The 109,441-nt window shown below is 62.7% G+C and carries 115 protein-coding genes, 5 tRNA genes, 1 pseudogene and 1 riboswitch (2 of these 122 running past the window's edge); of the genes and pseudogenes, 59 read left to right on the forward strand and 62 right to left on the reverse strand.

The genetic code is table 11. The annotated features are described in order from the left end of the window. Positions 1-685, reverse strand: partial view of a DUF4136 domain-containing protein gene (locus D7S89_RS06425; RefSeq protein WP_121276742.1) — the 5' portion only. The gene continues 11 nt to the left of window position 1, outside the view; only the first 685 of its 696 coding nucleotides appear in the window; the start codon lies at positions 683-685; its stop codon lies off the left edge, out of view. 198 nt (positions 686-883) lie between these two features. Here D7S89_RS06425 and pepN point away from each other — a divergent pair, with 198 nt between their 5' ends. The 3 genes from pepN (at position 884) to D7S89_RS06440 (ending at position 4,969) form a co-directional block, all read left to right on the forward strand. Then, on the forward strand, positions 884-3,574 hold the full coding sequence (gene pepN, locus D7S89_RS06430; protein WP_121276744.1) for an aminopeptidase N: 2,691 nt from the start codon (positions 884-886) through the stop codon (positions 3,572-3,574). A gap of 243 nt (positions 3,575-3,817) precedes the next feature. Beyond that, a complete protein-coding gene (locus D7S89_RS06435; protein ID WP_121276746.1) occupies positions 3,818-4,834 on the forward strand; it encodes a class 1 fructose-bisphosphatase in 1,017 nt (338 codons plus the stop codon). A gap of 59 nt (positions 4,835-4,893) precedes the next feature. Next, a tRNA-Thr gene (locus D7S89_RS06440) sits at positions 4,894-4,969 on the forward strand. 287 nt (positions 4,970-5,256) lie between these two features. On the opposite strand, the gene D7S89_RS06445 is transcribed toward D7S89_RS06440, so the two are convergent. The 6 genes from D7S89_RS06445 to D7S89_RS06470 all read right to left on the reverse strand — a co-directional run bounded on the left by D7S89_RS06445 (position 5,257) and on the right by D7S89_RS06470 (position 6,714). Then, positions 5,257-5,496: a hypothetical protein gene (locus D7S89_RS06445; RefSeq protein WP_121276748.1), complete on the reverse strand. Its 240-nt coding sequence runs from the start codon at positions 5,494-5,496 to the stop codon at positions 5,257-5,259. After that, on the reverse strand, positions 5,489-5,668 hold the full coding sequence (locus D7S89_RS06450) for a hypothetical protein (RefSeq protein ID WP_121276750.1): 180 nt from the start codon (positions 5,666-5,668) through the stop codon (positions 5,489-5,491). The genes D7S89_RS06445 and D7S89_RS06450 overlap by 8 nt, the downstream gene beginning before the upstream one ends. Next, positions 5,661-5,948 carry a hypothetical protein gene (locus D7S89_RS06455; protein WP_147426601.1) on the reverse strand — a complete coding sequence of 96 codons (288 nt, stop codon included), beginning with the start codon at positions 5,946-5,948 and terminating at the stop codon, positions 5,661-5,663. The genes D7S89_RS06450 and D7S89_RS06455 overlap by 8 nt, the downstream gene beginning before the upstream one ends. Continuing rightward, entirely contained in the window at positions 5,941-6,216 is a 276-nt protein-coding gene (locus D7S89_RS06460; RefSeq protein WP_121276754.1) for a hypothetical protein, read from the reverse strand. Before D7S89_RS06460 ends, D7S89_RS06455 begins: the two co-directional genes overlap by 8 nt. Before the next feature lie 96 nt (positions 6,217-6,312). Next, positions 6,313-6,576, reverse strand: coding sequence for a helix-turn-helix domain-containing protein (locus D7S89_RS06465; protein ID WP_121276756.1), 264 nt, complete (start codon positions 6,574-6,576; stop codon positions 6,313-6,315). A 3-nt stretch (positions 6,577-6,579) separates the two neighbouring features. Continuing rightward, the gene (locus D7S89_RS06470) at positions 6,580-6,714 is read right to left on the reverse strand and encodes a type II toxin-antitoxin system RelE/ParE family toxin (protein WP_121276758.1); all 135 of its coding nucleotides are present in this window, start codon (positions 6,712-6,714) and stop codon (positions 6,580-6,582) included. A 326-nt stretch (positions 6,715-7,040) separates the two neighbouring features. Here D7S89_RS06470 and D7S89_RS27120 point away from each other — a divergent pair, with 326 nt between their 5' ends. Then, positions 7,041-7,409 carry a hypothetical protein gene (locus tag D7S89_RS27120; RefSeq protein WP_147426602.1) on the forward strand — a complete coding sequence of 123 codons (369 nt, stop codon included), beginning with the start codon at positions 7,041-7,043 and terminating at the stop codon, positions 7,407-7,409. A gap of 67 nt (positions 7,410-7,476) precedes the next feature. On the opposite strand, the gene D7S89_RS06485 is transcribed toward D7S89_RS27120, so the two are convergent. The 3 genes from D7S89_RS06485 to D7S89_RS06495 form a co-directional block, all read right to left on the reverse strand. Continuing rightward, positions 7,477-7,785 carry a hypothetical protein gene (locus tag D7S89_RS06485; protein WP_245982728.1) on the reverse strand — a complete coding sequence of 103 codons (309 nt, stop codon included), beginning with the start codon at positions 7,783-7,785 and terminating at the stop codon, positions 7,477-7,479. Next, a complete protein-coding gene (locus D7S89_RS28115; protein ID WP_121276761.1) occupies positions 7,782-8,015 on the reverse strand; it encodes a tlde1 domain-containing protein in 234 nt (77 codons plus the stop codon). The genes D7S89_RS06485 and D7S89_RS28115 overlap by 4 nt, the downstream gene beginning before the upstream one ends. A gap of 144 nt (positions 8,016-8,159) precedes the next feature. After that, entirely contained in the window at positions 8,160-9,083 is a 924-nt protein-coding gene (locus D7S89_RS06495) for a LysR family transcriptional regulator (protein WP_121276763.1), read from the reverse strand. A gap of 125 nt (positions 9,084-9,208) precedes the next feature. Here D7S89_RS06495 and D7S89_RS06500 point away from each other — a divergent pair, with 125 nt between their 5' ends. Then, positions 9,209-10,333 carry an aldo/keto reductase gene (locus D7S89_RS06500; protein WP_121276765.1) on the forward strand — a complete coding sequence of 375 codons (1,125 nt, stop codon included), beginning with the start codon at positions 9,209-9,211 and terminating at the stop codon, positions 10,331-10,333. A gap of 102 nt (positions 10,334-10,435) precedes the next feature. Here the strand turns inward: D7S89_RS06500 and D7S89_RS28265 are convergent. Further along, a pseudogene (locus D7S89_RS28265) lies at positions 10,436-10,513 on the reverse strand (hypothetical protein); the annotation flags it as partial. 61 nt (positions 10,514-10,574) lie between these two features. Between D7S89_RS28265 and D7S89_RS06510 the strand changes: the two are divergent. The 3 genes from D7S89_RS06510 to D7S89_RS06515 all read left to right on the forward strand — a co-directional run bounded on the left by D7S89_RS06510 (position 10,575) and on the right by D7S89_RS06515 (position 11,776). Then, a complete protein-coding gene (locus tag D7S89_RS06510; protein ID WP_121276767.1) occupies positions 10,575-10,811 on the forward strand; it encodes a hypothetical protein in 237 nt (78 codons plus the stop codon). Between the two features lie 39 nt (positions 10,812-10,850). Further along, complete coding sequence (locus D7S89_RS27375; RefSeq protein WP_183085111.1) at positions 10,851-11,000, forward strand: hypothetical protein; 150 nt, start codon at positions 10,851-10,853, stop codon at positions 10,998-11,000. A 185-nt stretch (positions 11,001-11,185) separates the two neighbouring features. Continuing rightward, a complete protein-coding gene (locus D7S89_RS06515) occupies positions 11,186-11,776 on the forward strand; it encodes a chorismate mutase (RefSeq protein ID WP_121276768.1) in 591 nt (196 codons plus the stop codon). Between the two features lie 2 nt (positions 11,777-11,778). Here D7S89_RS06515 and D7S89_RS06520 read toward each other — a convergent pair whose 3' ends face one another. After that, positions 11,779-12,921: a 3'-5' exonuclease family protein gene (locus tag D7S89_RS06520; RefSeq protein WP_121276770.1), complete on the reverse strand. Its 1,143-nt coding sequence runs from the start codon at positions 12,919-12,921 to the stop codon at positions 11,779-11,781. A 120-nt stretch (positions 12,922-13,041) separates the two neighbouring features. Then, positions 13,042-13,245: a cold-shock protein gene (locus tag D7S89_RS06525; RefSeq protein WP_121276772.1), complete on the reverse strand. Its 204-nt coding sequence runs from the start codon at positions 13,243-13,245 to the stop codon at positions 13,042-13,044. A gap of 376 nt (positions 13,246-13,621) precedes the next feature. Between D7S89_RS06525 and D7S89_RS06530 the strand changes: the two genes are divergently transcribed. Both D7S89_RS06530 and D7S89_RS06535 read left to right on the forward strand, forming a co-directional pair. Beyond that, positions 13,622-13,888 carry a hypothetical protein gene (locus D7S89_RS06530; protein WP_121276774.1) on the forward strand — a complete coding sequence of 89 codons (267 nt, stop codon included), beginning with the start codon at positions 13,622-13,624 and terminating at the stop codon, positions 13,886-13,888. A gap of 533 nt (positions 13,889-14,421) precedes the next feature. Beyond that, the gene (locus D7S89_RS06535; protein ID WP_121276777.1) at positions 14,422-15,558 is read left to right on the forward strand and encodes a porin; all 1,137 of its coding nucleotides are present in this window, start codon (positions 14,422-14,424) and stop codon (positions 15,556-15,558) included. A gap of 123 nt (positions 15,559-15,681) precedes the next feature. Here D7S89_RS06535 and greB read toward each other — a convergent pair whose 3' ends face one another. Then, the gene (greB, locus tag D7S89_RS06540) at positions 15,682-16,242 is read right to left on the reverse strand and encodes a transcription elongation factor GreB (RefSeq protein WP_121276779.1); all 561 of its coding nucleotides are present in this window, start codon (positions 16,240-16,242) and stop codon (positions 15,682-15,684) included. Between the two features lie 116 nt (positions 16,243-16,358). Between greB and D7S89_RS06545 the strand changes: the two genes are divergently transcribed. Both D7S89_RS06545 and D7S89_RS06550 read left to right on the forward strand, forming a co-directional pair. Beyond that, positions 16,359-16,435, forward strand: a tRNA-Arg gene (locus D7S89_RS06545). Positions 16,436-16,496: 61 nt separating this feature from the next. Further along, positions 16,497-16,573 (forward strand) — tRNA-Arg (locus D7S89_RS06550). 160 nt (positions 16,574-16,733) lie between these two features. Here the strand turns inward: D7S89_RS06550 and D7S89_RS06555 are convergent. The 4 genes from D7S89_RS06555 to D7S89_RS06570 all read right to left on the reverse strand — a co-directional run bounded on the left by D7S89_RS06555 (position 16,734) and on the right by D7S89_RS06570 (position 21,118). Further along, on the reverse strand, positions 16,734-19,115 hold the full coding sequence (locus tag D7S89_RS06555) for a RelA/SpoT family protein (protein WP_121276781.1): 2,382 nt from the start codon (positions 19,113-19,115) through the stop codon (positions 16,734-16,736). 108 nt (positions 19,116-19,223) lie between these two features. Next, positions 19,224-19,427, reverse strand: a complete 204-nt coding sequence (rpoZ, locus tag D7S89_RS06560; protein ID WP_006400783.1) for a DNA-directed RNA polymerase subunit omega — start codon at positions 19,425-19,427, stop codon at positions 19,224-19,226. Between the two features lie 60 nt (positions 19,428-19,487). Continuing rightward, positions 19,488-20,183, reverse strand: a complete 696-nt coding sequence (gene gmk / locus D7S89_RS06565; protein WP_121276783.1) for a guanylate kinase — start codon at positions 20,181-20,183, stop codon at positions 19,488-19,490. Positions 20,184-20,191: 8 nt separating this feature from the next. Then, positions 20,192-21,118 carry a YicC/YloC family endoribonuclease gene (locus tag D7S89_RS06570; RefSeq protein WP_121276784.1) on the reverse strand — a complete coding sequence of 309 codons (927 nt, stop codon included), beginning with the start codon at positions 21,116-21,118 and terminating at the stop codon, positions 20,192-20,194. Between the two features lie 234 nt (positions 21,119-21,352). On the opposite strand from D7S89_RS06570, the gene rph reads away from it, so the two are divergent. The 6 genes from rph to D7S89_RS06600 all read left to right on the forward strand — a co-directional run bounded on the left by rph (position 21,353) and on the right by D7S89_RS06600 (position 24,900). Beyond that, positions 21,353-22,093: a ribonuclease PH gene (gene rph, locus D7S89_RS06575; protein ID WP_121276786.1), complete on the forward strand. Its 741-nt coding sequence runs from the start codon at positions 21,353-21,355 to the stop codon at positions 22,091-22,093. Positions 22,094-22,133: 40 nt separating this feature from the next. After that, positions 22,134-22,745 carry an RdgB/HAM1 family non-canonical purine NTP pyrophosphatase gene (rdgB, locus tag D7S89_RS06580; RefSeq protein ID WP_121276788.1) on the forward strand — a complete coding sequence of 204 codons (612 nt, stop codon included), beginning with the start codon at positions 22,134-22,136 and terminating at the stop codon, positions 22,743-22,745. Between the two features lie 32 nt (positions 22,746-22,777). Beyond that, on the forward strand, positions 22,778-23,974 hold the full coding sequence (gene hemW / locus D7S89_RS06585) for a radical SAM family heme chaperone HemW (protein WP_245982771.1): 1,197 nt from the start codon (positions 22,778-22,780) through the stop codon (positions 23,972-23,974). A 53-nt stretch (positions 23,975-24,027) separates the two neighbouring features. Continuing rightward, positions 24,028-24,117 (forward strand) — tRNA-Ser (locus tag D7S89_RS06590). 116 nt (positions 24,118-24,233) lie between these two features. After that, positions 24,234-24,470 (forward strand): hypothetical protein, encoded by a 237-nt coding sequence (locus tag D7S89_RS06595; RefSeq protein WP_121276792.1) that lies wholly within the window; start codon positions 24,234-24,236, stop codon positions 24,468-24,470. 154 nt (positions 24,471-24,624) lie between these two features. Then, complete coding sequence (locus D7S89_RS06600) at positions 24,625-24,900, forward strand: hypothetical protein (protein WP_121276794.1); 276 nt, start codon at positions 24,625-24,627, stop codon at positions 24,898-24,900. A gap of 46 nt (positions 24,901-24,946) precedes the next feature. Here the strand turns inward: D7S89_RS06600 and D7S89_RS06605 are convergent, their stop codons facing one another. After that, a complete protein-coding gene (locus tag D7S89_RS06605; RefSeq protein ID WP_121276796.1) occupies positions 24,947-26,335 on the reverse strand; it encodes an MFS transporter in 1,389 nt (462 codons plus the stop codon). A 135-nt stretch (positions 26,336-26,470) separates the two neighbouring features. On the opposite strand from D7S89_RS06605, the gene D7S89_RS06610 reads away from it, so the two are divergent. From D7S89_RS06610 to D7S89_RS06630, 5 genes are all read left to right on the forward strand, one after another. Further along, positions 26,471-27,208, forward strand: a complete 738-nt coding sequence (locus tag D7S89_RS06610) for an ArsR/SmtB family transcription factor (protein WP_121277328.1) — start codon at positions 26,471-26,473, stop codon at positions 27,206-27,208. Between the two features lie 259 nt (positions 27,209-27,467). Further along, positions 27,468-28,253 (forward strand): hypothetical protein, encoded by a 786-nt coding sequence (locus D7S89_RS06615; RefSeq protein ID WP_121276798.1) that lies wholly within the window; start codon positions 27,468-27,470, stop codon positions 28,251-28,253. Positions 28,254-28,274: 21 nt separating this feature from the next. Further along, the gene (locus tag D7S89_RS06620; protein ID WP_121276800.1) at positions 28,275-28,862 is read left to right on the forward strand and encodes a C39 family peptidase; all 588 of its coding nucleotides are present in this window, start codon (positions 28,275-28,277) and stop codon (positions 28,860-28,862) included. Between the two features lie 291 nt (positions 28,863-29,153). Continuing rightward, on the forward strand, positions 29,154-29,603 hold the full coding sequence (locus tag D7S89_RS06625) for a TonB family protein (protein ID WP_245982773.1): 450 nt from the start codon (positions 29,154-29,156) through the stop codon (positions 29,601-29,603). A gap of 376 nt (positions 29,604-29,979) precedes the next feature. After that, positions 29,980-31,296 (forward strand): MFS transporter, encoded by a 1,317-nt coding sequence (locus D7S89_RS06630; protein WP_121276804.1) that lies wholly within the window; start codon positions 29,980-29,982, stop codon positions 31,294-31,296. Positions 31,297-31,345: 49 nt separating this feature from the next. Here the strand turns inward: D7S89_RS06630 and opgC are convergent, their stop codons facing one another. Beyond that, the gene (opgC, locus tag D7S89_RS06635) at positions 31,346-32,497 is read right to left on the reverse strand and encodes an OpgC domain-containing protein (RefSeq protein ID WP_121276806.1); all 1,152 of its coding nucleotides are present in this window, start codon (positions 32,495-32,497) and stop codon (positions 31,346-31,348) included. Positions 32,498-32,749: 252 nt separating this feature from the next. On the opposite strand from opgC, the gene D7S89_RS06640 reads away from it, so the two are divergent. Then, the gene (locus tag D7S89_RS06640) at positions 32,750-32,929 is read left to right on the forward strand and encodes a hypothetical protein (RefSeq protein ID WP_121277329.1); all 180 of its coding nucleotides are present in this window, start codon (positions 32,750-32,752) and stop codon (positions 32,927-32,929) included. A 42-nt stretch (positions 32,930-32,971) separates the two neighbouring features. On the opposite strand, the gene D7S89_RS28120 is transcribed toward D7S89_RS06640, so the two are convergent. Next, positions 32,972-33,097: a hypothetical protein gene (locus D7S89_RS28120; protein ID WP_281273082.1), complete on the reverse strand. Its 126-nt coding sequence runs from the start codon at positions 33,095-33,097 to the stop codon at positions 32,972-32,974. Between the two features lie 311 nt (positions 33,098-33,408). Between D7S89_RS28120 and D7S89_RS06645 the strand changes: the two genes are divergently transcribed. Beyond that, positions 33,409-34,821: a chloride channel protein gene (locus D7S89_RS06645; RefSeq protein WP_121276808.1), complete on the forward strand. Its 1,413-nt coding sequence runs from the start codon at positions 33,409-33,411 to the stop codon at positions 34,819-34,821. A gap of 156 nt (positions 34,822-34,977) precedes the next feature. On the opposite strand, the gene D7S89_RS06650 is transcribed toward D7S89_RS06645, so the two are convergent. From D7S89_RS06650 to minC, 4 genes are all read right to left on the reverse strand, one after another. Continuing rightward, positions 34,978-35,289: a YXWGXW repeat-containing protein gene (locus D7S89_RS06650; RefSeq protein ID WP_121277330.1), complete on the reverse strand. Its 312-nt coding sequence runs from the start codon at positions 35,287-35,289 to the stop codon at positions 34,978-34,980. Positions 35,290-35,483: 194 nt separating this feature from the next. Continuing rightward, entirely contained in the window at positions 35,484-35,738 is a 255-nt protein-coding gene (gene minE, locus D7S89_RS06655; protein ID WP_102608594.1) for a cell division topological specificity factor MinE, read from the reverse strand. A 14-nt stretch (positions 35,739-35,752) separates the two neighbouring features. Further along, positions 35,753-36,568: a septum site-determining protein MinD gene (gene minD / locus D7S89_RS06660; protein ID WP_121276810.1), complete on the reverse strand. Its 816-nt coding sequence runs from the start codon at positions 36,566-36,568 to the stop codon at positions 35,753-35,755. Between the two features lie 80 nt (positions 36,569-36,648). Continuing rightward, positions 36,649-37,404 carry a septum site-determining protein MinC gene (gene minC / locus D7S89_RS06665; protein WP_121276812.1) on the reverse strand — a complete coding sequence of 252 codons (756 nt, stop codon included), beginning with the start codon at positions 37,402-37,404 and terminating at the stop codon, positions 36,649-36,651. On the opposite strand from minC, the gene D7S89_RS06670 reads away from it, so the two are divergent. After that, positions 37,403-37,627, forward strand: a complete 225-nt coding sequence (locus tag D7S89_RS06670; protein ID WP_121276814.1) for a hypothetical protein — start codon at positions 37,403-37,405, stop codon at positions 37,625-37,627. The two genes, minC and D7S89_RS06670, sit on opposite strands and share 2 nt — an antisense overlap. Here the strand turns inward: D7S89_RS06670 and D7S89_RS06675 are convergent, their stop codons facing one another. From D7S89_RS06675 to D7S89_RS06710, 8 genes are all read right to left on the reverse strand, one after another. Then, positions 37,628-38,167 carry a GNAT family N-acetyltransferase gene (locus D7S89_RS06675; RefSeq protein WP_121276816.1) on the reverse strand — a complete coding sequence of 180 codons (540 nt, stop codon included), beginning with the start codon at positions 38,165-38,167 and terminating at the stop codon, positions 37,628-37,630. Between the two features lie 274 nt (positions 38,168-38,441). Continuing rightward, positions 38,442-39,311, reverse strand: a complete 870-nt coding sequence (locus tag D7S89_RS06680; RefSeq protein WP_121276817.1) for a DUF3037 domain-containing protein — start codon at positions 39,309-39,311, stop codon at positions 38,442-38,444. Then, on the reverse strand, positions 39,308-40,018 hold the full coding sequence (locus D7S89_RS06685; protein ID WP_245982731.1) for a HipA family kinase: 711 nt from the start codon (positions 40,016-40,018) through the stop codon (positions 39,308-39,310). Before D7S89_RS06685 ends, D7S89_RS06680 begins: the two co-directional genes overlap by 4 nt. A 100-nt stretch (positions 40,019-40,118) precedes the next feature. Next, positions 40,119-40,209: transfer RNA gene (locus D7S89_RS06690), tRNA-Ser, on the reverse strand. Between the two features lie 138 nt (positions 40,210-40,347). Further along, complete coding sequence (gene serS, locus D7S89_RS06695) at positions 40,348-41,646, reverse strand: serine--tRNA ligase (protein WP_121276821.1); 1,299 nt, start codon at positions 41,644-41,646, stop codon at positions 40,348-40,350. Positions 41,647-41,729: 83 nt separating this feature from the next. Further along, positions 41,730-43,043: a replication-associated recombination protein A gene (locus D7S89_RS06700; RefSeq protein WP_121276823.1), complete on the reverse strand. Its 1,314-nt coding sequence runs from the start codon at positions 43,041-43,043 to the stop codon at positions 41,730-41,732. Between the two features lie 77 nt (positions 43,044-43,120). Then, positions 43,121-43,819, reverse strand: a complete 699-nt coding sequence (gene lolA / locus D7S89_RS06705) for an outer membrane lipoprotein chaperone LolA (RefSeq protein ID WP_121276825.1) — start codon at positions 43,817-43,819, stop codon at positions 43,121-43,123. Positions 43,820-43,883: 64 nt separating this feature from the next. Continuing rightward, positions 43,884-46,196, reverse strand: coding sequence for a DNA translocase FtsK (locus D7S89_RS06710; RefSeq protein ID WP_121276827.1), 2,313 nt, complete (start codon positions 46,194-46,196; stop codon positions 43,884-43,886). Between the two features lie 325 nt (positions 46,197-46,521). Between D7S89_RS06710 and trxB the strand changes: the two genes are divergently transcribed. From trxB to D7S89_RS06725, 3 genes are all read left to right on the forward strand, one after another. Continuing rightward, a complete protein-coding gene (gene trxB, locus D7S89_RS06715) occupies positions 46,522-47,517 on the forward strand; it encodes a thioredoxin-disulfide reductase (RefSeq protein ID WP_121276829.1) in 996 nt (331 codons plus the stop codon). A 183-nt stretch (positions 47,518-47,700) separates the two neighbouring features. Then, complete coding sequence (locus tag D7S89_RS06720; protein ID WP_121276831.1) at positions 47,701-48,438, forward strand: Smr/MutS family protein; 738 nt, start codon at positions 47,701-47,703, stop codon at positions 48,436-48,438. Then, positions 48,428-49,048 carry a trimeric intracellular cation channel family protein gene (locus tag D7S89_RS06725; protein ID WP_121277331.1) on the forward strand — a complete coding sequence of 207 codons (621 nt, stop codon included), beginning with the start codon at positions 48,428-48,430 and terminating at the stop codon, positions 49,046-49,048. The genes D7S89_RS06720 and D7S89_RS06725 overlap by 11 nt, the downstream gene beginning before the upstream one ends. Before the next feature lie 43 nt (positions 49,049-49,091). Here D7S89_RS06725 and D7S89_RS06730 read toward each other — a convergent pair whose 3' ends face one another. The 4 genes from D7S89_RS06730 to D7S89_RS06745 form a co-directional block, all read right to left on the reverse strand. Beyond that, entirely contained in the window at positions 49,092-50,210 is a 1,119-nt protein-coding gene (locus D7S89_RS06730) for an ABC transporter ATP-binding protein (RefSeq protein ID WP_121276833.1), read from the reverse strand. An 88-nt stretch (positions 50,211-50,298) separates the two neighbouring features. Further along, positions 50,299-51,156 (reverse strand): carbohydrate ABC transporter permease, encoded by an 858-nt coding sequence (locus tag D7S89_RS06735; RefSeq protein ID WP_121276835.1) that lies wholly within the window; start codon positions 51,154-51,156, stop codon positions 50,299-50,301. Beyond that, positions 51,146-52,087, reverse strand: coding sequence for a carbohydrate ABC transporter permease (locus D7S89_RS06740; RefSeq protein ID WP_121276837.1), 942 nt, complete (start codon positions 52,085-52,087; stop codon positions 51,146-51,148). The genes D7S89_RS06735 and D7S89_RS06740 overlap by 11 nt, the downstream gene beginning before the upstream one ends. A gap of 141 nt (positions 52,088-52,228) precedes the next feature. Next, a complete protein-coding gene (locus D7S89_RS06745; protein WP_121276839.1) occupies positions 52,229-53,476 on the reverse strand; it encodes an ABC transporter substrate-binding protein in 1,248 nt (415 codons plus the stop codon). A gap of 498 nt (positions 53,477-53,974) precedes the next feature. Here D7S89_RS06745 and zwf point away from each other — a divergent pair, with 498 nt between their 5' ends. The 7 genes from zwf (at position 53,975) to D7S89_RS06780 (ending at position 63,162) form a co-directional block, all read left to right on the forward strand. Next, entirely contained in the window at positions 53,975-55,435 is a 1,461-nt protein-coding gene (zwf, locus tag D7S89_RS06750) for a glucose-6-phosphate dehydrogenase (protein WP_121276841.1), read from the forward strand. Between the two features lie 84 nt (positions 55,436-55,519). Continuing rightward, positions 55,520-56,215 (forward strand): 6-phosphogluconolactonase, encoded by a 696-nt coding sequence (gene pgl, locus D7S89_RS06755; protein WP_121276843.1) that lies wholly within the window; start codon positions 55,520-55,522, stop codon positions 56,213-56,215. Next, on the forward strand, positions 56,193-58,121 hold the full coding sequence (locus D7S89_RS06760) for a bifunctional transcriptional regulator/glucokinase (RefSeq protein WP_121276845.1): 1,929 nt from the start codon (positions 56,193-56,195) through the stop codon (positions 58,119-58,121). The genes pgl and D7S89_RS06760 overlap by 23 nt, the downstream gene beginning before the upstream one ends. Before the next feature lie 563 nt (positions 58,122-58,684). Continuing rightward, a complete protein-coding gene (locus D7S89_RS06765) occupies positions 58,685-59,836 on the forward strand; it encodes a porin (RefSeq protein WP_121276847.1) in 1,152 nt (383 codons plus the stop codon). 255 nt (positions 59,837-60,091) lie between these two features. Then, positions 60,092-61,375, forward strand: coding sequence for a glutamate-1-semialdehyde 2,1-aminomutase (hemL, locus tag D7S89_RS06770; protein ID WP_121276849.1), 1,284 nt, complete (start codon positions 60,092-60,094; stop codon positions 61,373-61,375). A 10-nt stretch (positions 61,376-61,385) separates the two neighbouring features. Further along, positions 61,386-62,507 carry a bifunctional diaminohydroxyphosphoribosylaminopyrimidine deaminase/5-amino-6-(5-phosphoribosylamino)uracil reductase RibD gene (ribD, locus tag D7S89_RS06775; RefSeq protein WP_121277332.1) on the forward strand — a complete coding sequence of 374 codons (1,122 nt, stop codon included), beginning with the start codon at positions 61,386-61,388 and terminating at the stop codon, positions 62,505-62,507. 19 nt (positions 62,508-62,526) lie between these two features. Continuing rightward, positions 62,527-63,162, forward strand: coding sequence for a riboflavin synthase (locus D7S89_RS06780; RefSeq protein ID WP_121276851.1), 636 nt, complete (start codon positions 62,527-62,529; stop codon positions 63,160-63,162). A 363-nt stretch (positions 63,163-63,525) separates the two neighbouring features. On the opposite strand, the gene D7S89_RS06785 is transcribed toward D7S89_RS06780, so the two are convergent. After that, positions 63,526-64,008 carry a hypothetical protein gene (locus D7S89_RS06785; protein WP_121276853.1) on the reverse strand — a complete coding sequence of 161 codons (483 nt, stop codon included), beginning with the start codon at positions 64,006-64,008 and terminating at the stop codon, positions 63,526-63,528. 323 nt (positions 64,009-64,331) lie between these two features. On the opposite strand from D7S89_RS06785, the gene D7S89_RS27125 reads away from it, so the two are divergent. From D7S89_RS27125 to D7S89_RS06795, 4 genes are read left to right on the forward strand one after another with little or no spacing between them, the layout of a single operon-like run. Beyond that, positions 64,332-65,156 carry an Nmad3 family putative nucleotide modification protein gene (locus D7S89_RS27125; protein ID WP_147426603.1) on the forward strand — a complete coding sequence of 275 codons (825 nt, stop codon included), beginning with the start codon at positions 64,332-64,334 and terminating at the stop codon, positions 65,154-65,156. After that, entirely contained in the window at positions 65,153-65,710 is a 558-nt protein-coding gene (locus tag D7S89_RS27130) for an Nmad2 family putative nucleotide modification protein (RefSeq protein WP_147426604.1), read from the forward strand. The genes D7S89_RS27125 and D7S89_RS27130 overlap by 4 nt, the downstream gene beginning before the upstream one ends. Positions 65,711-65,735: 25 nt before the next feature. Continuing rightward, positions 65,736-66,704, forward strand: a complete 969-nt coding sequence (locus D7S89_RS06790; RefSeq protein ID WP_121276855.1) for a hypothetical protein — start codon at positions 65,736-65,738, stop codon at positions 66,702-66,704. Positions 66,705-66,727: 23 nt separating this feature from the next. After that, the gene (locus tag D7S89_RS06795; RefSeq protein ID WP_121276857.1) at positions 66,728-67,606 is read left to right on the forward strand and encodes an AbiJ-NTD4 domain-containing protein; all 879 of its coding nucleotides are present in this window, start codon (positions 66,728-66,730) and stop codon (positions 67,604-67,606) included. Positions 67,607-67,918: 312 nt separating this feature from the next. Here D7S89_RS06795 and D7S89_RS06800 read toward each other — a convergent pair whose 3' ends face one another. The 4 genes from D7S89_RS06800 to D7S89_RS06815 all read right to left on the reverse strand — a co-directional run bounded on the left by D7S89_RS06800 (position 67,919) and on the right by D7S89_RS06815 (position 71,029). Further along, entirely contained in the window at positions 67,919-68,686 is a 768-nt protein-coding gene (locus D7S89_RS06800) for an ABC transporter ATP-binding protein (protein WP_121276859.1), read from the reverse strand. A gap of 34 nt (positions 68,687-68,720) precedes the next feature. Continuing rightward, a complete protein-coding gene (locus tag D7S89_RS06805) occupies positions 68,721-69,434 on the reverse strand; it encodes an ABC transporter permease (protein ID WP_121276861.1) in 714 nt (237 codons plus the stop codon). Further along, on the reverse strand, positions 69,431-70,120 hold the full coding sequence (locus tag D7S89_RS06810; RefSeq protein WP_121276863.1) for an ABC transporter permease: 690 nt from the start codon (positions 70,118-70,120) through the stop codon (positions 69,431-69,433). Before D7S89_RS06810 ends, D7S89_RS06805 begins: the two co-directional genes overlap by 4 nt. Positions 70,121-70,255: 135 nt before the next feature. After that, positions 70,256-71,029: an ABC transporter substrate-binding protein gene (locus tag D7S89_RS06815; RefSeq protein WP_121276865.1), complete on the reverse strand. Its 774-nt coding sequence runs from the start codon at positions 71,027-71,029 to the stop codon at positions 70,256-70,258. 577 nt (positions 71,030-71,606) lie between these two features. Between D7S89_RS06815 and D7S89_RS27725 the strand changes: the two genes are divergently transcribed. The 3 genes from D7S89_RS27725 (at position 71,607) to D7S89_RS06825 (ending at position 74,583) form a co-directional block, all read left to right on the forward strand. Next, the gene (locus D7S89_RS27725; RefSeq protein ID WP_245982733.1) at positions 71,607-71,744 is read left to right on the forward strand and encodes an HHHH-motif protein; all 138 of its coding nucleotides are present in this window, start codon (positions 71,607-71,609) and stop codon (positions 71,742-71,744) included. Between the two features lie 271 nt (positions 71,745-72,015). Continuing rightward, entirely contained in the window at positions 72,016-73,116 is a 1,101-nt protein-coding gene (serC, locus tag D7S89_RS06820) for a 3-phosphoserine/phosphohydroxythreonine transaminase (RefSeq protein WP_121276867.1), read from the forward strand. Between the two features lie 30 nt (positions 73,117-73,146). Continuing rightward, positions 73,147-74,583, forward strand: coding sequence for a tetratricopeptide repeat protein (locus tag D7S89_RS06825; protein ID WP_121276869.1), 1,437 nt, complete (start codon positions 73,147-73,149; stop codon positions 74,581-74,583). A gap of 114 nt (positions 74,584-74,697) precedes the next feature. On the opposite strand, the gene D7S89_RS06830 is transcribed toward D7S89_RS06825, so the two are convergent. Beyond that, positions 74,698-75,666 carry a hypothetical protein gene (locus tag D7S89_RS06830; protein WP_425470748.1) on the reverse strand — a complete coding sequence of 323 codons (969 nt, stop codon included), beginning with the start codon at positions 75,664-75,666 and terminating at the stop codon, positions 74,698-74,700. A gap of 470 nt (positions 75,667-76,136) precedes the next feature. Between D7S89_RS06830 and D7S89_RS06840 the strand changes: the two genes are divergently transcribed. Both D7S89_RS06840 and D7S89_RS06845 read left to right on the forward strand, forming a co-directional pair. After that, positions 76,137-76,478 carry a DUF4148 domain-containing protein gene (locus tag D7S89_RS06840; protein ID WP_121276873.1) on the forward strand — a complete coding sequence of 114 codons (342 nt, stop codon included), beginning with the start codon at positions 76,137-76,139 and terminating at the stop codon, positions 76,476-76,478. A gap of 67 nt (positions 76,479-76,545) precedes the next feature. After that, on the forward strand, positions 76,546-76,878 hold the full coding sequence (locus D7S89_RS06845) for a DUF4148 domain-containing protein (RefSeq protein ID WP_121277334.1): 333 nt from the start codon (positions 76,546-76,548) through the stop codon (positions 76,876-76,878). A gap of 180 nt (positions 76,879-77,058) precedes the next feature. On the opposite strand, the gene D7S89_RS06850 is transcribed toward D7S89_RS06845, so the two are convergent. Both D7S89_RS06850 and D7S89_RS06855 read right to left on the reverse strand, forming a co-directional pair. Continuing rightward, entirely contained in the window at positions 77,059-78,744 is a 1,686-nt protein-coding gene (locus D7S89_RS06850; RefSeq protein ID WP_121276875.1) for a purple acid phosphatase family protein, read from the reverse strand. Between the two features lie 410 nt (positions 78,745-79,154). Further along, the gene (locus tag D7S89_RS06855) at positions 79,155-79,691 is read right to left on the reverse strand and encodes a hypothetical protein (protein ID WP_121276877.1); all 537 of its coding nucleotides are present in this window, start codon (positions 79,689-79,691) and stop codon (positions 79,155-79,157) included. A 355-nt stretch (positions 79,692-80,046) separates the two neighbouring features. Between D7S89_RS06855 and D7S89_RS06860 the strand changes: the two genes are divergently transcribed. Together D7S89_RS06860 and D7S89_RS06865 are read left to right on the forward strand one after the other, a co-directional pair. Continuing rightward, positions 80,047-80,295 (forward strand): type II toxin-antitoxin system CcdA family antitoxin, encoded by a 249-nt coding sequence (locus tag D7S89_RS06860; RefSeq protein WP_121276879.1) that lies wholly within the window; start codon positions 80,047-80,049, stop codon positions 80,293-80,295. Further along, the gene (locus D7S89_RS06865) at positions 80,295-80,609 is read left to right on the forward strand and encodes a CcdB family protein (protein WP_121276881.1); all 315 of its coding nucleotides are present in this window, start codon (positions 80,295-80,297) and stop codon (positions 80,607-80,609) included. Before D7S89_RS06860 ends, D7S89_RS06865 begins: the two co-directional genes overlap by 1 nt. Before the next feature lie 195 nt (positions 80,610-80,804). Here the strand turns inward: D7S89_RS06865 and acs are convergent, their stop codons facing one another. From acs to D7S89_RS06880, 3 genes are all read right to left on the reverse strand, one after another. Next, the gene (gene acs, locus D7S89_RS06870) at positions 80,805-82,745 is read right to left on the reverse strand and encodes an acetate--CoA ligase (RefSeq protein ID WP_121276883.1); all 1,941 of its coding nucleotides are present in this window, start codon (positions 82,743-82,745) and stop codon (positions 80,805-80,807) included. A gap of 80 nt (positions 82,746-82,825) precedes the next feature. Beyond that, positions 82,826-83,404 carry an acetate uptake transporter gene (locus D7S89_RS06875; protein ID WP_121276885.1) on the reverse strand — a complete coding sequence of 193 codons (579 nt, stop codon included), beginning with the start codon at positions 83,402-83,404 and terminating at the stop codon, positions 82,826-82,828. A 276-nt stretch (positions 83,405-83,680) separates the two neighbouring features. Then, a complete protein-coding gene (locus tag D7S89_RS06880) occupies positions 83,681-84,943 on the reverse strand; it encodes a lactonase family protein (protein ID WP_183085112.1) in 1,263 nt (420 codons plus the stop codon). Between the two features lie 470 nt (positions 84,944-85,413). Here D7S89_RS06880 and ribBA point away from each other — a divergent pair, with 470 nt between their 5' ends. From ribBA to D7S89_RS06900, 4 genes are all read left to right on the forward strand, one after another. Continuing rightward, positions 85,414-86,544, forward strand: a complete 1,131-nt coding sequence (gene ribBA / locus D7S89_RS06885) for a bifunctional 3,4-dihydroxy-2-butanone-4-phosphate synthase/GTP cyclohydrolase II (protein ID WP_121276888.1) — start codon at positions 85,414-85,416, stop codon at positions 86,542-86,544. A 57-nt stretch (positions 86,545-86,601) separates the two neighbouring features. Further along, positions 86,602-87,114: a 6,7-dimethyl-8-ribityllumazine synthase gene (gene ribH / locus D7S89_RS06890; protein WP_121276889.1), complete on the forward strand. Its 513-nt coding sequence runs from the start codon at positions 86,602-86,604 to the stop codon at positions 87,112-87,114. Then, complete coding sequence (gene nusB, locus D7S89_RS06895) at positions 87,111-87,548, forward strand: transcription antitermination factor NusB (protein WP_121276890.1); 438 nt, start codon at positions 87,111-87,113, stop codon at positions 87,546-87,548. Before ribH ends, nusB begins: the two co-directional genes overlap by 4 nt. A 71-nt stretch (positions 87,549-87,619) precedes the next feature. Further along, positions 87,620-88,813 carry a pyridoxal phosphate-dependent aminotransferase gene (locus tag D7S89_RS06900; protein ID WP_121276891.1) on the forward strand — a complete coding sequence of 398 codons (1,194 nt, stop codon included), beginning with the start codon at positions 87,620-87,622 and terminating at the stop codon, positions 88,811-88,813. Between the two features lie 97 nt (positions 88,814-88,910). Here the strand turns inward: D7S89_RS06900 and D7S89_RS06905 are convergent, their stop codons facing one another. After that, positions 88,911-90,032: a transglycosylase SLT domain-containing protein gene (locus D7S89_RS06905; RefSeq protein ID WP_121276892.1), complete on the reverse strand. Its 1,122-nt coding sequence runs from the start codon at positions 90,030-90,032 to the stop codon at positions 88,911-88,913. 606 nt (positions 90,033-90,638) lie between these two features. On the opposite strand from D7S89_RS06905, the gene D7S89_RS06910 reads away from it, so the two are divergent. The 3 genes from D7S89_RS06910 to D7S89_RS06920 all read left to right on the forward strand — a co-directional run bounded on the left by D7S89_RS06910 (position 90,639) and on the right by D7S89_RS06920 (position 94,164). Next, a complete protein-coding gene (locus D7S89_RS06910; protein WP_121276893.1) occupies positions 90,639-92,213 on the forward strand; it encodes a UbiD family decarboxylase in 1,575 nt (524 codons plus the stop codon). Between the two features lie 176 nt (positions 92,214-92,389). Next, on the forward strand, positions 92,390-93,460 hold the full coding sequence (locus D7S89_RS06915) for an asparaginase (protein ID WP_121276894.1): 1,071 nt from the start codon (positions 92,390-92,392) through the stop codon (positions 93,458-93,460). Between the two features lie 32 nt (positions 93,461-93,492). Continuing rightward, positions 93,493-94,164: a LysE family translocator gene (locus D7S89_RS06920; protein ID WP_121276895.1), complete on the forward strand. Its 672-nt coding sequence runs from the start codon at positions 93,493-93,495 to the stop codon at positions 94,162-94,164. A gap of 148 nt (positions 94,165-94,312) precedes the next feature. Here D7S89_RS06920 and D7S89_RS06925 read toward each other — a convergent pair whose 3' ends face one another. Together D7S89_RS06925 and D7S89_RS27380 are read right to left on the reverse strand one after the other, a co-directional pair. Further along, positions 94,313-94,603 (reverse strand): hypothetical protein, encoded by a 291-nt coding sequence (locus D7S89_RS06925; RefSeq protein ID WP_121276896.1) that lies wholly within the window; start codon positions 94,601-94,603, stop codon positions 94,313-94,315. A 363-nt stretch (positions 94,604-94,966) separates the two neighbouring features. Next, complete coding sequence (locus tag D7S89_RS27380) at positions 94,967-95,128, reverse strand: hypothetical protein (RefSeq protein ID WP_183085113.1); 162 nt, start codon at positions 95,126-95,128, stop codon at positions 94,967-94,969. 332 nt (positions 95,129-95,460) lie between these two features. Between D7S89_RS27380 and D7S89_RS06935 the strand changes: the two genes are divergently transcribed. The 3 genes from D7S89_RS06935 to D7S89_RS06945 all read left to right on the forward strand — a co-directional run bounded on the left by D7S89_RS06935 (position 95,461) and on the right by D7S89_RS06945 (position 97,465). After that, complete coding sequence (locus D7S89_RS06935) at positions 95,461-96,390, forward strand: Rossmann-like and DUF2520 domain-containing protein (RefSeq protein WP_121276898.1); 930 nt, start codon at positions 95,461-95,463, stop codon at positions 96,388-96,390. Positions 96,391-96,474: 84 nt separating this feature from the next. Continuing rightward, positions 96,475-96,816 carry an EthD family reductase gene (locus tag D7S89_RS06940; RefSeq protein ID WP_121276899.1) on the forward strand — a complete coding sequence of 114 codons (342 nt, stop codon included), beginning with the start codon at positions 96,475-96,477 and terminating at the stop codon, positions 96,814-96,816. Positions 96,817-96,901: 85 nt separating this feature from the next. Beyond that, the gene (locus D7S89_RS06945) at positions 96,902-97,465 is read left to right on the forward strand and encodes a YggT family protein (RefSeq protein WP_121276900.1); all 564 of its coding nucleotides are present in this window, start codon (positions 96,902-96,904) and stop codon (positions 97,463-97,465) included. Positions 97,466-97,516: 51 nt separating this feature from the next. Here the strand turns inward: D7S89_RS06945 and D7S89_RS06950 are convergent, their stop codons facing one another. From D7S89_RS06950 to D7S89_RS07000, 11 genes are all read right to left on the reverse strand, one after another. Continuing rightward, complete coding sequence (locus D7S89_RS06950; RefSeq protein WP_121277335.1) at positions 97,517-97,846, reverse strand: DUF190 domain-containing protein; 330 nt, start codon at positions 97,844-97,846, stop codon at positions 97,517-97,519. A gap of 76 nt (positions 97,847-97,922) precedes the next feature. Further along, complete coding sequence (gene crcB, locus D7S89_RS06955) at positions 97,923-98,318, reverse strand: fluoride efflux transporter CrcB (protein WP_121276901.1); 396 nt, start codon at positions 98,316-98,318, stop codon at positions 97,923-97,925. 78 nt (positions 98,319-98,396) lie between these two features. Continuing rightward, a riboswitch (Fluoride riboswitch) is annotated at positions 98,397-98,459 on the reverse strand. 164 nt (positions 98,460-98,623) lie between these two features. Further along, positions 98,624-100,138, reverse strand: coding sequence for a pyridoxal phosphate-dependent decarboxylase family protein (locus D7S89_RS06960; RefSeq protein WP_220702124.1), 1,515 nt, complete (start codon positions 100,136-100,138; stop codon positions 98,624-98,626). Continuing rightward, positions 100,131-101,120 carry a DUF3291 domain-containing protein gene (locus tag D7S89_RS06965; RefSeq protein WP_121276903.1) on the reverse strand — a complete coding sequence of 330 codons (990 nt, stop codon included), beginning with the start codon at positions 101,118-101,120 and terminating at the stop codon, positions 100,131-100,133. Before D7S89_RS06965 ends, D7S89_RS06960 begins: the two co-directional genes overlap by 8 nt. 37 nt (positions 101,121-101,157) lie before the next feature. Next, positions 101,158-102,033, reverse strand: a complete 876-nt coding sequence (locus tag D7S89_RS06970; RefSeq protein ID WP_121276904.1) for an MBL fold metallo-hydrolase — start codon at positions 102,031-102,033, stop codon at positions 101,158-101,160. Next, positions 102,030-103,214 carry an NAD(P)/FAD-dependent oxidoreductase gene (locus tag D7S89_RS06975; RefSeq protein WP_121276905.1) on the reverse strand — a complete coding sequence of 395 codons (1,185 nt, stop codon included), beginning with the start codon at positions 103,212-103,214 and terminating at the stop codon, positions 102,030-102,032. Before D7S89_RS06975 ends, D7S89_RS06970 begins: the two co-directional genes overlap by 4 nt. After that, positions 103,211-104,110: a fatty acid desaturase family protein gene (locus tag D7S89_RS06980; protein WP_183085114.1), complete on the reverse strand. Its 900-nt coding sequence runs from the start codon at positions 104,108-104,110 to the stop codon at positions 103,211-103,213. Before D7S89_RS06980 ends, D7S89_RS06975 begins: the two co-directional genes overlap by 4 nt. Positions 104,111-104,273: 163 nt before the next feature. Next, complete coding sequence (locus D7S89_RS06985) at positions 104,274-104,498, reverse strand: tautomerase family protein (RefSeq protein WP_121276907.1); 225 nt, start codon at positions 104,496-104,498, stop codon at positions 104,274-104,276. A 90-nt stretch (positions 104,499-104,588) separates the two neighbouring features. Beyond that, positions 104,589-105,605, reverse strand: coding sequence for an iron-containing redox enzyme family protein (locus D7S89_RS06990; RefSeq protein WP_121276908.1), 1,017 nt, complete (start codon positions 105,603-105,605; stop codon positions 104,589-104,591). Positions 105,606-105,719: 114 nt separating this feature from the next. Continuing rightward, on the reverse strand, positions 105,720-106,703 hold the full coding sequence (locus D7S89_RS06995) for a pyridoxal-phosphate dependent enzyme (protein WP_121276909.1): 984 nt from the start codon (positions 106,701-106,703) through the stop codon (positions 105,720-105,722). A 598-nt stretch (positions 106,704-107,301) separates the two neighbouring features. Next, positions 107,302-108,174, reverse strand: a complete 873-nt coding sequence (locus D7S89_RS07000) for a hypothetical protein (protein WP_121276910.1) — start codon at positions 108,172-108,174, stop codon at positions 107,302-107,304. 705 nt (positions 108,175-108,879) lie between these two features. Here D7S89_RS07000 and D7S89_RS07010 point away from each other — a divergent pair. Beyond that, positions 108,880-109,311, forward strand: coding sequence for an STM2901 family protein (locus D7S89_RS07010; protein ID WP_121276911.1), 432 nt, complete (start codon positions 108,880-108,882; stop codon positions 109,309-109,311). Continuing rightward, positions 109,311-109,441, forward strand: partial view of a DUF1493 family protein gene (locus D7S89_RS07015; protein ID WP_121276912.1) — the 5' portion only. 229 nt of this gene lie beyond the right edge of the window; only the first 131 of its 360 coding nucleotides appear in the window; it begins with the start codon at positions 109,311-109,313; its stop codon lies off the right edge, out of view. The genes D7S89_RS07010 and D7S89_RS07015 overlap by 1 nt, the downstream gene beginning before the upstream one ends.

A 109,441-nucleotide genomic window follows, 5' to 3' on the forward strand; every position in this document is an offset into this window, starting at 1 on the left:
GCGCTGCGGCTGCCGCGCCGCTGACCGCGGCGGGCGCCACCGGCCGTTCGTTCGAGAGCGCACCACCGTCGCCGCGCTTGTCGAGCGGAACACGTACCGTCCGCACGGCACCGTTGCCGAGCGGGAAATCGGCCAGCGCGCTGCGCACGAGATACGGCATCGCGCGCACGAGCGACGACTCCTCGTCCGTGTTACGGGCCGTCACCTTATAAACCTCACGGCCTGTCGCCTGCTCGGTGATGCGGATGCCCAGCGTATGCGTGTAGACCGGATAGCTCTGGCTCACGTACTGCGGCGGGAACGGGCCGATCGGCCCCCATGGATCGAACGGCCGCCAGAACGGATTCGGCCACGGGTTACCGTAGAAGACGGGCTGCGTGACCGTCGCCATGTCGCCGTGAAGCTCGTAAGTCAGGCCCACTAAATAATGGGCAGCCGTTTGCGCCACGGGCTTGAAGGAATAGGTTTCGAGCTCGCTCGCCACCAGTCGCTCGTAAGTCGCTTGCTCGATGCTGTTTTCCTGCTCGGCCGAGCGCGCGAACGCATAGGTGCGCGTCGCATCGCTGCCGCTCCAATTCGAGAAGGCGGTGACCTGCGTCGTCACGTAGGTCGTGCAGCCCGACAGCAGCATTGCTGCAGCCGCCACCGTCGGCGCCAGCAGGCGCCAAACTCGTTGCCACTTCATTCTGACTCCCTCATGTGTCTCGTCCATCGCCCGCCCCCAAGCGGTTGCGCGCTCTGATCCGATGATACGCCGACCGAGACTCACCTCGAAAGTCCGCATTCCGACGAAGCACGATGTGCGCGGCCTTTGTACAATGACCGGCTCTCCCCTCGCCCGCCACGAGCGCGCGAGCCGAACGGTCTCTTTCATCGAACCGCCATGTCCGATACCGCCAGCCCTGCAGTGATCCGCCGCGCCGACTACGCGCAGCCCGCCTTCCTCATCGACTCGGTCGCTCTCGAGTTCGATCTCGTGCCCGAGCGCACGATCGTCAAGAACACGATGCGCCTGCGCCGCAACCCCGATGGCGCGCCCGGTGCGCGCCTCGAGCTGATGGGCGAAGCGCTCGAGCTCGTCTCCGTGGCGTTGAACGGCGTGCCGCATGCCGAGCACCGCGCGCACGAGCACGGCCTGACGGTCGAGAACCTGCCCGACGCGTTCGAGCTCACCATCGTGAGCGCGTGCCAGCCCGCCGAGAACACGACGCTCTCGGGCCTTTACGTCTCGAGCGGCAACTTCTTCACGCAGTGCGAAGCCGAGGGCTTCCGACGCATCACCTACTTCCTCGACCGCCCGGACGTGATGGCCATCTACACCGTCACGCTGCGTGCCGACAAGGCCGCCTATCCGGTCCTGCTGTCGAACGGCAACCTCGTGGAAGAAGGCGAGCTGCCCGATGGCCGCCACTTCGCCAAATGGGAAGATCCGTTCAAGAAGCCGAGCTACCTGTTCGCGCTCGTCGCGGGCAAGCTCGTCGCGATCGAAGAACGCATCCGCTCGGGCTCGGGCAAAGAGAAGCTGCTGCAGGTGTGGGTCGAGCCGCACGATCTCGACAAGACGCGCCATGCGATGGATTCGCTGATCAACTCGATCCGCTGGGACGAAGCGCGCTTCGGCCTCGAGCTCGACCTCGATCGCTTCATGATCGTCGCCGTCAGCGACTTCAACATGGGCGCGATGGAGAACAAGGGGCTCAACATCTTCAACACGAAGTACGTGCTGGCCAATCCTGAAACGGCGACCGATACCGACTTCGCGAACGTCGAAGCCGTGGTCGGCCACGAGTACTTCCATAACTGGACCGGCAACCGCATCACCTGCCGCGACTGGTTCCAGCTGAGCCTCAAGGAAGGCCTGACCGTGTTCCGCGATCAGGAATTCTCGGCCGACATGCAAGGCGGCGACACGGATGAAGCCGCGCGCGCGGTCAAGCGCATCGAAGACGTGCGCGCGCTGCGGCAGTTCCAGTTCGCCGAAGACGCGGGTCCGATGGCGCACCCGGTACGCCCCGAGAGCTACGTCGAGATCAACAACTTCTACACGATGACCGTCTACGAGAAAGGCGCGGAAGTCGTGCGGATGTATCAAACGCTGTTCGGCCGCGACGGCTTCCGGCGCGGCATGGATCTGTACTTCAAGCGCCATGACGGCCAAGCGGTGACCTGCGACGACTTCCGTCTCGCACTCGCCGACGCGAACGGCCGCGACCTCACGCAATTCGAGCGCTGGTACAGCCAGGCGGGTACGCCGCGCGTCTCGGTGCGCACGGCCTACGACAGCGCCCAACGCCGCTATGCCGTCACGCTCACGCAGCACTACGGCGATTGCGCGCCGGCCGCGCGCGAGACGCAAACGGGCCCGCTCCTGATCCCGTTCGCGCTCGGCCTGATCGGTCGCGACGGCCGCGATGTTCCGCTGCGCCTCGAAGGCGAAACGCAAGCGGCTGGTACGACGCGTGTGTTGGAACTGACCGAAGCCGAGCAGACGTTCACGTTCGTCGACGTTGCCGAAGCGCCGCTGCCCTCGCTGCTGCGTAACTTCTCGGCGCCCGTCGTCGTCGAGTACGACTACACGAACGATGAGCTCGCTTTCCTGCTCGCGCACGACAGCGATCCGTTCAACCGCTGGGAGGCCGGCCAACGGCTCGCCACGCGCGAACTGCTCGCCCTGACGGCGCGTGCGGCAGCCAGCGAACCGCTCTCACTCGACGATTCGGTCGTCGCCGCGTTCGCGCGCGTGCTGACCGACGAATCGCTGTCGCCGGCGTTCCGCGAGCTCGCCCTGATCCTGCCGTCGGAGGCGTATCTGGCCGAACAGATGGCCGAGTCCAATCCCGCGGCGGTGCACGCGGCGCGCCAGTTCATGCGCAAGCGTCTGGCCACGGCGCTGCGCGCCGAATGGCTCGCCGTGTACGAGCGCCATACCGCGAGCGGCCCGTACGAGCCGACGCCGAAGGCCACCGGCCATCGCGCGCTGAAGAATCTCGCCCTCGCTTATCTGGCCGAGCTCGACGACCCGGTCGACGCAATCCGCCTGGCGAACGCGCAGTACGACGCCGCCAATAACATGACCGACCGCGCCGCCGCCCTCGCAGCTTTGCTGGCGGCCGCCACCACGGCCGGCGCTGCGGCGGCCCAACCCGCGCTCGACGACTTCTACCGCCGCTTCGAGAACGAACCGCTCGTCATCGACAAGTGGTTCGCGATGCAGGCGATGCAGCGCGGCAGCCTTGACCGTCGCATCATCGACGTCGTGGGCAAGCTGATGGCTCACCCGGCCTTCACGCTGAGGAATCCGAATCGTGCACGCTCGTTGATCTTCAGCTTCTGCACGCACAACCCGGCACAGTTCCATGCCGAAGACGGCTCCGGCTACGCGTTCTGGGCCGAGCAAGTGATCGCCCTCGATGCGCTCAATCCGCAAGTCGCAGCGCGCCTTGCGCGTTCGCTCGAGCTGTGGCGGCGCTATACGCCGGCGTTGCGCGAGCGCATGCGCGAAGCGCTCGAGCGTGTGGCGAGCCAGGTGAAATCGCGCGACGTGCGCGAAGTCGTCGAAAAGGCACTTGCCTGACGCAGGGCCTTCGCCTGCTGCTGCGCCCGTCGCAGGAGCGGGCTGCATGGCACGAACCGGCACTTCGGTGCCGGTTTTTTTTCGCGTATCGCACCCACTGCGCGCCCACGGCAGCCCGCGGCGGCTCGGTGTGCAAGTCGCGCAACGGCGTACGTCACGCCACCCGCCGACACAAAAAGACGGAGCCGCGCACGCTGCGGCGAGTAAAATCGGCGGCATTCTCATGCTTCCCGGAGTACCGTAATGGCTTTGCAACGACGTACCACCCTTTCGAAATTCCTGATCGAGCAGCAGCGCGAGACGCACAACCTGCCTGCCGATCTGCGCCTGCTGATTGAAGTCGTCGCGCGCGCCTGCAAGCTCATCAGCTATCACGTGAGCAAGGGTGCACTGGGCGACGCCCTCGGCACGGCCGGCAGCGAAAACGTACAGGGCGAGGTGCAGAAGAAGCTCGACATCCTGTCGAACGAAATCCTGCTCGAGGCCAACGAATGGGGCGGCAACCTCGCCGCGATGGCATCGGAGGAAATGGAGAAGCTGTTCCCGATCCCGTCCAATTACCCGCGCGGCGAGTACCTGCTCGTATTCGACCCGCTCGACGGCTCGTCGAACATCGACGTCAACGTGTCGATCGGCACGATCTTCTCGGTGCTGCGTTGCCCGGACGGTCAGGAGGCCACCGAGGAATCGTTCCTGCAGCCTGGCACCCAGCAGGTGGCGGCCGGCTATGCCGTCTACGGGCCGCAAACGGTGCTCGTGCTGACGACCGGCAATGGCGTGAACTGCTTCACGCTCGACCGCGAGCTCGGCTCGTGGGTGCTCACGCACAGCAACCTGCGCATTCCTGAAGACACGCGCGAGTACGCGATCAACGCCTCGAACGAGCGCCACTGGTACCCACCCGTGCAGCGGTACATCGGCGAGCTCATCGACGGCAAGACGGGCCCGCGCCAGACCGACTTCAACACGCGCTGGATCGCCTCGATGGTGGCCGACGTCCACCGGATCCTGAATCGCGGCGGCATCTTCATGTACCCAGCCGACAAGCGCACCCCGGACAAGCCCGGCAAGCTGCGGCTCATGTACGAGGCGAACCCGATGGCGTTCATCGTCGAGCAGGCCGGCGGCGCCGCAACGAACGGCACGCAGCGCATCATGGAAGTCCAGCCCAAGAGCCTGCACGAGCGTGTAGCGGTGTTCCTCGGCTCGAAGAACGAGGTCGAACGCGTGACGAGTTACCACCTCGAAGAAAAAAAATGAAAAAAGGGGTTGCCAACCTGCTCGAAGCGTCTCTATAATCGCGTTTCTCTGATGCAGATGCCGGAATAGCTCAGACGGTAGAGCAGCGCATTCGTAATGCGAAGGTCGGGGGTTCGATTCCTCTTTCCGGCACCAAAGATTCAGCAAAAAGCCCAGTCCTCGTGACTGGGCTTTTTGTTTTCTGGGTCCATGTAACCGGATTTCATCAATCGCGGCTCGTGGCATCACTACGTGATGTGCTCGAAACGTCCGCGAGGTCGAGACACCTGGAGAGGTCAAGAGGGCTGGCACTCCATAATCCCGCTCGGCCAGACGCGCCATTCGTCGCCGTCACAGCGATAGAACAGAACCGACAGCCCTCCCAAGCCGGTGAAGGTGTTCAGCTTTTCACCCTACCCTGCTGAGGCAAGTGCTGAAAGATCTTACTTCGCCTTTGTCGCTCGAAAAGTGCGCAGTTCCTCAATGTCGATGCCGAAACGGTCCGATACTTTTTGCAACTGTTCGTCAGTCGCTGCTGGACGGATGACGACAAACGTGGGACCGTCCCATGCCTGCTCAAACCGACAAGGCCAGTCAACGAGGCAGCCTAACCGCTTGTCGCCGTAGGTGGTCACGATGACTTCGGGGTTGGAGAAGTCGTCACCGGTGGATTGCTCATGCATGGCACACCTCCGTCACACCTGCCCCGACCTTTTGCAACATGCCAAAGAACGCATCGATGTGCGATTCGTTCGCCACCTCGAAGGACTGCTCGCGGACGACACGTAAGCCCATTGTGGACGTACTCAACGCCTGTGCCTCGCGGACAAGTTGGTCCTGAGCATCGTTATTCATTTTCTGCCTCTCGGTTGGCTTGTTCGATAGCAGCCTGGACAGAATCAATCAGCGCTTTGGCAATCGCCCCAGAAATAATTGCCGGATAAGGGGACTCTTCGTCCGCCTTGTAATTCAAAGCTATCGGCCACAGCGCATCGAGAGCAGTTGCAAGGTGACACGACGCGTCCTGCAAGGCATCCAAGATTGGCTGCCCTGCAGAAACCGTCAGTGAGCGGGTATGAACGCCGCCTGCATCGATAGGGGCTCTGACGGTCGTGAGAGCTCGGATGTCAGCCATGTCGCACTCCGCGGGCATTGAGGCCGGCCTTCATCGCGCGCTCCCGAATTACATCGATATCATCAGCTTGCAAGTCGGCTTGCAGGGCTCCATGCTCGCAAAGCTTCTTGATTTCACGGTCATCTGTCAGCCTGGAAATGCAGCGAAAGATCGCACTCATTGCCTCCGCCTGCTCGTGGGTGATATCTGCGATGCTTTCGATGTCGCCAACGGAAACGGGCTCAAATCCGTCTATGGTGATGCGTTCTGTAGAATGGTTCTTTGTCATGGTACGGACCTCCACTAAAGGTCGCATTGTGGCCAGGCGGGGCAAGTGTTGGCGCACCTGCTCCCGCCGCTTCTGCCTGATACCGTCAGACGGCGGTCATACTACTTTGCGGCTTCCAGTCGCTTCGGCGTAACGCGACCGCGTACGCAGCGACGGCATCGTTCGTCCGCTTTCCATGCGTGCGATAGCCGATCGGGTCGTCTGCATCTTCTCGGCCACCTGCTCCTGAGTCAGTCCGGCACGCACGCGCGCAGCGATGAATTCGCGCGCAACGGCAAATTCCGGTGCTTGCGCCTCGTACTCGGCCAGGCTGACCAAGTCGGCCAGCAGTTGCCTCTTCAGGGTTGCAAGGTTAGTCATCTCTCAATCCTCTTTTATCCGGACGTAGGCCGTTTCGTTGACCCGACGCGGCGTCTTCTTCACAAACACGTGCAGCACAACCAGACGCTGCCCGGTTGGGGGGGCGTAAATGGCTCGCACAATGCCTGAAGGCCTCATGAGCGGCCCGCTTCGTCCTGCACCTGGTCGATAGTTCCGCTAATCGTCACGCGCACTGTGGCGCCGTGGAGCCTGCACTGGAAGATATAGGACTTTGCGCCGTTGGCCGTCGCTCAGAGCCCCAAAGCGAGGGTCTTGCCGTCCCAAAGGAACGCCTGCGACCTGCCGGCGGGGCATTTATGTCGGAAAAACCCGGTCCTCGTGACTGGGCTTTTTGTTTTCTGGGGGCAGTCTAGGCGTTCCGGTCAATCTTGTTGCCGCTGGGTGCGCAATCTTCCCGCCACCCGTACCATCCACGTACAAACGAAATGGCGTCGAGGAGCAACATGGGCGGATGGACTCGAATCTGGGTGGTCTTAACCGTGGTGGTCGGCGCATTGGCCGGTTGGATGTATGTAGAGGACGTCCAATATGGTGAGCGACAGGCCAACAATGCTTACAAGGATGCACTCGACGGATACGACAACTGTCGCCAGACACCAGCGGCACCACAAGGTCCGCCGGACGCTTTTAGCCAGTTCCTGAAGGATGCCTGCGACTATGCGGCACAGCCTCGCGTTCGATACGCCAAGCAGCAAGCCCAGCAGCGCGACCATGCAACCGCGAGAGCAAAAAGGGACGCCGCAAGCAGAGCATTCTCGACGGTCAGTTGGGTTAGCGGAACGGTCGGAGCGCTATTCCTGGCCATTGGATAGGTGTGGTGCGGGTTTCGCAGAAAGAAGCGGATCTAACCGGCACAAGCCCCATTTCACCAAACCTGCTTCAGTCAGTCGCGGCATGCGAATGGCGCGAAACATAGCCGCGAATTACCCAATTGCCAAGCCACACCAGCCCACCAACGAACAGCAACGACACCACGAAATAGAGAAGCCACGCGAGCACCTCCATATCGTCCGGGTTTGCCAGTTCACTATGTCCAACTAGCCTTAGCGCCCCACGAATGAACATATCGACGGCATATGGCATATTGAACGGAAGCCGGCCTATCAGTTCGTTCAGATACCAGGCGCCAACCACCGTCAACGCTATGTTCACGAGCCACAACGCGGCCCTACCTGCGCGAGCACTCATTGAACCTCCACCGTACCGTACGCCTTAAACGTAGTCCGAGGGCCAGATTGCCGGTCCACAATGTAGTAGGTCCCCTTCGGAATCGGGCCAATGTCTTCTTTGGCCGCCGCCGCTGGGTTATCACGCCCGTCTCTTTGCCCCGAAAAAGCTGCCAAGCCCCCGACTCCGGGACAAGCAAGTACCGACGTTTGCTTACTATTCAGCTTGAACGTGCATTGAATTAATCGCATTAGATAGTTCTCTCTGGCTACCTACGTAAGGGTCGAGAAAGCACCGCTGATGCCGCAAGCCGTGAGCTTACCCACCTTTTCGCGATCGACATACTCAGCAAGGTAACAGGCCCTTTTGTTTGGGGGCGCCCTTTCGTCCGTTGCTTATCGCACCCCGCGCGACACCTCTTGTTTGCCACGCAAGAAATCGATGAACACCCGCAGCTTCGGCGGCATCTGCTTGCGGCTCGCCGTATAGAGAAAAAAGCCTTCGAACATCGGGCACCAATCATCGAGCACACGCACGAGCCGGCCGTCGGCCAGTTGCTGCCGCACGTTGTCCTCGAACGCATGCAGCAGCCCCACACCCTCCTCAGCCGCCAGCACCATCGTGCGCAAGTCGTTCGTCACCAACGTCCCCCGCGTCTCCACGTCGAAGACACTCCCGGACTCACCGGGCCGCGAGAACTCCCACCGATAAATGCCCCCGCCCGTGGAAAAGCGATAGCGCAGGCAATCGTGACGCACGAGATCGTCGGGCACCAGCGGCTTCGGATACCGTGCGAAATAAGCGGGTGAGCCCGCTACGGCGATACGCAGTGCACCGGACAGCGGAATCGCCACCATATCGCGCGCCACCAGCTCGCCGATTCGGATGCCGGCATCGAAACGGTCGCCGACAAGATCGGCCAACCCATCGTCGAGCGTCAATTCGAGCGCGATGCGTGGGTACGTGCGCGTGAACTCGGCCAAGTACGGCATCACGAGCAGCTCGCACGCGGGGCGCGGCAAATTGATGCGCAGCGTCCCGGCCGGCTCGTCGCGTGCCTCGTCGAGCGTATCGAAGGCCAACTCGAGTTGCGCGAGCGCGGGCCGGATCTCGTCGAGAAACCGCGCGCCGGCCTCGGTCAGCGCGACGCGACGCGTTGTTCGGTTGAACAAGCGTACGTGCAGCCGCGTCTCGAGTCCGCGAATCGTCTGCGACAGCGCCGACGCCGACACCCCGCTTTCAGCCGCGGCGCGCGTGAAGCTTTCGTGCCTTGCGACGCTCGCGAAAGCGACGAGCGCTGGCAGATGAGCCGGGTCCATGCGACCTCCATTTGTGAAGCCATGCTTCATAATTCTTGCAGTCCGGCGCTATTTTTCCACAAAGCGAACGCGCGCAAGATACGCCCATCGATTCATTCGACTCGAATTCAATACGGAGAACGACCATGACGATGGACCGCTACACCCTGCTCGGCCGCTCGGGCCTGCGCGTATCGCCGATTTCGCTCGGCACGATGACGTTCGGGACCGAATGGGGTTGGGGCGCGGACGAGGCGAACGCACAACGTCTGTTCGACATGTACGCCGACGCAGGCGGCAATTTCATCGATACCGCCGATCTCTATACCGAAGGCACGAGCGAACGCTGGCTCGGCAAATTCGTCGCGGCGCGCGGCCTGCGGGATCGCATGGTCATCGCGACCAAATACAGCTACAACGCCGAAGCCGGCAATCCGAACGCCGGCGGCAATCAACGCAAGAACTTCATGCGCGCGCTCGACGGTTCGCTCAAGCGCCTGGGCACCGACTACATCGACCTGTACTACCTGCACACATGGGATCGCATGACGCCCGTCGACGAAGTGATGCGCGCGATGGACGATGCCGTGCGAGCGGGCAAGATCCGCTACGTCGGACTCTCCGACACGCCGGCCTGGTTCGCGTCGCGCGCGCAGACGCTCGCGCAGTGGCGCGGCTTCGAACCCGTTGCGGCGATGCAGCTCGAATACTCGCTGGTCGAGCGCAACGCCGAGCACGAGTTCGCCGACTTGGCCGCAGAACTCGGCATGGGCCTGATTCCGTGGAGCCCGCTCGCCATGGGCCTGCTGTCGGGCAAGTACAAGCCCTCGCAAGGCGACAGCGCCAGCGTGGGCCGGCTCGAGACGGTGCGCGCCCAAAGCGCGGGCTCGGCGCCCCCGCCGGGCTTCGGCAAGCTGACCGAGCAGAACTTCCGCATCGTCGCCGAACTCGAGCGCGTCGCGCATGACGCGGGCCGTCCGATGGCTCAGGTCGCACTGAACTGGCTGTATCACAAGCGCGGCGTCTCGAGCATCATCGTGGGCGCGACCAAGCCCGAGCAGCTCGAGCAATCGATGCATGCGCTCGACTTCACACTCGATCCCGAGCTGACGGCGCGGCTCGACGCCGTCTCGCAGCCGAGCCATCCGTTCCCGTACTACATGTTCGCGGACGGCCATCAGGCCCGCATCCACGGCAATGTCGACGTTGCCAGCAAGCCGCGCGAATTCGACCGCCCCGTCCATGTGCCGGCGCCCGCCACCGGCGCCTGAGTCCTGACCTAACCGTGCGCGGCGTGGGGCGCATGCCACGCGCCACGCACAGCGCGCCTCATACGGCTTGAGCAGCGTCTACCGCTTGTGCTTCGGACAAGCGTCGCCGTAGATGACGGGTGGCTTCACGCAACGCGAACCATGGCTCTGCATCCAGCCGTGCTCCGTGAATGCGTAGCCTCAGAGCGTACTACCGCACAGACGGAGCGCCGACAATCAACCAAGAGACACGGGCCGCGCGATGAAATATCAGCGTGGCCGCTACCGGCACGTGCGGCTCAGCACGGAATCGCGTCACGCATGGCAGCACACTGCCTTGAAATACAAGCGGCACAAAGGCAAGCGCGCATTGGAAAGCAGCGGGAAAGCCGCTGAGAAGGGCTTGATTGACTTTCATCAACGGGGCTTCAAAGTCGGTTCGCGTGTGCCGTTAATGCAACAAAGGGTAAAAAAGCGATTCGGCGCTGGCAAGAAGTAAGAGCTGCGTCAGATAATCGGTTCGTGCCAGGAGAAAATCATGGATGCCAAGCCAACCAAAATTCCGCCCCCTGACAAAGTCGCGAGCCCCGATCAGGAACCCGTAGGCGTCGAGTTTTTGAGCGACCAATTGCCCGAACACGTCCGCGCATTCTTCGACGAGCAACGCAAAACTTGCGAACCCAAGTAAGCGTGCACGGCGAGGCATTTGTACCGCGCAACGAATCGCACCGCGCCCGCCGCGTGCGCGCGGTGCTCACGCACGCACGCGGCGGCTAAGCCACGCACACGCGCGCTTCGCCCGCTGACGCGCCACTCGTTACAGCATTACGTCAGTGGCGTGCCCCCTCAGGCGCGCACATCTCTCCTCTCCCGATGAAAACTCTGCTTCGCGTGGCCACATTGGCCATCTTCTCCATCACGCTCGGCGTTGCGTCCAACCTCGCCCTCGCTGACGGCGACGACACCGCAATCATCAATCTCGTTGCCTTGGCGTCGCAGCGCCTGACGCTCGCCGTGCCCGTCGCGCAATGGAAGTGGGCGAACCACCGCCCGATCACCGATGCCCCGCGCGAAGCCGCCCTGCTTGGGGACGTCGAACAGCGAGCCCGCGCGGCTGGCATCGATCCGGCTTACGCCAGAGCGTTCTTCCAGGATCAAATCGACGCGAGCAAGCAGGTGCAAGCAGCACTGTTCGAATCGTGGCGCAAGTCGCGGGCACCAGCCGGCCCCGCGCCGGACCTCGCCACCAGCACGCGGCCGCAACTCGACCAACTGACGCAGTCGATGCTCGCCGCGCTGGCGCGCGTGCAACCACTGCGCGACGCGCCTGATTGCCCGAGCCGGGTGGCTCGGAGTGTCGAAAGCTGGAAAACGCTGACGCGTTACGATTCGAGCACGCTGCCAGCCCTATCGCGAGCGCTTGCACACGTGTGCTCGGCCGGCGGCATGGGCAGCGTCGGTTAGCGTTAGAGGACGGCGGCAGCACCCCGCCCTGCGAGCGTCGTCACACGCAACCCGCGTGCGAGATGACTCTGCAAGATGCGGTAGGTCGAGAGCTCGAAGGCCGGCTCGACATGCGCAGCCGCGAGCTCGGTGGCTTGCTCGAGCGATGCGGCCGAACCCAGATAGCGCCATCGGTCGACGACATGATAGAGGCCTGCCCCCTCGTCCTCCTCGCGCTCTTCGATCGCGATCGGGCCGTCGAACGGCCACGGGGCGTCGGTCGGGTCCCCACGGCTGACGCGCGGCACACGATTGTGCGCGGGGCGCAGCGTCGCGACCCACTGGGCTTCGGCCAGCAACGCGCCGAGCTCCCCTCCCGTTGCACGCCATTCGACACGCCGCACTTGCTGCGCCAGGCGCACCTCACGCGCGGAACGGCGCTCGCCGACCAGATGCGCACGCACGCGCTGACGCAGGCGGACACTGCGGCCTACGAATAGCGGCGCGTCCGCCTCGCCATAGAACGCGTACACGCCGCAGCCGGCTGGAGCGGTGTCGATGAAATCCTCGGTGATCTCACCGGCGATCCGGTAACGACGCACGGTGCGCTCGATTTTCTCGCGCAGGACATCGACGGGCCACAGACTGTGCAGGCACTGCCAAAACTGCCACAGCAGGTCGGCGTCGGCCAACGCACGGTGACGTGCAAGCGGTATGAGCGAATGGCGCCCAATCAGCGCGTCGAGGCCGTGTCGCTTCTCATCCGGAGAAAGCGCACGTGAAAGCCGCACCGTGCACAGTACGTCGGGGTTGAAGGCCAGACCCGCGCGCCGGAACTCGGTACGTAGAAAGCCGCGATCGAAACTTGCATTGTGCGCAATGAACAGCTTGCCGTTCAGGCGCTCGAGCAACTCGGGCGCGATCGCCGCGAACGTCGGCGCGCCGCGCACCATGTCGTCGGTGATGCCGGTGAGCTGCTGGATGAAAGGTGGGATGGGCTGGCCGGGATCGACGAGCGTGCTCCAGCGCGAGATACCCTGCGGGCCGGCTTCCACGACGCCGATTTCGGTGATCCGGTGGTCCGTAACGGAGCCTCCGGTCGTTTCGAGGTCGACGAAGACGATGGGCGTATCGATTGCCGGGCTCGGCAAATACTGATCAGACATGAACAAAGGCGCTCGGGTGCTTCGATGGACGAAGTATGCACCACGAGCGCCTGCTGAACGATGCTCGGCCGCGCCCCCTTGTTCGCGCAAGGGCAAGATCGCGGCCCGCCGCGATAGCAATCAGATCGGACGAATGTTCGCCGCCTGCTTGCCCTTCGGGCCAGTTTTCACGTCGAATTGGACGCGTTGGTTTTCCTTCAAAGACTTAAAGCCTTCGACTTGAATTTCGGAGAAATGCGCAAACAAATCCTCGCCGCCCTTGTCGGATGTAATAAAGCCAAAGCCTTTAGCATCGTTGAACCATTTGACGATACCAGTTTCCATAGTACAGATTCCCTCGAAATTTTTAATAGACGGGCAGCGCCCCCAACCGAACCCCGAACTCTCACGAGCCGCACCACAGTCTCTCTACCTGCAACACGAACACTGGGTAAATCCGGCGCTGCTTTTATAAATGTAAGAACAAGTACCCGTCAAGAACTTTTTCATTTAACGCCGATAGCGTCCAATCATTACGCATCCGATGAGACAAAATGGCCAAGTGAGAGTCATTATTACCTGAACGACTTCAACAAAATGACCGGCCGCGAAAAATATACCGACCTCCCAACCCCTACGAAAGGTAAGTAGTAATCCGGGGTTGCTTGGTGGAGGCCGGGCGGCGATGATCTTCGATAGCAGAAATCCGCCGGAGATCGCTATGCCGATCGCAATTCTCAGACGTTTCGCCGCCCGCCTCGGGCGGTGGGTGCATGCTACACCGGCACGAATTAATCCGACGAAAGAGGTCTCCACTCTATTGGATATTGACCCTTTTTGGCATGGCGATCATTGGCAGAATCTGTTGGCCTCGCCGATGGACGCACGGCATTATGTAATGGAAGATTGGGCGGTACCGTTTTCTGAAGAAAACCAATCTTCTATTCCGTCGCCCCGTGATCGACGAATTCAACGACGTTCACATTGAAGTCATTGCAATCCATACAGCTGACGGCTAGAAATAAAAAAAGCGCGGCAGGAAGCCGCGCCAAGGTCTGGAGACTCTTTTTCAGATGAAAAAGTCTGCTTGAAAGGCAGAACCGGCAGTATAGACGCAAATGGAATAGGCCCACGGCGGCCGCGACGGACACTATCTCTAAAACTTCAATAATCCGTCACAAAACAGACTCATTCTTGTGATAATCGCGCTGCTTGCTGTGTCTTAAATGCAACAGCAAGAATCGCGAGCGCGGCGATCGACATCACAAAAATGGTCACAATCCATTGATTTGTAAGGATTTTTAGCTATTTCCAAGGCGTTTCGCAAATAAAAATACAATATTGCACAAAACGAAATAGCCTCCTGACCCGTAACATCTCTTACACTCAGCCCCGTTCGGAAATGGCGTGTAACGATTAGACGTACCTGCACGTCCCCTGCGGAGCCACCGGCATCGCGCTACACCGGCCACAGGCGTCTCCGAAGCAGTAAACAAATTTCCCGTTCTGGAGTGTTTAAAGATGAAGAAGACTCTTCTGGTCGGCGCCCTCACCGGCGTCTTCGCGACGATGGCCCACGCACAAAGCAGCGTCACGCTGTATGGCTTGATCGACGCGGGCATCACCTACACGAACAACCAAGGTGGCCACGCCAACTGGCAACAGTCGAGCGGCACGATCAACGGCAGCCGTTGGGGCATCCGTGGTAGCGAAGACCTGGGCGGCGGCCTGAAAGCCATTTTCGTGTTGGAAAACGGCTTCAAGATCAATGATGGCTCGCTGGGTCAAGGCAGCCGCGAGTTCGGCCGTCAAGCGTTCGTCGGCCTGGCGAGCGACCAGTTCGGTAGCGTTACGCTCGGCCGTCAATATGACAGCGTCGTCGACTATCTCGCGCCGCTGTCGGCAACGGGCACGCAATATGGTGGCACGCAGTTCGCACACCCGTTCGATAACGACAACCTGAACAACACGTTCCGCGTCAACAACGCGGTCAAGTTCTCGAGCGCCAACTACGCAGGTCTGAAGTTCGGCGGCCTGTACTCGTTCTCGAACACGGCCGGTCAGTTTGCAAACAACCGCCTGTACAGCTTCGGCGCTTCGTATAACTACGGTGGCTTGAACGTCGCGGCTGCTTACCTGCAACTCGACAACGACAATCCGACCACGGTTGCGAACGCGAACGCGAGCGGTTCGGTGGTCAACGACAGCCAAACGCTGATGGCCGGCCGTCAACGCACGTACGGTGCAGGCGTGAACTACACGTTCGGGCCGGCAACGGCTGGCGTGGTGATCACCCAAACGCGCCTGAGCAACGCCACGCAACTCTCCGCCGGCGGCGTGAAGACCTCGCTGGGCGGCAACAGCGTCCGCTTCACCAACTATGAAGTGAACGGCCGCTACATGCTGACGCCGGCGCTGAGCCTCTCGGCTGCGTACACGTACACGGCTGGCCGAATCGGTGGCCAAAGCCCGAATTGGAACCAGTTCAGCCTGCAAACGGACTACTTGCTGTCCAAGCGCACGGACGTGTACCTGTCGGGTGAATTCCAGCACGTGGCTGCAAACGGCACGGGCGTCACCGCCGAAATCAACAACCTGGCTGCTTCGTCGAACAGCAAGCAGGTCGTTGTGAACGCCGGTATCCGTCACCGCTTCTAATACGGTCTCGGTATCTAATACGAACTGAAGACTCAGCAGTAAATTCAAAGGCGCCGCTTGCGGCGCCTTTTTTTATGCGCATCGACGTGCAAGTCGACGCACCAGCCGAAGCACGAGTCTAAATCAGCCCGCAGCCGGATAGCGCACGTCGAGCACGTCGATCTGCTCGGGTCCGGCAGGCGTGTGCAGCGTCACCCCATCGCCGATCTTCGCCTTCAGCAAGGCACGCGCAATCGGCGAAATCCAGCTGACGTGCCCCAGATCGAGGTCGACCTCGTCGACGCCGACGATCGTGACCGTATGCACCTCCCCGTCTTCCGTCGAATAGTCGACGGTCGCGCCGAAAAACACTTGGTCGACGTTTTCCTGCTTGCTGCTGTCGACGACCTCGGCCAGATCGAGACGCTTGGTCAAAAAACGAATGCGCCGGTCGATCTCACGCAGGCGCCGCTTGCCGTAGATGTAGTCGCCGTTCTCCGAGCGATCGCCGTTCGATGCAGCCCAAGAGACGAGCCGCACGACCTCGGGCCGCGCCTCGTCGATCAGATGCAGCAACTCGTCGCGCAACCGCTTGTGCCCTGCGGGCGTAATGTAGTTCTTCGCGCCAGCCGGTATCGCAGGCTGCCCGACATCGAGATCATCGTCGGCGTCGTCGCTCGACTCTTTGACAAAGGCTTTGTTCATGATGCCAACCACCGCAATCCAATCAATCTTTAAGCGTACACGATCCCGTTCATCACAAGAAAGTCATCAAACATCTTCCCTTCCCCGAAAACTTTGCTATAATCTCACTTCTGCGTGCGGCTGTAGCTCAGTTGGATAGAGTACTTGGCTACGAACCAAGGGGTCGTGGGTTCGAATCCTGCCAGCCGCGCCACTTATTTTGAGAGTCTTCCCAACCGAAGGCGCTTCTGTGTCAAAGTAGTACCGCTTTGCGTGCGGCTGTAGCTCAGTTGGATAGAGTACTTGGCTACGAACCAAGGGGTCGTGGGTTCGAATCCTGCCAGCCGCGCCATTTATGTCGAAGGGCCTTCCAATCGGAAGGCCCTTTGCTTTTGTGCCGCCGCTTTCCTTTCTCTAGCGCTACGTGCACATACGCCGGTGCGTCGCGCTAGCGCTAGCAAACCGCCCGCCCGCATCAAACCTTGCGCGGCAGGCGGCTCCACCCTCACCAATCAGTAATCGGCCCGCTCGCGCTCGATGCGCATGCCACCGTCATTGCGATGGTGCCCCTCCTCACTCGGCCGTTCACGCGCGATACGCATGACATCGAGATTCGTGCGTACGCGGCGCATCACATTCGCAAGGTGCACGCGATCGCTGACCTGAATCACGAAGCGCAGCATCGTCGACTCTTGCGACAAGTCCTCGTCCATCGCAATGTGCACGATGTTCGCGTCGGCTGACGTGATGTCGGCCGCCACGCGGGCAAACACGCCCTTCACGTTCTTGACGAGCACCTTGATCGCGACATCGAACAGGCGCCCCGGTTGCGGCGCCCAAGCCACGTCGATCCAGCGGCTGGGGTCGCGGCGATGGATGCGCTGCGCGACACGGCAATCGGTCGTATGAATGGCCATGCCGAGCCCGATACCGATATAGCCCATGATGTCGTCGCCCGGAATCGGTCGGCAGCACGCCGACAGCTGCACCGACATGCCCTCGGTGCCCGTGATGACGACGGGCGGCGCATGCGAGCCCGCGGCGTGCTCCGCGCGCGGATGCTCGTCGTCGGTATCGCGGCCGCTGATCAGCACTTCGATGCGCTTGGCCATCACGGCGGCCACGCGGCGACCCAGACCAATGTCGGCGAAGATTTCCTGCGGGTTCTTGTTGCCGGTCCACTGCACGAGCTTTTCCCAGATCTCCGGGCTCACGTCGTTCAGCGACAGTCCATAGCCCTTGAGGCTCTGGTCGACGAGCCGCTCGCCGAGTTGCACCGACTCGTTCAGGCGCATCGTCTTCAGATAGTGACGAATGGCCGAGCGAGCCTTGCCTGTGCGCACGAAACCGAGCCAGGCCGGGTTCGGCTTCGAGTACGGCGCGGTGATGACTTCGACGATATCGCCGCTCTTGAGTTCGGTACGCAGCGGCAGCAGTTCGTTGTTGATCTTGACGGCGACGCACTGGTTGCCGAGATCGCTATGGATCGAATAAGCGAAATCGAGCGCTGTGGAGCCGCGCGGCAACGCCATGATCTTCGACTTCGGCGTAAACACGTACACCGCGTCGGGGAACAAGTCGATCTTGACGTGCTCGAGGAACTCGCTCGAATCGCCGGCCTCGCTCTGGATATCGAGCAGCGACTTGAGCCATTGGTGCGCGCGCTTCTGCACATCGTTCAGATCGGCGCCGCCGTTCTTGTAAAGCCAGTGCGCGGCCACGCCGGCCTCGGCGATCTCGTGCATCTTGCGCGTGCGCACCTGGAATTCGATCGGCGCCCCGAACGGACCGACCAGCGTCGTGTGCAGCGACTGGTAGCCGTTGACCTTCGGAATGGCGATGTAGTCCTTGAACTTGCCCGGCACGGGCTTGTACAGCGCGTGCAGCGCCCCGAGGCACGTATAGCATTCCAGCGCGCTGCCCACGACGACGCGAAAGCCGTACACGTCGAGCACCTGCGAGAACGACAATTGCTTGTCGCGCATCTTCTTGTAGATGCTGAAGATCGTCTTCTCGCGGCCGGTGACTTCCGCTTCGATCTGCGCATCGGCAATCGCACGCTGCACCGATTCGAGGATCTTGCCGACGACCTCGCGCCGATTGCCGCGCGCGGCCTTCACGGCCTTCTCGAGCGTGGCGTAACGGTTCGGGTTGAAGTTCGCGAAGCTCAGGTCCTGCAGCTCGCGATAGGTGTTGTTCAGACCCAGCCGGTGGGCGATCGGTGCGTAGATGTCGAGCGTCTCGCGCGCGACGCGGCGGCGCTTCTCGGGCGGCACGGCACCGAGCGTGCGCATGTTGTGCAGCCGGTCGGCGAGCTTGACGAGGATCACGCGCACATCGCGTGCCATCGCGAGCAGCATCTTGCGGAAGTTTTCCGCCTGCGCTTCCTCGCGATTGCGAAACTCCATCTTGTCGAGCTTGGAGAGCCCGTCGACGAGCTCGGCGACCTTCGGACCGAAGCGCTCGGCGAGCTCGGTCTTCGTGACGCCCTGGTCCTCCATGACATCGTGCAGCAGCGCGGCCATGACCGACTGCGCGTCGAGCTTCCAGCCCGCGCAGGTTTCGGCGACGGCGACCGGGTGCGTGATGTAGGGCTCGCCGCTCTGGCGATACTGGCCAAGGTGCGCTTCGTCGCCGAAGTGGAATGCAGCCTTGACCTGCTTGATCTCTTCCGGGCTCAGATAGCCGGCCAGCATCGACGTGAGCTTCGCGATCGAAACGACGTCATGCTTGCGGGGCTGCTCGGGAGTGGCGGTCGGGCCGAACAGATGGCGAAAGGACTGTTCGAGAACCGCATCGATGTACTTGCGCGCGGCGCCCGGTGCTTCGTGTTCGTGCTCGAGATGCACGGCCGCGGAGGAGGATGCGGAGGCGGACGATGGGGTGGTGCTCATTTTCGCCTCCGAATTTCGAGCGTGCTGGACGGGTGACGGCGGACCTGGGTATGGCAGCGAAACCGCGAAGCGCTACTTAGGAGCACTCCGCGTTTCGCGCGAAACCTTTCAGACCGGTACCTTCTTCAACATCTCGAGACCGACCTGGCCCGCCGCGATCTCGCGCAGCGCAACAACGGTCGGCTTGTCGCGGCTCTCGATCTTCGGCGTATGACCTTGAGCGAGCTGGCGGGCGCGATACGTTGCGGCGAGCGCCAGTTCAAAACGATTCGGGATTTGCTTCAGGCAGTCTTCAACGGTAATGCGGGCCATGTTCAGGAATTCCTTCTCAATATGTTGCTCATTCTACCTTATGTACGCAAGCGTCCATCCTCACTCGGCGTGCGGCAGATGAATGCCCAACTCGACGAAGAGCTCGGTATGTCGCGAGTATTGTGACGCAAAGCGCAGACGCGTCGCGTTCACGAGGCACTGCAGCTCCGCGAGCGCGCGCTCGAAGTGCTCGTTGATGATCACGAACTCCGCGTCGGAAGCGTGCGCCATCTCGCTGCCGGCGGCCAGCAAGCGCCGCGTGATCACGTTCGGCTCATCCTGGCCGCGCTTTTTCAAGCGCTCTTCGAGCGCGTCGAGCGACGGCGGCAGGATGAAAAGCTCGACCGCATTGCGAAACTGCTTCTTCACCTGCTGCGCGCCCTGCCAATCGATTTCGAGCAGCACGTCATGGCCGCTTTTCATCTGCTCTTCGATCCACAGACGCGACGTGGCGTAGTAGTTGCCGTGCACCTCGGCGCTCTCGAGAAACTCGCTGCGGCCATGACGCTCGAGGAAGTCGTCGACGGTCGTGAAGTGGTAGTGCTGGCCGTCCAGCTCGCCGGGACGTGGCTTGCGCGTCGTGTACGAAATCGACAGACGGATGGCCGGATCCTGCGCGAGCAGCGCATTCACGAGCGTCGACTTGCCGGCACCGGACGGCGCGACGACCATGAACAGGTTGCCGGGATACACCCCGGCGTAGGGATTGCGCGGCGCGTTGCGCGCGGCGCCGGTGTCATGCGTGCTATCAGTCATCGGGACAATTACTCCAGGTTCTGCACTTGTTCGCGCATCTGCTCGATCAACAGCTTCAACGTCATCGACGAATCGGCGAGTTCCTTGGCCGCGGCCTTCGAGCCTAGCGTGTTGGCCTCGCGATTGAGCTCCTGCATCATGAAGTCGAGCCGCTTGCCGACCTTGCCGCCCTTCTCGATCACGTGACGCGTCTCGTTCAGGTGCGCGGTAAGGCGCGAGAGCTCCTCGGCGATGTCGATGCGGATGCCGTACATCGTCACCTCCTGACGAATACGCTCGGCGATCTCTTCGCGCGAGACGATCGTCGCAGCGGCATCGGGCGCGGCGATGCCGAGTGCCTCTTGCAGGCGCTCGACGATCTTTTGCTGATGCTTGGCGATGAGCTCCGGCACGAGCGGCGTGATGCGCTGCACGATCGCTTCCATCTCGGCGACGTTCGTCAGCAGCATCGTCGCCAGCTGCGAGCCTTCGCGCGCCCGTACGTCGATGAGTTCCGTCACGGCCTGACGGCCGCACACGAGCACCGCCTCGCGCAGATCCTCGGGCGATACGTTGCTTTCGGCCAGCACGCCGGGCCAACGCAGAATCTCGCCCGTTCGCATGCGCTCGGCGCCCGGGAACGACTCGAGCACCGCTTGTTCGAGTTGGGCGAGTTGCGCGAGCACGTCGGTGTTCAACGTGCCGGCGTTCGACGTCTGCTCGCTGCGTTGCAGGTTGATGCGGATGTCGACCTTGCCGCGCGAGAGCTTGTTCATCAGCAATTCGCGCAGCGTCGGTTCGCACACGCGCACGTCTTCAGGCATGCGGAAATTCAGATCGAGAAAACGCGAATTCACCGTGCGCAGCTCCACCGATACGCTGATGCCTCCACCGGTAGCGCCTGCGGCCGCGAGTTCGCGCGTTGCGCTCGCGTAGCCTGTCATGCTGTAAATCATCGTCCGTCTCGCGATTGGGGCCGTCTCCGGCCGGTTGGTCGAGCCGCCAGGCGCTCCTCTCGGGCACCCTGGCGTTGAACGCGCATTATCCCATTTTTGCCCGATTGCCCTGTCGCGCCCGGCATGGCACGGGCACGGCGCAGGCAAGTGCCGGGGGCCATCGCCGCACCCGCGATGCGGGCAGACGATGGGCGCTAAAATAGCGGTTTCCCTGCCTCCCTGATTTCCCCGACCATGACCGACATCGTCCAACGTCCGAGCGGACGCCGCGCCGACGCATTGCGCGACGTGCGCATCACGCGCCACTACACGAAGCACGCCGAGGGCTCCGTGCTCGTCGAATTCGGCGACACGAAAGTGATCTGCACAGCCAGCGTCGTCGAGCGCGTGCCCGAATTCCTGCGCGATCGCGGACAAGGCTGGCTCACGGCCGAATACGGCATGCTGCCGCGTGCCACGCATACGCGCAGCGATCGCGAAGCAGCGCGCGGCAAGCAGACCGGACGCACGCAGGAGATTCAGCGCCTGATCGGCCGCGCGCTGCGTGCCGTGTTCGATCTCGAACTGCTCGGCCCGCGCACGGTGCACATCGATTGCGACGTGATCCAGGCCGACGGCGGCACGCGCACGGCCAGCATCACGGGCGCGTTCGTTGCGGCTCACGACGCGGTGTCGAAGCTGCTCGCCGCCGGGCGCATCGAGACGACGCCGATCACCGACTACGTGGCCGCCATCTCGGTCGGCATGTACGACGGCATGCCGGTGCTTGATTTGGACTACGAAGAAGATTCGCGCTGCGATACCGACATGAACGTCGTGATGACGGGTGCGGGCGGCTTCGTCGAAGTCCAGGGCACTGCCGAGGGCGTGCCCTTCTCGCGCACCGAGATGAATGCGCTGCTCGATCTTGCGCAGGCCGGCATCGCCACGCTGATCGAGAAGCAAAAGGCGGCACTGGAGATCAAGCGTGACTGAGCGAACGCACGCATCGAACGGCGAGCACGCGGCTGACGCCATGCCGGGCCCGCTCAGGCGCGTCGTGCTCGCGTCGAACAACGCGGGCAAGCTGCGCGAGTTCGCCGCGCTGCTCGACGCGGCCGGCATCGAGCTCGTCGCGCAAGGCACGCTCGGCGTGCCCGAGGCCGAGGAGCCGCATCCGACCTTCGTCGAGAATGCGCTGGCCAAGGCACGCCACGCCGCCCAGCTGACGGGCCTGCCCGCCCTCGCCGACGATTCGGGCCTGTGCGTGCGCGCGCTCGGCGGCGCGCCCGGCGTCTACTCGGCGCGCTATGCACAGCTTGCAGGTGGCGAGAAGAGCGATGCCGCGAACAACGCGCGCCTCGTCGAGGCGCTGCACGACCACGCCGACCGCCGCGCCTACTACTACTGCGTGCTCGCGCTCGTGCGGCACGCGAACGACCCCGAGCCGCTCATCGCCGAAGGCCGCTGGCACGGCGAAATGCTCGATGCGCCGCGCGGCGCGAACGGCTTCGGCTACGACCCGTATTTTTATCTGCCCGAACTTCAGGCGAGCGCGGCCGAGCTCGAGCCTGCGGTGAAGAATGCACGCAGTCATCGGGCACTTGCGTTGCGCGTGCTGTTGGCGCGCCTGGTGGAGGAAGTGTGAGTTCGTCGCATCCAGTCGGCACGCGTGCCGGCATCGTCCAAGCATTCCTGGCGCAGGGCGGCATCAGCCTGAGCTCGCTGCCGCCGCTGGCACTGTATGTGCATTTCCCTTGGTGCGTCCGGAAGTGCCCTTACTGTGATTTCAATTCGCACGAGTACAAGGGCCAAGGCGAGCGCTTTCCCGAAGACGAATACCTCGACGCGTTGCGCGCCGATCTCGAGCATGCGCTGCCGCTGATCTGGGGCCGCCAGGTGCATACGGTGTTCATCGGTGGCGGCACGCCGAGCCTGTTGTCGGCGCGTGGCCTCGATCGTCTGCTATCGGACATCCGTGCGCTGCTGCCGCTCGATGCCGATGCCGAGATCACGCTCGAAGCCAACCCTGGCACGTTCGAGGCAGAGAAGTTCGCGCAGTTTCGGGCGAGCGGCGTGAACCGCTTGTCGGTCGGCATCCAGAGCTTCAACGATGCGCATCTGAAAGCGCTGGGCCGCATCCACGATCGCGCAAACGCGCATCGTGCCGTCGAAATCGCTGCGCGGCATTTCGACAACTTCAACCTCGATCTGATGTTCGCGCTGCCGCAGCAAACGCTCGAGGAGTGCCGGACCGACATCGAGACGGCGCTCTCGTTCGCGCCGCCCCATCTGTCGCTCTATCACCTCACGCTCGAGCCCAATACGCTGTTCGCGAAGTTTCCGCCGGCCCTGCCCGACGATGATGCGTCGGCCGACATGCAGGATTGGATTCACGAGCGCACGGCTGCGGCCGGTTATACGCGTTACGAAGTATCGGCCTATGCGCAGCCGCATCGGCAGTGCAAGCACAACCTCAACTATTGGCGCTTCGGGGATTATCTCGGCATTGGTGCAGGCGCACATACGAAGCTGTCGTTTGCGCACCGCATCGTGCGGCAAGCGCGCTACAAGCATCCGGCGACGTTCATGGAGCAAGCCCGCGCGGGTACGCCGGTGCAGGAAGAGCATGAGGTCGGGCCGCACGATTTGCCGTTCGAGTTCATGCTCAATGCGCTGCGGCTGGTCGAGGGCTTTCCTGTGCATCGTTTTGTCGAGCGGACGGGCCTGACGATGACGTCGATCGAGCCTGCGCTACAGGAGGCTGAACGTCGCGGGCTCATCGCGCGGGATTACGAGCGCATCGCGCCGACGCCGCTCGGGCAGCGGTTTCTGAACGACCTGCAGGGGCTCTTTTTGAACGATCGCGAGGGGTAAGTTTGCACGGGTGCGCGAGGCGATCGAATTTTCGAGTTACAATCGCACCCCTCGGAGGGCTGGCAGAGCGGTTGAATGCACCGGTCTTGAAAACCGGCAAGGCTTTACGGCCTTCGTGGGTTCGAATCCCACGCCCTCCGCCACAGACATGCAAAAACGGGCCTCTTGGCCCGTTTTTTATTTCTGCCTACCTGTATCAGGACAACAGGAAACTGCAATTTGGCGGTCAAACAGCCCTCTTGACCGTCCACTTTCCGCAATGAACAAGCAACATATCCGTCATGTGCTGTCCGGTGCATCACTGCTCGTGATTTTGGCGATGGTCGTCGCCTTCAACGCGATCAACCTGATCGAAGCCTATGGCAGCGGCGCCCCGTATTATTCAAGAACGACAAACATGGATAAGTGGACTAACCCACTACCCATCCTTGGCGCCGTGGACGCGGTGACCGTCGTATTGATCGCTTGTTACTTTCGCTGGGCAAAGCGGAGATAGCGTGTAATACGCCGTTTCAATCCGGGGTCAACGCCCGGCAACCGCGCTTCGTTACAGGGAGGCGCGGCGACCTGAATCACGGTACGCCGGCACACCACCACGCATGGCGGCTCACCTCGCTGCTTGCTCAACGTGTCCCGTCAAGGAGAAAGTCATGAAGCGTTTCGTTTCGACCACCGCCGTTCTCGCCGCTGCCCTGTGCTGCTCTGCCGCGTTCGCGCAGACCCCGCCGCAGAACGTCGGTCACAAGCACCCCAATCTGCGTGCCGCGCAGCACCTCGTCGACCAGGCGAACAAGCGTGTCGAGGATGCGCAGAAGGCAAATGAGTGGGACCTCGGCGGGCATGCCGAGAAGGCGCGCCAACTCCTCGTCCAGGCGAACGAGGAGCTCAAGCAAGCAGCGGAATTCGCAAACGCCGACCACAAGTAAGCCAGGCGGGCCCACCCTAGCGCCACGTCGCGCTATGGTGGGCCAGTCAATCAATGGCGCCCGCAGCCACGCTCTCCCCCGCACCCGACGTTCGCGCCAACGCCTTCCACCATACGATACCTGCCGCGATCGACATCGCACCCGCAACGACGAGCCCCGCCCGTACGCCATCGGCGATCGACGAGCACACGGCAATCAAGCTGCCGGAAATCGCCACCCCAAGCGCGGCGCCGGTTTGCCGAGCGGAGTTCAGCACACCTGCCGCAATCCCTGCACGACGGTTCTCGACCGACGCCATGAGCGCAGCCGTCGTCGCGGGCGTAATGAGGCTTGCAGCAAGCCCCACAGCCGGCAACGACAACACGAAAGCCCAATAGGGTACAGCCGGGCCGATAACCAGCAGTCCCCAATATCCGCTCGCCGCGAGCAACGCAGCACCCGCCACAAGCGTACGCAGCCCCAGTCGCGCAACCGCGCGTCTCGAGACGAGGCTGCCAAACGGCACAACGACAGTCAGCGGCAGAAACGCCAGTCCGGCAAGCATGGGCGTGTAGCCACGCTGCTGCTGAAAGTACAGGCTGAGACCGAACATCAACCCGTAGAACGTGAACGCCGAAACCATCGACACGAAAACCGCCGCCCGGAAAGCAGGACGGGTGAAAAGCTCCAGCGGCATCATCGGCTCATCGCGCTTCGCTTCGAGTGCGACGAAGGCACCGCCTGCCACGAGCGCCGCCAACAATCCCGCGACAATGATCGGCGAACGCCACCCGTACGTCGGCGCGCTGATGACCACGATGTTCAGCAACGCCAGCGCAGCGATCGCGCTGACCTGACCGGCCACGTCGAAGCGCCGCGCGATCCCGGCTGGCGCCTGCGGTGCCACACGCGATGCCATGACGATGCCGGCGAAACAGATGGGCACGTTGAGCAGAAAGATGCTGCGCCAGCCGACGAGACCGATCAGCACGCCGCCAAGCAACGGCCCTGCAGCCATGGCTACACCGCCCAGCCCAGCCCATACGCCGAATGCGGCCGCGCGCTCGCGCGTATCTGAACAGACGCGATTGATGAGCGCCATGGATGCCGGGACGAGCAGCGCTGCGCCGACACCCTGCAGGATACGTGCCGCGATCAGCACCGCGAGGCTGGGCGCGATGCCGCAAAGCGCCGAGGCGGCGGTAAAGCACGCGAGACCCGTCACGTAGACGTTGCGCGCGCCCATCCGGTCGCCGAGCGTCCCACCCGAGAGCAGCAAACTCGCGAAGGTCAGCGTATAGGCATTGACGACCCACTGCAGGCCGGCCACGCCGCCCGCGAGCGAGCCAGCGATCGATTTCAAGGCAACGTTGACGATCGACGTGTCGAGAATGACCACGACGTAGCTGATGCTCGTTGCCAACAGCACTCGACGTTGCAGGTCGCGATTGTCCATCCGTGCGGTTCTCCCAAAGTATCCGGTGTTGTACGGGGCCAGTATCCGGGATGAAGGAAGCCAAATGCTTCGATGCGCATCGAATCGTGCGACCATAAAATCGCGTTACGCTTGACGAAAATTCCGGAGATGCAAATGGACGTTCAACCTAGCGTGTCCGCCACGGCATTCCTCATTGCCGATCCGGCACGGGCCGCGATGCTGATGGCCTTGGCCGACGGCCGCGCGCGCCCTGCGGGCGAGTTGGCCTACGCGGCAGGGGTAACCCCGCAAACCGCCAGCAGCCATCTCGCCAAGCTTCTGGATGGCGGCCTGATAGCGGTTGAAAAGGAAGGCCGCCACCGCTATTACCGACTCGCGGATGCGCAGGTCGCGACGCTGCTCGAAAACCTCGCGACGGTGGGCGCGAAGCGAACGGTGCGCCGCAAGCTGCCCAGCCGCGAGGCGCAAAGGTTGCGCTTTGCCCGCTGTTGCTACGACCACTTGGCGGGACAGGTCGGTGTCGCCATCACACAGCGCCTGACGAGCCAGGGCTTTCTTGCAACCAGCACCGACAAGCAATTCGAAGTCACGCCGGCCGGTGCGGCGTGGTTCGACGAGTTGGGGCTCGACGTCGCTGCCTTGAAACCGGGACGCCACGGCATCGCGCGTCAATGCCTCGACTGGACGGAACGACAGCACCATCTTGCCGGGCCGCTTGGCAACGCGTTCCTCTCTCTGCTTTGTACGAAGGGATGGCTGCGGCGTGCGAAAGCCTCGCGCGCGATCGAAGTCACACCGCAAGGCTGGCGTGACCTCAACGATCGGATTGGCTTGACGCCTGAGTCGATAAAGGAAGTCGACATGGGAACAGACGTCGGTTCTACGAAATAACGCAGGCCTCCCCGCATCACACACCCTCCCTCGCCTACCACTTCCTGTAGGCGCCCTACCCTCTAGCGCAACCGCGTACTACGCTTCTAACGCCGCACGACCTGCTTCATTGATCAGGTTGACGGAACTGCCTCCGATAGATTGGAGGTGTTCCATCCAAAACGAACGGGCATTCGATTCTTTTATTATGTAGTCCTTATAATTAAATCTCGCGATTCGAATGCATTGGCTTTCAGAATTGATAACAAGGAGCCTCGACATGTCGATATTGCAATCGCGTGCAGTGTGGTTGCCCGTACTGGCGATGCTCATCGCATTCCCAGCTATAGGGCAGTCTGGCACGCCCGCGTCGTCGAACCCCACCACCACTGCCACCGCCGGCGCAATCGCGCTCGTGGCCGGCACGCCGCAACGTCGCGCAGCCGAGGAAGGCCTGGCGGTTCTGACCACCCGTCTCTCGCTGCCGCAACACGCCGCGCAAGCCACCCGCATCTTCGCCGTCGACGATAGCCGCCTGCTGCGCGATGCCGTGATCGGCTATGGCTTCGAAGTCGAGCTCGTCGATCCGAACGCCCTGCTCGCCGGCAACAGTATCGACGCAAGTACACGCGAGAGCGGTCAATGGCGCTTCGTCGTCATGCTCGCGAATCGTCCCATCGGCCTCGTAACGGTCGCCTCGACGCACGGACAGTGGAAGATGGTCGAGGCCGGCGGCAACGAACTCGCACAAGAGGTCATGACCGTCGTCGGCCGCTATCGGAGCACATCGCCACCCGCGCGCCTGCGCTTCGTGCGCAGCCAGCAAGGCGTGGCCGACTTCATCGAAGTCACCCCTTCGAGTCCGACCGATCGCACCCTCAGCACCGTCACTCCGCAGTACGTACCGTTACTCAGCGCGCGCATGATGCTCGGCAATTCGCCGGCAGACACGGCCACGAGCCATACGCTGTCAGCGAGCCCGGTCGCGCTGTCGGAGACGGACGTGGCACCGGCACTACGCGAGAGCGTGCGCCGTGGCATGCACGATTTGCGCTTCACCCACTGAGCCATACACGGAGGGACTCTCATGAAACAGCGTGCTCTTGTCAGGCTCGTTGCCGCCGCCGTCGGCTCGGTGCTCGCGCCGCTCGCGATCGCGGCGTCGCAGTCACTCAACATCCCCATCGTCGCGCAGCAGCACAGCGAATGGTGCTGGGCAGCCGACGCCAATGCCATTCTGACCTACCGCGGCGTCTCGACGACGCAATGCGGCATCGACAACTGGGTCAACTCGATCAATTACGCGTGCCAGCAAGCGAGCTTCGACTGGAACGACTCGGCCAACTCACCCAACGCTCTGAGCGGCACAACCGGTATCTCGGGCATCGTGTGGTCTCTCGGCAGACGCGATTCGAACTACTACGACAGCGCACTCAACTACAGCACCGCGACGTCGGCGCTGTCCAACGGCAACCCCGTCGTCGTGTTGTGGACCTGGCCCGATGGCGGCGGTCACTTCATCGTGCTCGACGGCTACGACGACAGCGGGCCGACGCTCTATTTCATGAATCCTTGGCCAGGCGAAGGTACAGGCTGGGGCGACTACAGCTGGATCCGCGACGGCACCGGCAACATGGGCACGCATTGGTGGTCCGAATCGTTAATCGTTTATTGAAGGTTGAACGCGGGCGGTGTCGCGCACCACGCGGTCCGCGACACGCGTCATAGGCGTAGCGATATCTCGCTCCCACCACATCATTTTTCGGATTGCGTACGTTTTCGTCACGAGGCCCGCGCGGCGTGCTTGTCCGCCCACATGGCAGGGCCGACCCGGATGCGCAAAAAGCTGCGGATTGACTACGCTTAAGGCATCGCATCCCAGTGTCCGACGCCCGTCGCCCGCGCCATGAATGTCGATCTCCGTCGCCTCCCCTCGCTACGCGCCCGCGAGCCGAGGCGCTTCGTCATGCTTGGCGCGCTCGTGGTCGCCACCGCCTGCACGTTCACGCCGCCCGGCCGTCCACCCGCGGCCTTGCTGCCGCCGCCGGCAGCCGTCAACAGCTACACGCTCGACCAGTATCGCAATGCCATCGCGCACCGCATCGTCGAGCGCAACCCGTCGTACGTCCTGAACGGCACGCCGCAAGCGATGCTGCGTTCGCTGGTCGTCGTCTCGTTCACCGTCGACAGCGCCGGCCGGCTCGTGTCGTCATCGGTCTATCGCACGAACGGCGACGACCAAGCCGAAGCGACGGCGCTCGCCACGCTGCGCCGCGCCGCGCCGTTGCCGCCGCCCCCGCCGAAGCTGCTGAACGGACGCGGGCAGGTCGAAATCATGGAGGACTGGCTGTTCAACGACAACGGCAAGTTCCAGTTGCGCTCGCTCGCCACACCGCAAGCCCAAGTGCTCGACTGACGGACCGAGCGCCGCCCGCCTTCGTGCGCCGACGCTCGCGCGTAAGCGAGCGCGGCCGCACAGGCGCTCGGGCGCGTACGGTCCCCACTAATCGCTATAATTCTGCCCACCCCGCGCCGGATCAGCCGGCCATGCTCGCGGTGTGCGCCTACCCGGCCGCCCACCAGCGAGCCCGACGCGCTCGCACCCTCCCCCTTGATCGAGTTGGGCGAGTGCGTCGCCTGTAAGCCTTTTTCGCTTGTAACATGCTTTGTCGCACGCCTCGCCGCGACACACGTGTCCTTACCGCCGACTCGACTCATTAGCTGACGCGGCCGGCTCGCTCGCTTGTGCGCTGCCGGGTAGACCGCGTCAAGACAACCGGGAGACCTCCTTCATGTCGACATCCCCGTCCTCGCCCGCCGTGACGTCCCCTGCAGAAGCGGCCGACACATCGAGCCGTTCGCGCATCGTCTTCGCCAGTTTCATCGGCACGGCGATCGAGTTCTACGACTTCTATGTCTACGCCACCGCGGCCGCGCTCGTGATCGGCCCGGTGTTCTTTCCGCACGGCTCGGCAACGGCGCAAGCACTCTCGGCCTTCGTCACATTCGGCATCGCTTTCATCGCACGGCCGATCGGCTCGTTCCTGTTCGGCCATTTCGGCGACCGCATCGGCCGCAAGTCGACGCTCGTCGCCTCGCTGCTCGTAATGGGCGTATCGACGACGCTGATCGGCTTCGTGCCCGGCTACGACGCGATCGGCAGCCTTGCCCCTGTTCTGCTGTGCATCCTGCGTTTCGGGCAAGGCATCGGCCTTGGCGGCGAATGGGGCGGCGCTGCGCTGCTCGCCACCGAAAACGCGCCGGCCGGCCGCCGCGCCTGGTTCGGCATGTTCCCGCAACTGGGACCGTCGGTCGGCTTTCTGGCCGCCAACGGTTTGTTCTTCGGCCTCGCGCTGGCGCTGACGGACGAGCAGTTCCGCAGCTGGGGCTGGCGCGTGCCGTTCATCGCAAGTGCGGTGCTCGTCGCGCTGGGCTTGTACGTGCGCATGAAGATCGCCGAGACGCCCGCGTTTCGCGCCGCCATCGAACGCCGGGAGCGCGTGCGCGTGCCGCTCGTCTCGCTGATCGCGCGCCACGCCAAGCCGACGCTCGCCGGCGCGTTCGCGATGGTCGTCTGCTACACGCTGTTCTACATTTCGACGGTGTTTACGCTGTCGTACGGCGTGTCGACGCTGCACTTCACACGGCAGAGCTTCCTCGGTCTGCTGTGCTTCGCCGTGCTGTTCATGGCGCTCGCGACGCCGCTGTCGGCCTGGGCCAGCGATCGCTTCGGCCGCCGCCCCGTGCTGATCGCAGGCATCGTTGCCGCGATCGCCTCGGGCTTCGCGATGGCGCCGCTCGTCGGCAGCGGGTCCACACCGCTCGTCGCGTTGTTTCTGACGATCGAGCTGTTCCTGATGGGCGTCACGTTCGCGCCGATGGGTGCGCTGCTGCCCGAGCTGTTTCCCACGCCCGTGCGCTATACGGGGGCGGGCGTGTCGTACAACCTCGGCGGCATTCTGGGTGCGTCGGTGGCGCCCTACATCGCGCAGATGCTCGCGGCGCGTGGCGGACTCGCCTGGGTCGGCGGGTATGTGTCCGTGGCGGCAGCCGTGAGTCTCATCGCTGTGCTGTCGATCCGCGAGACGCGCGACGTGCAGCTCAGCTGAGGCGCGGCAATGTGACGTGAGATAACGGGCCGTGCCAGCAGCCGGCCCGTCAACGGCGCGCGTCGAAGCGCTCGGGCACGCATACGCGCGCAGGCGCCACGGGCATCGTCGAAGCTGGCACAGCGACGCGCGCTCGCATCGTCTTGAACTGACTGGCGAGGCGGGCAATCAGCATCAGCGCAAACACGGCTGCGAGGTCGCCAAGCAGCCTCGGCAGCCAGATCGTGTCGAGATGCATGAGCCGCAGCGCGGTATCGACGCCAATCGACACCAGCGTGCCACAGACGAAACAGACAAGGCCCTGCCGCCCTATCGTCACCACGGCCGGCAGGCGGGTGGCCAGCGCGCGCATCCAGCCTAGCCGCACGGTCTGCGCGGCGAGCCATGCGAGGGCCAGAAAGCTCACGATGCGCACGCTCGCGAGGTTCTGCTTCATGAAGCCGGGTTGCGGATTGCTGTCGATGCATAGCTTGACGAAAGCAAACGACAACGCAACGGCAAATGCCGCACTCGTCAGCCAGTCGCCGATATTCGACGCTTGCATGTCCTCGGGCACCGGATGCAGTCGGCACAGCATCCCGAGCATGAACATCAGTTGCCAGGCAAACGGATTGAACGGCCAGCCGCCACTGCCCACGCCCGGCAGCATCGATCCGAGCGACGGCGCGCCGAACCAGACACCCAGGCTGACGACGAATGCCGCTAGCGGCATGCGGCGCGCAAGCGGCATAGACAACGGCATGAGGAGCGCGAACAGCACGTACATCGGCAGCACGGCCGACAGAAACGGCTGCTCGCGTAACGAGACGATATTGGCCAGCACAGTAAGCGGATGACGCGCGAACGTGGGCCAGTCCGTCAGCGCAACGAGCGGCGACGTCAGTGGCAACAGCGTCAACAGCAGGCCGCAGCCGAGCATCAGTGCCGCCGTCAGGCCATACGCGCGATAAATCTCCCAGGCACGGCGCAAGAAGCGCCGCCGCGCCGCGGCTTCACCGCGGCGTGCGGCTATCGCAGCGTAGCTCGCGGCCGATGCGTAGCCGCCCAGGAACACGAACACCTCTGCTGCGTCGCAGTACGCATAGCTGTGCAGCATGGCGTGCGAGAGCACGCTGACGGAAATGTGGTCGATCGCAATGACGATCAGCACGATCCCGCGCAAAAAATCGACCTCGACCGAACGTGCAGCAGACGCATTCATCGGGCAGACCTCGTGTGCTCGCGGCACCCGCAATCGTGTCGCGCGTGTCGCATCGGCTTTGATGCACGATTGGTTCCTGGCGTACGTGGAAAATTCCCGCACGCGCCCACATTTCGTCGAGCGACTCGGGCAGCGGGCCGTATCGGGGCTTTCCCCGTCTTGCCGGCCCTGGTCGCGTCCCTATACTGGCCCCACGGCGCACGTGAAGAAGGCGCCGCCATCCTCGAAAAAAACAACCCATGGGAGTCGACGATGAACCTTCATATTCACAACGCTGATCTCGTCGCAATCGTCGCGCTGGCCCTGCTCGCCTCACTGCTGCTGGCTACGCGCTTCAAGCCGAAAACGTGGGTCGGCATCGTATTCGAAGCGCTGCTGGCGAATCTCGCGGCTATTGCCACCGTCATCGCCTTCGAAGCCATGCTGTCGTGACCGCGCCTTGACGCGGTCCGATTCAGCCGGCCCGCCGTGGCCTTAGCGGTAGTAGTACCCGCCGCCGTGATAATAGCCGTAATACCCCGGCGCCGGGACGACCACGCAGCCGCCCAGCGAGGCAGCCAGCAAGATCCCAGAGATCAACGTCAATGCCGTGCGTTTCATCATCATTCTCCTGTCGCATGTGTATCGCGCAAATTCAAGTGCGCGCGATAGTTTTGATTGAACAGGAGATTGCCCAAAACGGGCGTTGCAATTTGTAAGCCCCGAAGGGGCAAGTATTACAAGGCGCGAGCAACATCTCGCAACGAGCCTGTGCGACGTGCATGTCGTCATCGACCATCCAATGAATGGCGACACATTTAACAAGCTTGTAATGCGACGCGCGTGCCCGAGATGCGTGTGTCGATCCGAGGCGTTTCGGAAAAAGCTCAGGCGCGGCGCTCGTATAATGGCCTCTTTGTTCGGTACGCATCATGCCGCGCCTCTCGCTTCCTTCCTCCAGTGTTGCCCGACATGCACGGCAGATCTGGCGACGTTACGGCATCTTCTGGCTCGGTGCGATCGCCGTCGGACTCGTCGCCGTGCTCTATGCGCGGCTCATCGACTGGGGCTATGACGCGTTTCGCGCCATGCAGCATCAGCATGCGTGGCTTGCGCTGATCGTCACGCCCGCCATCGGGGCCGCCTCGGTGTGGACGACACGCCGCTTCTTCCGCGGCGCTGAAGGCAGCGGCATCCCGCAAGTCATCGCCACCCTGCACGAAGGCACGTCGACGCTGGGTCCGCTCGTGCTTACCCCGCGCCTGCTCGCAGGCAAGATCGCCGTGTCGTTCCTCGGCATCCTCGGTGGCTTCACGATCGGCCGCGAAGGTCCGACCGTGCAAATCGGCGCGGCGCTGATGTTCAACCTGCGCCGCCTCTACCCGCGCTCCAATACGCTGATCGAACGGCAGCTCATTCTGGCCGGCGCGGCAGCCGGCTTGTCCGCTGCGTTCAACACGCCGCTCGCAGGCATCGTGTTCGCGATCGAGGAACTGACGCGCAGCTTCGAGGCGCGCACGAGCGGCGTGTTGATTACGGCGATCATCGTCGCGGGGGTCATCGCGCTGGGGCTCAACGGCAACTACACGTATTTCGGAACGATTCAGATCGGCACGCGCTTTCCCGACCTGCTGGCCGTGGCCGTCGTACTCACAGCGCTCGTCACGGGCGTGGCCGGCGGCTGCTTCGGCTGGCTGCTGCTGCACACCTCGCGCTGGCTGCCGGCACCGCTCCTGCGGATGCATCGCGAACGGCCCGTCGCGTTCGGCGCGCTGTGCGGGCTCGTGATCGCGGTCGTGGGCTCGATCTCGGGCGGGACGACGTTCGGCAGCGGCTACGCCGAAGCGCGCGGCTTGCTCGAAGCTCGCGAACAGTTGCCGCTGCTCTACCCGTTTCTGAAGTTGGTTTCGATGGTCGGCTCGTACCTGCCCGGCATTCCGGGCGGCATCTTCGCACCGTCGCTGTCGATCGGCGCCGGCTTCGGCAACCTGCTGCATCACGTGTTCGGCAGCCTGCAACTGCCGATGCTGATCGCGCTCGCGATGGTCGGCTATCTGGCCGCCGTCACGCAGTCGCCGATCACGTCGTTCGTCATCGTGATGGAAATGATCAACGGTCACGCGCTCGTGATCTCGCTGATGGCGACGGCGGTCATTGCAAGCCGCGTCTCGCGGCTGTTCGCGCCACCGCTTTACGAGGCGCTGGCGCAACGCTATCTGACGCCGGCAGGCGAAGGCAAGACGAGCGCCGTCGATTCGCCGACTGCGCTCGAACCGCTGTTCGAAGATGAAGAAGAGGATGGCGAAGCAAAACGCGCGGCGCAGTCCGATACGCCGCGCGCTTGATGACGGTTCAGTCCGTCATCGGACGCGGGGTCAGTAGATGACCACGGGCGCCGGCCGATAATACACAGGCCGTGCCGGCACGACGACGCAGCCGGCCAGCACGATCGCCAGCAGCCCGAGCGCGAGCAGTGTGCGGGTTCTTTTCATATGCACTCCTTAGCGCCAATGGCCCGGTACCCAGACCCAGTTCGGGCCGCGCGGCGCCCAGTGGCCGGACACCCAGTGATAGCCGACGCGCACGCGCTGCCAATGGCCGGGAGCCCACACGTATTGGCCGTGATCCCAGCGCCAATGACCACGATCCCAGACATAGCCGGTGCGCGGCGCGGGCATGACTTCAGCGCGCAAAGGCGGCGGCGCACTCGGCACAAGAATGACCTCGGCGGCCGAGGCCGAAGCGGCGACGGTCAATACGCCGGCAGCAGCCAGCACCAGTTCGGCAATCAATAAGCGAGTGGAAGATTTCATCTTGGCCTCTTGGTCGAATGCGCCAATGGGTGGCGTCATTCCTATAATGCGCGAGGCCTTCGCGGCGACGACAACGGCCGTATTACGAGCCAGCCGAAAGTGCAACCGATTATTTATCGGCGCCGATGGAGGAAAGGCGACGAGAGAAGCGGCTTGCCGCGCGACCTACCGCTGCCGCGCGGCGCAAACGCTGATCAGGCTTGCGGAATTTCGATCTTGACTTCGAGGACTTCGAGGTCGTCCTGACGCTCGAGGCTCACGCGAATGTCATCGTCCGAAATCTTCACGTACTTCGAAATAACGGCCACGAGCTCGCGTTGCAACGCGGGCAGATAATCGGCAGGCGGATGACCGCCCGCACGCTCGTGCGCGATGATCAGCTGCAAACGCTCTTTGGCGACTGCCGCAGACTTCTTTTTCTCGCCGAGCAAAAACGAAAGAATCGACATGACGTGCGTCCTCCTTACCGCGTGCCGAACAGGCGCTGGAGGAGACCCGGCTTTTGATAGTCGGTAAAGCGCAGCTCCTTCTCTTCGCCGAGAAAGCGCGAGATCACGTCCTTGTACGCCTCGGCCACATCGGTGCCGTCCATGTGCACGGCCGGCAAGCCCTGGTTCGACGCGTGCAGCACCGCTTCCGACTCGGGCACGACGCCGATCAGATCGATGCGCAGGATCTCCTGGATATCCGACAGCGACAGCATCTCGCCTTCGCTGACGCGCTTGGGGTTGTAGCGGGTGATCAGCAGATGCTCCTTGACGGGCTCCTTGCCATCGACTGCACGCTTGGTCTTCGACGACAGAATGCCGAGGATGCGGTCGGAATCGCGCACCGACGACACTTCCGGATTCGTCACGACGAGCGCTTCATCGGCGAAGTGCATCGCCAGCAGCGCGCCCGACTCGATGCCGGCCGGCGAATCGCAGACGATGTACTCGAAGCCCATCGCGGCCAGATCGGCGATCACCTTCTCGACGCCTTCGAGCGTCAGCGCGTCTTTGTCACGCGTCTGCGAGGCCGGCAGGATGAACAGGTTCTCGCACTTCTTGTCCTTGATGAGCGCCTGGTTGAGGTTCGCTTCGCCCTGGATCACGTTGATGAAGTCGTAGACCACGCGACGCTCGCAACCCATGATGAGGTCGAGATTGCGCAGACCGACGTCGAAGTCGATCACGGCGGTCTTGAAGCCGCGCAGGGCCAAGCCCGACGCGAAGCTGGCGCTCGTCGTGGTCTTGCCCACGCCGCCCTTGCCCGAAGTCACCACAACGATTTTTGCCATTTTCCCCTTACCCTGTGTTCGTTCAATGAGGTTGTCCGACGCGGCTCGACTCGTGCCAGCACTGCGTCCTGGGCCACGCCTTACGTGAGGCGCAGCGGTTCGATCATCAATTTCTCGTCGGCGAGCCGGATCTGCACCGACTTGCCGATGACGTCGGCCGGCAGCGGATTCTCGGTCGTGCGATAGATGCCTGCGATCGAGATCAGTTCCGGCTCGAGACACGTGCAGAAAATGCGCGCGTCGTGATTGCCGTGCACGCCCGCGAGCGCCCGCCCGCGCAACGGCGCGTAAATATGGATGTTGCCTTCCGCGATCAGCTCGGCGCCATAGCTCACGAGACCGAGCACGACGAGATCGCCTTTCGCATACACCTGCTGCCCGGAACGCAACGGCTTATCGACGATCAGCGTCTGCGGCGGCACGGCGATGCGCGCGACCGGCTCGGCAGGCGCTTGCGCCACTGGCGCCGGCTCGGCCTCAGCGTCAGCTTTTGCGCCGCCGGCTCCCGCTCCGGCGCGCCGGTCGCGTGCTTCAAGCAGCGGCAGGCCGCTCTCTGCGGCCCACGCGTGTTGCGCGGGCGACGCGACGATGCCGATCGGACGCATGCGTACGCTATCGAGCAAGCTCGCGATCTCGGCGAGCGGCACACGCTCGTCGTCCGCGAGACGACGCAGGTCGATCGCGACCACGTCGCCGGCGAAAAACTCGGGAGTCGCTTCGAAGCGCCGCGTGAGCTCGCTTTTGAGCGCGTCGAGATCGGTCGTCTTGACGACGAACAGAAGCGAGTCGACGGAGCCGCTGCGTAGTTCGAAGAATGGCGATTTATTCAGCGACATGGCGTTGATGCAAAAAAATTTTGCGTATTTTACAGGCGCAAACGTGCGCGGCCAGCATTTTTGCGATGCGAAAGCGGCCGCTGCGCGTCCGCGCAACAGTCGCACGCGAGCTTATACGGGAAGTGACGAAGCAAATGGCCCACGCATGCGTTTCCGGTACGTGGGTGCGGCAGATGAGATAGGCGAGGTCGATCGGTCGGAAAAGCTGCGCGCAACCGATTGATCATGGGGCTGACGCCTCGCCCTCGTTCTGGCGCTTGACCGGCTGTACGAGCAGCGTCACCCACTCCTGCGGTGCGTGTGCGACCGGCACGTGTTCGCCGCCCGGGCCGAAGCCGAGGTGCTCGTAAAAGCGCATCCCGTTGCGATTCGCGTCGGGCACCCACGCATAGACGTCGGACGCACCGCGCTCTGCCAGCCAATGGCTCGCCGTGTTCACGAGCAGTTCGCCGCCGCGTAGATGGCGTACAGCCGGCGCCACCCACAGCGCGTAAACGAATGCACGGCGTTCTGGTGCGTCTTCGAAGTACGCACCGATGAGCCCGGCCGGATGGCCTTCGGTGTAGAGGATAAACGACGTCGAAGTTTCGGAAGCGGCGTGACGTGATGCCGTTTCCTCGAACGTCTCGGCTTGTTCGGAAAGCGCTTCTTCAAGCGTCTCGTCGAAAGCATAAGGAGCGTCGCGCAGCGATGCGGCGCGCAACTCGCGATACGTGGCCCCTTGGTCGGCGGCGATACGGCGAACGGTCAGCGATGAACTCATGAGGGTCCGGTAAACGGGAGACGCTGATGCGTAGCTTCGTCCGAACCGGCGATCGAGTCAAATCGTTATTTTAATTGGATGGGGCGTCGGGGAGCGGATGGCGCTTGGCGAGCCGTCAAACGACTGGCTGAAACTGCGCTTTGGCCATGCCCGACGCGGCGGCAGTTCATTTCATGAACAGGCTTGAGGTGTCTAGCGGCACGAGTCTGAACCCACTAGTCGCGGCCATGAAAAAGCCCGCTCGCGGCGGGCTTTGAAGCGAGCGGTACGATTGTCAGTCTGAATCGCTAGTCTCGACATCGGGCATGCCTTCGGCAAATGCCAAAATTCGACCGCGCTCCGTCTCCTGTGCAAGCACGATGCCATGCGCCTTCAGTTGCTCGCTGATCTCGGCAAATGCGGCAGCGCGAGGACCAAAGGCCTCTTTAGGCGCCGCTGCCGCAAACAGGACGTCACCCTGAAGCGTGCGATCCCGACGGAGCTTCTCGATCTTGCCGATCCAATCCCAGCCGTGATCATAGAGGCGGCTCGGGTCATCATGGGCTAAGAAGATCGGTTTGATCGCACGGATTGCCTCTCCTGTGCCGTTCATCCGGACAAACGGCAAGCGCGCCTTGTAGGTGTCACTCTTGCCGAGCGTCCGCTCATGATAAAGGCTCGTCAGATCGGCGGCGCGCAGCATCTCGTGGATCCGCTTCTCGACATAGCGCTCCTGGTACGCCTTGGTTGCGAAGGAGCGCCCGACATAGTGCTCGAAAAGCTCCTCGAGCTTTTCGCTCGGTTGCCGGTCAGCCATCGCCACCCGGTCCCCTTGGGCGACGACCACCCCCTCACGTGGCTTCACAAGCTCGCTAAACACGAAATTGGCAAAGTCCGCGCTGGGCCCCATAGGCGCTTCTGCAAACGCCTTCTCGATCGACTGGGTAATGCGGACCAACTCGTTTGCGTACACCTTCCGGGCTCTCCGGACGACGTTGGCGTCGAGTTCCTCAAAGAAGGCGGTGATTCGCGAAATACGATCAATGAGTTTGTACCCGATGTACTTCGCCGTCGGGCTCATCAGCACGATACCGATGTTTGCGAACTCACCCGTCTCGGGATACGGCATGAAGCGCACGATGGTGTATCGACAAGCATGTTTCATCGGCGGCTCCAAAAGTTAGGCAAACACTCCGTCAGAATGGCGCGTGCATCATCGGGACTGAAATTGAGGCGAAGATCGTCTCCAAGCCACCACCAAGACTCTGGCATTTTATCGCAAATGTCGTCAAGTTGACCCAAAGCAGACCCAAGGCGGTCCTCGTAACGTTGGCGGTCGATCATGTCCTCAAAGATAGAGTCCCACGATGCCGCGAACGCGTGCGAAGAAAAAAATGTCTTACAGTCAAAGTCTGCGTCGAAGGCCTGGTTGTGGTCTATCACCACCACCTCTTTGCGCCCGGCATTCCAGAGCAAGTTCGGGTTCCCACCCAGCTCGGTAAGCATCCGATCCTGATTCCTGACCCAATAATCGAAGACCAGGACATCGCTTCGAATGCCGATGGGAATCTCTTGGACATTCGGCCAAGTGAGCTCCAGCACTGAGTCGACGCGCCGGGAGAGAAAAACGTATCCAGCACCCAAATCCGCGAGCCCCGGAGCCCCGAGTCGGACAAGTGCTTCATCGACTTCGCCGATAGCGAACGGAGCGACCGGCAGACCAAATTTTTCGGCCAACGAGCTTGCTATCCACTCAGCCACGAGGCTCTTGCGGCCAGCCGCCTTCCCCTTGGCATAGTAAAGCGCGCCATCATCACCCCGACATAAGAACGGCTCTGTGATCCCCTGCGACGACCGTCCAAGGACTTCCATAACCTGTACCACATGGCCGTTTATCATGTTTGTAGGCGAAGTAGGATCGCCAAAAACAAAAACCCCACAGGCTTTCGCGCTGCGGGGTTCCTGATGATCTTGGCGGAAAGGGTGGGATTCGAACCCACGATACGGTATAACCGTATACCGGATTTCGAGTCCGGCGCATTCGACCTCTCTGCCACCTTTCCGACTTTCAAACGAGAGCTGGACGTCCGCTTCGTTTCTTCGCTACGCCGGTCGTTGCGTGGCGAAGCGAAGATTATAGGATAGCTCGCACAACATTCCAAGCCCTTTTTGCAAAAAACTTGAAACGCCGGCGCGAGCGGTCATGACGCGGCCGTCGGCTCCAGCCGTTCGACGCCGCCGAGGTACGGCCGCAGCGCCGTCGGCACGGTCACCGAACCATCCGCGTTCTGGAAGTTCTCGAGCACGGCCACGAGCGTGCGCCCCACGGCCAGACCCGAACCGTTCAGCGTATGGACGAGCTCGGGCTTGCCCTGTGCATTGCGATAGCGCGCCTGCATGCGGCGAGCCTGGAACGCCTCGGTGTTCGAGCAGCTCGAGATCTCGCGATAGGTGTTCTGGGCAGGCAGCCACACCTCGAGGTCGTACGTCTTGGTGGCCGAGAAACCCATGTCGCCCGTGCACAGCGTCATCACGCGGTACGGCAGTTCGAGCTTTTGCAGAATCGCTTCCGCGTGCCCGACCATCTGCTCGAGCGCGTCGTACGACGTCTCAGGCGTGACGACCTGCACCATCTCGACCTTGTCGAACTGGTGCTGGCGGATCATGCCGCGCGTGTCGCGGCCGTATGAGCCCGCCTCGGAACGGAAGCAAGGCGAATGCGCCGTCAGCTTCACGGGCAGCGCGCCGGCATCGAGAATGCTGTCGCGCACCGTGTTCGTCAGCGAAATTTCGGATGTGGAAATCAGATACTGCGTGACGGTGTGCTCGCCACCGCCCTTCTCGACGCGGAACATATCGTCGGCGAACTTCGGCAACTGTCCCGTGCCGAGCAGAATCTCCGGGTTCACGATGTACGGCGTATAGACTTCGGTATAGCCGTGCTGCTGCGTGTGCGTGTCGAGCATGAACTGCGCAAGCGCACGATGCAGTCGCGCCATCGCGCCGCGCAGCATCGTGAAGCGCGCGCCCGAGAGCTTCGCGCCCGTTTCGAAATCGAGACCCAGCGCAGTGCCGACGTCGACGTGATCCTTCACCTCGAAGTCGAACTGGTGCGGCGTGCCCCAGCGGCGCACTTCGACGTTGCCGGTCTCGTCGTTGCCGACAGGCACGCTCTCGTGCGGCAAGTTCGGGATCTCGAGTTGCAGCTTCAACAGGCGTGCCTGCACGTCATCAAGCTGCGCCGCGGACGCCTTCATTTCGTCGTTGATGCGGCCGACTTCCGCCATCAGCGCCGTCGTGTCCTCGCCGCGCCCTTTCATCGCGCCAATCTGCTTCGACAAGCTGTTGCGGCGCGATTGCAATTCTTCGGTGTGGGTCTGAATGGCACGGCGTTCGGCTTCGGCGGCCGAGAAAGCGGCGACGTCGAGCGTGTAGCCGCGATCGGCGAGACGCTTCGCGACGCCATCGAGGTCTTTGCGCAGCAACTGGGTGTCGAGCATGGGAGAGAGAATTCTTTCGTGAAATGAAGGTGTGATTTTAGCGCACCGGCGCCGCGCGCCATGCACAGCGACTGCAGTGCCGCTCAATCGCCCTTGTTCTTCTGCGCGCTGCGCCAGGCGGCATCGAGATCGGCCAGACGGGCTAGCTTTTCGCCGATCTTGCCCTCGAGCCCACGCGGCGTCGGGCGATACCAGTGCGGCTCGCGCATGCCGTCGGGCACGTAGGTCTCGCCGGCCGCATACGCGTCGGGCTCGTCGTGCGCGTAACGGTATTCGCGGCCATAGCCGAGCTCTTCCATCAGCTTGGTCGGCGCGTTGCGCAGATGCACGGGCACGGGACGCGAACGATCCTTGCTGACGAACCGCCGCGCCTCGTTATAAGCCATGTAGCCCGCATTCGATTTGGGCGCCACGGCCAGGTAGATCAGCGCCTGTGCGAGCGCGAGCTCGCCTTCGGGCGTGCCCAGGCGTTCGTAGGTTTCAGCGGCGTCGAGCGCGATGCGCGGCGCACGCGGATCAGCAAGACCGATATCCTCCCACGCCATGCGCACGATGCGCCGCGCGAGGTAGCGCGGGTCCACGCCGCCGTCGAGCATGCGGCAGAACCAATACAGTGCGCCGTCGGGATTGCTGCCTCGCACTGACTTATGCAGCGCGCTGATCTGATCGTAAAACGCGTCGCCCCCTTTGTCGAAGCGGCGCAGGTTCTCCGTCAGTGCACTCGCGATCAACGCGCCATCGATTTCGCCAACCTTCTGCGCGGCCGCCGCGCGCGCCACGATCTCGACGTTGTTGAGCAGCTTGCGGCCGTCGCCGTCGGCCGACCCGATCAGCGCCTCGTTGGCCTCGTCGGTGATCGCCAGGCCGCCGAGTTCGCTCAGGGCGCGTGCGAGCAACTCATGCTGCTCGTCGTCGTCGAGACTCTTGAGTACGTACACGGCCGCGCGCGACAGCAATGCGCTGTTGACCTCGAACGACGGGTTCTCGGTCGTCGCGCCGATGAACACGAACAGGCCCGACTCCACGTGCGGCAGGAACGCATCCTGCTGGCTCTTGTTGAAGCGATGCACTTCGTCGACGAACACGAGCGTGCGCCGGCCATGCGCGCGATGCGCCTGCGCGAGCTCGACGGCCTCGCGAATGTCCTTCACGCCCGACAGCACGGCCGACAGCGCGATGAATTCGGCATCGAACGCGTTCGCCATGAGCCGCGCGAGCGTCGTCTTGCCGACACCAGGCGGGCCCCACAGGATCATCGAATGCGGCTCACCCGACTCGAACGCGACGCGCAACGGCTTCATCGGCCCGAGCAGGTGCTTCTGGCCGATCACATCGTCGATCGTGCGGGGCCGCAGCCTTTCGGCGAGCGGCATGGCGACGCGGGGTTCTTCAAACATGGCGTGATCCGAATGAGCTCGGCGCGGCACAGCGTCGATGCGTCACGCAGCGCGCACGCATGGCGGCCCCGCGCCGATCAACCGTTGATGACATCGGCGCCCTTGGGCACCGTGAACTTGAACGCGTCGGCCTTGAGCGGCGGGTTCTTCTGAATGTTGGAGAACGTCAACAGCGTCACGTTGCCGAACACGTCGTGCAGCTCCATCGCTTCGAGATTGCCGTCGCGAAAGCCGATGCCGACGCGCTGAAATTGCGTGTCGCGCGCCTTCGGAATCAGCTCGAGCCAGTCGATACCCTGCTTCACGCCCGCATCGCGCAGCGTGAAGTTCTGCTCGAGGTCGTTGCTGCCGAACAAGATCGCAGCCGGGCTCGCGCCGAGCGCGCCACCCAACTTGCGCACCGTGACCTGATTGAGGTCCTTGTCGTAGACGTACAGATTCTCGCCGTCGGCTTGCAGCACCTGCTGGTAGGGCTTCTCGTACGACCAGATGAATTTGCCGGGACGCGCGAACACGAACGTGCCGCTCGAGGTACCGCCGAGCGTCGGCATCGAGGCGCCGCTTGCCGCTTGCGCCTTCGACGGCGCCTTCACTTCGCGCTGCACGAATTCGCCGCGCGCCGCGTGCACTTGCGCGACGAACGCCTTCAGTTGCGCGGTGCCACTCGCGAACGCGGCCGGCGCGCAAGCCAGCAGCGCGGCGCCAAGTACGGCGAGGCCCGCTGCTCGTGCACGCAAGGAAAGAAAACGGGCCGGTTGCCGGAACGAATGCTGCATGAGAGTGATTCTCCGTGAATGAACTGAGCGCACTGGCGAGAGGCATGCCACCGCGGGTGTGCGGCTACTCGGCGTCACGCGCCGGCACTAGAATTTCGCGGTTGCCGTTCGACGACATCGCCGAAACGAGCCCCGACTGCTCCATCTGCTCGAGCAATCGCGCGGCCCGGTTGTAGCCGATGCGCAAATGCCGCTGCACGAGCGAGATCGACGCGCGCCGATGCTTGACGACGATCTCGACGGCCTGATCGTAAAGCGGGTCCGCTTCGCCGCCGCCTGCCCCGCCGGCCTGCGCGTCGCCCGAGCCTTCGTCGCCCTCGCCGGCCACGCCACCCTCGAGAATGCCCTCGATGTAGTTGGGCTCGCCCTGCTCCTTGAGCTTTTCGACGACGCGATGCACTTCGTCATCGGACACGAACGCGCCGTGCACACGCACAGGCAGTCCCGTGCCGGGCGGCAGATACAGCATGTCGCCCATGCCGAGCAGCGACTCGGCGCCCATCTGATCGAGAATCGTGCGCGAATCGATCTTCGACGACACCTGGAACGCCATACGCGTCGGCACGTTGGCCTTGATGAGCCCCGTGATGACGTCGACCGACGGACGCTGCGTCGCCAGGATCAGGTGGATGCCGGCCGCACGCGCCTTTTGCGCGATCCGCGCGATGAGCTCCTCGACCTTCTTGCCGACGACCATCATCAGATCGGCTAGCTCGTCGATGACGACGACGATGTTGGGCAGACGCGTGAGCGGCTCGGGCGCCTCAGGCGTGAGGCTGAACGGATTCGGCAGTTTCTCCTCGCGCTTGGCCGCGTCGTCGATCTTGTTGTTGTAGCCCGCGAGGTTGCGCACGCCGAGCTTGCTCATGAGCTTGTAGCGCCGCTCCATCTCGGCCACGGCCCAGTTCAGCGCATGGCCGGCCTGGCGCATGTCCGTGACGACCGGGCACAGCAAATGCGGAATGCCTTCGTAGACGCTCATTTCGAGCATCTTCGGATCGATCAGGATCATCCGCACGTCTTCGGCACTGGCCTTGTAGAGCAGCGACAGGATCATCGCGTTGATGCCGACCGACTTGCCCGAGCCCGTCGTGCCCGCTACGAGCAAGTGCGGCATCTTGGCAAGATCGGCGCACACGGGCTTGCCGCTGATGTCCTTGCCCAGGCCCATCGTGAGCTTCGACGGGGCATCGGCATAGACCTCCGAGCCGAGAATTTCCGACAGCCGGACCGTCTGGCGGCGCTGGTTCGGCAGCTCGAGCGCCATGCAGTTCTTGCCCGGGATCGTCTCGACGACGCGGATCGACACGAGCGACAGCGAGCGAGCGAGATCCTTGGCCAGGTTGACGATCTGGCTACCCTTGACGCCCGTCGCGGGCTCGATTTCGTAACGCGTGACGACAGGGCCCGGGTACGCCGCGACGACGCTGACGTCGACGCCGAAGTCCTTGAGCTTCTTCTCGATCAGACGCGAGGTGAACTCGAGCGTATCGGCCGAGATCGACTCCTGCACGGCCGGCGCCGCGTCGAGCAACGCGATCGGCGGCAGCGTCGAATCGCCGGGCAGATCGGCGAACAGCGGCTGTTGCTTCTCGCGCTCGACGCGCTCGGACTTGGCGGGCGCGATGACGGGCGGCACGATCGTGACAGGCTCGTGCTCCTCGAGCTTGACGCGGGTCTGCTCGACCTTGCCCTCGCGCTTGACCGCGGCCGCTTCGCCGAGCTTACGGTCGCGCCCGGCCTCGCGGCGCAGCTTCGCCAACGTGACGGCGGAGATGATCGCGTCGCCGACACGCTCGGCCACCGACAGCCACGAAAAGCGGAAGTACAGCGACAGGCCGATCCCGAACGCGAGCAGCAGCGCGAGCGTGCCGCCGGTGAAGCCGAGCGCATGCGAGATACCGCGCGCGATCGCGTCGCCGACGATGCCGCCCGGCGCGCGCGGCAGCGGCACGCGCAGCGACCACATGCGCAGCGCCTCGATACCGTCGCAAGCGAGCAACACGAGCACGAACGCGAACGCATCGGTCACCCACGAGTGGCGCGGCGCCTCTTCGTCGGGCGCCGCTTGCTCGTTCAGGCGCCGGTAGTTGGCGGCGATGCGCCGCGCGAGCAGCACCACCCACCAATAGGCCGACAGGCCGAACAGCAGCAGCAGGATGTCGGAGGTCCAGGCGCCGACGCGCCCGGCCCAGTTCGCGATGCGTTCGACTTGTTGCGCGTGCGTCCAGCTCGGATCGTGTCGGCTGTAGCTGACGAGCGCCATCACCAGGAACACGCCGAGCGCGACCTGCAAGAGCCAGCGGATTTCGGTGAAAAGGCGCGACATGCGATGCGGCAAGGCTTGCGCGTGCGCCGAATAAGGAGCTTTGGCCATGAATCCGTAGGGGTTGGCGTGCCGCCCGAGAAGGGCTCGGCCGCGCCGGTCATTCGATGCGGGCTATTGTAAACGTTGCGTCGGGCGCCCGGCTGTAAATGAGGGTAACGCCACTCGCCCCACACTATCGCGCCGATTGAAAGCACAGCGGGCAGCGCGTCGAACAGACCTTTATAATGCGCGGATACGCCCTCACCTATCGCTGCGGTGCGGCCGTACGGCGTCAATCGAGCCGCGCAAGCCTGGCGTGCCGGGCTTTGCACACTCGCTCGCAGCCGAGCGGCCCTTGTTGCCCACGCGGTACTTTCTTACGGATTGCTGCCCCATGTCCACGCGCAAACACGCCAAAGTCCTGATTCTCGGTTCCGGCCCTGCCGGCTATACGGCTGCCGTCTACGCCGCTCGCGCCAACCTCTCGCCGATGCTGATCACGGGCCTCGCCCAAGGCGGCCAGCTGATGACGACGACCGACGTCGAAAACTGGCCGGCCGACGCGAACGGCGTGCAGGGCCCCGAGCTGATGCAACGCTTTCTCGACCACGCCGAACGCTTCAAGACCGAGATCGTCTTCGATCACATCCACACGGCCAAGCTGAACGAGAAGCCGATCCGCCTGATCGGCGACTCGGGCGAATACACGTGCGATTCCTTGATCATCGCGACGGGCGCCTCGGCGCAGTACCTGGGCCTGCCCTCGGAAGAATCGTTCATGGGCCGCGGCGTGTCCGCCTGCGCGACCTGCGATGGCTTCTTCTACAAGCAGCAGCATGTGGCCGTCGTCGGCGGCGGCAACACGGCAGTTGAAGAAGCGCTGTATCTGGCCGGCATCGCGAGCAAGGTGACGGTCGTCCACCGCCGCGACAAATTCCGTGCCGAGCCGATCCTCATCGACCGCCTGCTCGAGAAGGAGAAGGAAGGTGTCGTCGAGATCAAGTGGAATCATGTGCTCGACGAGGTGAAGGGCGACGATTCGGGCGTGACGGGCCTGCGCATCAAGCACACGCAGACGGGCGAGGCGACCGACGTCGCGCTGCAAGGCGTGTTCATCGCCATCGGGCACAAGCCGAACACCGACATCTTCGCGGGCCAGCTCGAGATGAAGAACGGCTACATCATCACGAACGGCGGCCTGAACGGCAATGCCACGGGCACGAGCGTGCCGGGCGTGTTCGCTGCTGGCGACGTGCAGGATCATGTCTATCGCCAGGCCATCACGAGCGCCGGCACGGGTTGTATGGCCGCACTCGATGCGCAGCGGTACCTCGAAAGCATCCACGAGCTCCATCAGGACCACGTGATGAGCGCAGAGGTCGATCGCTAACCGAGCGTCCGTCGGCGTACCCGCCGCCGTGCCCGTTCGCACGGGCGCGGCACACCAAGGGTCGCGGCGTCACGCCCGCGGCCCTTTTTGCGTCGGCGGGCCTCGCTTGGCCAAGCGCCTCGCAGCGCTGATAGCCTCCTGCATTCCCTTTTTAGCCTCTTTGGCAAGCACACGTCTATCGTCATGGCGAAGAACCGATCCCGTCCGAACGAGCCCGCGCGCAGCGATACCGGCACGCGCGGCCTGGCGCTCAACGATCTGGCCGGCCTGCGCGATGCGCTCAAGCAGAGCACCGAGCAACGCGAACGCGAGCGCATCGCCGCGGCCAAGGCCGCGCGCGAAGCCGCCGCCGATGCCAACCTGTTTCGCCGCGAAGTCGGCGAGGTGGCACCGCTGAAAGCCGACAAGCGGGCCCCGCACAGCCGCACGCCACCGCCCGCGCTGCCGCTGCAGACGCAGCGCGACGAGCAGGCCGTCCTGAACGAGGCGATCTCCGACGAGTTCGACCCCGAGGTGCTGCTCGACACCGACGACACGCTGTTCTACTGCCGCCCCGGCATTAGCCAGGAAGTCGTGCGCAAGCTGCGGCGCGGCGACTGGATCGTGCAGTCGCAGATCGACCTGCATGGCATGCGCCGCGACGAGGCACGCGAAGCGCTGGCCGAGTTCATCCGCGAAGCCGTCAAGCGCGGGCTGCGCTGCGTGCGCGTGATCCACGGCAAAGGGCTCGGCTCGGTCGGCAAGGAGCCCGTACTCAAAGGCAAGGTGCGCGCGTGGCTCGTGCAGAAAGCCGAAGTCATCGCGTTCTGTCAGGCGAGGCCGCATGACGGCGGCGCCGGCGCGGTGCTCGTGCTGTTGCAACCGGGCGCGACGCACCCGGGCGCAGGTCGTGGAGAACGGGAGCCTCACGGTGCATCCTAGGCTCACGCTCGCCCTCACCCTCATCGAAGCGGTCGCGATTCTGGCGTACGCGATCTCGGGTTTCATCGAAGCGCGCAAGCGCCGGCTCGACGCGGTCGGCACGTTTCTCGTCGGCTTCGCCACGGCATTCGGCGGCGGCACCGTGCGCGATGTGCTGCTCGAGCACCGGCCTTTCTACTGGGTCGAGCACCAGACCTACGTGATCGTGCTGTTCGTCGCGTCGCTGTTCGCGCCGTTCGTGCTGCGCACGCTCTCGCGCCTGTTTTCCGAGCGCGCGTTGCTCGTGGCCGATGCAATCGGGCTGGGCCTGTTCAGCATCTCGGGCACGTCGATCGCGCTCGAGGCGGGCATGCCGGCATTCACGGCGACTCTGATGGGCGTTGCGACGGGCGTGTTCGGCGGCCTCATTCGCGACGTGCTCTGCAATGTCGTCCCGCTGATCCTGCGCGATTCGCGCCCTTACGCCACCTGTGCGTTCGCGGGCTGCTGGCTGTATCTGCTACTCGACCACTTCGATGTCGATTCGGTCTACAGCCTCATCATCGCCACCGCGTTCATCCTCATTGCGAGGCTCGTGACGTTCAAGCTCAACGTGCGGCTGCCGCATTGAAAGGGAACGGCGAGCCCGGGCGGGCTCGCCGTCAAAAGACCGATCAGGCGATGCGCGCCTCGGTGGACGGATCGAACAACACGGCCTTGGAAACATCGAACAGCAGCGGCATCGTCTGCAACGGCTGCGGATTCGCGGCCGGGTGCACGCGGCTGACGGTGCGCTTGCCGTTGACCTGCGCGAACACGAGCGTATCGGGGCCCGTAGGCTCGATCACGTCGACCTTCACGTCGATCTGCTGAAGTGCCTCGCCTTGGCCGTTGTGCGCGCTGCGGGCATCGGTGATGCGCTCGGGCCGCAGGCCGAGGATCACCTGACGGCCGACATGGCTCTTCACGCGAGCCGCGTCGAAGGGCAGGTTCAGCACGCCGCGCATCACGCCCGTGTCGATCTCGATGCCGATGCCGGCGCCCTGCTCCACGAGCTTGCCTTCGATGAAGTTCATCGGCGGTGCGCCGATGAAGCCGGCCACGAACAGGTTCGACGGCGAATCGTAGATGTCCTGCGGCGCACCGAACTGCTGCACGACGCCGTCCTTCATCACGGCGATGCGGTCGCCGAGCGTCATCGCCTCGATCTGATCGTGCGTGACGTAGACGATCGTCGTGCCGAGACGCTGATGCAGCAGCTTGATCTCGGAGCGCATCTCGATGCGCAGCTTCGCGTCGAGGTTCGAGAGCGGTTCGTCGAACAGGAACATGACGGGATCGCGCGCGAGCGCACGGCCCATCGCGACGCGCTGACGCTGGCCGCCCGAGAGCTGGCCCGGCTTGCGATCGAGCAGGTGCTGGATTTGCAGCATCTGCGAAACACGCTCGACGATCTGCTGTTGCTCCTGCTTCGGCACCTTGCGGATGTTCAGCCCAAACGAGATGTTCTCGCGCACCGTCATCGACGGATAGAGCGCGTACGACTGGAACACCATCGCAATGTCGCGATCCTTCGGCGAAAGATCGTTGACGAGTTTGCCGTCGATGCGGATTTCGCCCTTGGTCACCGTCTCGAGGCCGGCGATCATGTTGAGCAGCGTGGACTTCCCGCACCCTGAGCCGCCGACGAGAATCAGGAACTGACCGTCCTCGATCTCGATGTCGACGCCCTTCAGGACGGGCACGCCGTTCGGATAGGTCTTGTATACGTCGCGGATGGAAAGGCTTGCCATGCTGAGAATCCTTTAATCTGCTGTGCAGCTTTCGAGAATGCGTTGCACTACTTGCGCGAGCCTCGCGAGTGAAGCGAGGCTCCCTCGTTCAACCCTTCACCGCGCCCGCCGTCAGGCCGCGCACGAAGTAACGGCCGGCGATCACGTAGACGAGCAGCGTCGGCAGCGCCGCGATGATCGCGCCCGCCATGTCGACGTTGTATTCCTTCACGCCCGTCGACGTATTCACGAGGTTGTTCAGCGCCACGGTAATCGGCATCGAATCGACGCCCGAGAACACGATACCGAACAGGAAGTCGTTCCAAATCTGCGTGAATTGCCAGATCAAGCACACCATGAAGATCGGCAGCGACACGGGCAGCAAGATACGCAGGAAGATCGTGAAGAAACCCGCGCCGTCGATGCGCGCGGCCTTGACGAGTTCGGCTGGCACGCTGACGTAGAAGTTGCGGAAGAACATCGTCGTGAACGCGATGCCGTAGACCACGTGCACGACGACGAGGCCCGTGATCGTGTTCGAGATGCCGACGAAGCCGAGCAGACGCGCCATCGGCAGCAGGATCGTCTGGAACGGGATGAAGCAGCCGACGAGCAGCATCGTGAAGAGCGCGTCGGCGCCACGGAAACGCCAGTGCGTGAGCACGTAGCCGTTGAACGCACCGATGATCGACGAGATGAACACGGCAGGAATCACCATGCGCACCGAGTTCAGGAAGAACGGCTTCATGCCGTCGCAGCGCACGCCGGTACAGGCTTCGCTCCACGCCTTCACCCACGGGGCGAAGGTCCAGTGCGACGGCGGCGTCAGCAGGTTGCCCGTGCGCAGCTCGTTGATGTCCTTGAACGACGTCGACAACATCACGTAGATCGGGAACAGGAAGTACAGCGCAAACAGCAGCAGAGCCGCATAGATGACCGCGCGACTGATCGTCAGCTTAGGCTGCATTGCGGGTGCTCCTCGATTCCAGATACATGAGCGGCACGAGCACCGCGACGACGGTGGCCAGCATCATCATCGACGACGCCGCGCCGACGCCGAGCTGCCCACGGTTGAACGAGAACGTGTACATGAAGATGGCCGGCAGCGACGACGACGTGCCGGGACCACCCGCCGTCAGCGCGACGACGAGGTCGAACGTCTTGATCGCGATGTGGCACAGGATCAGGAGCACCGAGAAGAACACGGGCCGCATGCTCGGAATCACGATCTTGCGGTAGATCGTCGGCAGCGTCGCGCCGTCGACCTGGGCGGCCTTGAAGATTTCGGCATCGACGCCGCGCAGGCCCGCGAGAAACAGCGCCATCACGAAGCCCGTCGATTGCCAGACGGCCGCGATCACGATACAGAAGATGGCCTTGTCGGGATCGTCGAGCCAGTCGAACGAAAAGCTGGTCCAGCCCCAGTCGTGCATGACCTTCTCGAGACCGAGGCCCGGATTCAGAATCCACTGCCAGGCCGTGCCGGTCACGATGAACGACAGTGCCATCGGGTAGAGGAACACGGCGCGCAGCGCGCCTTCGTTGCGAATCTTCTGATCGAGGAGAATCGCGAGAAAGAGACCGAGCCCGACGCACACGCCGATGAACGGGATGGCGAACCAGCCGAGGTTCTTGGCCGAGGTCCACCACACGTCGTTCTCGAACAATTCGGAATACCGCTGGAGGCCGGCGAACCCGTAGTTCGGCATCAGCCGCGAATTGGACAGCGACAGATAACCGGTGATCAGAATGAAGCCGTAGACGAACACCAGGCTGATCGCCACGCTCGGTGCGAGCACGAGCTTGGGAATCCAGCGATCGGCGAGCGCCGCCAGCGACGACGTGCCGCGAGGCGCGGGTGCGACGTTCTTGTCGTTGCCGCTAAGAGAGGCAGCCACTGCTCTACTCCTATGCAAAGCTAAAAACTTGCCTGCCGGCCCACCCGGCGATCCCGAAACGCGATGCGCGGGCGGACAGGCATGGGGTGATGCGAACGGCGGCTCAGCACGATGCACCGCGCCGCCCGATGCCCGCTTCGCTTACTTCGTCTTCGCCGCCTTCGCGAGCGCCTGCACCGCGCTCTTGGAGTCTTGCGACGAGTTCATGAACTTCGTGACGACGTCGGAGATCGCGCCGGCCGTTGCGTCGGACTGCGCCATGCCGTGCGCGAGCGACGGCACGTAGCCGCCGGCCTGGATGGCCGCCTGCTCATCCGCGTACGACTTCTTCGCGCAGTCGTCGAACTTGGCCATCGACACGCCGAGGCGCACCGGGACCGAACCCTTGTTCAGGCTGAACTGCTCCTGGAACTCCGGGCTCATGATGGTCTTGGCCATGGCGAGCTGGCCCGGCGTCGCCGCCTTCTGGCCCTTCTGCTGGAAGAACACGAACGAGTCGACGTTGAACGTGTAGGCCTTGTCCGTACCCGGCACCGGCGCGCAGAGGTAGTCGCTGCCCGCCTTCTTGTTCGCGTTCGCGAACTCGCCCTTGGCCCAGTCGCCCATGAACTGCATGCCGGCCTTGTTGTTGATGACCATCGCCGTCGCGAGGTTCCAGTCACGGCCCGTGCGGCCCGTGTCGAAGTAGCCCTGGATCTTGCGCACCGTGTCGAACACTTGAAGCATCTTGTCCGAGGTCAACGTCTTCTGGTCGAGGTCGACGAGCGCCTTCTTATAGAAATCGGCGCCTTGCGACAGCACGACGTCTTCCCACAGCGTGAGGTCTTGCCACGGCTGACCGCCCATCGCGATCGGCATGATGCCTGCGGCCTTCATCTTGTCGGCCACGGCGAAGAACTCGGGCCACGTCGTCGGCACCTTGCCGCCGGCCTTGTCGAGCGCAGCCTTGTTGATATAGAGCCAGTTCACGCGATGCACCGAGAATGGTGCGGCGACGTAGTGGCCGTCGGCTTGCATGATCTTGTCGATCTGCGGCGGCAGATTCTTCTTCCAGTCGCCCGCGGCCTGATCGATGTTGACGAGCACGCCCTGGTCAGCCCAGTCCTTGATCAGCGGACCCTTGATCTGCGCGGCGGTCGGCGCGTTGCCCGAGATCACCTGCGTCTTGAGCGCGGTCATCGCCGCCGCGCCGGCACCGCCCGCGACCGCGAAGTCCTTCCACGTGTAGCCCTGCTTGGTCATGTCGTCCTTCAGCACGCCGACGGCTTTCGACTCGCCGCCCGACGTCCACCAATGCAGCACTTCAACGGACTCGGCCGCCTGCGCCGCCGAGATGCCGGCCATCAGCCCCGTAGCGCACAGTGCAGCCATGATCGCGCGAACTTTCATTCTTTATCTCCTCCGGAACACCTGATCAAGATACGGTCCATCCCTGCTTGAAGTCGCCTGGGAACGGTGGTTGGGTGAAACAGAACAACAATGGGGTGGCCGAGCCTCGGTGGACGCACGCACGCGCGCCGGCGGGCCGCATGCCCGGCCGGGAAGGCTCTCAGGAAATGAGCGATTCGCAACTCAACGACTGTCTCCTGTTTTGATTTCGGCCCGCACCGCGTCGCACGGCAAAGGCTCGGGAGGGCTAGCGCATCATGTCACGCATGCGCTGCTAACATGCAACGCGCAATGCGTCGTGGATGCATTGCGCGCCGCGTTGTTTCGGCGCAAGCGCCGTGCCGCTGCTCGCGGCCACACGCTTTTTGCACTGAATCAACGCTACCTCTTGATTTGGATTGTAGTTAAACTACAATTCAGTGTCAAAAATATTTTTATCGCGCTACACGCTTGAACGCCGCACCTCTCTAGCAACCCTCGACCTTCGGCTCACGACTCATGCAAATCGACTCAGGCTTCACCTTCGTCCTCTTCGGCGGAACCGGCGATCTGTCGATGCGAAAGATCCTTCCGGCCCTGTATGAAGCCCACCGTGCGGGCATGCTGTCCGAGCACGGCAAGATCGTCGCGGTCGCGCGCCACGCGGCCGATCGCGACGGCTACATCGAGTGGGTCAACGGCAACGTCAAGGGCCATGTCGCCAAGAACGGCTTCGACGAAAACGTGTGGCAACGCTTCCTCGAGCGCATCTCTTACGTGAAGCTCGACCTCGGCAAGCCCGAGGATTTCGTGCTGTTGCGCGACGCGCTCGAAGGCCATGTCGGCACGCGCGTGTTCTATCTCGCGACGGGGCCGTCGCTGTTCGTGCCGATCTGCCGCGCGCTCGCGTCGGTGGGCTTGAACCAGCACGCGCGCATCGTGCTTGAGAAGCCGCTCGGCTACGATCTGCACTCGTCCAACGCGATCAACGACGCGGTCGGCGAGATCTTCGCGGAAGATCAGATCTATCGGATCGATCACTACCTCGGCAAGGAGCCCGTGCAGAACCTGCTCGCGCTGCGCTTCGGCAACGCGCTGTTCGAGCCGCTGTGGCGCCGCGAGTGGGTGGAAAGCATTCAGATCACGATCGCCGAGGAACTCGGTGTCGAAGGCCGCGGCGATTTCTACGACAACACGGGTGCGCTGCGCGACATGGTGCAGAACCACCTGCTGCAGTTGCTCTCGATCGTCGCGATGGAGCCGCCGCACTCGATGGATTCGGACTCCGTGCGCGACGAGAAGCTGCGCGTGCTGCGCTCGCTCAAGCCCATCGATACGGCCGACATCGGCAAAGTCGCCGTGCGCGGCCAGTACCACGCGGGCGTGATCAAAGGCGCCGCGGTCCCGGCCTACGCCACCGAGCATGGCGTGAAGTCGCAGAGCACGACCGAGACATTCGTCGCACTGAAGGTCGAGATCGAGAACTGGCGCTGGTCGGGCGTGCCGTTCTTCCTGCGCACGGGCAAGCGGCTCGCTGAGCGAGTGGCAGAGATCGTCGTCAACTTCCGCCCCGTGCCGCATTCGGCGCTCGGTGCGCCGGCACTGCGCCCGGGTGCGAATCGGCTCGTGATCCGCCTGCAGCCGAACGAGTCGATCCGTCTGTACTGCCTCGCCAAGCAGCCCGGCGAAGGCATGAACCTAGCCAGCGTGCACCTCGATCTCGCGTTCGACCAGTTCTTCAAGGAAGGCCAGATGGAGGCGTATCAGCGCCTGCTGCTCGACGTGATCAACGGCCGTCTTGCCCTGTTCGTGCGGCGCGACGAGCAAGAGGCGGCCTGGCGCTGGGTGGAGCCAATCCTCAACGAATGGGTGCAGTCGAACAAGCCGCCCAAGCCGTACGCATCGGGCACCTGGGGGCCGGCCGCGGCGAGCGCGATGCTCGCGCAGCACGGCACTTGCTGGCTCGAAGAAGAGAACTGACGTCGACGAGGCAAACTTCCGGTGCGCGACGCGCACCGCGTAGACAAAGTCGAATCGACATACAAAAAGCAGTCTGGAGGAGAAGTGATCGAGCTTCACGCTTTTGACGACCAGTCCGCCCAAACGGGTGCGCTGGCCAAAGCAGTCGGCGACGCGCTCAAGGCGTCGCTGACCGCCACACCTGCCCGCTCCCGCGTCACGCTCGCGGTATCGGGCGGCACGAGCCCCCGTCCGTTCCTGCAAACGCTGGCCGGCGAGCGCACGCTCGACTGGCGCAACGTCGACGTCACGCTCGTCGACGATCGTTGGGTGCCCGACCTCGACGTCGCCAGCAACGCCCGCCTCGTGCGCGAAACGCTGCTGCGCGAGCACGCCGCCGACGCGCGCTTTCTTCCGCTCGTCGATGTGGGCACGACGCTCGAAGCCCACGTCGCCGCGCTGAACGCCGACCCGGCGCGCGCCCTGCCCCATGTCGCCGTACTGGGCATGGGCGAAGACGGCCATACGGCGTCGCTGTTCGCCGATGCGCCCGAGTGGCCGCACATTATCGCGCCGAGCGCGGCCCGGTTCGTCGCCGTGCATCCTGGGCAGGCACCGCATGCCCGCGTGAGTCTGTCGCTGAACGCGCTCGTGCATGTCGAGCGGCTGTTCCTGCTGATCGCCGGCCGCAGCAAGCTCGACGTGCTGAACGCCGCTTGCTCGGCGCCGCAAGAAAACGCCATCTCGAAGCTGGCAAACGACAAGGGAGTCAGACTCGATGTCTACTGGTGTGCAAACTAAAGCAGTTTCGCTTCCCGGCGCACCGCCGCATGCCGACGGCCCGCGCTTGCTCGCCGACATCGGCGGCACGAATGCGCGCTTTGCACTCGAAACGGCGCCCGGGGACATCTCGCAGATTCGCGTCTATCCGTGCGCCGAGTACCCGGGCGTCGAGGACGTGCTGCGCAAGTATCTGAAAGACACGAAGATCGGCCGCGTCAATCACGCGGCGATCGCCATCGCGAACCCGGTCGACGGCGACCAGGTCAGCATGACCAACCACAACTGGACGTTCTCGATCGAGGCGACGCGTCGCTCGCTCGGCTTCGATACGCTGCTCGTCGTCAACGACTTCACGGCGCTCGCCATGGCGCTGCCCGGCCTCACCGATGCGCAGCGCGTGCATATCGGCGGCGGCACGCGGCGCCAGAACAGCGTGATCGGCCTGCTCGGGCCCGGCACGGGCCTGGGCGTCTCAGGTCTGATTCCCGCCGACGACCGCTGGATCGCACTCGGCAGCGAAGGCGGCCACGCCACGTTCGCTCCGGCGGACGAGCGCGAGGATCTGGTGCTGCACTATGCGCGCAAGAAGTGGTCGCACGTGTCGTTCGAGCGTGTCGCGGCCGGCCCCGGTATCGAGCTCATCTATCGCGCACTGGCCGCCCGCGACAAGAAACGCGTGCCCGCCTCGCTCGATCCGGCCGATGTCGTCACGCGCGCCCTGGCCGGCGAGCCGCTCGCCGCAGAAGCGGTCGACTGCTTCTGCGGCATTCTCGGCACGTTCGCGGGCAACATCGCCGTCACGCTTGGCGCGCTCGGTGGCATCTATATCGGCGGCGGTGTGGTGCCCAAGCTCGGCGAGTTCTTCGCCCGGTCGTCGTTCCGCCAGCGCTTCGAGGCGAAGGGGCGCTTCGAAGCCTATCTCGCCAACGTACCGACCTACGTCATCACGGCCGACTATCCGGCATTCCTCGGCGTGTCGGCAATCCTGGCCGAACAGCTGTCGAACCGCACGGGCGCAAGCGGCTCGGCCGTCTTCGAACGCATCCGCCAGATGCGCGACGCGCTGACGCCGGCCGAGCGCCGCGTAGCCGATCTCGCACTGAACCACCCGCGTTCGATCATCAGCGATCCGATCGTCGACATCGCGCGCAAAGCCGATGTGAGCCAGCCCACGGTGATTCGCTTCTGCCGCTCGCTCGGCTGCCAGGGCTTGTCCGATTTCAAGCTCAAGCTGGCCACGGGCCTCACGGGCACGATTCCGGTCAGCCACAGCCAGGTTCACCTTGGCGACACGGCGACCGACTTCGGCGCGAAGGTGCTCGACAATACGGTGTCGGCGATCCTGCAGTTGCGCGAGCATCTGAACTTCGAGCACGTCGAGCGTGCGATCGACCTGCTCAACGGCGCGCGCCGCATCGAGTTCTACGGGCTCGGCAACTCGAACATCGTCGCGCAGGACGCGCACTACAAGTTCTTTCGCTTCGGCATCCCGACGATCGCCTACGGCGACCTCTATATGCAGGCCGCCTCGGCCGCACTGCTCGGCAAGGGCGACGTCATCGTCGCGGTGTCGAAGTCAGGCCGCGCGCCGGAACTGCTACGCGTGCTCGACGTCGCCATGCAGGCCGGCGCGCAGGTAATCGCGATCACCTCGAGCAACACGCCGCTCGCCAAGCGGGCGACGGTGGCGCTCGAGACCGATCACATCGAGATTCGCGAGTCGCAGTTGTCGATGATTTCACGCATCCTGCATCTCGTGATGATCGACATTCTGGCGGTGGGCGTTGCAATTCGCCGGGCCGCGCCCAGTACGGACGTGACCAAGGCGGTTGCCAAGGCACGCTCGACGAGTACCGACGACGCGGTCGCCGTGCTCGATTGGCTCAGCCATGGCGCGGGCGCCCCCTCCTCGGCCACCGACTAGCCGAGGGCCACGCCTCAAGCAAACCCTCATACGAAACGCCGCACGCGCGACTACACTGACCTTGCCGACGTTCGCCACGATCGCCGGCTTTTCATCGAATTTGGACCCGCCCGGACACCGCGCGGGTCTTTTTTTGTCCATCCACTTCGCATATCGAACTATTCGGAATGCTTGCGGCCACCGGTGGTGGCGCCTCGGAGCGGGCAGCCGGTAGCAACGCTTCGCCTATTGTTGCGACGTATTCGCAACAATGGGGCCAGCCTGACCGTTGCGCGCCAGCAACATATCAAATCGTTAATTAAATACTCACAGTCGTGGGAAGGACCAGCTGGCGTGGATTTGGCGATAGCTCCAGGTGAAAAAGTCCGTTTCAAAAATCGCAACAATTTCCGGCAAGTAGTGTTTCCACTAATGAGGCGCGGGCTTTCGGATGCCTAGTATCGGCAGGACTGCTTGGACTACTCAGCGCAACCTCGTTCGCGAGGCGCGCGTGTCCGCCGCACTCCAACCCTATCCGGGTGCTCAAAACTGCAACTGCCTCTCAACGTCTCGGAGACCATTTGATGAAAAAATCGCTTATCGCCCTCGCAGTGACGAGCGCCATTGCAGCTCCTGCGTTCGCGCAAAACAGCGTGACGCTGTACGGGATCATCGATGTAGGTATCACGTACAACAACAACGCTGGCGGCCACGCTCAGTGGCTGGCACAAGACGGCATCGTCCAAGGTAGCCGCTGGGGCCTGAAGGGCGCCGAAGACCTGGGTGGCGGCACGAAGGCCATCTTCCAGTTGGAAAATGGTTTCCACCCGTTCAACGGCAAGCTGGGTCAAGGCGGCCTCGAGTTCGGCCGTCAAGCCTACGTCGGTCTGACGAACAACCAGTTTGGTACCCTGACCCTCGGCCGTCAATACGACCCGGTGGTCGACAACGCACAGCCGACGACCTTCAACGGTCAATGGGGCGCACTGTTCTCGCACCCGGCCGATATCGACAACACGGATAACGGCTTCCGCGTCAACAATGCGGTCAAGTACGTGTCGCCGCGCTTCGTCGGTCTCCAGGGCGAGGCCTTCTACGCGTTCGGCGGCCAAGCTGGCCAATTCAGCAACAAGAGCACGATCGGCGCCGGCCTGAACTACTCGGCCGGTCCGCTGTACATCGGCGCGGGCTATTTCTACGCGAAGAACCCTGCCGCTCAGTTCGCCGACGGCAACTTCTACGGCGGCGGCAACCAAAACCCGGCCGCTGTCTCGCCGACCAGCGGTATCTGGGGCCTCGTCGGTGCGCCGCAGAACATGCAAGTCATCAGCGCGGGCGCCAACTACACGCTCGGTCCGGTCTTGTTCGGCGGCAACTTCACGAACGTGAAGTTTGACAATGCGAACAACTCGGGCAGCTCGGTGTGGTTCAACAGCTATGAACTCTGGGGCCAATACAGCCTGACCCCGGCAGCAACGCTGGGTGCCGGCTACACGTTCACGGACGGCAAGGTCGACTCGACGGGTCAGCGTCCGAAGTATGGTCAGCTCAACGCGATCGCCGACTACGCTCTGTCGAAGCGCACCGACGTCTACGTGATGGGTATTTACCAGCACGCGATGTCCGGTGGTGTGACGGCCGACATCTACGCACCGGTCTTCGGCTCGAACGGCAACGGCGCAAGCACGACGTCGAACCAGGTCGTCGCTCGCATCGGCATGCGCCACAAGTTCTAAATCGCAGCACATACGCATGGTTGCCGCGGGCTTACGCCTGCGGCGCCACGCCGCAGTACCTTCGAAGCGCCGCTTTTGCGGCGCTTTTTTCTTTTCAGCCCCGCCCGGCGAGCCCCAGCCCGCATCGCCTATGCCGTTTGGCCAGCCGGCTTGCGAAGCGTTGGTCCGGTACAATTGCCGCATTGCATCGGACGCGCTCGCGCCCGCCTCTTCAACCGCCTCACAGCGGACTGCCCATTGAAGCCAGCTGATCCCATGTCCACGAATCAAGCCTTGTTCGAACGTGCCCGCCGAGTCATTCCCGGCGGTGTGAACTCGCCCGTACGCGCTTTCCGCTCCGTCGGCGGCACCCCGCCCTTCATCGCCCGCGCTCAAGGGCCCTACTTCTGGGACGCCGAGGGTGTTCGCTATATCGACTACATCGGCTCCTGGGGTCCGATGATCGTCGGCCACGTGCACCCGGAAGTGCTCGAAGCGGTGCAACGCGTGCTCGTGAACGGCTTCTCGTTCGGCGCACCGACCGAAGCCGAGATCGAGATTGCCGAGGAAATCGCCAAGCTGATGCCGACGATGCAGCAAGTGCGGTTCGTCTCGAGCGGCACCGAAGCGACGATGAGCGCGCTGCGCCTCGCGCGCGGGTTCACGAACCGCAGCCGCATCGTCAAGTTCGAGGGCTGCTACCACGGCCACGCCGACAGCCTGCTCGTGAAGGCCGGCTCGGGCCTGCTGACCTTCGGCAACCCGACCTCGGCCGGCGTACCGGCCGACATCGCCAAGCACACGACCGTGCTCGAGTACAACAACGCCGCGGCGCTCGAGGAGGCCTTCGGCGCGTTCGGGGACGAAATCGCAGCCGTCATCGTCGAGCCTGTCGCCGGCAATATGAATCTCGTGCGCGGCAACCCTGAATTCCTGAAGACGCTCCGCGCGCTGTGCACGAAGCATGGCGCCGTGCTGATCTTCGACGAAGTGATGTGTGGCTTTCGCGTGGCGCTCGGCGGCGCGCAGGCGCTGTACGGCATCGAGCCCGATCTCACGTGCCTCGGCAAGGTCATCGGCGGCGGCATGCCTGCTGCCGCATTCGGCGGCCGCCGCGACATCATGGCCCATCTCGCGCCCGAAGGTGGCGTCTATCAGGCGGGGACGTTGTCGGGCAACCCGATCGCCGTCGCGGCCGGCTTGAAGACGCTCGAGTTGATCCAGGCACCGGGCTTCTACGAGCGCCTGTCGGCACAAACGGCGCGTCTGACGAACGGTCTGGCCGCTTGCGCCCGCGACGCGCGTGTGCCGTTCAGCGCCGACGCCATCGGCGGCATGTTCGGCCTCTACTTCAACGAAACGGTGCCCGCGAGCTTCGCGGACGTGTCACGCAGCGACATCCCGCGCTTCAACACGTTCTTCCACAAGATGCTCGATGCGGGCGTCTACTTCGCGCCGTCGGCCTACGAGGCTGGGTTCGTCTCGAGCGCGCACGACGACGCCGTCATCGATGCAACACTGGCCGCTGCCCGCGATGCGTTCGCGGCGCTGGCCGCATAACGCGACGACGATGTTCTCGGAAGCCGACTTCACTCACATGCAACGCGCGCTCGCTCTGGCGGCGCGCGGCATGTACACGACGACGCCGAATCCGCGCGTCGGCTGCGTGCTGATCAAGGACGACGTAACGATCGGCGAAGGCTTCACGCAGCCGGCTGGCCAGGATCACGCCGAAGTACAAGCGCTCAAGGATGCGCGCCGGCGCGGTTTTGATCCGCGCGGCGCGACTGCCTATGTGACGTTAGAGCCGTGCAGCCATTTCGGCCGCACCCCGCCGTGCGCGCACGCGCTGATCGACGCGCAGGTCAAACGCGTGATCGCGGCGATGGAAGACCCGAATCCGCAGGTGTCGGGGCGCGGCCTCGCGATGCTGCGCGATGCCGGTATCGACGTGCGTTGCGGCCTGCTCGCGAACGAAGCGCGCGAACTCAACATCGGTTTCGTCTCGCGCATGACGCGCGCCCGGCCGTGGGTGCGCATGAAAATCGCGGGCTCGCTCGACGGGCGTACCGCCCTGCCCTCGGGCGAAAGCCAATGGATCACCGGTGCCGCGGCACGAGCCGACGGCCACGCGTGGCGCGCCCGCGCATGCGCGATCCTGACCGGCATCGGCACGGTACGCGAAGACGACCCGCAGCTGACTGTACGCGAAGTGGAGACCCCGCGTCAGCCGCTGCGCGTGCTCATCGACAGCCGCCTCGAGGTGCCGCTGACGGCCAAGCTGCTCGAAGGCGCCCCGCCGCTCGTGTTCTGCGCGCGAATCGACGACACCAATGCCGCGCGTGCCGAAGCCCTCGCCGCCCGTGGCGTCGAGATCGTCGAGCTCGCCAACGAACGCGGCAAGGTCGATCTGGCCGCGATGCTCAAGACGCTCGGCGCGCGCGGCATTAACGAACTGCACGTCGAGGCGGGCCACAAGCTGAACGGCTCGCTGCTGCGCGAAGGCTGCGTCGACGAGTTGCTCGTCTATCTGGCGCCGAGCCTGCTCGGTGCCAATTCGGCCGGCATGTTCGACCTGCCCGCGCCGGCCGCGCTCGAAGCGCGCACGCAGCTGACATTTCATGCGATCGAGCGCATCGGCGATGATTTGCGCATTCTTGCGCGCCTGCAACAGCAGGCCGCGCATACCTGAACGAATAAGGAGAGAACGGATGTTCACAGGCATCGTCGCGGCGGTCGGCCGCATCGAAACGGTTGAGCCCATCGGCACCGACGCACAGGCCGGCGTGCGCCTGACCGTCCAAGCAGGCGCGCTCGAATTGGGCGACGTCGCGATCGGCGACAGCATCGCGATTCAAGGCGCGTGCATGACGGTCATCGCCAAAACGACGCAGACGTTCGATGTCGACGTCTCACGCGAAAGCCTCAACTGTACGGTCGGACTCGGTGCGCCTGGCGAGGTCAACCTCGAAAAAGCGCTGACCGCGCACGAGCGGCTCGGCGGCCACATCGTGTCGGGCCACGTCGACGGCCTCGGCACCGTCACACGGATGACGCCGGTCGGCGAATCGCACGAGTTGCGCGTGCTCGCGCCGCGCGAGATCGGCCGCTATCTGGCCTACAAAGGCTCGATCACCGTCAACGGCGTGAGCCTGACCGTCAACAGCGTCGAGGACCGTGCCGACGGCACCGAGTTTTCGATCAACCTGATCCCGCATACGGTCGAAGTCACGACGCTGCGGCATGTGAAGGCCGGCGCTCAGGTCAATCTCGAAGTCGATCTGATTGCGCGGTATGTGGAGCGGATGCTCAGTGCGTCTCAGGACGGCCATAAGTCATTGAAATGATTGAATTTTTCAAGAGTTTCAGTCTACCGTCGTTTCAATTAAAAGTCACTGCATCTACAATTTTGTGACGGTATTTCTGACGGTATACGGCCGCTTTCTGCGGTTCGTATACCGTCACGCCTCCAGAATTAGGCCACATGAACGTACCCCAATTGACTACCTGCCGCGCCAGTATTGGGATCGGTGGCGATCGTCGAAGGCCGCTCCAGAGCCCTTAGTGCGGTGTCACGCCATTTTCTGGGCCTGAGCGTTTGATACGACACCCATGATCCCCGCCGCCCTTACTCAAGGCCATGGATTACCGAGTCAGGGAGGGGCGGCGATTGGGCGCATACAAAACCTACGGGATATCTGAAAAGGGGCTCATTTTTCGCAGGCACAACGGACGGCTGAGACTATGAAGTTGGTTCGCACGCGGTCAGTCGGTTTACACCATGGTGCAGGATCGAGCGCATATTCGATCGTCGTTCCGGAGGCGTGCGACGCCTTTGCGCGGTGAAACAGGATGTGCCGACCGACTTCCATATCGGCGCTGTAGTCGACTAGAAGCAAAGCGACGTCGGGAATGTCCGCCACGCGGCCAACTTCCTTGTAGACGGTCGCAACGAGTCCAAGCTGGGCGAGCAGCGCAGCGATTTGAGCTTCGCCGAGGTAGTACGGCCCCCGTGCAGGATGCTTCGTCTTGGCGACCGCAATCTCCCTCACCTCCTCGATCGTCTTGCCCGCGAGCATCGCGGCGCACGCAAAGACATCGTCGAAGTCGTTGGTCTGCGCAACGAACGGGAACGCAGGAGCGACGGTCGTCGGTGTGCTCTCGACTGTGGTTGGAATTGTGATAGCAGGCATGGAAGCTCCGGAAAACGCGAAAAAGAAGCGCGCACCAACGCCTGCCTGGCGGCATCGGACATTTCGGGCAGATCAGAGGGGAAAATTCGAAGCGAAATCCGGCCAATCTCCGGCGGATTTGCTCAGGCGTGCGCTGCGGCGCGAGCGGTGAGCCGAAACCCGGTTTTTGGTCGGTTTTTCAGCCGTATCGTTATTTTATAAGGGTCACTATCACGCTCTCAACAGCCAAATGACTTTGTTCAGGCTCGCGAAAAACACCGCGTTCGGATACGCTGACACGACAGGCCGGCAATGAAAATATTGGTATTTCCGGGGGAATCGTCGTGAAGATCATCTTCAGCCGAAAGGGGTTTGATGGAACCGCCGGTGGTTGCCCAAGCCCGATTGTCGAAGGCCGCCCGGTCTCCCTACCCATTCCGACGAAAATGCCCTCTCGCACCCGCTATGGGGACTTGAGTGCCCCATACGGCGATCTCGTCACCGATCTCACTCGTGGCCGTCTAACTGCGGAGAACTGGTGCCACCTTGATCCCGACGTTGCCTCAGAGTGCTTGCCGCGCATTGCCGGTTGGCGAGGCGCCCTAGGTCAGGTGTCCTCTGCTCAAGGACATTTAGCGAAACAGAATGTAGGTGCCGGAGATTTATTTATCTTTTGGGGCCTATTTCGACCGGTCGAACATGACGGTCGTTGGAAATTCATCGGCCGGCCAGAACACCGCATTTGGGGATGGCTCCAGGTTGGAGACGTATTCGATCTAGGAACAGATGGAAGCCGCGCAATAGAGCAGCACCCATGGCTTGAAGTACATCCTCACGTCCGACCCGGCTGGAAATCGCCAAATGTCCTCTATCTTGCCGCCGACCAACTGAAGCTTGGCCCGAAGCAATTGCCTCTCAAGGGTTGGGGCACCCTTAAACATGGGTATCGCCTGTCGGCTACCAGTTCGTTACCATCCGTTTGGACCGTCCCAGACTGGCTTCATCCCGGCAAAAGGGGCTGCGGCATGACATACAACCCTCCTGATCGCTGGAAACCAGACGGTTCACTTCAGACCGCCGCGCGAGGTCAAGAGTTTGTTGCGCACCCCATCGATTCATCCAGCATGAGCGACTGGGTTACTTCGGTATTGATGGAGGCAGCATCGTGAACCGGATCTGGCGGTATGTTCTGGCCACTGATGCCGGAATGGCTCCATGCGTCGACAATAGTATGCTGACCCTCTCGTGCTGCAAGCCAGTGATTCGCAAGCACGCCATCCCGGGCGACTGGGTCATTGCGTTTGCCCCTAAGCAATATGGAATTGGGCGAGTTGCATACGTGGGACACATCTCCGAAATACTTTCCCTTGGCGAGTACGAAAGGCGGTTCCGTGGCCGGAGAGATGCCATCTATCGAGCAAAATCGGGGGTAATGGGAGAAGAATTAGTCCCATTGCGGAAGGACTATCACGAAGACGAAAAAAGTCGTGCTCGCGACAGGGGCGGCAAGAATGCGCTGATCTTTGAGCCGTTCTGGTACTGGGGAGGTACGGGAATTCCTGCACGAGGGGAAATCGCCGATCTAGCACACTACTTTGTCGGGCAAACCACGAAATGCTCAACTGACGAGAGGATCGCACAGCTCAAAGAATGGGTGCATATGGTTAGTAAGCCGGGGATCCATGGCCGCCCGCGCACACCACTACCCAGAAAGCGCTGCTAAGTCGCGAACACCGAAGGAGAATAAAATGAACGTAGCCGTCGTGATTGTCGAACAGCTCGATGCCGACGGGGCATTGCGTACTTTCCGCATGCACGCGAAATATGGAGACGCGATCACTGTTGCCTTCGCGGACGAATATGAAGAACCGCGAAGCGGCCCGTTTCATTTCCTTGACGACCGCCATGAGCGACACTTCGCACAGGCATTCGCGGAATGCAAAGTTCGGAAGGTGTCCTCTGCGCGGTTGAGTTGTAACGACGGCGAGTTTCGCTTCCTCACATCGTGGGCTGGCATCCCGACCGAGCGGCAGCGCCTAAGCTACTATGCTTTGTGCCTGCCGCAGGGAGCCGTGCCCACGCGTGTACGTTTCACCGATCCTCGCAGCGGCCGCGAGTTCAAGAAGGCAGTTGTCCGCGATGGACAGCGTGATCGTTTTGTCCTGTATCTTGAGTGCCGTTCATCACACGGAGCCTTCGATTTCGCACTTGAAGTCGCATTCCGGGTGGATCCGGAGATTTTCCCGTCATTCACCTTCGACGATGAGACGACTTCGCCCTACGGTGCACATCTAGATGCGTACGAGTATCTGCTACCACGACATGAGCAGATGGTAGTTCAACAGTTCTTCTCTGAGAGGATTGCCATGGGGGACCAATACAACATTTCTGGTCAAGCTGGTGCTGTCGGACCGAACGCTCAGGCAGCGCACAACACCTTCAACCAAGCCTGCGAACAGGCGGCAGCGGGGATCGATCTTGTTGCTCTCGCCGAGGAACTAGCTTCTCTTCGAGCTTCCATGCGTAAAGAGGCGACCGACGTTGAACATGACCAGGCAATCGCCAGCGTTGGTGCGGCTGAAACGGCCGCAAAGAATCACGACGCAGCCGGTGCAATCGGTCACCTGAAGTCATCAGGCAAGTGGGCGCTCGATGTCGCCGCGAAGATTGGGACTGCTGTTGCTGTCAAGGCAATCGAGAAGGCCATCGCCCTTTGAGCTGGTGAACGCAAGGACCACGCATGAAAAAGCTGTTCACCGAGCGACAGGGCATCATAAAGCCGAGAGTCGCTGAGTCGCTCGACGACACAACGCGCAGCGCACTACTGACACTCATACGCGCACGCATAGACGAAGAATGGTTCGGCCTTGCTTTCCCGGACAAATGCAGCGACGGCTACGCGTATGCCGGGACGGATTTCGACAAGCTGGAGAATACGATAGCCGGCTATGGGCTTTTATCGCCACGGCAGCAGATTGATCCTGACGCCCCGCCAGCTGACGGCGCGATTTTCGACCTAATCGAGTTTTCCTACGAACATGTCGCCGAAGCGCTTGACCCACAGTACCACCAGTACATGAGTCACTCGCACTACACCTATGACCAAGAAAGCGGACGAGAGAAGTTTGCGTCCGACGTGAATCGAATCTTCGAGCGCAATGGCATGGGTTTCGAACTGCTTGACGGCGAAGTGAGTCGCCTCGCCCCGGCCGTCATCGACCAAAGTCTAATCGAGACGCTGTTTCAGACGGGAGACGCGACACTCAATACGCTACTGGAGACAGCTCGCCAGAAGTTCCTGAACCGCGACATCGATGTGCGGCGGGAGGCGCTTGAGAAGCTATGGGACGCCTGGGAACGCCTAAAGACGCTTGAACCCGGCAAGGACAAGAAGGGCAGCACCAGAGCATTACTCGATCGGGTTTCTTCCGAGCCGGAATTCCGAGACCGTCTCGAACAGGAGGCCACTCAACTAACCGCGATCGGGAATAAGTTCATGATCCGGCACACCGAGACAGACAAGGTGCCGATTGTCGAGTCGTCGCAGATCGATTACTTTTTTCATCGTATGTTCGCGCTGATCCGGCTGCTCTTGAAAGAGACGGACCGCGGAGGCTAAATTGCCCAGCCGCAGGCAAGTGAATCAGCACTCTGCCTTGGCGCCATCTACTGGTCGTGATTTGCATCTTCTCGCAATCGTCCAGCAGCGTCTCAGCACAGACACAGCAGCGCGACGGCATTTCTGACGGTATATGCGCCGCTTTTCGCTACCCTGCCTATGTGTCACAAGCGTTTGCCGCCAGATTCAACATAATTGCGCGGTACGTGGAGCGGATGCTCGCCTCGTCCCCGGACGGCTATCAATCTCTGAAGTAGTTCGTTTTCGCGAACGGCATCCGGTCGTTCAGCTACTTTAGGTAGCTGAACGCAACTACTTGAGCCGTCCCGCGAGAAATTGCTGCAACCGCTCGCTGCGAGGATTGACGAGAACCTCAGCGGGCGAGCCCTCTTCTTCGATCTTCCCTTTGTGCAGGAAGATCACATGATTCGACACGTTGCGCGCAAAGCCCATCTCGTGCGTGACCACGATCATGGTGCGCCCCTCTTCCGCCAGCGCTTGCATGACCTTGAGCACTTCGCCGACCAGTTCCGGGTCGAGCGCGGAGGTCGGCTCGTCGAACAACATCACTTCCGGCTCCATTGCCAGCGCGCGGGCGATGGCTACGCGCTGCTGCTGCCCACCGGACAGATGGGAGGGATACTTCCGCTCCATATCGGCCGAGAGTCCCACCTTGGCCAAGTATTTACGTGCGCGCGCCTCTGCTTCTGCGCGGCTCAATCCCAGCACGCTAACCGGGGCCTCGATGACATTTTCGAGTACGGTCATGTGCGCCCACAGGTTGAAATGCTGGAACACCATCGAAAGCCGTGTACGCATCATTTGCAATTGCTTTGCTTCGCTAACCCGCAGGGAACCGTTTCGGTCCCGCATGGTTCTGATTTCTTCTGCGTTCAGCGTGATGCGCCCGGCACAGGGGGATTCGAGGAAATTGATACAACGCAAAAAGGTGCTCTTACCGGAGCCGCTGGACCCGATCAGGCTGATCACGTCACCGGCCTTCGCCTTGAGCGACACCCCCTTCAGCACCTCGTTGTCACCGAACTTCTTATACACGTCATCGACAATCAGCTTGTACATGTTATGTACTCCGTCTTGGCTGCGTGGAGCCGGTTCAATGCCCTTGCGGCTTGAGAAAAGCGAGTAAGCGGGTTTCCATGCGTCGGAATCCCCATATCAGGACAAAAACTATCGCTGCGTACAGTCCTGCGGCGATACCGTAGGCCTGGAACGTCGCATAGGTAGCGGAATTGACATCACGCGCCACCTTCAAGATGTCAGGCACAGTGGCGGTAAATGCGAGTGTCGTCGCGTGCAGCATCAGGATCACTTCGTTGCTGTAGGACGGCAGCGCGCGCCGCAACGCAGACGGCAGAATGACTCGTGTATAGAGCGTGTATTTCGACATGCCGTAAGCCTGTGCAGCCTCGATCTCACCGTATGCGGTCTCCCTGATCGAGCCAGCAAAAATCTCAGTCGCATACGCGCACTCGTTCAGTGTAAAAGCCAGCAAAGTGCAATTCATCGCATTGCGAAAGAACTGATCGAGCAGTGCGTGCGTATGAACAAAGTGCAGGCTATAGAGTCCTGTGTAGCAGAGGAGCAACTGCACATAGAGTGGCGTGCCGCGAAAGACGTACGTATAAAACCAGACTGGTCCCGAGATGTAGCGGTTGCGCGAAGCACGCGCGATCGCCAATGGCACAGCGAGGCAAAAACCCGCCACGATTGACGCGACCAGCAGCCAGAGGGTCACGACCAGACCGGTGTAGTTGAAACCGTCCGAGTACAGATAGTTGGGCCAGTATTGGTGAATGAGATCGATCACAGCGTAGCCCTCCGCACACCCGTCGCATAGCGTTTCTCCAACCGGTGTAACGCCAGATGGGAAACGGTAGTGATCGCCAGATAAATTGCGCCGGCAAACAACGTGAAAAAGAAGAACTGGAGGGTGCTCCTCCCGGCGTCCTGCGATGCCTTGACCACGTCGGCCAGTCCGATGATCGAGACCAGTGCGGTCGCCTTCACCATCACCTGCCAGTTGTTGCCGATGCCAGGCAACGCAAAGCGCATCATCTGCGGGAACAGGATGCGGACGAATACCCGCCGCGAACTCAAGCCATAGGCGAAGCCGGCCTCCAGTTGTCCGCGCGGAACGGCGAGAAAGGCACCACGGAATGTTTCCGTAAAGTACGCGCCGTAAATGAAACCCAGCGTGATGACGCCCGCGACGAACGGGTCGATATCAATCTGATCGGCGCTTACCGCGTCGGTCAGATCATTGAGCAGGATCTGCAAGCCATAAAACAGAAGCAGCATGAGAACCAGATCCGGTACGGCTCGAATCAGCGTTGTATAAATCGTGCCGATTCGCGAAAGCACGCGGTTCGGCGACAGTTTGGCCGCTGCACCAGCAAGACCCAATATGAAGGCCACAATCAGCGACAACACCGCAAGCTTGACGGTTTCCCATGTACCCGAGAGAAGCAACGGGCCAAAGCCGTGAAATAGCATGGAACTCTATCCTTGGTGACATGGCGCTATCCACGCGATGTCCCAGCGTTGGGCCGGCACGGCACAACGAGTGCCGGGCACCACACAAGATGGGATAGCCGCGGATAGCGCCAGTGATGCGGGAATCCGACGCGTTTAACGACCGTAGACGTCGAAGTCGAAATACTTCTTCTCGATCTTCTGGTAGGTGCCGTCTTTGATCATCTCGGCGATGGCCCTGTCGATGTTCGCCTTCAGATCGGTGTCTTCCTTGCGCAGGCCGATGCCGGCGCCGTTGCCGAGCGTCTTCGGATCATTGATCTCGTTTCCGGCAAACTGGAAGCCGGCGCCGCGCGGTGTCTTCAGAAAGCCGACATCCGCTTCCACGGCGTCTTGCAGCGAAGCATCCAGGCGCCCCGAGATCAGGTCGGTGTAGACCTGGTCCTGGTTCTGGTACGGCACGATCTTCACTCCCTTAGGCTCCCAATACGCCTTTGCGTAGGTCTCCTGAATGGTTCCCTGTTCGACCCCGACCGCCTTTCCTTTAAGGGACTCCGCTGTCGGCAGGATGGTCGAGCCCTGCTTCGCGACGAGGCGCGTCGGGGTCTTGAACAGCCTCGAAGAGAAAGCGATCTGTTCTTCGCGCTGCGGCGTCATTGACATGGATGACAGCACGCCATCGAATTTCTTCGCCTTCAAAGCCGGGATCATGCCGTCGAAGTCGTTTTCGACCCACACGCACTTTGCATTCAGACGCTTGCAGATCTCATTGCCGAGGTCGATGTCGAAGCCGACCACCTGACCGCTCGTGTTCTTTGACTCGAACGGCGGATAACTGGCATCGACGCCGAAGCGAATCGTGGACCAGTCTTTCGCGGAAACGCTGGCTGCGACAGCAACGAGCGCAATACACAAAGCGAACTTTTTCATGAATACTCCATACGTTCATTTCGTAGTACGAAATTCCAGCCGCACAGGGTGCCGGTCGAAGCTGCCAATCTGGAACATCGGGGCCTGTCAGGACGGGGTGGACATGCAAGAAATGTCTGACCACACCCAACCTGTATATACAAGATAGTCCGGCTGTCTTTTTCGGAACAATCGGGGTTTGCGCGTAGGCACAGCCTGACTGAAGGGGCATTGATGGCGATCCACGAATGCTGTGATCTTGCGTGCCGTCGAAATCGCCAATTTGTATAGACAGGAATGCTTTTTGTAATTTTCTAAACTGCGTTCTGCAAGGGCCGGTCAAGGTCTTAGCCACAGGACCAGCGCATAAGCGCCTCTGTAAGCCGCTTGTTGCGTCCCGGGCCGCCTGAGCGGCAACGCCCGTTCATCGCCCGAACATGCTCGATCCGGCATCGTGCGCGTCCCGCCATACCGGGTCGATAAATCAACGGTTACATGGTTTACAGCCGGCCAACCCTCCTGCGTGTGCATAATTCGGCCTTCCGCTCGCTAGACGTCACGGCGGCCGGAGGTCGGCTGCCGACAATTGGAGAACATCATGACCCGTGTTGCAAAAATCCTGACCGTAACCGCCGTCGCACTTGCCGTCCTTGCGCCCGCAATGGCTGAAGCTCGTCCTCATAAGGCGTGCCATGTGGACCATCACCATCACCGCGTGTGCCATTGGGTAAGGTAAGCAAGTGATACGCGGGCAGGACACGTCGGCGGGTGACGACCGGCGTGCTCAGCCCGGGGCGCAGGCCCACCCTGGGTCGGTCCGTACCTCTATATGCGCCACATACAGGCCGCAGCATTTCCCAGATGCAAATCGAGCCGCCGCGCTTGAAATGTCCGGTAACCAGACGATGGGCTTCGCTCGGGAAAAAGCGCCTCTTTCCCGTCTATTCTGACGGCACTGATGCGCGACGCGTACGCCGGACTCGCCGCCATCGACCAACGGAATCACGATGGGCAACACACTGAATTTCTCGGGCGGCCCGGGCGCGTTACCCGTCGCCGTGCTGAACCAGGCGCGTGACGCCATCGTCTCGCTGCCCGAAACGGGCATATCGGTACTCGGCATGAGCCACCGATCGGACTGGTTTCTGTCGATCCTCGACGAAGCCGAACACAACATCCGCAAGCTGCTCGACCTTCCCGACCGCTATGCGCTGGCCTTCCTGCAAGGCGGCAGCAGCCTGCTGTTCGCCACGATCCCGATGAACTTCGCAACGCGCTCGTTCGCGCCGCCCGAATATGTGAGTTCGGGCTACTGGAGCAGCCGCGCGTCGGCCGAAGCCGGCCGCGTGGGCCCGTGCCGGGTCGCCTGGAGCGGGCAGCGCACGGGATTTTGCGATCTGCCCGAGCTCGACGCGCTCGATGTCGCCGCTAACGCCGCGTACCTGCACTACGTGTCCAACGAAACCGTCGAAGGCCTGCAGTTCGCCGAGCCTGCGCGCGAGGTACGGGCCGATGTGCCGCCGTTGATCGCGGACATGTCCTCGGATTTCCTGTCGAAGCCCGTCGCCGTCGAGCGCTTCGGGATGATCTACGCACACGCGCAAAAGAACCTCGGCCCCGCCGGCGTCACCGTCGTGCTGATCGATCGTGCATTGCTCGAGCGCATTCCTGAAGGACTGCCGAGCATCCTCGACTTCCGTACGCAGGTTACGCATCGTTCGAACTACAACACGCCGCCGGTGTTCGCAATCTATGTGCTCACGCTGGTCACGCGTTGGCTGCTCCACGACATCGGCGGGCTCGACGCGATGCAGCGCGTGAACGAAGCGAAGGCACGGCGCCTGTACGACACACTCGACAAGCTCGACGACGTCGTCACCGTGCATGCCGCGCGCCCCTGGCGCTCGCGCATGAATGCCGCCTTCACGTTCGGCGACGAGCGGCTCGACGCGGCCTTCATCGAAGCCGCCCGCGAGCGGGGCATCGTCGGCGTCGAGGGACACCGCTCGCTTGGCGGCCTGCGCGCTTCCCTTTACAACGCCGTCACGCTGGACGCAGTCGATACGCTCGCCGAAGCGTTGACCGAGTTCGGTCTGCAACGGGCCTGAAAGCGCGCGGCGCGGCCCTCAGGATACGAGATGACGCCCCCTGCTTCCGAACCGCCCCACCGCTCGGACGCGCCCGACGCTCCGCGAGCGGCGATCGAGCGTCTGAAGCGTGCGCTCGACGGCCGGCCGCTCGACGTCGCCCTGCACGCGCAGATCCGCGACGCGATGCGCGCCGCCGGCGACGAGGATGGCTTCGCCGCGCACGAGCTCGCGCTTGCGGCCTTCGCCGCGTTCAGCGACGCCGGGCCCGAAGGGGTTGCGCTCGCGCTCTACAATCTCGCAACGGTCTACTTCATGAAGGGACGGTGGGACGAAGCTGCCTGCTGGTACCGGCACGCGCTTGCCGTCCACCCCGGCCTCGCGATCGCCCATCAGAATCTGGCGGCCGTCCTGGACGCCCAAGGCAGTAAGGCCGAGGCCGCGCGTCACCGCGAATGCGCATACCGACTGCAGCGCGTGTTCGTCGAGCCGGCCCTCGGCGTCGAGCGACGCCGTCTGCTGATCCTCGCCGTGGGGAACGGCAGCGGCAACATTCCGATCGACACGATGCTGTCGTTCCAGACGACCTCCCGCATCAAGTACGCGATCGACTACGCGGACGAAGCGGAGGACGCCAGCCTGCCGCCCTACGATCTCGTGTTCAACGCGATCGGCGACCCGGATTTCGCTGCGCCGCTCGCGGCCCGCATCGCGCGCTTTGCGCATCGTTGCGGCCGCCCCGTGCTCAATCCGCCCGAGGCGATCGAACGTACGTTCCGGCATCGCACGGCCGCGCTGCTCGAACCGGTACGCGACGCGATCGTGCCGCGCTGCCTGCGCCTCGACGCATGCCCGCCCACAGCCGACGCGTTGGCGCAACGGCTCGCCCAAGCCGGCATCACACTCCCCTTGCTGCTGCGGCCGCTCGGCACACACGGCGGCGAGGGGCTGACGCTACAGACGTCGCTCGACACGCTCTGGTCCGCACTCTCGAAGCTCGACCACCCCTGCTATCTGACGGCTTACCACGACGTTCGCAGTGCCGACGGCTATTTCCGCAAGTACCGGATGATCTACGTCGACCGCGAGCCCTTCGCTTATCACCTCGCGATCTCGCCGAACTGGATGGTGCATTACTTCTCCGCGGAAATGGTCGAAGCGCCGTGGAAGCTCGAGGAGGAGCGGCGCTTTCTTGCCGATCCGCACGCCGCGCTCGGTGCAGCCGCGATGCATGCGATCGTGGAGATCGGCCGCCAGCTCGATCTCGACTATTGCGGCATCGACTTCACGCTTTTGCCGGATGGACGGATCCTCGTGTTCGAGGCCAACGCGGCGATGCTCGCGCATCGGGAATCCGCGAGCGGCCCGCTCGCCCACAAGAATCCATTCGTCGACCGCATTGCCGATGCGATCGAGCGAATGCAGGTGTGCGCCACACGCACGCCCGGATCGTCCTCAACGACGGAACCGACATCCTCGTCGATCTGACTATTTGGTTGCAGCGATTGTCGTGATGTTGTTAGTCGGCCTGAGAATAGTTGCTCGACGCACCAAGCCGTGACATTTCTTCCTCGGCATCGAGGCTGTGGATCAGCGTGTGTGTCATCGATCAGCTCGCCTCAATTCGCTGGACGCTTCGCGCGAACCAGGCTTGAAGATCCGGTTTCGCAACTGACCTGCTGTGAAAGCAGCCGCAATCAGCAACAGATAGCCGGTGAGAAGCAAGTGGCGCCAATGGTCCAGCGCCGCACGGTGTTCGATCAGCGCCGGCGCAAGCCCGGTATGGCCGGACGCGATCGCGCGCGCCATCTGAACAAAACCCGCCGCTGATAGCACCGGCAAGAGAATGAGCATGGCGAGCAGCGCTAACTTTGCGCGACGCAGGAGCGCATAGCGGCGCAAATGCCGCCACAGTCCAAGACAGCCGTGCACCCATCCCGGTGCGAGCAGTGCGAGCTGCAGGCCCTGCGTGCCACTCACGAGCAGAGACGCGATAACCCGTTCGTAGTTCGGTTCGAAGCCGTAGAACGAAGCCGCGACGCGCGTTCCTACTGCGTGGCGAATCAACAGCAAAGGCAGGCTCAGGCCCGCCCAGAGGCGCAGCCATTCGGTCGGCGGCAGCGCCCAATGTCGTCGGCTATAAATGGTGCGCAGCGCCAGGGCAAAATGCAGGCCAGCCGCACCGTATAGCAGGACCGTGCCAGGCAGGCTATGCCAGAGCCCGACCCACAGTGTCAGTCCGCGCTGCGCAATATCCAATGACCCAATGCCGAGCGCGTGATTGACCAAGTGAATGGAAACGTATATCCACAGCACCACGCCGGAATAGAGCTGCAGCCTTTGCAAGGCCTGTCGCCTCTCGGCCACCCTCTGCGCCGGTGATCCGGCACCGTGGCTGTTCATCAGCCCCTCGGCGCCTCGCGTGAGCGTGCGCCTGTGCAATAGCCAAAGCATGCCGGCGCCTGCCCCAGCCAAGGACGACCGAGGTTCCTTACCCGCCTTGCGACGGTCGGCGACGTCCCGCAACGACTGGCTCGGCAGGTCCGGGGCTAATTCCTCCTCGTCGTCCATATCCTCTCCTCCGCGCTTCCCGTGTCTAACCGAGATACCGGAGAGCGGGCCGGTTTATTCCAACGATGTGCTATGTGTGCAATTTTGTTCAGGTCCGTAGAGATCGCGGGAATTAGCGGCGCCCGTTCCCGGTATAGCTTGGTGTGAGCAGGCCGATGACGACTACGGCATCCCAGTCCACTCACGTCGAAGCGAGCGGAGACAAGGAGACTGCCATGACCAACGTTCTCTCCCATTGGATTCTGGTCGGTAGCAACGCGTACGACGAATATGTGTTTGTGCCGTGGCTCAATAGATACGTATACCAACGAACGGTGGATTTGCAACGCGTCTGCCTTCTTTAGGCGACACCACTACGATGCGTGGGGCCGAACGGAAGTTGATCCGGTCGTCCTCACGATCTCGCTCTACATTGTCTAGCTCTACATCGCAGCACCAGTTCATCCTTACCATTTAATTAGGAGTACAAAATGTTCAAGCGAACCGTGATTATCTCCCTGATGCTTTGTGCCGGAGCGGGCATTGCGACCCGCGCGCCGGCCCAGGAGAAGACCCGAGCGCAAGTGCGTCAGGAATTGATCGAAGCCGAACATGACGGTCTGAATTTAGTCACCGACACATCGTATCCCGCAGTCGCTCCGATCTTCGAACAGCAAGCCGCCAGGCTCAAGCAGCAGAAAGGCGATAGCGGTATGGGTGCCCCAATGACAGGCGCGAGCGATGCCGGTCGCATCGAGCACGAGACGCCTCCGTCAGATCCGCCGGCCTGCGTCGGACCCGCTAGCTTCTGCGACCTCTACTTCGGCTCCTGAGCCGGATGTCTCCGTGCGTCACCAGCTTCCCGGCAAACCGGGGCCTTTATTGGAAGGAATCTTGATCATGAAACAGCTCGCCCTGCTGACACTGACGCTCACTGCGCTCGTCAGTTCCACGTTGACTTTTGCACACGCTGAGTCCGCCCCGCTCACCCGATCACAGGTACGTGCCGATCTCATAAGGCTCGAGCAAGCCGGGTACAGACCGACGGCCAACGATTTGAATTACCCCGCCGATATTCAAGCTGCCCAGGAGAAAGTAGCCGCCCAAAACGCTGCCCAAATCGGCCAGCAACGGGCTGTCGAGTCCATGGGCGGAACGCAAGAGCGCGGCTCATCCGATGCGGGGAAGCCGAGCGCGCAGACGCCTGCGCGCTCGATCTATTTCGGACAATGACTTCATCAGGCCGTCGATGCGGCGCGGAGGGCGTGATCAGGCCCGCGGTATCTGCGCCGCCTTCGACAGGACACGGACAGGCACCCGCTCATCGCGACCTCTGAGGCGTGGGGCAAGCTGCAGCAGACCGGCGGCTGAAACGCCCGCCCCACCGCGGCGAAGAGACAGGTGCGCCGCTTTTCAACGGCGCCGCTTCGTCAGCGTAACCGTCTCGAAGAGCTCGTAGTTGCTGGTCGGTGTCTGGTCCGCACCAGGCGCGTGATAGTAGTTCATCGTGATCGTCGTCTTGCCGCCATGCTCGCCCGGATCGACGTCGAACACCGCAATGCCATAACCCGTCCCGGTATCACGCTGCGCCGACCACACCGCATCTTCCACCGCATCGGCCGATGCGCGCACGAAGGTGCCCTCGGTCGTGCCCGGCATCGGCCGGTTCGGCTTCGTAAACACCTTCGCTTGCGGATTGCCGGTGCCCGCATCGACGCCATACACGTCGAGCGGCGCGCTCGTCCCACCGCCGCCGAGAATCAGGTGAATCGTGCCGTAGCTCGTGTCGAACGTATTGGCGCCTCGCTGCGCATGTCGGGCCGGCCGCGGCGTCAGCGTATCGACGCGCTCGCCGGTCTTCAGGTCCGTGCCCATGTAACGGTGACAGCCGCACACCGGATAGCTGCGCTCGTAGTCATGATCGTGCCCACAGAGCACGAGATCGACGCCGTAGCGCTCGAAGAGCGGTAGCCATTGCTCGCGCAGCCCCTTGTCCGAACCGTTGCCCTTCGACGAGCTCAGCGCGTCCTGGTGCATCTGCACGACGATCCAGTCGATGTCGCGGTCGTCGGCTGCACGGCGTAACGTCTTCTCGAGCCAGTGCGTCTGTTCGCCGTTGCTGTAGCCGCGCACGTACAGCGACGTGCCCGGTTGGATCGGCGCATTGCCAGTGCTGGGCGCCGGCACGAGCGGCGCCGGACCCGCGACGAATGCAGCTCCGTCCTGATATACGACATCGTCCGCATCGAGCGAGATGAACAGCACCGAACTCACCTGGAACGCGTACCAGCGTCCAGAGAAACGCGTGCCATTGTGGGGCAACGTGTAGCGCGTCAGGTACGAATCGAGGCCCTGCGGGCCGTTGTGAAACTCGAGCTCATGATTGCCGGGGCACGGCATCCAAGGACGGTTCGCCGCCGATGTCTGATTGTTATTCCCGAAATCGCGCCACACGTCGGTTTGATGCGTCGGATTCAGGTTCGCGTAGCACAAGTCGCCGTTCAGCAGATGGAACAGTGGCTGGAAACGCTCGACGGCGTCCACCGCGAAGCGGCTTTGCGGCGACGACAACACCCAATTGGTGTTGGGCGTCGCGAGGTCACCATAGCTCGTAAAGCGGAATGGCTTGCGGCCGCGCGGCGCGGTCTTGAAGCTCGCGGTAAACGAGCTGCCCAGGGTACTGCTGTTGTCCGCCGTGACTTCATAGCGGTACGTCGTGTCCGGCCTCAGGTGACGCAGGTGCGCGTGGTACGTGAACACCACGACGCCGTTGAGCCCGTCCGTGTACGTGCGCTGCACCGCGTCCACCGTTTCGTGATGGCCATGATCCGCACTCACCGTGACGCGCGGATGCATGGACGCCGCCTGCGACGCCCACGATACGACGACTTCGCTAGTGGGATCTTCGCCCCACGTCAGGTGAATCTGTTCGGGCGTGCCGTCGGCCGCAGCGCTTGTGTCCGCCGCCTTCGCGGCAACGGTCAACGCGCCCGCCGCACTCGCGAATCCCGAAGCGCCCGCGAGCTTCAGGAAACCGCGGCGCGACACACTGGCGTTCGCTTCAGTCAAGGATGCATCAGGGGTTTTCTTCTTCGTCATATCGCCTGGGTCTCTCAAGTGTGCACGGCCATGCGTCGGCCTACGCACATCTCGATAGGACAGCGAGGCGCAAGTGTAGGCGTTAGCGTGGTGGGGGTAGGTCAAACGCCGGCAAGCCCGAAGGCCGTTACCAGAATCGATATCTGGCGCGCTACGGCCATTTTTCGGGCGCACGTTCAGCGGCATGTCTGGAAAACGATTGCCGCATTCCAGGAATGCTATCGGCGGCCAATGACGACTAGATGTCAATCGGCTGCTGTAATTTCGATTGCAGCCTCATGAAATATTTATCGCGAGATAAATGCGCTCGCCGCCTGCTTGACAAATTCCTTATTGATAGATGGCGGCGATCTTATGATGGCATATGACTGTCTTCTATGGCTCACATGCCTGCGCCTTTCATCGAGGCGTCAATCAACCTCTTCGACCTCCAACGGGCATTGTCCAATCAACTGCAAGGTCTTGCCAGTCCACTCGTAAAACAGTTTTTCCGGCTTATTCAGGCAGCTTTCGCTCTCATTGAAGCAACCGGAAACAATGAACAACTTGCTGTCTGCTCTGAAATCGATGCGCTCATCATTGTTGCCCATGATGCCGACGACTTCCGACTCTCCCGGCATGTCGTAGACACTTCCTGTCTCTTTGTCGAGGATCGCGAAGTCGCGGCAATCCGTTCCGCATCCCCAAATCGCCACTCGGTAGTGGCCGGCAAAATTCGCCGGCTCCGAGAATTCCCTACGGATAGCCGTACGGAATTGCTGGGCCTTCTTGCTGGTGAGCAATGGTTGAGCCGCGACTGGATGCGGCGCGTTTCCCGAACCGGCCGGATAGTCGGCAAATGATCGTGGATGGCATGCGGGAGCCGCATGAGCGGCCATCGGCAAAGCACTCCAGTCACACAACATGACCAGACAAAGCCCGGCGATACGCAACGCTTTTCTTAGCATCTTTTCGATCCTCGATAGGATAAGGAAGGTCTTGTAAACGAGCAGAAAATTAATGCTCGAGCGCTCGACAGCCCTTTGTCGCGCAGATCGTCGAGCCCATCGTGCTCAGCCCACTGTCGGGCCGCTACGCATGGGCTTTTCGCAAACGCGGTGCACGAGGCCGAGCGAGACTGCGCGAGGAAGCCGACTCAGGGGAGCATGGCGTACGCGGCAGAGAGGTAGTCGGAAACCTGACGCAAAGGCTAGCAGACACCGGCCAATTCTGAAAGGTGCGGACCCCAATAACTGTGCCCAGTATCGACCCATAATTTTATGTTGGATAGGATGCGCATATTCCTCAACACAAGGGGCAACCATGCGCCGACTTGCTACTGAGTCCAGCACTTCACGTCGTGCCACCAACATCAGCCTGCCCGAGGACGTCTACAAAGACGCGAAGGAGCTCGGGATCAACTTCTCGCAGACTTGCGAGCGGGCACTCCGGCAGGCGGTTCAGGCGGAAAAGGATCGCCAATGGGCCATCAAGTACGCGGACTTTGTCCACGCCTATAACGAGATGGTTGAGCGTGATGGCCTGCCACTCGCTCAGTACCGGACGTTCTGATGGCTCGTTTCGACGTATTCCCTAACCCTGGCCAGCACCAAGGGACACCGTACGTCGTTGAAGTCCAGGGAAATCACTTGTCCGGATTGGCAACGCGGGTGGTCATCCCGCTACGCCGGCTGGACCGAATCGCCCCTGTTCCTATCCCACCTGACCTGATTCCCCTATTCGTGATCGAGGGTGTCGAGTGCATGCTCGATACCCCGATGCTCGCTGCGATTCCGCGGAGCGCACTGATCAAGCCGATAACTTCGCTGATACATCGGCAAGACGAAATCATCTCGGCCCTCGACAGATTGTTTGGCAAATGGTGAGCGACAGGGTATTTGCGTCCATCTGCGTCTCACTACGGACACTGCGATGCGATGGCACATCTGATGGCACTACGGCGATCGGACGAAGCCATCGCTTGCCCTTCCCTATTCACCGCGACACCTGAAGCCGGCCGGCGAGCGATCGGGGTTGGCTCGACCGCGCGCCGTTTTCGTCGTTCGCCGTCCGCTCCAAAATCAAAGCGCCTTGCGCTCATTGACCAAGTCTTCCACCACCCTCGGATCGGCCAAGGTGGAGACATCGCCCAAGTTCTCATAATCGCCGGCGGCGATCTTGCGCAAGATGCGGCGCATGATCTTGCCGGACCGCGTCTTGGGCAGGCTGGGTGCCCACTGGATGACATCCGGGTTCGCAATCGGGCCAATTTCCTTGCGCACGAACTCCGTCAGTTCCTGACGCAGCGCGTCGCTCGGCTTGATGCCGACTTTCAGCGTGACGTAGGCGTAGATGCCTTGGCCCTTGAGCGTGTGCGGATACCCGACCACGGCGGCTTCCGCGACGTTGGGATGCAGCACCAGCGCGCTTTCCACTTCGGCAGTGCCCAAGCGATGCCCCGACACGTTGATGACATCATCGATCCGGCCGGTGATCCAATAGTCGCCGTCCGCGTCGCGATAGCATCCATCGCCCGTGTAGTACTTCCCTTCGAATTGGTCGAAATAGGTTTGCCGCATGCGATCCGGATCGCCATAGACATACCGCATTTGACCCGGCCACGAATCGAGCATGCACAGGCTGCCGGCCCCTGCGCCTTCGATCACATGACCGTCTTCGTCGACGAGCGCCGGACGTATGCCAAAGAACGGACGGGTGGCCGCCCCCGGTTTGAGCGTCATCGCACCCGGCAGCGGTGCGATCATGATGCCGCCTGTTTCGGTCTGCCACCAGGTGTCGACCACCGGGCAGCGCTGTTCACCTACGACCTCGTAGTACCAAAGCCAGGCCGCCGGATTGATCGGCTCGCCCACGGTACCGAGCAGCCGTAGCGATTGGCGCGATGTCTTTTTCACCGGCGCGTCCCCATCGCGCATCAATGCGCGGATGGCGGTCGGTGCGGTATAGATGATCCGCACCTGATGCTTGTCGCACACCTGCCAGTAGCGTGAGCTATCCGGATAGTTCGGCATGCCCTCGAACATCACCGTCGTGGCGCCGTTGGCCAACGGCCCGTAGATGATGTAGCTATGCCCCGTCACCCAGCCGACGTCGGCCGTGCACCAGTAGATGTCGCCGTCGTGATAGTCGAAGACGTATTGGTGCGTCAGCGTGACGTACGTCAGATAGCCGCCGGTAGTGTGCACGACTCCCTTGGGCTTGCCGGTCGAGCCAGAGGTATAGAGGATATAGAGCGGGTCCTCGGCGTTCATTTCCTCCGGCGCACACTCGGTCGAGCTTCGACTCATCAGGTCTTCATACCAATGATCGCGGCCGTCGCGCCAGTCGACCTTGCCGCCGGTGCGTTTGACGACCACGCACCTGTCCACCTTTGGACACTTCTCCATCGCCTTGTCGGCACTCGCTTTAAGCGGGATGGTCCGACCACCTCGCACGCCTTCATCGGCGGTGATGAGGATGCCGGAGTCGCAGTCCTGAATGCGATTGGCGAGCGCTTCGGGCGAGAAACCGCCGAACACCACCGAATGGATCGCGCCGATGCGCGCGCACGCCAGCATGGCGACGGCAATCTCGGGAATCATCGGCATGTAGATCGTGACGCGGTCGCCACGCTTGACGCCCAGGGTTTTGAGGACGTTGGCGAACTTGCAGACCTCGATGTGCAGTTCGCCATAGGTCAAGGTCCGCTCGACGCTCGGATCGTCGCCTTCCCAGATGATGGCTCGTTGGTCGCGTCGCGTGGCCAGATGACGATCGAGGCAGTTGCTGCAGGCGTTCAGCGTCCCATCGTAGAACCAGCGGATGTGCAAGTCCTGGCTCGCAAACGAGACGTCCTTCACGTGGGTGTAAGGCTTGATCCAGTCGAGCCGCTTGCCTTGCTCGCCCCAAAAGCCCTCCGGGTCTTCCACTGAACGGCGATACATCGCCTCGTAGCGGGCCGAGTCGGCCCAGGCTTTCGCGGCCCAGGTGGCCGGCACCGGAAAGACTCGATGCTCAGACATGATTTCCTCCTTCAGATTGGAGCACCGCGGGGCCGACGAGCCGGCGCGCTCAATGCACGTCGGCGGCCGGCACCGCGTGACTAAGCCGCCCGTGGATGGGCTTGCGCGTAGTCATGCATCGGAAGGACGGTATGTCCGAGGCTTTCGTTGATTACCATGGCCGCGGATGCATAGAACGCCAAGATGGCCGTCACCAAACCGGCGTAGCCGCCGATTTGCGTGGCAATGGTCGAGCCTGCCCATGCGCCGACGGCGAGCAGCAGGAACGTGATCCACAGCGACAGGAATACCAGCTGCACCGACGTGCTCGTGTGCAGCGAGGCGATCCACATGTAGAACGTAAATACGCCCCATACGAACAGGTACCAGCCGACGAACGACTCGGGCACCTTGCTGCCCAGGAGCGCGGCGAACAGCGCAAAGGACCACCAGAATGCGCCGTAACTGAGGAACGCGACCGTGCCCAGCGTATTGCCGCGAGGAAATTCCATCACCCCCGCGATCATCTGCGCCGTGCCGCCGAAGGCGAACGCCAGTGCCAGCACGAGCCCCAATGCATCTGCGCTGTACCAGCCCGCGTTCACCATGCTCAGCATCCAGGTCGTGAATGCAAACCCGGCGAGACCAAGCGGTGCCGGGTTGGAGAATTGACTAGTCATAAAACCGCCCCCGTGGTGGTTAGCCGTTGAAACATACCCGGAGACGATACGAAATCATCGGTCGCCGCCGAACACGACCGTGCGAAGCTTGCCTTCGATGCCTGTCGGCTTGTGAGGTAGGTGCGACCCCATTTGGCGGCGCGGCTAAGTGCAAGCCGACGCGGTTCAGTTTAAGTGTAGGCCACGCCCACCCTACCCGCGCGCCCATAACTCATTGAAATTATTATATTTTTACTACCAGACGCGGGCTCAGGCCCGCGCCTGTTCAGCGCATCGTCAAGGCCCAAGCCTGACGACGGCAAGGCCATTCGGCACTTTGCCCAGGGGGAATGGGCTGCCCGCGATCGGCGTCAAGCTCCCGCTCGAAGGATCGATGCTGAATCCCTGGAATGCCGCGGCTCCGTTCGAGCCCAACGTGGTGAGATAGAGAAATTTCCCGGACGGATCGACGACGGCGATTTCGGGGCTGACGTTGACCACTACCGCGCTGCCTATCGGCGTGAGCTGGCCAGTCGTGCTGTTCACGCTGTAAGGCTGCACCGAACTGGCGCCCGCGTTGACGACGTAGGCGAACCGGCCCGAAGGCGTCAGCGCAACATCGTTCGGCATCGACCCCGTCGCCACCTGGCCGGCTGACGAAAGCGCGCCGGTCGAGGAGTCGATCGAAAAGATGGCCACGGCATTAGCGGTCAGGCTCGGCGCATACAGAAATTTGCCGGCCGGATCGATCGAGAGGCTGATAGGGGCGCTCGTGGAAAACGGACTGCCGGCGATCGCGGTCAGCACGCCAGAACCGGAGTTGATGTTGAACGCGGAGATGTTGCCGCTGCTGACGCTCGAAGCGTAGACGAACTTTCCCGTCGGGTGAACGACCACGGAAGTCGGAGAAAATCCTGTCGACACGGCACTGATCGGGCTCGGCGCGAGCGCGCCGGTCGTCGCGTCGAGACCGAAGTCCGACAGGTTGCTGTTATTGACCGACAGGCTGAACAGATAACGTCCGGTCGGGTCGAGGGCGATCGAAGGCTGCACGGGGTCGGTCGTGAACGGGCTGCCCGCAATCGCCGATAGCGTCCCCGTCGACGGATTCATGTTGAAAGCGCGCAGCGTGCTGTCATTCGAACCCGCAACATAGACAGCGCTTCCGGACGGCGAGAACGTGACGCCGCCCAGTCCGGGCCCACCGAGAAACGGACTGCCGGGGACCTGTGCCAGCGCGCCGGTCGTGGGATCGACGCGATAGATGTATAGGGTCCCATCCCCTGCGTTCGACAAGGCCACGAACTCGGCGGGCACACAGTTCACCGCGATGGTCGTCACGCTGGCCGTGGCAACGCCGGCGCCATTTGTCACCGTGCAAGTCTCGCCGGCCGGCTGGTTGCCGACGCTGACCGAATAAGGCGCATCGGTGGCAATGTGCGTCGGGAAGACGAAGGCACCGTTGGCGGCAACCTTCAGCGAGTCGCCGCCGTTGTTTTGCAGCGTGACGGATACGCCGGCAGCCATGCCCGACACGGTGCCCCCGACTGCAAACGCCATGGGTGCGGACGGTACCGCAGGCGAGGATGCGGGCGTCGGCGGAGATGCCGACGCTGGCGAGGATGCCAGCAGAGCCGACGAAGAGAGCGCTGGCGAGTTGCCCGGACCGCATCCGGACAGCGCGAATGCGAAACCCAATCCGAGGCCTACCCCCGAATGGATCGCTCGGGTGAACCCGCGTCGAATGATTCCCCGTGTTGATCGTTGCATGCTGTATTGGCCTTGTTATTGTTGGCGCCTTGGCGCCGAAGACCCGGGAATTTTATCAGGGGATATTCCTTGCGCATGTCGCGCGTGGCATCGGCAAGCAGACTTTGCCCAGGCAACGGGCCGTACCGGCAGACTGGCATCCCATTCAAGCCGGTTTCGACGAATTTTCCGGAACCCGTTTTCGCATTGCCACTCACTCGACGGAAACGTGTCGCCCCGGGTGGCGTAAAATACGCGCTTTCCCGAACAAGCTCATCGACATGACCCTCGCCTCCACTCCCGAGATCATCGCCGAATTGAAGGCCGGCCGAATGGTGATCCTCGTCGACGAAGAGGATCGCGAAAACGAGGGCGACCTCGTCCTCGCCGCCGACTTCGTCACGCCGGAAGCGATCAATTTCATGGCGCGCTACGGCCGCGGCCTGGTTTGCCTCACGCTCACGCAAGAGCGCTGCAAACTGCTGAACCTGCCGCTCATGACGCACCGGAACGGCACTCAGTACGGCACGGCTTTCACGGTCAGCATCGAAGCGGCCGAAGGCGTGACGACCGGCATTTCGGCAGCCGATCGCGCCCGCACGATCGCGACGGCCGTCGCGCACGACGCGCGCGCCGAGCACATCGTGCAGCCGGGCCACGTGTTTCCGATCATGGCCCAGCCGGGCGGCGTGCTGGTCCGCGCGGGCCATACCGAAGCCGGCTGCGACCTCACGGCGCTCGCCGGGCTCACGCCCGCAGCGGTCATCTGCGAGGTCATCAAGGACGACGGCACGATGGCTCGCCTGCCCGATCTGATGACGTTCGCCGCCGAACACGGGCTCAAGCTCGGCACGATCGCCGATCTGATCCACTATCGCAGCCGGACCGAATCGATCGTGACGCGTGTGGCCGAGCGCACCATGCAAACGGCGCACGGCCCGTTCCGTGCGGTGCTGTACCAGGATCAGCCGAGCGGCGCGCCGCATCTCGCGCTCGTGCGCGGCACGCCCTCGCCCGAGCAGGACACGCCCGTGCGCGTGCACGAACCGCTGTCGGTGCTCGATCTGCTCGAAGTCGGCACCTCGACGCATTCGTGGACGCTCGACGCCGCGATGAAGGAAATCGCCGCGCGCGACCTGGGCGTCATCGTCATGCTCAATTGCAGCGACTCGAAAGAACATCTGGTCGACGTCTTCAAGGCATTCGACGAAAAGGACAAAGCCGCCGAGCTCAAGCGCCGCCCCGTCGACTTCAAGACGTACGGCATCGGCGCGCAGATCCTGCGCGAACTCGGCGTCGGCAAGATGCAGGTGTTGTCGAACCCGCGTCGCCTCGGCAGCATGTCCGGCTACGGGCTCGAAGTTACGGGCTTCGTGCCGATGCCGGGCGCCGCGGCCGCGCCAAGCGCATAATCGGCCGTTGCCGCCAGCGGCGACACGCGCCCCTACCCATTCACTACGGACCTCCTTATGGAAATCGGACAATACCAACCGAACCTCGACGGTGACGGCCTGCGCGTCGGCATCGTTCAATCGCGCTTCAACGAGCCCGTCTGCAACGGCCTGGCCGATGCATGCATCGAGGAACTCGAACGCCTTGGCGTCGCGGGTGAAGACGTGCTGCTCGTGACGGTGCCCGGCGCGCTCGAGATTCCGCTCGCGCTGCAAAAGCTCGCCGAAAGCGGCCAGTTCGACGCGCTGATCGCGCTCGGCGCCGTGATCCGCGGCGAGACGTACCACTTCGAGCTCGTGTCGAACGAAAGCGGCGCCGGCATCACGCGCATCGGTCTGGACTTCGGTATTCCGGTGGCCAACGCCGTGCTGACGACCGACACCGACGAGCAAGCCGTCGCACGCATGACCGAAAAGGGCCGCGACGCCGCACGCGTGGCTGTCGAAATGGCCAACCTGTCGGTGGCGCTCGAGCAACTCGGCGGCGACGACGAAGATGAAGAAGAAGGCGAAGAAGAGGACGAGGCATGAAAAGCGCCCGCCGACGCTCCCGTGAACTTGCCACGCAGGGGCTGTATCAGTGGCTGCTGTCGGGCGCGCCCGCCGGTGAAATCGACGCGCAGTTGCGCGGCGCACAAGGCTACGACAAGGCCGACAAGGAACACCTCGACGCGCTGCTGCATGGCGTCATCCGCGATGCGGGCGTGTTGTCGGTCGATCTCGCACCGTGCCTCGACCGTCCGATCGAGCAGTTGTCGCCGGTCGAGCGCGCGGTGCTGCTCGTGGCTGCGTACGAGTTCAAGCATCACCTCGACATTCCGTATCGCGTCGTCATCAACGAAGCCGTCGAGCTCGCCAAGACGTTCGGCGGCTCGGATGGCTACAAGTACGTGAACGGCGTGCTCGACAAGCTCGCCGTCACGCTGCGCGCCACCGAAGCACAGGCGGCACGCGGCAATCGCTGAAGCAGTTCGAGCGGCACGCGCACTGCGCGGCCGCCGGTTTTTGTGAATCACGTCACTGTCCGGATCTCCGCATGAACCTCGTCGCCGAACCGCTCGTCAGACTCGCGTCGCGCGTCGACGCGATCGCCCCCTTCCACGTCATGGAAATGTCGAAGGAGGCGGCAGCGCTCGAGCGCGCGGGGCGCGACATCATTCGGCTCGGCATCGGGGAGCCCGACTTCACGGCGCCCGAACGGGTGATCGAAGCGGCGGCCGATGCGCTGCGGCGCGGCACCACGCAATACACCGGCGCGCTCGGTATCGCGCCGCTGCGCGAGGCCATCGCCGCGCACTATGCGCAGGTGCACGGCTTGAACATCGATCCGGCGCGCATCGTGATCACGGCCGGCGCCTCGGCAGCGCTGCTGCTCGCCTGCGCGGCGCTCGTCGACCGCGACGACGAGGTGCTGATGCCGGATCCATGCTATCCGTGCAACCGTCACTTCGTGGCCGCCGCGGAAGGCAAGCCCGTGCTCGTGCCCAGCGGCCCGGCCGCGCGGTTTCAGCTGACGGCCGGCGACATCGAAGAGCGCTGGAACGACAGGACGCGTGGCGTCCTGCTCGCCTCGCCGTCGAACCCCACCGGCACCTCGATCGAGCCTGCCGAGCTCGAACGCATCATCGAAGCGGTGCGCGCACGCGGCGGCTTCACGATCGTCGACGAGATCTACCAAGGGCTGTCGTACGACGCAAAACCGGTCTCGGCGCTATCGTTCGGCGACGACGTCGTCACGGTCAACAGCTTCTCGAAATACTTCAACATGACGGGCTGGCGGCTCGGCTGGCTCGTCGTGCCGCCCGCGATGATCGGCGCGTTCGAAAAGCTGGCGCAGAACCTGTTCATTTGCGCCTCGGCCGTCGCGCAGCATGCGGCGCTCGCTTGCTTCGAGCCCGCCACGCTCGCGATCTACGAGGCACGCCGCCTCGAATTCAAGCGTCGTCGCGACTACATCGTGCCGGCCTTGCAGACGCTCGGTTTCTCGGTGCCGGTCGTGCCCGACGGCGCGTTCTACGTCTACGCCAACTGCCGTGATGTGGCACACCTGGCGGCGCACGACAGCGATGCGCTCACCAAGGCGATGCTGCATGACGCCGGCGTGGTGCTCGTTCCGGGCATGGACTTCGGCGTCCACGCGCCGCGCGAATATATCCGCCTGTCCTACGCGACGGCCTACGGAAAGCTCGAGGAAGCCGTCGACCGGCTTGGCCGGCTCTTCGGTCATTGAGCCGCACGCCGAGCAGGCAAACAAAAAGGGCACCCGAGGGTGCCCTTCTTCTTGGCGCTCACTACCGATTTCGCTGCCGACGCGGCGCGCTTTTCGATCAGGCGCCGAGCTCAGCCGCGCCATGCCGCGACGCGTTGTCACTCGATTCATCGGATGCCGGTGCCGACGAGGTCGACGCATTCGTCTTGGTCGTCGCGAGCGAGTGGTTCGGGCTCGCAAGCGCCACTTGCACGCGCTTGGTCGAGGCCACGACCTGATGCGGGGCTTGCGGCCCGTTGACCGGCACAGCACGGCCGCGCGCCACGTCACGCAGGCGCCCGCGTTCCGCCATCACCTTGGCGCCGTAGCCGCCGTCATCGGGTGACGTCGAACCGTTGTAGAGACGCAGGCCGTCGGGAAGCGAGCCGCCACGTGCGATGCAATCCTTGAGCACGAGCGCGCCGACGGTGATGTTGGCGACCGGCTCGAGTGCCGCGGTCTGGCCGCCGAAGTAGCGGAACTTGTCCGAATGCACCTTCGACATGACCTGCATGAGACCCTTCGCGCCCACCCCGCTTTCCGCATACGGATTGAAGCCCGATTCGATCGCCATCACGGAGAGCAGCAACAGAGGATCGAGGCCGACCTGACGGCCCGTGTCGAACGCCGCCTTCACGAGTTCGCCGACCGGTTCCTGCGCCACGCGATAGCGTCGCGCGATATACGACGTGACAAGCCCCTGTTCGCGTGCCGACACGAGCACGCGGTCGTCGCGCGCATCGGGGGCCACGCGCTGCGCCGATACCGCCTTGGCGAGGAATTCGAGGCTCGAGGAGGTATGCGCATCGAGGCCGGTGACACCCGTCAGTGTCGTCAGGCCGCTCGCCCCGCTGCCGTCGAACGCACCGTCATAGCGAGTGCTGTCGGGGCCGGGCACTTGCGCGCTCACCGACACTTCATCGCCGTTCGCGTTGGCGTTGGCCGGCCCGAAGGCGGGCAGCGGATGACCGCTCAGGAGCCGCGCCGGGCCCGCTTGCACCGCAGCGTAGATCACAGGCATCAGCCGGGCCGCAATCGTGCCGCGCACGGTCGGCAACAGCCACAGTGCGAGCGCAACCACTACGGCGCACGCGCCGACGACGCTGAAGAGATGGTGGCTGACACGCGTTCCACGACGCAACGCTGCACGGACTGCGAGCGCGAGGCGATCATCGGAACGCAACGATAACCAAGTATTCATTCGGTTCTCCCATCGAACATGGCCTGCGACCGGTGAAACGGCGCCAGGAGGCGCGGGTCGAAGGCCAAGGCGTCACGAGCCTTGGTTGGGGCCGCGGCGACGCCGGGATACGGCAAAGTACCGTTTGTCACGGCAACGTACCGTGTGGAGAGCCACATCGGAGCAAAAGGACCGGCGATCTACCCAGCAGGCAGAAGCGCGGTGGCTCTCACGCAAAACCAGCGTGTGCGCTGGCGAAGACAACAAATCTGGCCGTAAAAGTGCCCTGCAGGAGTGGCATACGGTGACGCGCGTCGCGTCAAGGACCGGGGGGCAGTGAACTCAAAACGGTTGGCCCTGCAACCAACGTGGACGGATTCTATGCACGGTTTTATAGTTCGTCAACGGTATAAGATTGCAAAAGAATAACAAAATGTAATAAAGAAACGGTCTCGGCGGGCTAGAGTCCGCGCGCCATGCGCGTCTTGGGCCGTTTTGAGGGTCAGTCGTTCAAACGACAGTGCGCCCCTCCCACGGTAAAATCGACAGCCAGTTACGCCTCCCCGACGCTCTCGTGCGTCGCCCAGCGAGATGCCCCGCACAAGCGGTGGCCCGAACCCGAAATCCATGAAATACAAAGACTTGCGCGACTTCATCGGTCGCCTCGAAGCGGCCGGCGAGCTGCGCCGCATCGAGCAACCCGTCTCGCCCGTGCTCGAAATGACCGAGCTGTGCGACCGCGTGCTGCGTGCCGGCGGCCCGGCCCTGCTCTTCAACGCCCCGCCCGGCTACCGCTTTCCCGTGCTCGGCAACCTGTTCGGCACCGCCCGGCGCATCGCGCTCGGCATGGGCATCGACGGCACGGCCGCGGCCAGCGACGGGGCGGCGCTCGAATCGCTGCGCGACGTGGGCCGGCTGCTGTCAGCGCTGAAGGAACCCGAGCCGCCCAAGGGCCTCAAGGACGCCGGCAAGCTGCTGTCGCTCGCCAAGGCCGTCTGGGACATGGCGCCCAAGACGGTCAGCGCTCCGCCTTGCCAGGAAATCGTCTGGGAGGGTGACGACGTCGACCTCGCGAAGCTGCCGATCCAGACCTGCTGGCCCGGCGATGCGGGCCCGCTCGTCACGTGGGGCCTCACCGTCACGCGCGGGCCCAACAAGACGCGTCAGAACCTCGGTATCTACCGCCAGCAGCTGATCGGCCGCAACAAGCTCATCATGCGCTGGCTCGCCCATCGCGGCGGCGCGCTCGACTTCCGCGAATTCGCGCTCAAGCATCCGGGCCAGCCGTACCCGGTCGCCGTGGTACTCGGCGCCGATCCGGCAACCGTCCTCGGCGCCGTCACGCCGGTGCCCGATACGCTGTCCGAATATCAGTTCGCGGGCCTGCTGCGCGGCGCCCGCACCGAGCTTGCGAAGTGCCTGACGCCGGGCGTCGACACGCTGCAGGTGCCGGCGCGGGCCGAAATCGTCCTCGAGGGTTTCATTTATCCGCAAGACGGCGCACCCGGCGCCGCGCCGGCCGGTGCCCCGCCGCGCCCCACGCAAGGCGCGACCGCCACCTACGAGCACGCGCTCGAAGGGCCGTATGGCGATCACACGGGCTACTACAACGAACAGGAGTGGTTCCCGGTGTTCACGGTCGAGCGCATCACGATGCGCCGCGATGCGGTCTATCACTCCACCTACACGGGCAAGCCGCCCGATGAGCCGGCCGTGCTCGGCGTCGCGCTGAACGAAGTGTTCGTGCCGCTGCTGCAGAAGCAATTCCCCGAGATCACCGACTTCTACCTGCCGCCCGAAGGGTGCAGCTATCGTATGGCGATCGTGCAGATGAAGAAGAGCTACCCCGGCCACGCCAAGCGCGTGATGTTCGGCGTGTGGAGCTTTCTGCGCCAGTTCATGTATACGAAGTTCATCGTGGTCGTCGACGAGGACGTCGACGTGCGCGACTGGAAGGAAGTCATCTGGGCCATCACGACGCGCGTCGATCCCGCGCGCGACACCGTGCTCGTCGAACGCACGCCGATCGACTATCTCGACTTCGCTTCGCCCGTCGCGGGGCTCGGCTCGAAGATGGGCCTCGATGCGACGAACAAGTGGCCCGGCGAGACCGACCGCGAATGGGGTAGGCCCATCGAGATGGATGCGGCCGTCAAAGCGCGCGTCGACACGCTATGGGAGCAGCTCGGACTGGGCAAATAAGTACCGCCTCCCGCGCGCACCTGCCGTTCTTACTAGCTAGAGTAAGCGCTAAAGCGCTAACTCCGGTCGACCGCTGAGGGCCTGGAGTAGGCGCTGAAGCGCCAACTCCAGGCAGACCTCAGCATGGGATCAGAGTAAGCGCTAAAGCGCTAACTCTGATCGACAAAGGAGCCCCGATGAATACCGCCGACCGCCCTGTCGCCGCCACGAGCTATCGCGGCCCCGCCGTCGAGAACACGCATATCGCGCACATCGCGGTCGTCGATGCGTCCGGGCGCTTGCTGTATGCGTTCGGCGATCCGCACCGCGCCACGCTGCCGCGCTCGGCCGTCAAGCCCGCGCAGGCGCTCGCCGTGCTCGAGACGGGCGCGCTCGAGCAATTCGGCTTCGACGAGGCCGACCTCGCACTGATGTGCGCCTCGCACAACAGCGAAGACGTGCACATCGACCGCGTGCGCGCCATGCTCGCCAAAGCCCACGCGAGTGAAACGGACTTGCGCTGCGGCGGCCATCCGCCGATCTCCGACGCGGTCTACCGCAGCTGGATCAAGCGGGATTTCGCGCCGACGCCCGTCTGCAGCAACTGCTCGGGCAAGCACGCAGGCATGCTCGCGGCAGCCCAGGCGATCGGCGCGGGCACGACCGGTTACGAGCGCGCAGACCATCCACTGCAAGCACGCGTGCGGCACACGCTGGCCGAGCTGTGCGATCTGCCCGAGACCTCGATCCGCTGGGGCATCGACGGCTGCAATCTGCCGACGCCGAGTTTCGCGCTCGATCGGCTCGCACTCGTGTTCGCAAGGCTCGCCGACGCGGCCGACGCCAATGCGCGCGGCACGTTCGACTCGCCACGCCAAGCGGCGCTCGCACGCATCCATCACGCGATGACGACGCACCCGCACCTCGTCGCTGGCAGCGGCCGCTTCTGCACGGCGCTGATGAGCGCGTTCGGCGGCGCGGTGGTCGGCAAGGTCGGCGCAGAAGGCAGCTATGGGTTCGGCGTATGCGGCGGCGCACATGGCGTGAACGGTGTAAGCGGCCCGATTGGCGTCGCCGTGAAAGTCGAGGACGGCATCGGCACGATCGTGACCGCGATCGCCGTCGAGCTGCTGCATCGTCTGAACGTCGGCACTGCGGCGCAGCGCGCGCAGCTCGACGCGTTTCGCGCCACGCCGATCAGAAACACGGTCGGCCTCGAGGTCGGACATCTCGAGATGTCGTTCGCGCTCGAACCAAGCCGGCCCTAACCCCACCCACCCAAAAAGAAAACAGGCTCCGCATGCATTCGATGTCGACCTTGTCGAACGGCTTCTTTCTATCGTTGTCGTTGTGCCTCGATATCGGGATCGTCAACGTGGCAATTCTCTCGCTGACGCTCTCGCACGGCTTCAAGCCCGGCTTCTGGCTCGGGCTCGGCTCGTGTTTCGGCGATCTCGTCTACGTGTCGCTCGCACTCGCAGGCATGGCCGCCCTGCTGCACTTCGACGCCGTCCGCTGGGTCGTATGGCTCGGCGGCTCGACGATGCTGCTCTATCTAGCCTTGAAGATGGCGCGCGAGGCGCTGTTTCCGCCGGCGGCCCCGGCCGGCGACGCCTCGTCGCAGGCCTTGCCGCAAGCCAGCCTGGCGCGCGGCTTCGTGCGTGGCATCGTGCTCGCCATGTCGTCGCCGTCGGCGATCCTGTGGTTCGCGGCCGTCGGCGGCGCGCTGATCGCCAAGGCGGGGGCGACGGGCACGCACGCGGCCCCGGTGTTTCTGGCCGGCTTCTTCCTGGGCGGCCTGGCATGGACCCTCTTCCTGTGCGGCCTCGCAAGCCACGGCCGCAAGCGGGCAGGCGCGAGCCTGCTGCGTGGCTGCCATGTCGCGTCCGCCCTGCTCTTCGCGTATCTCGCGTACACCGTGATCGTCGGCGGCTATCGCGACCTCATCCATCCCGCCCTGCACGCCGCCTGATGCGAGGCGCCAGCGGTCACCCCCGCCGAGTTCAGTTCAAGAACCGAGCACGCCCAGCCTCAAACGAAAACGGCGCAACGCGGCGAGTTGCCTGCGTTGCGCCGTTTGGCCGGCGTGGCTGGCGCCTGCTGGGTCAGGCGCGCATCGATCAGTAACGCCCGTAAGGACGTCCGTAGTAGCCGCGGTGATGGTGCCAATACGGGCGACCATAACCATAGTAGCCGCCCACGACCACTCCGGGCGGCCCATACACGACCGGCGGCGGCGCATAGACGACCGGTGGCGGTGCGTAATAGACAGGCGGCGGCGCGGCGTAGACCGGATAGGCCGGCGCGACTGGGATTCCGATGCCGATGCCTACCGACACATGCGCTTGGGCCGTCGCGGCAAACCCCGCGCCGAGCGTTGCGGCGGCCATCAACAAGACGAGCTTTTTCATTTGTTTCCCCTGGCGGATCGTTGCAGCCAGGCACTCGATTCCTCGGGTCACCTCTCCTGCAACTTGCGATTCAAATGTATCGAAAAAGCATCGGGGAATGCTTACCCATTTGTTGCAAATTGCAATCGACGCGCTCGGCACACGAGCGGCCGAGCGATGCGGAAAGCGGGCACAGGCCCGCGTAGGACGGGAAACGTTCGGCTTTACCGATCGGCGCATCAAACGGCCGATCGTATCGGTAATGTTTAATTACAAAATCGTGGTACGCGCGCAACCGGCCCGTGGCATGGCAGCCACGAGCCTCGTGCCGCATCGCGATCGGGCGGGCCAAGCCGTCCAACCGGGATGTCGCCGCGCCGCGCGTCAGCCGACCTTCACGTAGGCGAACTCGCGCGTCACGCTCGGCGGCACGTAGGCGCCGCTGATCTTCACGCGCGGTGTCAGGCGCTTTTTCTGATCCCACCAAAGGCGACGTTGCGACCGGCTCAGAAATCTCAGGTGCTTGCGATAGGAAAAGACGCTCATCGTGACCTCCTTACGAGACTGCGACACAGGAACGAAACCGCGACTACGATCCAATCCTTTCCTTGCACCCGGCGCCGCACCAGCCGCGCGCCGTTCAGACGTGCGGCGGCAAGCGCCTCGACATCGCATTGAAAACACGCGTCGTCCATACCCCTCATACGACGCCCGATTTGCATCGACGAAAATCGGCAAGAACCCCCGTTGCGCAACAGCACGTGATCGACATATCCCGCGCACCGTCCGATCGTGCAACGGATGAGCGATACTTGCCCTTGCCTTGGGTGTGACGTTTTCGTCACCCCGCGATTCTTTTGCCGTTCACAGGTCTTCACATGCCGCTTTCTCGCCCGCCGCGTCTCGGCTTCATCGGGGCCGGCCGCCTCGCCCGTTGCCTGGCGCTTGGCTTCGCCCGCGCGGACTACCCCGTCGTCGCGGTCACGAGCCGCTCGAGCGGCTCGGCGCGCGAGCTGGCCGCCACCATCGACGGGTGTCTCGCGCTCGACGACCCGCAGCAGGTCGTCGAGGCGGCCGACGTGGTCTTTTTAGCCGTTCCCGATGACAGCATCGGTACGGTCGCGAACACATTGCATTTCGATGACGCCGGCGCTATCGCGCCGGCAACAAAAGCGCTCGTGCACTGTAGCGGTGCGACGAGCGTCGAGGTACTGGCCCGCGCGCGCGAGCAAGGCGCGTCGACGGGCGGTTTTCATCCACTGTACTTGTTCAGCGGCGGTTCTGCCGATCTTGAACGAATCGCCGGCTGTTCCGTGACGATCGAAGCCGATGGCGCGCTCAAGGACGTGCTCGTCGCGCTCGCCCAGGCGCTCGGCTGCCATCCGCTCACGATCGCCGGCGACCAGCGCATGCTCTATCACGGCGCGGCCCACTATGCGGCCAGCTTCGCGCTGTGCGCGCTGTCCGAAGCCGCCTCGCTCTGGCGCGGGCTTGGCCTCGACGAAGCGCAAGCGCTGCGCGCGCTGTTGCCGATGCTGGCCGGCACGATCGACGCAGCGCGCGAAAAAGGTTTGCCCGGTGCGTTGGCCGGCCCCGTCTCGCGCGGCGATGCCGATCTGTTGCACCGCCAGCTCGCCTGCTTCGAAGCGCTCGGCGGCGACCATGCCGCGCTCTACGCACTGCTCACGCGCCGCGCCGTCGCCCTGGCGCGCTTGCGCCCCACGCCGCCCGCCTCGCTCGACGCGATCGAGGCCTCGGTCGAGGCGACGCTCGCGCGCGTCCTTGCGAGCAGTGCAAGCGACAAGTAAGCCGTGATATGGTGACGACCGGCGCGCGCCCCTGAACGGACGGTCCAAGGCGCGACGACCGCAACCCTGACGAGAACGCCAACAATGATCAAAGTCAGCATCCTCTATCCGTACCGCGAAGGCGGCCGCTTCGACTTCGACTATTACCGCAACGTGCATATGCCGCTGGCGGCCAAGCGCTTCGGCGCCACGTTGCGCGGCTGGTCGATCGACGCCGGCATCAACGGCGGGCCGCCCGACACGAAGCCGCCGTTCGTCGCGGCAGGCCACTTCGTCTTCGACTCGGTAGACGCGTTTTACGCTGTCTTCACGCCGGCCGTCGCCGAAGAATTGATCGGCGATATCCCGAACTACACCGACGGCGGCAACGGCACCATTTTCATCAGCGAAATCGACACCCTCGGCCAAGTCGAAGCCGCCGCCTAACGCCGGCGCACAGCATTACGCAGCGTGGCGCCGCTGCTCGACGTGAAAGCGCCATACGAGAAACTCAAGAAGGAAAGGATCGAAGATGTTCGGCGATATCGCCCGTTTTCTGCTCAATACCCTGTTTACGCTGTTCGGCGCCGCGTTGCTGCTGCGCGCGTGGATGCAGACCGTGCGTCTGCCTCCGTACAACCCCGTCTCGACGGCCATCTTCCAGGCCACGAACTGGCTCGTGCTGCCGCTGCGGCGCGTGCTGCACAACGTGCGCGGACTCGATTGGGCGAGCCTGGTCGCCGCGCTGCTCGCGGCAATCGTCTACGTCGTGCTGATGGTGGCGATCGCGGGCGTGGACCCGCTCGCCGTCGGGCCTGTGATCGGCCTCGTGGCGCTGCTGACGCTCGTCAAGTGGGCGCTGAACCTGGTCATCTGGCTCACGATCCTGATGGCGCTGCTCTCGTGGCTCAATCCGCGCTCGCCGGCCATGCCGATCCTCTATCAGCTGACCGCGCCGTTCCTGAACCCGCTGCGTAGAATCATCCCGAACCTCGGCGGCATCGACCTGTCGCCGATCCTGCTGTTCTTGATCGTGCAGATCCTGCTGATGGTCGTGACGCGTGCGGCCGTATCGCTGACGCTGTTCGGTATTTGACATTCGAGCGGCTGGCGGCAGCGACGTATTGCTCGCCGCCCGCTCGCTCGTTCACTTGTCCGGCTGCCCGCCGATGACACCCCAGCGCGCCGGAATCAGCGCATAAAGCGCGCGCACCTTCTCCCGAGAGACACGCTCGATCAGACGTGCCGCTTCGCCTTCGGTCACGATGAATTCGACGGCCACCGTCGACGCGCCTTGCAATTCGAAGAAGCGATCCTCGTGCAGCGTGTGATGCTCACCGAACCCTGCCATCGCGCGAAACGCCGAGCCACCTGCGATGCCCATCTTGCTCGCTTCGGTAAGCAGCCATTCCCAGAACGGCTTCCAGTGCAACCGATGGCTTTCGTGGACGTAGAACCGCAAGAGCACATGTTCCATGACAGCCTTCTCCTCGCTGTTCGCCAGCGGCTCGCAGGCTCGCTTGCGCAATAAGCCAAGCGTCAACCGTGGTGTCTTACGCGCCGGCCGTGCTCACGAGCCAGGCACGCGCGCTCCACATGCCGAACCCGGTCAGCGCGAACGATCCCAACAAGTGTAGGCCAGCGGCGATCAAGGCCCAGCCGAACTCGTTCTGGGCCATCAGCGTCACGACCTCGACGGAGAAAGTCGAGAACGTCGTCAAGCCGCCCATGAACCCCGTAATGACAAAAAGCCGCCATTCGGGCGGCAGGCCCGCCTTGGCCGTGAAGAACACGGCGGCGACGCCGATCAGATAAGCGCCGATCAGATTGGATGCCAGCGTACCGAGCGGCACCGCGGGCAGAATGGCGTTCAAGCTGAGGCTCAGCGCCCAGCGCAAGAGCGCGCCGAGACCCGCGCCGATAAAGATCGAGAGAATCGAATAAATCAAGGTCCGTTCCTGGGTTCGAATTAGGGTTGTCGAAACGGCGGAGCGGCAGGCGAACGCCTACCGCCCCACCTCGGTGGAGTTGCGGTAGGCATCATCAGCCCTGGGGGCGGTTAAAGGAGGAATGCCATCTCCCGCGCGCAAACCGGGAATCCGGCATGCGCGGCCCGGCAGGGAGACTGCCGGGTACGACCAGGCAGTACTGTATGCGTTCGAGGCGCGTCGGGCAAGCACGCGCAAAGAACGGCGGCCCGGCTGAGGATGGGCCGGGCCGCCGTCGATCGATCCATTTCAAGGCATTCGAACGCTCAAGCCAAGTCCCGCGAGACCGCCCGTCCGATGTCGGTCACGTGGCGCACCAAATCCTCGAGATCCGCCAGTGACGTATTGAAGTTGACGATGCAAACGCGCAGCGCGAATTTGCCCCGTACCGTCGTATGGGACGGATACGCGATGCCGCAGCGGTGCAACTCGTCGAGAATGGCATGATTCAATCGATCGAGGCGCGCCTCGCCCTCGGCCGTTCCCGACACGCTATTCGCGGGACGGTAACGGAAGGTCGTGATGCTCAAGTGATGCGTGAACGCCTCCAGCTCGGGATGCGACCCGGCGATTTCGTGGAGCTTGCGCGCCAGCCGAATGTCGTCGGTGATCATTTGCCGGTAGCCGCTGCGCCCGACGAGCTGCAGGCCGAGACGCACCTTCAGCGCGCGAAACGCCCGCGTCGTCTGGAGCCCCAGGTCGCGGAACTGTAGCCGTTCCGGGCCGCCCAGCAAGGCCTGCTCGTCGTTCTCCGCGTAATACGGCGCGCCCTGGCGAAACGTGTCCAGAAGCAGCTTGGGGTCGCGCGTCAGCACACAACCGATGTCGGCAGGCATATACAGCCACTTGTGCGGATCGATCGTGACGGAATCAGCCTCTTGCAGACCGTGAATGTCGTCGGGCGCGTCGGGTGAGAGCGCGGCGAAGCCGCCATATGCACCGTCGACATGGAACCAAACCTGCTCGTCACGACAAATCCGCGCGATGTCTCGCAGCGGATCGACCGCGCCAAGCGACGTCGTACCGGCAGTCGCGACGACCATCAACGGCGTTTTCCCAGTCGTCTTGTCCGCACGGATCTTTTGCTGCAAATCCGTCACGTCCATGCGCCCTGCCGCATCCAACCGAATCCGACGGATCCGCTGCGTCCCGAGGCCGCTGACTTCCGCCGCCGCGTCGATGCTGCTGTGCGCATCTTCGGTCGCGTACAGGCAGAGCTGCGATGCTTCCGGATCGGCCAAGCCCACTGCCCTGACATCGGCACCCAGCACCGCATGCAATGCCAAGCGCAGCGCCACCAGATTCGCCACCGAACCGCCGCTGACGAACAAGCCGCCGCCCCCCGACGGATACCCGATCAGGCGAGCCATCCATTGGATGGTTTGGGCCTCCATCGCAACGGTCAGCCCCGATGTCGCGTAGCTCGTGGCCGGCGCACTGACCGCAGCCGCCAGAAAATCGGCGAACATGCCCATCGGACTCGCAGCGCCCATGACATAGGCCCAGAAGCGCGGGTGCGACGTCGACACCGCATGCGAGCACAGCAGGTCGCACGCTTGCCCAAGCACCTGCTGCGCCGGGCTTGCTGTCTCGGGAAAAGCAGCCTCGGCCAGCCAGGACTGGATGTCCTGCGCGGATTGCCTGGGTTTGACCGACCGATCAGGTAATGCCGCCATGAAATCCGCGAGGCGCTCGACCAGCTCATGTCCTAACGCACGAAACGTTTCAGGTTCGATCCGCGCGGGCGCGATGCGTTGGTCGAGCGAACTCGGGCTAGCCAAGATCGCGCTCCTGAACATCCGACAACTCTGTCAGGACATTGCTCGGCGCGATGACCTGCTCGGTCGGCCCATGCCCTTCGAGCCAGGTCTCGTGCATATAGACCCAGACGACGCCAGCGGGCACGTCAGGCTTCTTCCGGAACAGCACACTCGAGATACGCCCGGTGGTTTGGCCCAGGAAGCTGCGCCACTCCCGATATTGCACGAGCGCGGAGTCCTCCATCTCCCACACCGGAGCGAACTGATCCGTCCAGATGCGAATGTCAGGGAACGCGCCACGCGCCCGGGTCAGGCGCTCGCCCAGGCTCGTTTGCGTATCCAGCGTGCCATTGGGCGTGATGAGCAAGCTGTCTGCGACGAATGCCGACTGAAACGGCGTCGCCACCGACGGGTCGGCTATCTCGCCACGCATCCAGCGCTCTAGGAATTGATGGAAGCCGACGACTTCCGCCGCGCATTTCGACACCAGAGGACTATGTTCCTTCTGCGCCTGCCCGGGCGCATTGCTCGCCTCGACAGGAAGCGGCAGCGCCTCTGGCGTGAAACGATCCCTGAAGCCGAACGCCATCGGCGTCGGGCCGTTGCGTTGGATGTAGTCGAGACGGGCAAGCCCCTCCTGCACGGTGGGAACGTATCCCTTCGGCACCCACCACAGCGCGGTCGTCGCCCCGTCCAGCTTATGGAACCACTCACGGGCGTTCCGGTACGGCACGGCATGTCCGCTCTGGTAAACAAAGCGCCGGAGCGTCTCGATCGATTCCCACAAAGACATGTTCAGGAGCATCGACGGATCCTCGAAGCCGCGAATGCCGGTGGCATCGCCGTCCGCCGTCTGCAAGCGCCAAACGAATCCCGGCGACTGCTCCGCCAGCGCGTTGATCTCCTTCAGTTGCGAAACGAAACCTTGCATCAGCGGCGTGTCCAACGGCGCCAACGCTTTGGAAATGCTCAGTTGTGCAAGGTAATAGGCGCAATCTGTCACGGTTATCCTCACTTGAGTCCGAATCAAACTGTCCGCATCAAGCCAGTTTCGAATCTGCGGCCTCGGCCGCAAGCTCCTTTGCAACCGGATTCGCACCGGCTTTGATGAATACGTCGAGGTCGCAAGTGGGCATGAAGCGCTTCATCGCCTCCTCGAGTTTCGTCTTGCGTGCGTCGTCCAGGGCGGCCTCTCCGTCGGCGAGTTCCGCGACGGCTGCGCGGTAGTGCTCGATGTAGGCATGCTGCGCGCTGATCATGTCGAGCGGCTTGCCCGGCTGCCCATGGCCCGTATAAAAGACCTCGATGTTCTTGTCCGCCACCAGATGCTCGAGTGCGGCGAGACTCTCCAGCCATGGCGCGGTGTGACCATCGTTCATGAATGAATGCACGCCGTTGAACACCATGTCTCCGACGAACGCGACGCGCCGGCGGGCACCGACCACCCAGACGAGATCCCAGTGCGATTCGCCCGGGCCGAATTCCTTGGCTTCAAACGGCACGCCGTCGAAGTGCAAGACCGCTCCATCGTCCACGAACCGGTTCGGGAAAGTCCGTTGGGCAGGCCAGTCTTCCCCGAACACCGGTTTCCATTGCACTTCCTTGGCGTCGTCGATGCGGCGAATGACCTCATCGACACCGCGCGTCGTGATCACCGGCACGTCGCCGAGGCCCTGGATCAATTCCCCGACGCCGTTGTAGTGGTCGGGGTGCCCATGCGTGATCAGTACCGCCAACAGCGGTTTGCGCAGCGCATCGAGTTTGGCGCGCAGCTCGCGGGCATCCGATACGGTCATCATCGCGTCGATCGCCACCACGCCGTTGGGCAACTCGACCAGAAACGCATTCGTGAACAGCGTTCGCGCATCGGAGCTGCAAATCACCACGTTGAAATCGGGTTCTACCGCCAGACTCATTGGAATGCCTCCCAGTTATTCGAGGCCTGTGGCATGAGGGTCCGCTCTCGAGGAGCGATGCGCTCCGGACGCAGTCCTTGGTTCGCATGCAGCCGGAACGGCGTAAGGTCGAATGCGTTGCCCAACAATCCTCGAAGGTCGTCGCAAAGCTCGGCGGCCACCGCGTCGCCGGCCCAGAGTGCGTATTTATAGCCGCGGCCGGAAAATCCCGTCGCCAAGTACAACGTCTTCTCGCGATCGACGAAGTCGAGGTAAGGCAGACCGGTCGACGTGTAGGCATCGCACCCGCTCAATCCATGTACGAGGTGCGCGTCGCAATCCTCGCCAAACGTCATGCGGGCGCGCTCGAAGATCGCCCGGTAAACATGGCTCGGGACGTCGGCTATCGCGCCCTCGACCTCGTCTTCGAGGGTGGCGCAGCCGCAGTAGAACGTGCGGGCACTCGCCGGCCGCAGATAGGCACCGACGATTTCGTCGAACACCGGGAATGGGATTTCGGCGGACGACTCGACGCAACCGAGTGAGACGGCACGGGACACGATCGGCAACGATGGCAGCCATGCTTTCAACCACGCCCCCATCGCCAGGACCACCCGATCGGCCACCACGTCATCGCATCCGAACGACAGCTGCCACCCGCCTCCCGCGTGTGCCGACATCGATCGCAGTTCTGCGTGCTCCAGCAGGAGACCGCCGAAATTCCGTAAGCCGTCGCACAACGCAAACGTGGTCCTGACCGGGTCGGCAATGCCGCCCATCGTTTCGAAAACCGCTGCGCCGGCATGGTCCGCAGACAGAAACGGCGCGCGCTTGCGGCGCTCGGCGCCGGTCAGGATGCGAGCGGAACCGCGACTGCCGAGTGCGTCGATCACGGCTTGCGCCGCAGCCAGCTTGCTCGGTTGCAGCAGGTAGAGAAATCCGAGGTGGCGCGCAGGCGTAGGGCCGGGCAATCCAATCCTGTCCCAGTGCAGGAAGTAGTCGAGCCCCTGCGTGCAGAGATAGGCGATCCGCGGATCCGGATCGAAGCCCCGGATAATGCCGCCGGGATACGCCGTCGCGCCAAGGCTCGCCGGCGTCCCGCGATCGGCCAGCAGGACGCGGCATCCGCGCCGCGCGAGGTGATACGCGATGGCCGAGCCGCCCACCCCCGCGCCGACCACCGCATACTCACAACGGATCATGTCGGCTGCCCCTCGGTCGCCATGCTTCGATTCTCGCTGCGCTGTCGCAATTCCTCGAGCATGCCGACGAAGCTGGTCGGCTGCCTGTAAAAGCTCGCCTGGCGCAGGATCGCGGCCAGCCGCGGCAAATCAACGGCGATCACCCGCGGATAAATGTGATGCTCGCGGTGCAGTCCGCGTGGCAGCATGCTGATCCAGATTCTGAGCGCAGCGCTCGTCTTGACGGACCGCGTATTGTCATTGAGGTCGTCCGTTTTCTCCGTCCAGCGGTGCTCCGTCAGATCCGACAGCGACAGGATCATCGGATACACCGTGTACATCGGCAGCAACCACAACAGCAGGAACGGCCGCCAGGCGTGGAAATACGCGATCAACGCGAGCGCCACGGCAAAGAACCCGAGCTTCACCCATCGTTCGATTTCCGTTTCCCGATCGCCCTCGAAACGGCAGAACAGCGCTTGCAGATGATTGAGGTGTCCTTTCGACGTGACGCGACCTTTGGGCGGCACATAGTCCTGTCTGCCGACAAACAATTGCCAGATCGCGGACAGGCCGTTTTTCATGCAAGCAAGCGCCAATTGTCCCGGAGGATACTCGCGCTCCACATCGCCTCTCATGCGACGGCCGACATAGTTCGGATCGTCGTCGGAAAAGAGGTACATGTGGTGGAAAACATGTACCCGCCGCCACTGAACGAATGACCAGGCCTCCGGATGATGGAACATCACCAGATTGGACAACAGCGTAGCGACGGCCTTATTGGTGCGCGGCGACTTGAAAAGACCGTAGTGACTCGCGTCGTGGTTCAGGATGTAGAGCGAATGCTGGCGGCCGGCTATGAAGACGATGGCCAGCACGGTGAACGCGGCGTGGTCGACCCAATGCTCGAGCAGCATCGCCAGGAGAATCGCCGCGTAGACCTGGAAGTAGAGCCACGCGCTGCGCCAGGGCCGTGGCTGCCCCAGACGCACCACCTGATTCCAGTGCTCGTTCGACAGCAACGATCGAGCCGTTTGCGGCGTCAGCAGCAACGGTTCCACCTGCGGGCCGGCGTCCGCTTCACGACTTGGCATGACCAGCCTCCCGCCTCTTCTTTCGCCGTGCCGTCACGGTCTCTCCCGCGACACCCCAACTGTCGGGATTGACCTCGTCGATGACGACGAAGGTGGTATTGGGGTCCTTGTCCAGCACGTCGACCATGACAGCGGTGATGCGCCGGATGATTTCGGCTTTCGTGTCAGCCGACAATCCGTCGTCCGTGAGTCTCACATTGATGTAGGGCATTGTTCCGATCTCGCGCGGGTATGAACGGCCGGCGCGGATGCTCGCGCATCGCGCTCGGCCGTATTGAGCAGATTGCCGAATCGATCGCGCTCAGGCGACTTTCCGGTTGGGAGCGATGTTCCTGATGTGGTCGTACAGCCGGTCGCTGACGCGCGCAGCCGTATCGAGTCGGCGATTGACCCCGAACACGATGTCTTTCATCACCGTGGCATCCTGGCGCAGGATCGGCATCACCACGTGGTACAGCCAGTCCAGCGCATGCTCGGCATCCACCGTGACGTGCTCGAGGTGATAGGCAAGTTGCGTATCGGTAAGGCCGAGCCGTTTCCATCCGGCGATCTGATACTCGAAGCGGCCCGGAATCATCAGCTCGGTGGCCAGCATGGTGCCGATCAGTTCCGTCAGCCGGGCCCGGTTCGTCGCCAGGCTCAGGTACATATTGATCAATTCGAGTTCTTCGACGACCAGGAACTCGTGGTTGGTCACATAGTCGTCGACCGGAATACCGAGGAAGTTCATCAGATCCCCGCGCATATTCCGGTGCACGCGCGCATCGACGGCGTGCCCCACTTCGTCCCAGTAATTCTTGACGAACTCGACCTTGATCGAGCCATAGACGCCCGGCAGCATGAACGCGAGGATGTCGCCGAACAGCATCTCCAGCGGCGTTTCCTGCACGAAGAACTCGCGCATCTGATCCAGGCTCGCTTCATCCCGGAGGTACTTGAAGATCGGATGCAGCTCGTTGGAGTGGTGGCTTGCCACATGCTCCTTGACCCATTCCGGGAAGTCCTCCACGGAGGGCAGGCTTTCGAGGGTGGCGGTGTATTTCGCCCTTTCGGACAGCTCCCACTGCTGCTCGATGCGATATTTGATCGCGGCAATGACGGGGTGATTGACGTTCACCGGCGACCGCGTCCAGGGAGTGGACAGATGCGCCAAATTGATTGCATAAAGGGCGCGGTGCGCATCGAGACGGGCTTCCTGTTCGCCATCGACAAATGCCCTCGACGCGAGTTCGTCAACGGAATTGACAATCTCCGAATCTTTGATAAATGAATCTTTAATTCCATTGGCATACAAAAAATCGCGAACGAATTTGTCCATGCTCGATCCAGTTAACAGTTGTTTTGCAATGACAGGGCTGCCGTCAATTCAATGCGGCACGTTTCAGAATCACGCAACACCAGGCGATACCAGAACAGCAATAAACCGAAATAATCAGGCGACCTCGCGGACTTCGGCGCACGACTTCACCGAGTGAAAGTCATGCTCGATCAGCCACTGATCCGAAATGAACTTGCTCATGTAATTGCGCACGCCGTCTGGCAGGATCACGACGCAATTCTTGCCCGCTTCGAGATGCTTGGCAGCCTCGAGCGCGGCGCAAACGGCCGATCCGGACGAGCCCCCGCACAACAACCCCTCCTCTCGAATGAGCCGCCGCGCCATATCGAAGGAATCCTTGTCGTTCGTCTTCATCCAGCGGTCGATCAGATTCCGGTCCAGCACGTTCGGAATGAAGTCGTAGCCGATGCCTTCGACCTGATAGGGCGCAATATGGGTACCGCCGGCAAGGATCGACCCTTCCGGATCGGCACCGACGATTTGCACATGCGGATACTGTTCTTTGATGCGCTGCGCGACCCCGGTGACGGTTCCGCCCGTGCCCACGCCCATCACGACCATGTCGACGTTCCCATCCAGGTCGTCGATGATTTCCTGTGCCGTGAAGTCGTAGTGCGCCTTGGGATTGAAGGGATTGCGGTACTGGTCGAGGATATGGGCGTTCGGGATTTCGCGCTGCAGCCTGCGGGCAACCTCGATGTGGCTATCCGGATCATCCCAAGCCACCGCGGGCGTGCGAACGATCTCCGCCCCGAGCGCCGCCAATATCGCTTCCTTCTCGGCACTCATCTTGACGGGCATGGTGATGATGACGCGATAGCCTTTCACCGCGCCGGCAAGCGCAATGCCAATGCCGGCATTGCCGCTGCTGGCCTCGATCAATACGTCGCCCGGTTTGATGATGCCCTGCTGCTCCGCCGCCTCCACCATATAGAGGCCGATCCGGTCCTTTACCGACCCACCGGGATTCATGAATTCACATTTCGCGTAAACATTCGCCGCGACATGGCTCGCGACCCTGTTGAGTCTCACCAGTGGCGTGTTGCCAATGCACTGAAGTATCGAATCGAACCTCATCGAACGTCTCCCCCAACTTTTTAAATCCCCGTCGGGAGGTCGATTTCATTGATATCGACAGAGTCCGGAGGGGAGCGATGTTTGCAGATATTTATTAAGACCCTTCAGTCGATGACCGCTGCAACCCATGCAAGCAATCGATCAACAAAGCCTTATTCCTGGAATCCATATGAATTCCACTTATTGGAATATGCTAAGAGCGTGTGCATTTAACGCCTTCGGAAAGCTCTATTCAACTACTACAAGTGGTAGCGTTAGTGAGCACTACGCTTTGCGTAGCTGCACCCAGAAATTTGCGTCAGAAATTTGTCAATGATTGACCAGTCTTTATTTTTTTAAATACTTATAAGTGACTAGTCAGTCTGTACGAAACTAGCGAATTGACAACGGCGTTTTTGGTGAGGTACTGGGTGGCTTTACGAAAAAAAGGGAACGCCTGATCGGTTGCGAAGCGGCAGACAAGCGCTTCGACTAGGAGAGAGGGCCGACGTCTGGAAGGGTGTGGCTGGGATGAGGGCGAAGCTGGCCGCTCCGCCCATCGTGGCAGTCGAAAAGCGCCCGTCACGTAAGATCTGGGCACTTCGCCGCGGCGGACAGCTTATTGCTTCGACAACTGACCGTAGGCAACCCCGGTATTGCCCGAGTGGAGCGCGTACATGAGCGTGCGCGTGTAGTAATTCGCGACTTGTGTCGGCAAGAAAACGAGCGCCGCGTTACCTGAATAGGTCGTGGCTGACGTCAGGCTGCACATCGAACCAGCAGCCGGCGAAAGCGTGACGGTCATCGTGTAAAGGTTCTTGTTCGAATTCGGCGTGTTCAGCACCAAAGTGCCGGTGACCGGGCAATAGCTGAGGGTGCCGCTCACGGTTCCGTCGTTGGCAACCGTCATTGAACTACCCTGTTGCGCCCAAGTTCCAACGACGCTCGCCTGAGTGACTGCGAGAGCGTTTGCCGCGTCGTAGGCCAACGAAATCGACGTACTGCCGCCATTTGCAGCATAGCTGCCGGTAAACAACTGCTTGGGGACGAACGTACCCGAACCGCCGGTCGTAGGAGAGGCGGTGAACGTGGACGCGAATTCCGTTCCCGGCGTCATCGTCCAGTTAGACGTATTCGTCGTGATGGAGGCGAAAAGCTCGTTCATCACCGTTGTGGCAATGAGGTACAGATAGGTGAAGTTACCGCTCGAATCGATGAAGACCGTGTGCTTGATGGTGCCAGTCTCGTCCACCCAGATCCCTTCTACGCCGTTACCGACCGCTGCCGTCGATCCGGACTGCGGATTGATGAGACTCGGGAGCGTTTCAGAATTGGCGGGAGGCGTCGGCGCAACGGGCGCGCTTGGGGCCGTGGGTGCAGTCGCATTGGTGGTTGTGGAAGGCGTGGCCAAATCCGAACCGCCGCCACCTCCGCAAGCGGCCAAAGTCAAGGAGGCGAGCAGCGAAAGCGTGAGTGTTGCGTGTTTTTTCATAGTTGGCATTGCCCCGGCGAACGCGGCGTTTCAATGCCGAGCCCTCTTGCCGGTTATTTGAGTTATCTCGAGTGGTCGTTGCGCGTGGACTCCGGGAATCTCTCGACGACAGGCTTTTTGTGCTACGAATTACCCCGAAGCCTGTTCGTGCACCGGAATCGTGCGGCGCGAAGTATAGGGTATTCCCCTAGAACGCTCCCTCTTTTTCCGCCTCAGGTCGGCGTGCTGTTGCAAATTTGTAACGAATCGTAACCTGGCCAGATGGACTCAGCTGCCCAGCGCTCGCTAGCCAAGCTATCGAGAACACGGTTGCAGCGTGGGGCAACGCGGCCCGACGATCAGATGGCCATAGTGGTAAAGGCCCTAAGCGGGTTAGCTGACGAACGCGCGCTCGTCGTAAATTTCGTCCAGCAGTTCAGCGATATGCTCAAGGCGAAGCATCCGGCTCCGACGCAACGACGAAAGCAGCCGTTCGCAGGCATACGTAGTTGGTCTAACGATAACGGCGTTACGTACGTCTGGGCCTCATCTATGCAAGCTGCGGCCCCAGATAGGGCAGGTAGTGCCCCCTGCCGACCTATTACTCAGACGGAACGGCTAGTGCGTCAGCTTTTTTGATACGATCCTGACCACGAACAGCGGCTCACGTAGGCCGTTCGCAAGCACGCATTTGAGCTTCAACAAAAAAACAAATATGAGGGCCGCATGAGCAACACGTATAACTACGGATCCCACAAAGATCTCGAGCCGACCGAGCTTTTCTTATTCATCGCCATAGACCAAACCTGCGAGCAGCTTGGCATTAATGATGTTGAATACGTCATCCTTATTTTGTCAGGGCTTCCGATTTTGCCGACTCGGGCTAAGCCATTAGGAGCGACCAAGGGAACGTCTGTTGCCTCCGTTATGTCTCGCTCGCTGTTCCGCTATGAACTGAAAAGGAAGGTGTTGCCGACATTCACACTAAGGAGCATCCAAAGGCTGCGTTGGGTCTTGACCCACAAACTTAGCGTGTTCGTTGGGCGAACTCTGCCGGGCGTTGGTTGGGTGCTACTAGCGAACGACGTCTATCAGATCGCGTTTAACACTGCCGTTAGATACAATCGAATTGTCTCACCTGAGGACAGGGTGTTTTGATGGAAACCTATACTTGGGAAAGCCTTGAATTGTTCGTCAGAAAAGAAGCACGCATATCACCGAAGAAAACCATAACCCTGGAATCGACTATTGAAGACGATTTAGGGCAACAGGGCGACGATGCTGACGA

Origin of the sequence: Trinickia fusca, assembly GCF_003628145.1 — a bacterium.
Lineage (GTDB): Bacteria > Pseudomonadota > Gammaproteobacteria > Burkholderiales > Burkholderiaceae > Trinickia > Trinickia fusca.

Excerpts from the sequence above, each read along its gene's own strand:
- pepN (WP_121276744.1), top strand. The coding sequence starts at position 884 with ATGTCCGATACCGCCAGCCCTGCAGTGATCCGCCGCGCCGACTACGCG.
- D7S89_RS06435 (WP_121276746.1), top strand. The coding sequence starts at position 3,818 with ATGGCTTTGCAACGACGTACCACCCTTTCGAAATTCCTGATCGAGCAG.
- D7S89_RS06445 (WP_121276748.1), bottom strand. The coding sequence starts at position 5,496 with ATGCATGAGCAATCCACCGGTGACGACTTCTCCAACCCCGAAGTCATC.
- D7S89_RS06450 (WP_121276750.1), bottom strand. The coding sequence starts at position 5,668 with ATGAATAACGATGCTCAGGACCAACTTGTCCGCGAGGCACAGGCGTTG.
- D7S89_RS06455 (WP_147426601.1), bottom strand. The coding sequence starts at position 5,948 with ATGGCTGACATCCGAGCTCTCACGACCGTCAGAGCCCCTATCGATGCA.
- D7S89_RS06460 (WP_121276754.1), bottom strand. The coding sequence starts at position 6,216 with ATGACAAAGAACCATTCTACAGAACGCATCACCATAGACGGATTTGAG.
- D7S89_RS06465 (WP_121276756.1), bottom strand. The coding sequence starts at position 6,576 with ATGACTAACCTTGCAACCCTGAAGAGGCAACTGCTGGCCGACTTGGTC.
- D7S89_RS06470 (WP_121276758.1), bottom strand. The coding sequence starts at position 6,714 with ATGAGGCCTTCAGGCATTGTGCGAGCCATTTACGCCCCCCCAACCGGG.
- D7S89_RS27120 (WP_147426602.1), top strand. The coding sequence starts at position 7,041 with ATGGGCGGATGGACTCGAATCTGGGTGGTCTTAACCGTGGTGGTCGGC.
- D7S89_RS06485 (WP_245982728.1), bottom strand. The coding sequence starts at position 7,785 with ATGAGTGCTCGCGCAGGTAGGGCCGCGTTGTGGCTCGTGAACATAGCG.
- D7S89_RS28115 (WP_121276761.1), bottom strand. The coding sequence starts at position 8,015 with ATGCGATTAATTCAATGCACGTTCAAGCTGAATAGTAAGCAAACGTCG.
- D7S89_RS06495 (WP_121276763.1), bottom strand. The coding sequence starts at position 9,083 with ATGGACCCGGCTCATCTGCCAGCGCTCGTCGCTTTCGCGAGCGTCGCA.
- D7S89_RS06500 (WP_121276765.1), top strand. The coding sequence starts at position 9,209 with ATGACGATGGACCGCTACACCCTGCTCGGCCGCTCGGGCCTGCGCGTA.
- D7S89_RS06510 (WP_121276767.1), top strand. The coding sequence starts at position 10,575 with ATGAAATATCAGCGTGGCCGCTACCGGCACGTGCGGCTCAGCACGGAA.
- D7S89_RS27375 (WP_183085111.1), top strand. The coding sequence starts at position 10,851 with ATGGATGCCAAGCCAACCAAAATTCCGCCCCCTGACAAAGTCGCGAGC.
- D7S89_RS06515 (WP_121276768.1), top strand. The coding sequence starts at position 11,186 with ATGAAAACTCTGCTTCGCGTGGCCACATTGGCCATCTTCTCCATCACG.
- D7S89_RS06520 (WP_121276770.1), bottom strand. The coding sequence starts at position 12,921 with ATGTCTGATCAGTATTTGCCGAGCCCGGCAATCGATACGCCCATCGTC.
- D7S89_RS06525 (WP_121276772.1), bottom strand. The coding sequence starts at position 13,245 with ATGGAAACTGGTATCGTCAAATGGTTCAACGATGCTAAAGGCTTTGGC.
- D7S89_RS06530 (WP_121276774.1), top strand. The coding sequence starts at position 13,622 with ATGCCGATCGCAATTCTCAGACGTTTCGCCGCCCGCCTCGGGCGGTGG.
- D7S89_RS06535 (WP_121276777.1), top strand. The coding sequence starts at position 14,422 with ATGAAGAAGACTCTTCTGGTCGGCGCCCTCACCGGCGTCTTCGCGACG.
- greB (WP_121276779.1), bottom strand. The coding sequence starts at position 16,242 with ATGAACAAAGCCTTTGTCAAAGAGTCGAGCGACGACGCCGACGATGAT.
- D7S89_RS06555 (WP_121276781.1), bottom strand. The coding sequence starts at position 19,115 with ATGAGCACCACCCCATCGTCCGCCTCCGCATCCTCCTCCGCGGCCGTG.
- rpoZ (WP_006400783.1), bottom strand. The coding sequence starts at position 19,427 with ATGGCCCGCATTACCGTTGAAGACTGCCTGAAGCAAATCCCGAATCGT.
- gmk (WP_121276783.1), bottom strand. The coding sequence starts at position 20,183 with ATGACTGATAGCACGCATGACACCGGCGCCGCGCGCAACGCGCCGCGC.
- D7S89_RS06570 (WP_121276784.1), bottom strand. The coding sequence starts at position 21,118 with ATGATTTACAGCATGACAGGCTACGCGAGCGCAACGCGCGAACTCGCG.
- rph (WP_121276786.1), top strand. The coding sequence starts at position 21,353 with ATGACCGACATCGTCCAACGTCCGAGCGGACGCCGCGCCGACGCATTG.
- rdgB (WP_121276788.1), top strand. The coding sequence starts at position 22,134 with ATGCCGGGCCCGCTCAGGCGCGTCGTGCTCGCGTCGAACAACGCGGGC.
- D7S89_RS06595 (WP_121276792.1), top strand. The coding sequence starts at position 24,234 with ATGAACAAGCAACATATCCGTCATGTGCTGTCCGGTGCATCACTGCTC.
- D7S89_RS06600 (WP_121276794.1), top strand. The coding sequence starts at position 24,625 with ATGAAGCGTTTCGTTTCGACCACCGCCGTTCTCGCCGCTGCCCTGTGC.
- D7S89_RS06605 (WP_121276796.1), bottom strand. The coding sequence starts at position 26,335 with ATGGACAATCGCGACCTGCAACGTCGAGTGCTGTTGGCAACGAGCATC.
- D7S89_RS06610 (WP_121277328.1), top strand. The coding sequence starts at position 26,471 with ATGGACGTTCAACCTAGCGTGTCCGCCACGGCATTCCTCATTGCCGAT.
- D7S89_RS06615 (WP_121276798.1), top strand. The coding sequence starts at position 27,468 with ATGTCGATATTGCAATCGCGTGCAGTGTGGTTGCCCGTACTGGCGATG.
- D7S89_RS06620 (WP_121276800.1), top strand. The coding sequence starts at position 28,275 with ATGAAACAGCGTGCTCTTGTCAGGCTCGTTGCCGCCGCCGTCGGCTCG.
- D7S89_RS06625 (WP_245982773.1), top strand. The coding sequence starts at position 29,154 with ATGCTTGGCGCGCTCGTGGTCGCCACCGCCTGCACGTTCACGCCGCCC.
- D7S89_RS06630 (WP_121276804.1), top strand. The coding sequence starts at position 29,980 with ATGTCGACATCCCCGTCCTCGCCCGCCGTGACGTCCCCTGCAGAAGCG.
- opgC (WP_121276806.1), bottom strand. The coding sequence starts at position 32,497 with ATGAATGCGTCTGCTGCACGTTCGGTCGAGGTCGATTTTTTGCGCGGG.
- D7S89_RS06640 (WP_121277329.1), top strand. The coding sequence starts at position 32,750 with ATGAACCTTCATATTCACAACGCTGATCTCGTCGCAATCGTCGCGCTG.
- D7S89_RS28120 (WP_281273082.1), bottom strand. The coding sequence starts at position 33,097 with ATGAAACGCACGGCATTGACGTTGATCTCTGGGATCTTGCTGGCTGCC.
- D7S89_RS06645 (WP_121276808.1), top strand. The coding sequence starts at position 33,409 with ATGCCGCGCCTCTCGCTTCCTTCCTCCAGTGTTGCCCGACATGCACGG.
- D7S89_RS06650 (WP_121277330.1), bottom strand. The coding sequence starts at position 35,289 with ATGAAATCTTCCACTCGCTTATTGATTGCCGAACTGGTGCTGGCTGCT.
- minE (WP_102608594.1), bottom strand. The coding sequence starts at position 35,738 with ATGTCGATTCTTTCGTTTTTGCTCGGCGAGAAAAAGAAGTCTGCGGCA.
- minD (WP_121276810.1), bottom strand. The coding sequence starts at position 36,568 with ATGGCAAAAATCGTTGTGGTGACTTCGGGCAAGGGCGGCGTGGGCAAG.
- D7S89_RS06670 (WP_121276814.1), top strand. The coding sequence starts at position 37,403 with ATGGCGTTGATGCAAAAAAATTTTGCGTATTTTACAGGCGCAAACGTG.
- minC (WP_121276812.1), bottom strand. The coding sequence starts at position 37,404 with ATGTCGCTGAATAAATCGCCATTCTTCGAACTACGCAGCGGCTCCGTC.
- D7S89_RS06675 (WP_121276816.1), bottom strand. The coding sequence starts at position 38,167 with ATGAGTTCATCGCTGACCGTTCGCCGTATCGCCGCCGACCAAGGGGCC.
- D7S89_RS06680 (WP_121276817.1), bottom strand. The coding sequence starts at position 39,311 with ATGAAACATGCTTGTCGATACACCATCGTGCGCTTCATGCCGTATCCC.
- D7S89_RS06685 (WP_245982731.1), bottom strand. The coding sequence starts at position 40,018 with ATGGAAGTCCTTGGACGGTCGTCGCAGGGGATCACAGAGCCGTTCTTA.
- serS (WP_121276821.1), bottom strand. The coding sequence starts at position 41,646 with ATGCTCGACACCCAGTTGCTGCGCAAAGACCTCGATGGCGTCGCGAAG.
- D7S89_RS06700 (WP_121276823.1), bottom strand. The coding sequence starts at position 43,043 with ATGTTTGAAGAACCCCGCGTCGCCATGCCGCTCGCCGAAAGGCTGCGG.
- lolA (WP_121276825.1), bottom strand. The coding sequence starts at position 43,819 with ATGCAGCATTCGTTCCGGCAACCGGCCCGTTTTCTTTCCTTGCGTGCA.
- D7S89_RS06710 (WP_121276827.1), bottom strand. The coding sequence starts at position 46,196 with ATGGCCAAAGCTCCTTATTCGGCGCACGCGCAAGCCTTGCCGCATCGC.
- trxB (WP_121276829.1), top strand. The coding sequence starts at position 46,522 with ATGTCCACGCGCAAACACGCCAAAGTCCTGATTCTCGGTTCCGGCCCT.
- D7S89_RS06720 (WP_121276831.1), top strand. The coding sequence starts at position 47,701 with ATGGCGAAGAACCGATCCCGTCCGAACGAGCCCGCGCGCAGCGATACC.
- D7S89_RS06730 (WP_121276833.1), bottom strand. The coding sequence starts at position 50,210 with ATGGCAAGCCTTTCCATCCGCGACGTATACAAGACCTATCCGAACGGC.
- D7S89_RS06735 (WP_121276835.1), bottom strand. The coding sequence starts at position 51,156 with ATGCAGCCTAAGCTGACGATCAGTCGCGCGGTCATCTATGCGGCTCTG.
- D7S89_RS06745 (WP_121276839.1), bottom strand. The coding sequence starts at position 53,476 with ATGAAAGTTCGCGCGATCATGGCTGCACTGTGCGCTACGGGGCTGATG.
- zwf (WP_121276841.1), top strand. The coding sequence starts at position 53,975 with ATGCAAATCGACTCAGGCTTCACCTTCGTCCTCTTCGGCGGAACCGGC.
- D7S89_RS06760 (WP_121276845.1), top strand. The coding sequence starts at position 56,193 with ATGTCTACTGGTGTGCAAACTAAAGCAGTTTCGCTTCCCGGCGCACCG.
- D7S89_RS06765 (WP_121276847.1), top strand. The coding sequence starts at position 58,685 with ATGAAAAAATCGCTTATCGCCCTCGCAGTGACGAGCGCCATTGCAGCT.
- hemL (WP_121276849.1), top strand. The coding sequence starts at position 60,092 with ATGTCCACGAATCAAGCCTTGTTCGAACGTGCCCGCCGAGTCATTCCC.
- ribD (WP_121277332.1), top strand. The coding sequence starts at position 61,386 with ATGTTCTCGGAAGCCGACTTCACTCACATGCAACGCGCGCTCGCTCTG.
- D7S89_RS06780 (WP_121276851.1), top strand. The coding sequence starts at position 62,527 with ATGTTCACAGGCATCGTCGCGGCGGTCGGCCGCATCGAAACGGTTGAG.
- D7S89_RS06785 (WP_121276853.1), bottom strand. The coding sequence starts at position 64,008 with ATGCCTGCTATCACAATTCCAACCACAGTCGAGAGCACACCGACGACC.
- D7S89_RS06790 (WP_121276855.1), top strand. The coding sequence starts at position 65,736 with ATGAACGTAGCCGTCGTGATTGTCGAACAGCTCGATGCCGACGGGGCA.
- D7S89_RS06795 (WP_121276857.1), top strand. The coding sequence starts at position 66,728 with ATGAAAAAGCTGTTCACCGAGCGACAGGGCATCATAAAGCCGAGAGTC.
- D7S89_RS06800 (WP_121276859.1), bottom strand. The coding sequence starts at position 68,686 with ATGTACAAGCTGATTGTCGATGACGTGTATAAGAAGTTCGGTGACAAC.
- D7S89_RS06810 (WP_121276863.1), bottom strand. The coding sequence starts at position 70,120 with ATGCTATTTCACGGCTTTGGCCCGTTGCTTCTCTCGGGTACATGGGAA.
- D7S89_RS06815 (WP_121276865.1), bottom strand. The coding sequence starts at position 71,029 with ATGAAAAAGTTCGCTTTGTGTATTGCGCTCGTTGCTGTCGCAGCCAGC.
- D7S89_RS27725 (WP_245982733.1), top strand. The coding sequence starts at position 71,607 with ATGACCCGTGTTGCAAAAATCCTGACCGTAACCGCCGTCGCACTTGCC.
- serC (WP_121276867.1), top strand. The coding sequence starts at position 72,016 with ATGGGCAACACACTGAATTTCTCGGGCGGCCCGGGCGCGTTACCCGTC.
- D7S89_RS06825 (WP_121276869.1), top strand. The coding sequence starts at position 73,147 with ATGACGCCCCCTGCTTCCGAACCGCCCCACCGCTCGGACGCGCCCGAC.
- D7S89_RS06830 (WP_425470748.1), bottom strand. The coding sequence starts at position 75,666 with ATGGACGACGAGGAGGAATTAGCCCCGGACCTGCCGAGCCAGTCGTTG.
- D7S89_RS06840 (WP_121276873.1), top strand. The coding sequence starts at position 76,137 with ATGTTCAAGCGAACCGTGATTATCTCCCTGATGCTTTGTGCCGGAGCG.
- D7S89_RS06845 (WP_121277334.1), top strand. The coding sequence starts at position 76,546 with ATGAAACAGCTCGCCCTGCTGACACTGACGCTCACTGCGCTCGTCAGT.
- D7S89_RS06850 (WP_121276875.1), bottom strand. The coding sequence starts at position 78,744 with ATGACGAAGAAGAAAACCCCTGATGCATCCTTGACTGAAGCGAACGCC.
- D7S89_RS06855 (WP_121276877.1), bottom strand. The coding sequence starts at position 79,691 with ATGCTAAGAAAAGCGTTGCGTATCGCCGGGCTTTGTCTGGTCATGTTG.
- D7S89_RS06860 (WP_121276879.1), top strand. The coding sequence starts at position 80,047 with ATGCGCCGACTTGCTACTGAGTCCAGCACTTCACGTCGTGCCACCAAC.
- D7S89_RS06865 (WP_121276881.1), top strand. The coding sequence starts at position 80,295 with ATGGCTCGTTTCGACGTATTCCCTAACCCTGGCCAGCACCAAGGGACA.
- acs (WP_121276883.1), bottom strand. The coding sequence starts at position 82,745 with ATGTCTGAGCATCGAGTCTTTCCGGTGCCGGCCACCTGGGCCGCGAAA.
- D7S89_RS06875 (WP_121276885.1), bottom strand. The coding sequence starts at position 83,404 with ATGACTAGTCAATTCTCCAACCCGGCACCGCTTGGTCTCGCCGGGTTT.
- D7S89_RS06880 (WP_183085112.1), bottom strand. The coding sequence starts at position 84,943 with ATGGCGTTTGCAGTCGGGGGCACCGTGTCGGGCATGGCTGCCGGCGTA.
- ribBA (WP_121276888.1), top strand. The coding sequence starts at position 85,414 with ATGACCCTCGCCTCCACTCCCGAGATCATCGCCGAATTGAAGGCCGGC.
- ribH (WP_121276889.1), top strand. The coding sequence starts at position 86,602 with ATGGAAATCGGACAATACCAACCGAACCTCGACGGTGACGGCCTGCGC.
- nusB (WP_121276890.1), top strand. The coding sequence starts at position 87,111 with ATGAAAAGCGCCCGCCGACGCTCCCGTGAACTTGCCACGCAGGGGCTG.
- D7S89_RS06900 (WP_121276891.1), top strand. The coding sequence starts at position 87,620 with ATGAACCTCGTCGCCGAACCGCTCGTCAGACTCGCGTCGCGCGTCGAC.
- D7S89_RS06905 (WP_121276892.1), bottom strand. The coding sequence starts at position 90,032 with ATGAATACTTGGTTATCGTTGCGTTCCGATGATCGCCTCGCGCTCGCA.
- D7S89_RS06910 (WP_121276893.1), top strand. The coding sequence starts at position 90,639 with ATGAAATACAAAGACTTGCGCGACTTCATCGGTCGCCTCGAAGCGGCC.
- D7S89_RS06915 (WP_121276894.1), top strand. The coding sequence starts at position 92,390 with ATGAATACCGCCGACCGCCCTGTCGCCGCCACGAGCTATCGCGGCCCC.
- D7S89_RS06920 (WP_121276895.1), top strand. The coding sequence starts at position 93,493 with ATGCATTCGATGTCGACCTTGTCGAACGGCTTCTTTCTATCGTTGTCG.
- D7S89_RS06925 (WP_121276896.1), bottom strand. The coding sequence starts at position 94,603 with ATGAAAAAGCTCGTCTTGTTGATGGCCGCCGCAACGCTCGGCGCGGGG.
- D7S89_RS27380 (WP_183085113.1), bottom strand. The coding sequence starts at position 95,128 with ATGAGCGTCTTTTCCTATCGCAAGCACCTGAGATTTCTGAGCCGGTCG.
- D7S89_RS06935 (WP_121276898.1), top strand. The coding sequence starts at position 95,461 with ATGCCGCTTTCTCGCCCGCCGCGTCTCGGCTTCATCGGGGCCGGCCGC.
- D7S89_RS06940 (WP_121276899.1), top strand. The coding sequence starts at position 96,475 with ATGATCAAAGTCAGCATCCTCTATCCGTACCGCGAAGGCGGCCGCTTC.
- D7S89_RS06945 (WP_121276900.1), top strand. The coding sequence starts at position 96,902 with ATGTTCGGCGATATCGCCCGTTTTCTGCTCAATACCCTGTTTACGCTG.
- D7S89_RS06950 (WP_121277335.1), bottom strand. The coding sequence starts at position 97,846 with ATGGAACATGTGCTCTTGCGGTTCTACGTCCACGAAAGCCATCGGTTG.
- D7S89_RS06970 (WP_121276904.1), bottom strand. The coding sequence starts at position 102,033 with ATGAGTCTGGCGGTAGAACCCGATTTCAACGTGGTGATTTGCAGCTCC.
- D7S89_RS06975 (WP_121276905.1), bottom strand. The coding sequence starts at position 103,214 with ATGATCCGTTGTGAGTATGCGGTGGTCGGCGCGGGGGTGGGCGGCTCG.
- D7S89_RS06980 (WP_183085114.1), bottom strand. The coding sequence starts at position 104,110 with ATGCTGCTCGAGCATTGGGTCGACCACGCCGCGTTCACCGTGCTGGCC.
- D7S89_RS06985 (WP_121276907.1), bottom strand. The coding sequence starts at position 104,498 with ATGCCCTACATCAATGTGAGACTCACGGACGACGGATTGTCGGCTGAC.
- D7S89_RS06990 (WP_121276908.1), bottom strand. The coding sequence starts at position 105,605 with ATGGACAAATTCGTTCGCGATTTTTTGTATGCCAATGGAATTAAAGAT.
- D7S89_RS06995 (WP_121276909.1), bottom strand. The coding sequence starts at position 106,703 with ATGAGGTTCGATTCGATACTTCAGTGCATTGGCAACACGCCACTGGTG.
- D7S89_RS07000 (WP_121276910.1), bottom strand. The coding sequence starts at position 108,174 with ATGAAAAAACACGCAACACTCACGCTTTCGCTGCTCGCCTCCTTGACT.
- D7S89_RS07010 (WP_121276911.1), top strand. The coding sequence starts at position 108,880 with ATGAGCAACACGTATAACTACGGATCCCACAAAGATCTCGAGCCGACC.